Source organism: Alkalidesulfovibrio alkalitolerans DSM 16529, from assembly GCF_000422245.1.
GTDB lineage: Bacteria > Desulfobacterota > Desulfovibrionia > Desulfovibrionales > Desulfovibrionaceae > Alkalidesulfovibrio > Alkalidesulfovibrio alkalitolerans.
In genome coordinates, this window is record NZ_ATHI01000030.1 from 1 (window position 1) to 113,809 (window position 113,809).

Genomic DNA, 113,809 nt, shown 5'->3' on the forward strand with positions numbered 1-113,809 from the left:
GAGAGGGGGAAACCCCCTTTTGGAAAAGGGGGTTTCCCCCTCTCCCCGGCTGCCGGAGGCTTTCCCCATGCTGCTTTCCCTGAACTGGCTTCGTGAGTTCGTGCCCTTCGAGGGCGAGGTGCAGGACCTGGCCGACAGACTGACCATGCTCGGCCTGGAGGTGGACGCGATCCACAGGCCCTTCGAGGCGCTGGAGCGCGTCGTGGTCGGCCATGTGGTGGAGTGCGGCCGCCATCCCGACGCGGACAAGCTATCCGTGACCCGCGTGGACGTGGGCGACGAGGTTCTGGACATCGTCTGCGGCGCGCCCAACGTGGCCAAGGGCCAGAAGGTGGCCGTGGCCCGCGTGGGCGCGACGCTGCCCGACGGCCTGACCATCAAAAAGGCCAAGATTCGCGGCCAGGCCTCGCACGGCATGATCTGCTCCGAGCGCGAGATGGGGCTCGGCGAGGGGCACGAGGGCATCCTGGTGCTGCCGGACGCCGCGCCCGTGGGAGTGTCCCTGGTCGAGGCGCTGGAACTCGACCGCGCCGTGCTTGAAATCGACCTGACGCCCAACCGCGCGGACTGCCTCTCGATCGCCGGGCTCGCCCGCGAGGTGGCCCTGGCCTTCGGCCTGCCCTTCGCCCGCACCGCGCCGCGCCTTGTCGAGGACGATTCGGAGCGCGCCCAGGATCTCGTGCGCATTGAGGTCGCGGACGGCGAGCAGTGCCCTCTGTATCAGGCGCGCATCGTCAAGGACATCGCTATCAAGCCGTCGCCCGCATGGCTTCGCTACCGCCTCATCGCCATGGGACAGCGGCCCATCAGCAACGTGGTGGACGTGACCAACTACGTGATGCTGGAGACGGGCCAGCCGCTGCACGCTTTCGACCTGGAGCTTCTCGAAGGCGGGGTGATCCGCGTGGATCTGGCCGAGGAGGGCATGGCCTTCGTGACTCTGGACGGCCAGGAGCGCAGTCTTCTCTCCTCCGACCTCCTGATCTGGGACGGCGCCAAACCTGTGGCCCTGGCGGGCGTGATGGGCGGAGCCAACTCCGAGATCGGGCAGGGCTCGCGCCACATGCTGCTCGAATGCGCAGTGTTCAGGCCCGGGACCATCCGCCGCACGGCGAGACGGCTCGCGCTTCACTCCGAGGCCTCGCACCGTTTCGAGCGCGGCGTGGATCAGCCGGGCTCGCGTCTGGCCTTGGACCGTGCGGCTGCGCTCATCGCCGAGCTTTCGGGCGGCAGACTGCTTTCGGGCGTGGCCCAGCACGAGCCCGCGCCCTTTGCGCGGCCCGTGCTGCGTTTTCGTCCCGCGCGGGCCAGGCAGGTGGTGGGCATCGACTTTTCGACCGACTTTTGCGCCACGACGCTCACGGGTCTTGGCTGCGGTATCGAGGGCCAGGACGGCGAGGAGTGGCGCGTGAGCGCGCCGTCGTATCGCCGCGACCTGGAACGCGAGATCGACCTCGTGGAGGAGATCGCGCGCGTGCACGGCATCGACCGCATCCCCGAGACCATGCCCGCCGTGGTGGGCGGCTCGGGCGCGCCCGTGGGCGGCGGCGACTTCGACTTCATGATGCGCCTCAAGCATTGGGCGCGCGGGGCCGGGCTTTCGGAGTGCGTCAACTACAGCTTCGTGGGCGAGGCCGACCTGAACGCCCTGAACCTGCCCGAGGAGGGCCGGGTGCGGGTGGCCAATCCGCTCTCCGAGGACCAGGCGGTGCTGCGCACGGCCGTGGCCTCGGGCCTGGTCCGCTCGCTGGCGCACAACGTGGCCCAGGGCAACCCCGATCTGCGTCTTTTCGAGTACGCCAAGGTCTTCACGTACGACGAAACCTCGGACACCAAGACGCGCGAGGAACCGCGCCTGGCGCTGCTGCTGCACGGCGCGCGCTTTCCGTCCGGGCATCCCTGGCCCACGGCCGAGGAAGCCGACTACGCCGACCTCAAGGGGCTGGTGGAGGATCTGGCGCGGGCACTGGGCGTGAGGGGACTTTCTTTTGCCCGGATCGACGGCCATGCCTGGCTCGAACCGTGTGTCGCCGTGTCCGCCGATGACCGGGAACTCGGCGTGATGGGCTTGCTCAAGCCTGCAATCGCTACCCGCGCCAAGGCGCGCTCCAAGGTCTGGATGGCCGAGCTTTCCGTGCCCGCGCTTCGCGCCGCCTGGTCGGTGCGCGACGTCTCCTTCTGCGAGCTGCCGCGCTATCCGGCTTCCTGGCGCGACCTCACGCTGGTCACGCCGTCGTCGGTGCAGGTGGGACAGGTGGTCCAGGCCATGCAGGGCGCGGGGGCAAAGCTGCTCGAAGGCGTGCGGCTGGTGGACAGCTACCAGCCCAAGGGCGCGTCCGAGCGCAACCTGACCTTCCGGCTGACCTACAGAAGCCTCGATCGAACGCTTACGGACAAGGACGTGGACAAGGCCCATCAGGGCATCGTCCAGAAGGTGCTCGCCAGCCTGCCGCTGCGGCAGCAGTAACCGGAGGTCCGCCGCCGTGCTCCTTTCCGCCGTCGCGCGTACGAAGGGGGCCGCTTGCCCGCTCAAACCGGCCCCGCGCGCGGGGCCGGACGGGAATGCGCACGGCATCCTCTGGCCTCTGATTTTTTCCTTCCGCGAAGCCGGAGGCCGGGCATGAGCAAGCGCGGCCTTGTGAAAACCCCGCCCGGCCAGCTATACATTCCGGGCATGGAAGCCCGAACGAGCCAAAAGACCTACAAAATCGGGCAGGCGGCCAAGCTGCTCGATCTCAAGCCCTACGTGCTGCGCTTCTGGGAATCCGAATTCCCGCAAATCCAGCCCGTGCGCACGGACTCGGGCCAGCGCATGTACACCGAGGAGACCATCGCCGTGGTCCGGCGCATCAAGCACCTGCTGTGGGACGAGGGGCTGACCATCGAGGGCGCGCGCAAGGCCCTGGACGGCGAAGTGCGCACCGTGCTCCTGCGCGACATCGAGGCCGAGCTCCTGGCCATCAAGGCCGATCTGGCCAAATTCTGATCCGGTTTCCCGCAGGGCTGCAGACTGGACCTATTCACCCGTGCTCGGGCGCGTAGCGGCGAAGGCGGATCATGCCCCAGCGCCCCTGGCTCAAGGCCACCCCCGAAAGGATCATGACTGCGGCCAGACATTGGAACGGCGTCAGGGTCTCCTCCAGGAAGAGCCAGCCGAAGACCACGGCCACGAGCGGAACGAGGTTTATGAAGGCCGAGACGCGGGCTGCGGCCAGGCGGCTCAGTGCCCAGTTGTAGAGCCCGAAAGCGCCGAGCGTGACCAGACCCCCCAGAAAGAGCACGGCAAGGGCCGCCTCGGGCGGCCAGTCCCACGGCGCGGTGTCGACGCTGGTTGCGCCGGGAAGGAAGAAGACCGCTCCGACCATGGTCTGCATGGCTGTCAGGGACCACGGCCCGTAGCGGCCGGAGAGGCGTTTGACGAGCAGCATGGAGCCCGCAGCGCAGACCATGGCCAGAAATTCGAGCGCGTTGCCAAGGAGCGGGTCCGGGGCCGAGCCCGAGCCCCCGGCCGTGCCGGCCAGGGAAAGCCAGGCCACCCCTGCCATGGACAGGGCGAGCCCCGCCACGACGCGGCGGGTCAGGGCCTCGCCAAGGAACATGGCCGCGCCAAGGGCCACGAGCAACGGCACGAAGGAGGAGATGACCCCGGCCTGGGCCGACGTGGTCAGGCGCAGGGCGTTGGCCTCGAACAGGAAATAGCCGCAGGGCATGAGCAGGCAGGTCGCGGCCAGGAGTTTTAAGTCCTTGCGCCGCACGTTTCGCGGCAGCACGCGGTGTGCGAGCGGCAGAAGCAGGAGCGTGGCCAGGGTCATGCGCAGCCACATGAGCGACATGGGGGAAAAGGTCGCGAGCGCGATCTTGGCGGCGGAAAACGAGCCGCCCCAGAGCAGTGCGGCCGCAAGCGCCGCGAGCAGGGGCATGAGGGCCTGCCCTGAGGGCGCGGGGGGCGCGGGATGGACTGTGGATGTTGACGGCATGGGTGCCTCCGTGGCGAGTGTCGGCAGGCAATAACGCTGCCGGATGCGGACGTCTTGCAGGATTGTTTTGCAGGAAATTGCGGCTTCAGAATTTTCTTGCCGCGTACTGGCCCGGGGTTGCGCCCACGTACTGCCTGAAGGTGGTGGTGAAATGGCTCTGGTCCACGAAGCCCGTGGCGGCCGCGACTTCGGCGAACGGCAGGCCTTCCCGAACCAGACCACGGGCGTGGTCGATGCGCAGTTGGGTGTGGAAGGCGTGCGGGGTCATGCCCGTGCTGCGTTTGAAGACCCGCAGGAGATGATAGCGTGAGAGCCCGACCAGATCGGCTAGTTCCTCGAGGGATACCTTCTCGTCTAGGCGCGCGGCCAGGTACTCCTGCACGATCCGCATGGCCGCGTGCTCGCGCCCAGGCCGGGCGAGCCGCGCGGGGGCCTTGCCGTGGCGGGCCAGCAGCAGGGTGAAAGCCTCGATCAGGCACGATTCCTTTTCCAGCCGGTCGCCATCACGCTCCAGAAGATGCGAAAGGGCCATCAGGCCCCGCGTGGCTTCGGGCGAGGCGACGACAAAGCGCGTGAATTCGGGAACGCCGACGTCGCGGCCGCAGGTCTCGGCCGCGACGGTCCGCATCCAGTCCGCGCTGGCGTAGAAGTTGCGGTATGAGGGTCGGACTCCCTGCGCGGGAACGCCGCTGTGCACCTGGCCCGGGTTGATCAGCGCCAGTTGGCCCGGCTGGACAAAGGCGTCGCTGCGCCGGGGGCCCTGGCCGAAGCAGCCGCCTTTTTCCATGGCTACGATGGTGAAATAGTCGTGCGTGTGGTTGGGGAAGGCGTGGGGACTTTCGCGGACGATGGAGACTTCCAGCCCGTCCAGGCACGGATCCCGGTGGAATCGGATGTCGTTCTGCGGACGCATGGCGTTCGGAATACCTCGATCCACACTCCTAACGGAAGAGGCAACATGCGTATTGTACAAAATTGAGCGCTGAAAGGCCGCAGGGGGCGCGCGTGCGTGCGCTGGCTGCGCCGATCCTGCGGGAGCGGGCGCGCTCAGTGCGGAAAATGAAAAGCGGGGAAGGGATGAGGGAGAACCCCGTCGCGGAGTTTCCCTCGTCCCTTCCCGTGTGCGCCGCGTGGCCGGAGCGCTAGACCTTGGCGGCCTGAAGCTCTTCGGCGCTGAAGTCCCAGGTCACGTCATGCGGCGGCAGCTTCTGGCGGAACCAGCGCGGAAGCTGGTCGTGCACCTTGGTGAAGCCCGCGGCCTTGTTGAACTCCTGCTCGTCGGTCAAGATCTGCGTGCCCAGGGCGACCACGTCGTTGGGGGTCACTGTCTGGCCGTACTTGGCAGAGATAAGGTCGCAGATGGTCTGCAGGGCGTCGGCCGTGTCGAGCACGGCGAAGGCCACGAAGAGGCAAAAGCCCGTGGAGTCGATGGCGGCCGTGGCGATCTGCAGGTTCTTGGAGAGCTCGGCCTGGCCTTCCTTGGAGTGCGGGGCCACGGTGCCGCCGCAGGAGAGCACGTTCTGGCACACGGCGTAGCCCGCGGTGTGGTCGCCGCCCTGGGGCGAAGTGGCGTAGGTCACGCCCACGCCCTTGACCGCGCGGGGATCGTAGGCGGGCAGGGACTGGTTCTTGACCACGGGGATGCGGTCCACGCCGAAGGCGTCGGCCACGTAGGTCGCGCCGTTGCCCAGGATGCGGCCCAAGGGGTCGCGCGCGCCGATCTTCTTCAGCATCTCCAGGGCGGCCTTGCCGTCGCCCCAGGGGATGACCCCGGCCTCCATGTACATGGCCAGGGCGTTGCCCATCTCGATGGTGTCCACGCCGTACTCGTCGCAGTGGCGGTCGAGCAGGGCCAGGGTGTCCATGTCGTCGATGAGCAGGTTCGGTCCCATGGCCCACAGGGTTTCGTATTCGAAGCCCGAGGTCACGTACTCGCCCTTTTCGTCCACGAACATCTGCGAACACTGGATGGCGCAGCCTACGTGGCAGCCTTCCTTGGCCTTGCCGCCGCGCTTCTCGATGAGTTCGACCATTTTTTCGCCGGAGACCTGCGAGGCGCGGTCGAAGCGGCCGGTGCGGAAGTTCTTGGTGGGCAGGGCGCCCGCCTCGTTGATGATGTTGATGAGGATGGCCGTGCCGAAGCCGGGCAGGCCCTGGCTGGTGATGGGGTGGGTGCGCAGGATCTCGGCCCAGCGCTTGCCCGCCTTCATGAAGGCGTCCTTGTCGGCGTAGGTCACGCCGGGCGCGCCCGCGTCGTCCACGATGATGGCCTTGACGCGCTTGGAGCCCATGACCGCGCCCATGCCGCCGCGTCCGGCCGAACGCGCCGGGCGGCCCGCCATGTCCGTGAACTGGATGGTGGAGGCCTTGAGGCACATCTCGCCCGCCGCTCCGATCACGGCGCAGGCGGCCTTGCCGTACTTCTCGTCCAGGATCTTGGCGTAGTCGTAGATGCCCATGCTGCCGGTGGCCGGGGCGTCCTCGATGGTCACGCCGTCCTTGGAGACGCGGATGACCATGAAGGGCGCGTCCTGTTCGGGCTTGTCCTCCAGGATGATGCCCTGGATGCCGAGCTTGGCGAGCTTTTGCGAGACGATGCCGCCGGAGTTGGATTCCTTGATGCCGCCGGTGAGCGGCGACTTGGCCCCCACGGAGATGCGGCCCGAGGTGGCCGCCGTGGTGCCCGTGAGCGTGCCGGGCGCGATGACCAGCTTGTTCTCGCCGGAAAGGGGGTGACAGTCGGCCGGAACCTCGGACCGGATGACCCGCGAGGTCAGTGCGCGGCCGCCAAGGCCCGCGTAGGCCCCCGGCTTCTCGAAGGCGTGGGTGCGGGTGCGGGTGTTGATGCGAAGTATCATCTGATCTGCTCCTTGTTGCGGTGTTGCCTCGGGCAGGGTACTTGGCTACTGATCCTACCTATACCAGCCGCTCGAAAAATGAATACCTATGCCAGATGGGGCATAGTAAGCGTCGATACGAGCACGGGGAATGCAGATGACGATACGGATCGAGATCGCGGGAAAGGTTCCGGCAGGGTTCTTCGCGTCGCTTTTCACGGCCGGAGTGCGGCTTCGCATTGCGGGGCGGCGCAGTCTGGCCTGCTGGCTGACAGAGGACCTGGGTGTTGCGCCTGAGTATGTGGAGAAGAACATCGGGTCGGCTTTTCTGGACGGCCGCCCGGTGGACGACTTCGTCACGGCCATGGTCTCCCCCGGAGCCACGGTGGCCCTGGGCGCGGCCGCGCCGGGCCTGGTGGGCGTGAGCCTCAACCGGGGCAGTCCCCTGGCGTGTTTTCGCCACGACATCAGCCAGGGCCAGGCGGCTGCGGCGGGCGAAGCTGAGGTGGAGCCGGGCGAGGCGACCCTGAAGCTCTTCAATTTTCCGGCGCGCGAGCTTTCCGAGGCGCTGCTGCACAAGGGGGCGGGCGTGGCCGCGCGCGCCCTCGCGGTCTGGCTCGTGGAGCGGGCCGGGGAGTTCGAGCGGCACGGGCTCACGCTCGCCGCCGATGGCGCGCCCATACCCCCGCGTGAATTGGCCACGCGCCTTTCCGCCGCCGACGGAGAAGTGGACCTTCGTTTTGGACGCTGACGCGAGCGCGGGAGGGCCGTTTTGAGCGTCCGAGGAAGGGATCGCGCCTCGCGCGGTAGGAAACCTTGCGCGCAGGATTGAGAAAAAGATCACGGATACCCCTTCCGGGGAGCGGTGTCTCTTGAAGGGCGGCACAAAGTTCTGTTAGATGATGACCGCGCGGCCGACCGCCGCTGCGAGGCGAAAGCGCCCCAGAACCCACGGACAGGACGCGGCAGATGGCATACGACACGCTGGTGGGCGAATTGACGGACCTGGCCAAGCTGGCAGGCCACGAGATCATGAAGATATACGCCACGGATTTCACCGTGGACTACAAGGACGACGAGTCGCCCCTCACCCAGGCGGACAGGGTATCCAACCGCCTGATCCTGGATTATCTGCGCGACAACTATCCGGATGTGCCAGTGGTCTCCGAGGAGGGACCGCACATCCCCTATCCCGAGCGCCAGTCCTGGCCGCGCTATTTCAGCGTCGATCCGCTGGACGGCACCAAGGAGTTCGTCAAGCGCAACGGCGAGTTCACGGTCAACATCGCGCTTGTGGCGCGCAACTTTCCCGCCTTCGGCGTGATCTACGCGCCCGCCATGGAAATGCTCTACTGGGGCGGCAAGGATTTCGGATCTTTCAAGCAATTCCGCGAATTCGCACCGCAACGCATCCACACCCACAAGGCGGCCGAGGGCGAGGGCCTGCGCGTGCTCATCAGCCGTTCGCATCCCTGCCCGGAACTCGAAGTCTTTCTCGAAGACCTGCCCGTGGAGCAGCGCATCGTGGCGGGCAGCGCCTGGAAATTCTGCCTGCTGGCCGAGGGCAAGGCGGACATCTATCCGCGCATGACCCCCACCCGCGAGTGGGACACCGCGGCCGGGCAGGCCATCGTGGAGGGCGCGGGCGGCTCCATGACCACCCTGGACGGCCAGCCCCTGGTTTACAACCGCCAAACCCTGGTCAACCCCGGATTCATCGCGCGCGGCTGAGGCTTCGGGTTCGCCCGCGCGCCGCTTTTTTGCATACGGCTTGCCGGGAGGCGCTCCTGGCAGGCCGCTCGCTTCTTCGGACCTGCTGGACCCTCGCGGGCTCCGCAATTGAACCCCTCGCCATACACAGCTCCCCGGCTTTTCCGACTCTCGTTGCGCCCGGCCGCGTCTTCAGACGCGCGGAGAGGCGGAAGCGCCAGTTGGCCGTTACCAGCACGGTAGATGCGCGCTTTCAGGCGCGCGCGGAGGCGGAGAGTCTTTGTGGAGGGGGTAGCGTTTTTTATTCGAGCATCCGGCGCGTGTGGAGAAGGACATGGAAGGGCATCGAATGTTCGATCGTATGGCCGATAGCGAATCGACGCATTTCGCTTGCCACGGCTGGAGCGGCCCAATATCCTGCTGGCGTTCGCGCGGCTCGCCAAGGCGCGCACGAAGCGGCACGGCGGGCGGACTGGGGATGGCCGAACCGGCTGGGGCAGATTGCCGCGCGCATCGCGTGGAGCCATGTTCGCGGTCGGTTGCAGGCGATGATTTGCGATGCGTGCCGCGTTGGAACGCAAGGAGGGGAGAGCGATGCTCGAATTGGTGATCTGGTATCTGGCAGGGCTTTTGATCTGGGCCGTTTTCACGGTTCTGATCTACAAGTCCGTCTGCCTGCGCACGCAGAAGAAATGGCCGCGCCGCCTGGCCTTGGCGATCATGATTCTTCTGCCGACGTGGGACTTTGTTCTCGGCGCGGTGTTGTTCAAGCCCGCCTGCATGCTTTTGGCAAAGCAAGAATATTATGGCGATTGCGGGGAACTGGTGGGCTACGATTGTAGCCGCTTTAGTCTTGGATATAATCCAGATGATGTATACGAAGTATGTCCATACAGAGTGGATAGAAAGAGGTATGTGGTTGGCTTGATGTCAGTTGTTATGTCAGACTATTATGATGTGAGATGTGGGAAACGTATCGGAAGGAGGGATAATGTTTTTTTGAGAGAGTATTTTCCAATGTATTTATTTCCTTTCTTTACTTGGATCGCTGGTAGCGGTGGAGCTTTTGTGGAGTGTTATGACGGCAATCATTACAAAAAATTCAGAGGGATTATTTTAAACAGAGGGGAGAACTAAATGAAGTTCCTGACTGACGCTGAAAGGTATTCGGTACTTAGTCATTTCGCATATGTTTATCTTGATGACGGTAGTGGAAGTTTTGGTCTTGATCCCAATAGGTCTGTGTATGGCGAGAATGAGCCGAGAGAAGCATATGATTCTCAGCTTTTCTCGGAAATAACCAAAGACTACAACATCCTTGCTGTGGAGGAGGACGGGGCCACGGGGCTTGCTGCGGTGTTGTTGCAGGACAAGTCCGATCCGTCGCGCAAGGTTCTGGCCTTTCGGGGCACGGAGATCGGCGGCAAGGTCGGCGGAAAGCCCGACGGAAATACCGACATGGGCGACATGTCGGCCAACGCCGCCATCCTCACCGGCCGCACTCCGGAGCAGGCCAAGGCCGCGTCGCGGCTGTTGGAGCGCTACCGCGAGGAAGGGCTCATCTCCGCCGAGGACCGCCTGGATCTGACCGGCCACTCCCTGGGCGGCTTCATCGCGGAATACGTGGCCGCCACGAACCCCGAGTCCGTGAACGCCGCCGTGACCTTCAACTCCCCCGGCGCGGCCGCGTGATTGTTCAGGCGGCGAATAGCGGTGAGTAAATTTTTTTGCTTGCAAAGTTCGCTTAAATCCAATATTCAGAAAGTAGCTTGCCGCGCGCATCGCGTGGAGAGCACCTGGGCGCGAGGCCGAGCCGCCGAGCCGCCGAGCCGCCGAGCCGCCGAGCCGCCGAGCCGCCGAGCCGCCGAGCCGCCGAGCCGCCGAGCCGCCGAGCCGCCGAGCCGCTGGGACGCGGGGGCGCTGGGACGTTGAGGCCGGACGGCAAGGCTGGACGGTAAGGCTGGGTCGCCGAGACCGGACGGCAAGGCACTGGGCAAGGCGTGTGGGGCCATGTCCGTGGCCGGTTGCAGCCGATGATTTGCGATGCGTGCCGTGTTGGAACGCAAGGAGGGAGAGCGATGCTCGAATTGGTGATCTGGTATCTGTCGGGGCTTCTGATCTGGGCCGTTTTCACGGTTCTGATCTACAAGTCCGTCTGCCTGCGCACGCAGAAGAAATGGCCACGCCGCCTGGCCCTGGCGATCATGATTCTTCTTCCGACGTGGGATGTCGTTCTCGGTGCGGTGTTGTACAAGCCCGCCTGCATGCTCTTGGCGAAAGAAAAGTATTATGGCGATTGCGGGGAACTGGTGGGCTATGATTGTAGTCGATTTGAGCTAGTCTACAATACAGAAGATGTATATTCAACATGCCCATACAGAAGTAGTAGGTCGACCGCATCAGTAGGATTATTGTTCATAGCAATGGATGAGTATCGCGATATAAGATGTGACCGTGTTATAGGGAAGAGAACGAATGTATTCTTGAGGGAATATTTCCCAATGTATCTTGTCCCGTTTTTTACCTGGGTGGCTGGCGGCGGGGGGGCTCTTCTGGCGTGCTTAGAGCGTGATGATCATGTAACGTATAGCAATATCATCCAAAAAAGAGGAGGAGAATAGATGGACTTTATGGAAAGGTGCGGAGATTTCTCGTTGATCAGCAATTTCGCCTATGCTTATCTTTCTGATGATGACGAGAGAATCTACCTCGATATCAATGGGAAAGAGTACAGTGTAGATGAACCGCGAAAAGAGCGTGATTCTCAGCTTTTCTCGGAAATAACCCAAGACTACAACATCCTTGCGGTGGAGGAGGACGGGGCCACGGGGCTTGGTGCGGTGTTGTTGCAGGACAAGTCCGATCCGTCGCGCAAGGTTGTGGCCTTTCGGGGCACGGAGATCGGCGGCAAGGTCGGCGGAAAGCCCGACGGAAATACCGACATGGGCGACATGTCGGCCAACGCCGCCATCCTCACCGGCCGCACTCCGGAGCAGGCCAAGGCCGCGTCGCGGCTGTTGGAGCGCTACCGCGAGGAAGGACTCATTTCCGCCGAGGACCGCCTGGACCTGGCCGGCCACTCCCTGGGCGGCTTCATCGCGGAATACGTGGCCGCCACGAACCCCGAGTCCGTGAACGCCGCCGTGACCTTCAACTCCCCCGGCGCGGCCGCGCACGTCGGCAAGGTCGATCCGTCCGTGAAGGACAAGATCATCAACGTGCATGCGGCCGAGGGGCCGTCGCCGGTTTCCGGATTCGGCCCGCACGTCGGCAAGCGCATCGCCGTGCCCGGCTCGTCGCACGGCATTGCCGATCTGCGCACGAACCTGCAGGCCACCAAAGAGGCTGCCGAGCGCCACAACGCCGAGGTCGCGCAGACCGGCCAGGGAGCCATGATCGACCTTTCGACCCCCGAGGCCCTGAACCGTTTCACACAGGCGATGCAACGGCAGACCATGGAGCCGCGCATATCCACGGACGAGTTCGGGAACAGCATTCCGGGCGCCCACCACCGGGGATGGGCCTGGCAGCTTCTCGGCGATCCCGAGATCGTGCGGCGCGCTGCCGAGGCTGCGGCAAAGGGCGCGGACAGCGGCCCCGGCGCGGCCGAGACTCCCGCTGCGACGCGTCCGGGCGCAGCACGGCGGCCGGGCAGGGGCGAGGACGAGTCAGACAGCGGCGCGGCCCTTGAGCATGGCCACGGCCAGGGGCGGCAGATGCCGGACGGCGCGGGACAGGAAGCCGGGTCGAGTGAGCGCCTCTCCCTTTCCGGTCGGAACCGCGCGCAATGGCCGGGTGAGCGCACTGCCGCGGGCCGGACGCGGCAGGGCGATTTTTTTTGGCGCAAAGGTTCTGTTGAATCGAATGTTAATGAAAAGTTCTGGAGAGACCATGCGCCCGAGGGCCAGGCTCCGGGGCCGGGCAGCGCCGCACGTCCGGGTCGTGAATCCCCGGTGCAAAAGTTGCCAGGCGTGTCCGGCGAGCCAGGCTTGCCGAACCGGCCGGACATGACCGCGCAGCAGCCCAGGGCGCGCACGCTGGAGTACCGGCCGGACGAGGACAAGCAGGAGTCCTGGCCGTTTCCGTACAGGCCGGGCGAGGACGGACAGCGATCCGGGCCGCGCGCGCCGCGACCCGCGCCGGGCCAGGGGGATGCCGCAAAACTTCCCTGGTGGGCGGACGAGGAGCCGCCCGCCGCCAAGGGACAAGGCCGCGCGCCATTGCCCGCGCAGAACGTGCCTCCGGGCTACGCGGGCATGCTGATGCCGCCCCCGATCTCCCTGCGCCGCGAGCGCGCCGAGGCAGGGGCGCTTGGCAACGGGGCCATGGCCACGGTGGATTATTTGCGGGAATTGTTCGCCGAGCAGTATCGCCGCCGCTGAGAAGCGGCAGGGCAGGGGGCGACCCGTCAGATGTCCAGGAATTCCAGGCGCGGGGCGGTCTCGATGTGGCCCGCCTCGGCCAGCATGGCGAAGAACACGGCCAGCCCCTCCTGCTCGCGCGGGCCGAAGTCGAAGACCAGGCCCTCGAAATAGGCGCGCATGGCCTGCTCGGAAAAGCCCCCCTGCCCGGCCGCGAGCCGGGCCACGACCTCGGGCCGTCCCGCGCTCCAGTCCTTGGCCGCGACGAGCGCGCGCGCCGCCTCGGCCACGGCCTGCGGCGCGGCCACGGCCGCCTGCCGCCGCGCGATCCACACGCCGAAGATGAAGGGCAACCCGGTCCAGTCCAGCCAGACGCTGCCAAGATCCCAGCGGTGGGGGTAGTCGGGATGGTCCGCGAGCCGAAGCGCCTCGTCGCCGATGGCCAAAAAGGCGTCGGGCCGCTCGCCGCCTTGCAGGGCGCGGGTCACGTCGCCTGACTCGTAGCGCGGCGCGATGCCCACGCGGCGCTCCAAAAAGAGCCTGAGCAGGGCCACGGAGGTGTGGGTCTGAAAGCTCACGCGCACGGCCTTGCCGTCGAGCCGGGCCACGGGGTGGCGCGAGAGCAGGAGCACGCTCTTCACATGCCCCCGGCTACCGATGGCGAGCCTGGGCAGCAGCAGGTAGTCCTTGGCGGCCATGGCGTATTCGATGGACGAGCAGGCCGTGACGTCCAGTTCCCCGGCGCGCGCCAAGCGGTTCAGTTCCGCTGGAGGCCCGGAGACCACGGACAGCGGCCCGGCGACCTCTCCAGCCTCGATGGGATGATAGATGGGCAGGACGTTCAGGTAGCCGATCCTGCCCACGCGGATGGGCGCGGTCTGGCTCATTGCGCCCGGCCCGCCTCGCGCGCGTCGTCGTCGAAATCCTCGGGCGCGGGCGTGTAGTCCATCAGGCGGCGGCGGGGGGTGAACCCGGCCGCGCGCACCACGCGCCTGATCTCCTCCTCGGAGAGGCGGAAACGCACCCCGGCGGCCGCGACCACGTTCTCTTCCAGCATGGTCGAACCGAAGTCGTTGGCCCCGAAGAAGAGCGCGAGCTGCGCCACCTTGGCCCCCATGGTCACCCAGGAGACCTGGAGGTTGGCGACGTTGTCCAGCACCAGCCGGGCCACGGCCAGGGTGCGCAGATACTCGGGCGCGGTCAGCGGACGGCAGCGCGAAAGGGCCGTGTTCTCCGGCTGGAAGGTCCAGGGGATGAAGGCCGTGAAGCCGCCGGTGCGGTCTTGCACCTCGCGCAGGCGCAGCATGTGCTCGATGCGTTCGGCCTCGGTCTCCAGGTGCCCGAACATCATGGTCGCGGAGGTGCGAAGCCCCTCCTCGTGGGCTTCCTCCATGACCCGCAGCCAGTCGGCCGCCGGACACTTGTTGGGCGCGATCTCGCGCCGCACGCGGTCCACCAGTATCTCGGCCCCGCCGCCGGGGATGGAGTGCAGGCCCGCCGCCTTGAGCCGCCTGACGACCTCGCGCGTGGTCAGGCCCGAAAGCCCCGCGAAGTGCACGATTTCCGGCGGGGAGAAGGCGTGGATGTGGATGTCGTGGCGCGCGGCGATGCGCGCGAGCATGTCCTCGTAGAAGGACAGCGGAAGATCGGGATGATGCCCGCCCTGCATGAGGATCTGCGTGCCGCCCACGGCCTTGGTCTCGACGATCTTGCGGTCGAGTTCCTCCTCGGAGAGGACGTAGCCGCCCGTGGCGTCCGGCGCGGCGAAATACGCGCAGAACTTGCAGCCGCAGACGCAGACGTTGGTGTAGTTGATGTTGCGGTCCACCACGTAGGTCACGACCGGCTCGGGATGCAGATGCAGGCGGCGCAGATGGGCCAGGCGCGCCAGGGCGTGGAAGTCCTCCTCGCGCAGCAGCGCCAGCGCCTCATCGGCGTTCAGGCGCTCGTGGTCGCGGGCCTTGGCCCTGGCAACGTGCAGCAGGCTAGCCATGCGCGGCCTCCTTGACGGTGAAGCGCGCTCCGCGCCGCACGGGCGTGAAGCCCGCGCCCCGGATCATGGCTTCGAGCTCGGCGCGCGAGAGCGCGGCCGCGGAGTCCGCGCCCGCCATGTGGCCGATCTTCTCCTCCACCACGGTGCCGTCCAGGTCGTTAGCCCCGAACCACAGCGCGGTCTGGGCCAGCTTGACCCCGAGCATGATCCAGTAGGCCTTGATGTGCATGATGTTGTCGAGCATCAGCCGCGACACGGCGATGGTTTTCAGATCCTCCACGCCGGTCACGGCCTCGCGCACGCCGAGCAGGTTGTTCTTCACCTGGAAGGAGAGCGGGATGAAGCAGGCGAAGCCGCCGCTTTCATCCTGCTGGCGGCGCAGCGCGTCCAGGTGCTCCAGGCGGTGGCGCACGCTCTCGACGTGGCCGTAGAGCATGGTGCAGTTGGTGGGGATGTTAAGCGCGTGCGCCTCGCCCGCGATGCGCAGCCATTCCTCGGCCGTGCTCTTCTTGGGGCAGATGCGGCTTCGCACCTCGGGCGCGAAGATCTCGGCCCCGCCGCCGGGCAGCATGGCCAGCCCCGCGCGCTTGAGGCGGGTCAGCACCTCGACGGTAGAAATGCCCTCAAGCCGCGCGAAGTGCGCGATCTCAACGGCCGTGAAGCACTTGAGCTCCGTGTCCGGCAGGGCCTTTTTCAGGGCCGTCAGCGCCTCTTCGAAAAACGCGAGCGGGATGTCCGGATGACAGCCGCCCACGATGTGGATTTCGTCGGGTACGGGACCTTCCGTGGCCTTTTGCACGATGTCGTCCAGGGAGAGGCGAAAGGCCCCTTCCTGGCCGCGCTCGCGGGCGTAGGCGCAGAACAGGCAGCCGTTGATGCAGATGTTGGTGTAGTTGATGTGCCTGTTCAGGACGTAAAAGGCCTTGTCGCCGTGCAGGCGCGCGCGGACCATGTGGGCCAGCGCGCCCACGGCCGTGACGTCGGGGCAGGCGAAAAGGCGCTCGCCGTCCTCCATGGACAGGCGCTCGCCCGAGGCCGCCTTTTCGGCGACGTCGGCCAAGCCGAGGGAGCGATACCAGGAAATATCCATGCGTGGCGTGTCCGGATGAGCAGTGTGGGGGGAACCTAGACCCGGCCGCGCGGCTTGTCAACGAAGCTCCATGGGGCTACTGAACCCCCTGGAGGACCGATGCGCACGCTCTCTCTCGCCATCTCGCCGTGTCCCAACGACACCTTCATCTTCGACGCCCTGATCCACGGTCGCCTGAACGCCGACGCATGCCCGCCGCTCTCGCCCGAACTGCACGACGTGGACCGCCTGAACGCCATGGCGCGCCAGGGCGAGGCCGACGTCGTCAAGATCAGCCTCGCGGCCTATCCCGACTGCGCCGACGAATACGTCATCCTGCGCGCGGGAGCCGCGCTTGGCCACGGTGTGGGCCCCGTCCTCGTCTCGGGCGGCCATGCCTTGCCGGGCGAGCTTTCCAGCGCGCCCATCGCGGTGCCCGGACTCATGACCACGGCCAACCTGCTCTTGACCCTGACAGGCCTTTTTCTCGGTCCCCGCCTGCCCATGCGCTACGATCTGGTGCTCGACGCGGTCGCCTCAAACGAGGTCCCGGCGGGCGTGGTCATCCACGAGGGCCGCTTCACCTACGCCAAGCGCGGCCTGCACAAGGTCATGGACCTGGGCGCGTGGTGGGAGCAGGCCTTTGGCGTGCCGCTGCCGCTTGGCGTGATCGTGGCCAAACGATCGCTCGGGGCCGAGACCATCGGCCGCATGCAGGCGGGCATCCGGCGAAGCCTGGAGCACGCGCGGGCGCATCCGGCGGATTCGGCCGCGTTCGTGGCCCGCCACGCTCAGGAACTGGCACCCGAGGTGGTGGCCGCGCACATCGAGACCTTCGTCACCGACTACTCCCTTAATCTGGGCGAGGCGGGTGAGCGTGCCGTGCTGGCGCTGCTCGCCGAGGCATTCCTGCAGCAAGGGCGAGAGACGCCGCAAGGCGTCATCGCCCCGTGAGCCGCGCGCGGTTTGCATTTTCCGGTCTGAACGGGGTTTTGTTTTCGGGCGTATCCTGTATGATGGCTCCCAATGACATAAGGGAGGAGACATGGTGCAGGGCGCGCGCGAACATTTCGACATCGTGGTGCTGGGCGCGGGGCCCGGCGGAGGTGCGGCGGCCGCCGCCCTGGCCAAGGCCAAGAAATCCGTCGCCCTGATCGAGGACTACGGCTTCGGCGGCACCTGCCCCCTGCGCGGCTGCAACCCCAAGAAGGCCGTGCTCGGCCCGGCCGAGGCCGCGCATCTGGCCTTGGGCCTTCGCGACAAGGGCGTGCTCGCGCCGCCAAAGCTCTCCTTTCCCGATCTGGCGCGCTTTCGCGACACCTTTGTCGCGGGCAAGGCCGAGTCCATCCGCAAGGCCTACGCATCCCTGGACATCGAGACGATTCAGGGCCGCGCCGTGTTCGCCGACCCAGACAGCGTGACGATCGTCTCCGGCGAGGGCGAAGGCCGAACGCTCGGCTTTGGCCACGCGGTCGTGGCCGTGGGACAGCGGCCGCGCCGCCTGGACGTGCCCGGCGAGGAGTTGATCGCCGCGTCCGACGATTTTTTGGCCCTGGCCGAGATGCCCGGCCGCGTCGTCTTCATCGGCGGCGGCTACATCTCCTTCGAGTTCGCCAGCGTGGCCCGGGCCGCCGGGGCCATGACCGCCATCGTGCACAGAAGCGCGCGGCCGCTACGCGGTTTCGATCCCGACATGGCGATGGTCGCCGCGGCCGGGATGCGAGCAACGGGCGTCGAGGTCGTGCTCGACGCGCCGCTTCGCTCCGTGAGCCGCGAGAACGGGGAACTCGTGGTCCGCGCAGGCGCGAGCGACGAGAAGGTCCTTCGCTGCGACCTGGTCGTGCACGGCGCGGGCCGCGTGGCGGCCGTGCAGGGCCTTGGCCTCGACAGAGCCGGAGTCGAGGCGGACGAGAAGGGCGTGCGGGTCACGCCGCACATGCGTTCCGTTTCCAATCCGCGCATCTTTGCCGTGGGCGACTGCACGACCCAGCCTTTCGCCCTGACCCCCACGGCGGACTTGGAGGGCAGGATCGCGGCCCACAACATTTTGCACGGTGACGAAAAGACCATGGACGCGCACGGCGTGCCACGCGTCTGCTTCTGCCTGCCGCCCATCTGCGCCGTGGGCGCACTTGAGGAGGAACTTGTCGCGCGCGGGGTGGATTTCGAGAAGAAGGAGACCGACCTTGCGGCCAGCTTCTCGTGGAAGCGGCTGGGCCAGGGGCACGCCGCCGCCAAGGTGCTCACGGAGCCCGGCGGCGGGCTGATCCTGGGCGCGCATGTGGCCGGGCACGGCGCGGACGAGATCGCCAACATCCTGGCGCTGGCCGTGCGGCAGGGCATCCCGGCGCGCGAACTGCGCGTCATGCCCTTCGCCTATCCTACGCTGGGTTATTATATCCGCTCAATGGTCTAGCAGGCCGTCCAAAAAGCCCCATCTGCCGTTAGTGGCCCGCGCCGGGCAGGAGGCGGGCCAGATCCTCTCCGGGCGGCGATCCGAACCATTGCGTGAAGATGCGCACGTACGCACCGTCGGACATGGCCCGCTCCATGCCCTGATCCAGGGCATGGAGAAGCTCTGCGCGGCCCGGAGCGAGGGCGAAGTACAGCGCCCCTTGGTGCAGCGGGCCGCCGATCTGGCGGACGCGCTCGCGCTCTTGCGGCGCGAGGTTCAGCCAGGCTGTGGAGTCCGTGCCGCAGAATGCGTCCGCCTCGCCGCGCAGCATGGCCGCAAGCGCCAGCGCCTCCGTTTCGTACAACTCGATGGGCGTGTGGCCTCGCTCGCGCAGGATGGATTCGTAGAGCGAACCGCGTTGCGTGGCCACGGCCTTCCCTTGCAGATCGTGGAGTCCCGACGGCCCGTGCGGATCGTCCGCGATGTCGGACGCGGCCAGAAGCACGACCCGAAAGGCGGCGAAAGGCAGGCGGCTGAAGGCGTAAACGGCCTCTCGCTCGGGAGTGCGGGCCATGCCCGCCGTCATGTCGGCCACGCCCAGAGCCACCATGCGCTGCACCGATTCCCACTGCGCGGGGACAGACACGATGCGGAAGCTCGAGCCCGCCAGGGCGTCGATGAGCACATCCAGAGCGAAACCCGAGGGCTGTGCGCCGTCCATGAAGGTGTAGGGCGGGTAGGCGGGGTCGAAGGCGAAAATAATCGTCTTCTCTTCGGCGCGAACGGCCGGAGAGAGAGCGAAAATCCACAAGAGGGCGATGCCCGCGACAAGAAGCCGCCGCAGGCACGTCGATTGGCGCATGGATGTCCTCCGTGGGAGTTGTTTACCATGAACGTCCGCCAGAGGGGAGAGCCCAATACGGGTCGCAAAAAAATCCCTTTGCCGGTCTTGAAAACGTAACACACGCAGGGCAGAAGCGAAAAGCATGAAAAAGCTTGTCGCGCCATGCGCGGCCAAAGGATGAAAAGCCATGACACACGACCAGAAGTCAGTCATCAAGGCCCACCTCCTGGAACGCCTCGAGGAACTCCTCGCTGTTTCGCCCCTGCGCGAGGTCACGGCCGAGACCTGCGCCGACGAGAACGAGTACGCCTCGCGTCTTTCGGAGCAGACCCTGAACGTGGCCCTGCGCGAGCGCGAGGCGAGGCAGATTCGAGAAATCAAGGAGGCGCTGACACGCATCGACTCCTTTGATTTCGGCCAGTGCGACGAGTGCGGCGAAGACATCGGCCTTGCTCGCCTGATGGCCAGGCCCACGGCGCTTCTTTGCGTGCGCTGCCAGGCCGAGTGCGAAAAGGGTATGGCGCACGCCATCTGACAGGCTGCCGGGCCGCAGCGGGCTTCGCGCGTAGCGAACCCGGCCGTCCCGAAGGTCGAAGGTCGGGGGGTGAGAACGCCCTCGCGGTAGGCGCGCGTCGGCCGTGCGGCCGACGTAAGACGGCTGTTCTCGCGCTATGGATACTTCTTTTACGTTTCCTCCCTCCCTAGCTTTTCCCCCCGGCATACTTATTGTCAATTTTTGCATTAAAGTTAATGCATGCTGTCAATGTGTTTTTTTTGCCAGCAACATTTTTTCATTTCTGGTTTTTTGCCTTGCCTGCGATCAGTCGGCGGCAGGGGAGACATGTGGGCGAATAATGATTCGGCCCAAGCGCCTTGTCGCCGCAGCTTGTTCTGGCTACCTCGCGAGGGTATGCGGCAGGGGGCATTGCGTGGCAAGGGAATTGCGGCTAATCCATGATCATATGCTAGGCTGTCACGCATTCTTCACTTGACAGTCAAGTAAATTATGTTACCAATTGCGCAGACGCTCGGGCTCTGCCCGAACGAATCCACGCACACGGGAGGATCGCCATGTCTGAGAACGCCAAGCGCACACAGGCGGAGAAGGCTGCGGGCGAACTGCTGATGGATCAGGCCAGAAAGCAGAACGACCGTGCGGCCATGATCTCGCGGCTGGCCACGGACACCATCCGCCAGAACCGCTACCTGACGGGTGAACTGACCCGCAAGTAGCCGGTTTTGGTCCGGCCCCAAGCGGCGCACGGGAATCTCGTCCCGGCGCCGGAAGGGCTGCTCCCACCTCAGCGGCGGCGCGGAACCAGAAAGGGTTCGCGCCGCCTTGTTTTTTTCCTTACTCTCCTCGTGGCGCGAGCGCCGTTGCCAAGCTCTTTACGCGCCTTTCCCAAAAGCATAAGGACGTACCCTGTTCGGGGCCGCAAAGCACCCCGCACGACAAGGAGTGTGCATGCGCATCGTCATCGTCGGCGCGGGCGAGGTGGGCTTTCACATCGCCCGTCGCTTGAGCAGGGAAGACAAGGAAGTCGTGGTCGTGGACAAGAACCCCGAGGCGCTTCGCCGCGTGTCCGAGCACCTCGACGCCCAGACTATCCTCGGTTCAGGATCGAGCCCGAAGGTGCTCATCGAGGCGGGCATCAAGGGTGCGGACATCCTCCTGGCCGTCACCGACTCCGACGACGCCAACATCATGTCCTGCCTCTTCGCCCGCGCCCTGGCTCCACAGATCACCAAGGTGGCCCGCATCCGAAACGAGGAGTACACCGAGTTTCAGGACGCCCTGGCGCGCGACATCTTGAACATCAGCATGGTCATCAATCCCGAGGTGGAGACGGTGAAGACCGTCCTGAACCTCGTGAGGCTGCCCGGCGCGCGCGAGGTCAACGAGTTCGCGGATGGCCGCATCTCTATGGTCGGCGTCAGGGCCACGCCGGGCAGCGTCCTTAGCGGTCTGAAGCTGACCGAGGTCCGTTCGGTGCTTGGCGGGGTGGATCTCATCGTCGGGGCCATCGTGCGCGGATCGGAGCTCATCGTGCCCACGGGCCGCGACGTCATCAACGACGGCGATCTGGTCTATTTCGCCTGCGCCACGCACGACAGGCAAAAGGCCATGGAGCGTTTCGGCAAGCAGCAAAAGGCCGCGCGCAACATTCTCGTCGTGGGCGGCGGGGCCATCGGGCTTCGTCTGTGCCGCGCCCTGGAGAAGGAGCGCTACCGCGTCAAGCTCATCGAGACTTCGGCCGAGCGGTGCGAGCTTCTCTCGGCGCAACTCGACAACACGACGGTGCTGTGCGGCGACGGCACGGACCAGGATCTTCTGCGCGAGGAGAACGCTTCGGCCATGGACATGGTCGTCGCTCTCACCGGCGACGACGAGACCAACGTCCTGACCTGCCTTCTGGCCAAGTCCATGGGCGCACGCCGGGCCATCGCCCGGGTCAACAAGTTCGCCTACGTGCCCCTCATCCAGGCCATCGGGCTGGACAACGTGGTCAGCACGCGGCTTTCGGCCATCAACTCCATCCTGCACGCCATCAGGCGCGGCAAGGTCATCTCCACGGCCTTGCTGCAGGGCGACGAGGCCGAGATCATGGAGGCCATCGCGCTCGAGCATTCGGCCATCGTGGACAGACCCATCAAGGATCTGGATTTTCCGCGCGGAGCGCTGATCCTGTGCGTCATGAGAGGCGACGAGGTGCGGGTTCCCACAGGCGATTTCGTCGTCAAGCCCAAGGATCGCGTGATCATCCTGAGCGCGCGCGAGGCCGTGCAGACCGTGGAGAAGTCGCTCATGGTCAGGCTGGAGCATTTCTGATGCGCTTGGGCATGGTGCTCTTCGTGGCCGGGGCGCTGACCCTGTGCGTGGGGCTTTGCATGCTGCCTGCGCTGCTTGTCTCCTGGCTTTATGGAGGCGAGGATCTCGTGCCCCTGGGCGAGGGCTTCGCGGTCACCGCCGCCTTCGGCGGTGCGTTGACCCTTTTCTTTCGCCGTGCCGCCTCGGGTGCGTCCATGAACCATCGTGAAGGCATGGCCGTGACCGCCCTGACCTGGATGGCGGCCGGGCTCTTCGGCGCGCTGCCGTTCTATTTTTCAGGCCAGTTCGGGGGGCTGACCAACAGCGCCTTCGAGTCCTTCTCCGGCTTCACCACCACCGGGGCCTCCATCCTCACGGACATCGAGGCCGTGTCGAAAGGCCTTTTGTTCTGGCGCGCCCTGACGCATTGGCTGGGCGGCATGGGCATCATCGTGCTTTCCCTGGCCATCCTGCCGTTTCTCGGCGTTGGCGGCATGCAGCTTTACAAGGCCGAGGTGCCCGGCCCCACTCCGGACAAGCTCAAACCCCGCATCAAGGACACGGCCCTGACGCTGTGGAAGGTCTATGTGCTGCTTTCGGCCGCCCAGGCCGCGCTGCTGCTCGTCTCGGGCATGGATATCTTCGACGCCCTGTGCCACACATTCGCCACCATGGCCACGGGCGGCTTCTCCACGCGCAACGCCTCGCTCGGGGCGTTTTCGCCAATGGCGCAGTACGTTTGCACCCTGTTCATGCTGCTCGCGGGCATGAACTTCGCCTTGCACTACCGGCTTTTCACGGGGCGGCCCGGCCCGGCCTGGCGCGACCCGGAGTGCCGCGCCTTCTTCGCCATTTTCAGCCTCGGCTTCGTCGTCATCGTCGCATGCATTTACGGCGCGTCCTATGCGGGGGTGGAGGAGGCGGCTCGCCACGCGGCCTTTCAAGCGGCATCCATCCTGACCACCACGGGTTTCGCCACAGCGGACTACGAGTTGTGGGCGCCGCTCGCCCAGGTAGTGCTGCTGCTCTTCATGTTCGTGGGCGGCTCGGCCGGATCCACGTCCGGCGGCATCAAGGTCATGCGCTTCCTGGTCATGGGCAAGGCCGCGCTACGCGAGATAAAGCGCCTGATCCACCCGCACGGAGTCTACCAGGTCAAGCTGGGCGGGCGGGTGGTGCCCGAGGACGTGCTCTCGGGCGTGTGGGGCTTCTTCGTGTTGTGGCTGGCGCTGTTCGTCGTGGGGACGCTGCTCGTGGCGCTTTCGGGCGTGGACGTGCTCACGAGCATCGGTGCGTCCATCGCCTGCATGGGCAACATCGGCCCCGGTTTCGGGCTGGTCGGTCCGGCCGAGAACTACGCCTTCCTGCCGGACGCCGCCAAGTGGTCGCTCATGGGACTCATGGTCCTTGGCAGGCTCGAAGTTTTCACCATCATCATCCTGCTTGTGCCTGAATTCTGGAGAAAATAGCCCAGACCACCCCAAAACCACCACCTGCGGCGTTGCCGCGAAGAGTCCAAGCCCTCGCGTATGTCTTGATACGCGTCGGGCCTGGATTCTTTTTGCGCCTTATATCTGGAGGCTTTGGAACGGTTTGGGAAATGCGGCTTCTCAACGCTTTGTCAGGCGGGTCGTGCCTTGGCGGCCGCGAGGTAGCGCAAGGCCAGCGGCGTGCCGGAAAGGACCTCGGCCCAGTGCAGGTACAGGGGCCGCAGGAATTCGCCGTGGATACTCCGCCGCGCGGCCAGACGCCGGGCCACCAGATCGGCCAGCGGTTGCGCCAAGAGCCAGCGGCCGAAGTCGCGGCCGCGCGCCACGTGGCTGTGGCGCTCGACCACGCGCGCGTGTCCGGCCCTGGCCACCCGCTCGCGCCGCGTCGCGTCGGGCAAGAGCTTCGCCACGAGCGCCGCAAGGGCGTCGGCGTCCCCCGGCGGATAGGTGAAGAGATGCTCGCCCGGCCTGAAGAGGTCGGTCAGGCCGTGCCCCACCTCGGGGGTCACGAGGCATGACCCCGTGCCCAGTGCCTCCACGACGCGGAAGTTGAGATCACCGCGCTCGGCGATGTTCAGGACCAGCCGCGCCGTGGGAAAGAGTGCCCGATAGTCGCCCTGCATGACCACCAGCCCGGGCAGCCGTTCCTTGACCTCGGCCAGGAAGCGCACCCGGCCGGGCATGGTCTCGGGGTTCACGTTGCCCACGAAGAGCAGATCGCGCTCTTTGGCGCTCTCGGGCGCGGGCGGCGTCTTTTCGGGCTCCTTCATCGAGGGCGGCAGCCAGAATATCTGTTCCGTGCCAAGCCGCCCCAAAAAGCGCGGCATGTGGTCGCGCAGGCTCACGGCGCACAGGTCGAAGGCCTGGGCGTAGGCGGGGTACCAGGAGTGGATGTGGCTGTCCACGCAGTAGAAGCAGGTGGGGCAGGGGAAGGATTCGAGGCCGATGAGCGGCGGCGGCAGGCTGCGGTCCAGGTAGAGCACCATGTCGGGCTCCTCGCCGCAGCGCCGGACGATATCCTCGTAAGAGAGGGTCTCGCCCGCTTCAAGCGGCACGGAGCGGGGCTTGAAGCCTTCCTCGATCACGCCGTGCCAGAAGAACATCCAGCCGACCCAGGCGATGACGGGCCGCTTGCCGTCTGCCCTGCGCGCGGTCATCAGGAATTCAGGCTCAGGCTGTCGAGCTTGGCCAACTCGCGCCGCGCCGTGTAGAATTTGTAGAAGAACTTCAGGTCGTTGCCCGCCACGTTGCCCTGGCGCGCGAAGTCCGCTTCGCTACGCAGCGAAACCCCCGAGCCGTGCTTGTGCACGCAGGTCACGGTGCCGCAGTAGCCCACGCGATGGCCCTTGAGGCCGAATTGCAGGTCGTGGTCCGTGTCGTCGATCTGCGAGGGCGAGTAGCGGATGTCGAACCAGGGACATTCGCGCAGCGCGCTGACGCGCATCATGTGCTGGCAGCCCATGACCACGCGCGTGGGCCTGACCACGTCGTACAGCCCGATGTCGTATTGCATGAAGGGCACGGGCAGGCTGACGCGGATGACCTCGTCCGTGGCGATGCTCACGTCGCGGTAGAGATACTGCAGCAGCCGGAACTCGCCGGGAAAGACCACCTTGCAGCCGACGTTGGCGATGCGCTCGTCGGCCTCGGCCACGGTCAGGAAGTGGGCCAGCCAGTCGGGCTGCAAATCCACGTCGTCGTCGAGGAAGGCCACGTAGTCCGAGGCCCAGGTGTCCTCGTGGCTGATGAGCCAGTTGCGGGCCGCTGGCGCGCCGATGTTCACCGGCAGTTCGATGACCTCGGTGTGGTTGTGGGGCAAAAGCTCGGCCAGCCGTGCGGCCACGCTCTGGCTATCGTCGGTGCAGCCGTTCAGGAGCAGCTTCACGCGGGCGTCGGCGATGTCGCATCTGGCCAGGCTTTGCAGGGTCTCCGCCAGTACCTCGGCCTTGTTGTAACTGTAGAGATAGATGCAGACCTTCTTTTGGCCGGGCAGGGAGCGGTCGGGCGTGAAGGGCGCGGCCAGCTCGGCCAGCCTGAGCCTGACAGGCCGTTGCAATCCGTCCAGGGCCAGCGACTTGGCGTAGAGTTCGCGCGCGCCCTCGGCGTCGCCCTGCATGCGCAGCATCTCGGCTGCGCGGTTGAGAGTGAATGGGTCGTCGGCCAGGGGCTCGACTTCGGGCCACAGGAGGGCGGCGGCAGCCGCGTCGCCAAGGCCCGCCAGATGGTTGAAGAGCCGCTTGGTCCACAGAGGCTTGAGCTGCGTGGGGCACCTGAAGAGGCGCGTCACCTCGCCCGGCCGCTTGCCCTCGAAGAAGTCGAGGGACAGCAGCAGGTCGGCCGCGAGCACGTACATGGGATGCTTGTGCAAGAGGGCCGTGGCGGCTCGTCTGATCTCCTCGCCCTGGTGGCGCATGGAGCCCTTGGCCAGGGCTTCCTGGATCGCGGGCTCGGCGTTGGTGGCCGTGACCACGGAAAGCGTTCTGGCCGCATCGGGCGAAAGCCCGGACTGTGCGGCCAGGTTCAGGATCGCCGGGTCGAAGGGCGCGAGCCGCGCGGCCGTGAGCAGGGCATGGTCAAGAAGCTTCTTGGCTCGGCTCTGGGTCGGGATTTTGGCTTCGCCGAGCATGCGGTTGAAAAAATTGACGGCCAGGGGCAGGTCGGCCTGGAAATTGTTGAGATAGTTGAGATAGTACGCGCAGGCGCCCTCGACCGGCAGGCAGTCGAGTTCGCTGCGCAGGCCCGTGGCGGCCTGCTGCGTGGTGTGTGCGGCCATGAAAACGTCCTTTCGTGCGGTAAAAGGTCGCGAACAGGCCGTGATTTGCAGGATCGATGCCAGCCGCCGTATGGCGGCCCGGGAACGCTCAGTCCTGCGCGGGCAGGAACTGCGCCCAGACTGTGCGCCTGCGCGGGCCGTCGTACTCGCACAGGAAGATGCGCTGCCATGTGCCGAGCTTGATCGCGCCGTCCTCCACGATCACGAGCAGGGAGGTTCCGGTCAGGGTGGTCTTCAGGTGCGCGTCGGAGTTGCCCTCGGCGTGCAGGTAGTCGCCGTGCAGCGGGATGAGGCGCTTGAGCGCCACGATCATGTCGCGCTGCACCGAGGGGTCCGCTCCCTCGTTGATGGTCAGGCCGCAGGTGGTGTGGGGCGAAAAGAGCAGGAGCGCGCCATTTCGTCCCCCCAGCGCGGCCAGGGCTGCGGCCGCCTCGCGGGTAATGTCCGCCATCTGCTCGCGCGCCGTGGTGGCTACGCTGAATGAATACATCAGGAAAGCCCCTGGGTCTTGAGGTATTCACCCAGGCGCACGTCCGTGCCCTGGATGTGGCCGATCCACCAATCGGTCAGGAAGTCGAGCACTTCCAGGGAGAGGTCTTCCTTGCCGTCGGCCGCGTCCACGAGGAAATCCACGGTTTTGTGCACGAAGGTCCGGTGCTGGGCCGTGTGGTGCTCCGTGTCGGGATAACCGGCCTCGGCCATCAGCCGCTCCTCGTCGGAGAAGTGGTAGAGGCAGTAGTCCGAGATTTCCCGGATGAGCCGCGAGAGGATGTCCCTGTCCCGGCCTGCGGTGAAAGCCACGTAGAGTTCGTTGATCAGTCCGGTGAGCTTTTTGTGCTGTTCGTCGATGCGCTCGATGCCCAAGCACATCCCGTCGTCCCAGCGAATTGCGCTCATGCATGCTCCCCTTCGGCGGCTGATTCGGGGCAGGCGGCGAATGCGAGTGCCTGTCCGCATGGAATCGACTTTAGCAGCCGCCACGGTCCGGGGCAATCCTCGGCGCGGGCTTTTGGCCGGAGCGATCTACCGACAGGCCGCACCCCATCGCTCCGCAGGCCGTTACACATGCACCAGATGCAAGGCGTACGAAAAGTTCAAGACTGACGCGAACAAATGCGCGAGGGCTGGATTTTCGCGGTAACGCGGCAGATGATGCTTTGGGGACGGCCTGCTAAGGTTTGGCCGCGCTGATGACAAAGACCGGGTTGTGCCCCTTGAGCCGGAGGCCAGGCCCCAGCGTCTCGGACTGGCTGACCTGCACCTGCTGGATGGCCGCGGGCCAGCCGAGGTCCGCGAACACGGCCTGGGCGCGGGACAGGGATTCGAGCAGCACGGCATGAGCCGTGATGCGGCCGCCGGGCCGCAGGCGTTGGCAGCAGGCGCGCAGCACTGCCTCGCCCTGGCCCAGGCCGCCGCCCAGAAAGACGCGGTCGGGGTCGGGCAGCGGGCCGAAGACCTCCGGGGCCTCGCCCAGCACCGGGCGCACGGACCACGCGCCCGTGCGGCGAATGTTCTCGCGCAGCATGGCGAGCCTGCCGGGGTCGCGCTCCACGGCCACCACCTGGCCCTCGCTGGCCAGCACGGCAGCCTCCACGGAGACCGCGCCCGAGCCAGCGCCAACGTCCCAGACCACGGATTCGGGATCGATGGAGAGCGCGGCCAGACCCACGGCGCGCACCGGCCATTTGGTGATCATGTCCGCCTCGTGGGCCAGTTCCTCGTCCGGAATGCCCAGGCGAAGCGAAAGAGGGGCCTTGCGGCGGCGCTCAAGCACGGCCATGTTCAGGGGCGAGAAACGCTCCGTGGCCGCGTGCTGCAGGGTGTAAAGCCCCACGCGCTCCGAGGGCATCTCCAAATCCTCGAAGACCCACATGCCGTAGGCGTCGGCCCCGCGCTCCAAGAGCGCGGTCGCGATGGTCGCGGGCGTGTGCTCCTCGTCGGTGAACACGGCCACGCGCTCGTACCAGGTCATGGCCGCGAAGAGCGGCGCGTGGTCGGCGCGGCCGTGCAGGGACACGGCGCGGATGTCGTGCCAAGGCAGGCCCATGCGCGCGGCCGCCGTCTGCAGGGTGGTCACGCCGGGATGGATGCGCACGGCGTCGCGGCCCATGGTCTCCACCAGGGTGCGGCCGATGCCGTAGAAGAGCGGGTCGCCGTCGGCCAGCACCACCACGCGAAGGCCCTTTGCGGCGCGCTCGCTCACGGCCGCGATGAAATCCTTGACCGGCGCGGAGATGACCAGCCGCTCGCCGCCCGCCTCGGGAAAGGCGGCCAACTGACGCTTGCCCCCGGCCAGCACCTCGGCCCGCGCGATGGCCTCGCGCGTGGCTCCGCACAACAGTTCGGCATTAAGCCCCAGGCCCACGACCTCGATCATTGCACATCCTCCCGTGAATCCGCCAAGACGGTGCCGTCGAAATCGAACAGGATGGCGCGCGTGTCAAGCTCGCATTGCGCGAAATTCCGGGCGTTTTCAGACGCGCGGCGGCAAAGGGCGCGCAGCAGCGCGGGCCTGGCCGGGTCTTCGGCCAAGAGCGAGAGGGCGTGCATCGCGGTATTGGCCTCGCGCAGGGCGTTCGCCACGCCGGGCGAGACGCCTGCGGCCAGGGCTTCGCGGGCCAGGAAGGCGAAGTCCGTAGCCGTGCTCCGGGCGTGGGTGTTCGCAAGGCCCATGGCCTGCTTGACCAGCTTGCCGATGAACAGTCCCCAGGTCAGGCGCGAGAAGCCGCGCTCGGCGGCCGCGCGGCAGGACGCGGCAAAGAGGTCGGCGGCCTGCACGAAACACTGCTCGGGCAGATGCGGCAGTTCGCGCCTGAGCAGGCGCTCGCTACGGCCGCCGGTGCAAAGCCCGATCTCGCGCTGCCCCGTGGCCCGGGCCACGTCCATGCCTGCGGCCACGCTCGCGGCCCAGTCCTCGTGGCTGAAGGGCCTGACCGTGCCGCGCGTGCCCAGGATGGAGATGCCGCCGAGGATACCCAGCCGGGCGTTCAGGGTGTGGCGGGCGATCGTCTCGCCGTCCGGAACCTCGATGAGCGCTTCGGCCCCGTCGCTGTACCCGGCCGCATCCAGGGCTTCTTGCACGGCCGCCGCGATCTGGGCGCGCGGCGCGGGGTTGATGGCCGCCTGGCCCACGGCCACGGGCAGGCCCGGCAGCGTGACGCGGCCGACGCCCCGCCCGCCGTCCACGCGCACCCCGGGCGCGGGCGAAAGCCGCACCAAGGCCTCGATCAGGGCCATGTGCGTGGCGTCGGGGTCGTCGCCGCCGTCCTTGACGACGCGGCCGCGCGCAGCCGGGCCAAGGGGCGTTTCCTCGGGTTTTGCGTCCTCGATGGGCACGTCCAGGCGCGCGCCGCCGGGCAGCGGCGTGTCGAGCACGGCCGGGACGCGAAGCCCGAGGAGCGTAAGCGTGGCGGCCTTGGCCGCGGCCGCGGCCGCCGTGCCCGTGGTGAACCCCTCGCGCAGGTCGCGCCCCGCGCGGCGAGACGGCCTCATGAAGCGCAGGCCTCCACCAAGTGGCGGGCCAGGGCGGGGTTGGAGCAGAAGTGCAGGTGGATGTAGGAGGCCACTACGTTGTGCGCGGCAAATCCCTCGGGCTTTTCGCGCGGGCCCTTGCGATCCTCCACGGCATAGAGCCCGGCTAGGTCGTAGGCCTCGTCCGGGAGCACGGAGTAGTGGAACTCGTGGCCGCGCGCCAGGGTTCCGGCCGGGCCCAGGATGCAGTCGCGCGTGGTCGTGACCTGGCGGTAGCCGAGCGCGGCGAAGCGTTCGGCCATGCGCGCGGACAAGGGGAAGACGCCGGACATCATGCAGGTCGAGCCGCGCGCGTCCCTGATCGACTCCATGAGATACATGAAGCCGCCGCATTCGGCGTAGACCGGGCGTCCGTCCTCGGCGAAGCGCTTGATCTCGCGCCGAAGTCCGGCGTTGTTGGAGAGGTCGAAGGCGGAAAGCTCGGGATAGCCGCCGCCCAGGTAGAGGCCGTCCGCGCCCTCGGGCAGCTTCTTGTCGCTAACGGGCGAGAAGAAGACGAGCTCGGCTCCGGCATCTTCGAGCAGCCGCAGGTTTTCGCGGTAGTAGAAGCAGAAGGCTTGGTCCTGGGCCACGGCGATGCGCGCGACGTGCGCCTTGGGTCGCCGTGAGAGAGGCGCGGCAGAGGCTGCGCCGGGGGTGTCCGGCTCCTCGTCGGCGCGTGGTTTCTCGCCGGAGTCGTCCGCGAAGAACAGCGGTCCAGGGATGTGCTCGTCGTCCGCGCTCCACGTCCTGTTCTCGTTCACGGGCTGCACGACCATTTCCGGCAGGCCGGACAGGAGGGCGTCAAGGTCGATTCCTGCCTCCACCCAGTCCGCGAGGCGGGCGTACATGTCCTCGCCGGTCTCCTGGCCCATGGAAAGGCCCAGGTGGCGCGCGGGCAGGCCGATCTCCTCGGCGCGCGGCAGCATGCCGATGAGGTTCAGCCCGGCCGCAGCCAGCGCCTCGGACGCGATCTCGCCGTGCGCGGCCGAGCCGACGCGGTTCAGGAGCACCCCGGCGAAGGCCACCTCGGGGTCGAAATCGATGTAGCCGCCGACCATGGCCGCCACGGAACGGGCCATGGACGAGGCATCGGCCACGAGCAGCACGGGCGCATGCAGCCATTTGGCGATCTCGGCCGTGCTACCCGCCTCGGACGAACCGGAGAAGCCGTCGAAGAGCCCCATCACGCCCTCGATGACCGCGACGTCAGCCCCTTGCGCGTGGCGCGCGAAGATGTCCTCCACGCTGAAGCGGCCGCACATCCAACCGTCGAGGTTGTGGGAGGGGCGGCCGCAGGCGCGTTCGTGGTGGCTCGTGTCGATGAAGTCGGGGCCGCACTTGAAGGGCGCGACGCGAAGCCCGCGCCGCGCGAGCGCGGCCATCAGGCCCACGGCCACGCTCGTCTTGCCGCACCCGCTGCGCGTTCCGGCCACGACCAGGGATTTCATGCCCGGCAGGATAGGCCAAACCCGCGCCGGGGGGAAGGGCTACATGATGCCGATTGCACGTGTCCCGACGGGAGGGGATGAGGGGCTGCCATTGGGCCGCGGAGCGTCGCTGTCCGGGAATATGTCCTTGCCGCCCGGTCTCTTCACGCCGTCGGTTCCTTCGCTGCCCGAAGCTTCGCCCGTGTCGCCCGTTGCGCCCGTTGCGCCGGTCTTGCCGCTGCCGGATGTGTCGTCCGTGCTCCCTGACGAACTTGACCCAGGCCGTGTGACAGTCGGGTTCATGCGCTCTTCACAGGCCTTGAGGCACTCGGCGTTGTCGTCGCACCGTTGCTGACAAGGCGTCAATTCGTGCGGCCATTCACGCATGGCACATGCATCCGACGGTAAAAGGAACAGGGCGGCACAGAAAAAAATGGCGAACGAGCTCGAAGTAAATGCTCTTTTCATCGCTAAACCCTCCTTATTGTGCGGGTTTGGTGGCTGGATCGGTTGGAGGCCAGGGAAGGCGTTGCGGAAAATCAGGACGCTCGCGGCCGCCAACGTTGTCAGGACGCTCGCGGCCGCCAACGTTGTCAGGACGCCACCCGGCATCGCCGAGATCGGTCGGAACGGTGATGATCGCCTGTTCCTCGATGAGTTGGTCGAGCGCGTCCGTGGATGCGAACGCCGCGCCATCGTTCCATTCCACGTAGAACCAATCTGCGGGGGTGTTGCCTGGGCGCTCGCGTGTCAGGACGTATCCACGGTTTAGGTCTGCAGTACTCATGTCTTCCGGCGAATCGGGCGGGAAGAAAGGCGGTTGGGCAAAATGGTAGCCGTCGTTGCCGAAATGGTACCTGCGAACGTAGAATGAAAAAGACTGGTCCCCCGCAACGACCCGTGAAAATCCCCAGGGAATTTTTTTGTCGTTGATGCGCAGATGTCCGTGCCTTGCTTCGGAGCGAGTTCCTTTGGCGCTGTAGGTCAGGGAGTGCTCGACGACGGGGCCTTGGTTTTCTCCGGCTGCGGTGGGGATAGCCAGAACACAGACGAGAACAGTGAGCAGGATCAAACGGGACATGGTATCCTCCCGTTGCGCGTTGGGGCGGAAGGGACGCTCATCCGCTGGGGTCTATCCGTGAAGCAGCGGAAGCGGGGGAACGGTTTTGCCGCCCGGCGGGTTGTTTAAATTGTATTTAATACAATTTACAGACTTGTTGATTGTTGGTCAAGCAGCGCTTTTAAACTGAGAATCCGTTGGAAACCCTGAAGGATAAAGCGATTGATTCAAGGATCAAATCACGAGCCGGGCCAGGAAGCGCTCCAGCATGGCGTTGATCTGCTCCGGAGCTTCCAGGGTCTGGAAGTGGCCGCACAGCGCGGTCTGGGCGAAGTGCGCCTGCGGGATCAGGCGGCGCAGGGCCTGCGGGTCGGTGCGGTGCCTGTGCGCGCCGACGTAGAGAAACGGGCAGCGCACGGCGCGCGCGGCCTGCTCGTAATCGGAATCGCGGAAAAGCGCGAAGAGCGCCGTGGTCACGTGGCGCGGAGTCCTGGCCAGCCGCGCCATGATCTCGGCGCGGCGCGCGGGATCGTCCTCGGCTGCGAAGAGCGGCTCGAAGAATTCACGCGGGAAGGGAGCCTCGGGATCGCGGCCAAGCCGCGCCAGCAGCGGATCGAGCCACAACTCGAAGCCCGGCTGGGGAATCAGGGTGGAATCGAGCGCCACGACCCCGGCCACCATGTCCGGCCGCGAGGCCGCGAGCCGCACGGCCAGCGCGCCGCCCAGGCTGTGGCCCACTGCCACCACGCGCGGCGCGCCGATGCTCCGGCACAGGTGCGCCAAGTCGTCGGTCAGGGCGTGGAAGGTGTAGGAGGCGTCCTTGGGCGCGTCGCTCTCGCCGTGGCCGCGCAGGTCCGGCGCGATGCAGCGGTGCGCGGCCGCGAAGCGTTCGATCTGCGGCGCGAAGAAGGAGCGGTCGCACGAATTGCCGTGGATGAAGAGGAGGGCTGGCTCGCCGAGCCCGATATCCGTATAGGAAAGGCGCAATCCCTTGCGCACGATTTCGTTCATTCGCGCAGGATACGCCATTTCATGCCCGACTGCGAGCGTCTATGCCGCTTTCGTCGGGCCGCTTGCGTCTCGGAACACAAGCAGTTACAAGTCCGCCATCCGCGAGCGGCGGAAAACGCCCGCCGAAAACACCCACGTCGTCCCTCCCGTGCGCCATGTCCAGCGATCGCGTCATCGCCGTCGCGCCGGACTTTGCGAACGGCCTGCCGGGATCGGCCCCCCTTGCCAGGGGCGGTGTCAGGGCTTGATGACCGCGCCCCCCTGGGATAGGACAAACGTGTCCCGTCCCGCTCCAACGAATTTCAGACGCTCCCGCGCGGGCGAAGGATAACGAACGACATGCCGCGATACCCCGTCATTGCCATCGTGGGCCGACCCAACGTGGGCAAGTCCACGCTCTTCAACCGCCTGCTCGGCAAGAACGTCGCCATCACCCACGACCGCTCCGGCGTGACCCGCGACCGCATCTACGGCGAGGGGACCTTCGGTGGCCGCCGCGTGGCGCTCGTGGACACGGGTGGACTGGAGATGGAGTTCGCGGGCGACGACCCGATCTCCGACGGCATCATGGCCCAGGCCCGCGAGGCGGTGTGGGAGGCGGCCGCGATCCTCATGGTCGTGGACGGCCGCGAGGGCGTGATGCCCCTGGACGAGCGCGTGGCCGCCACGCTGCGCAAATCCGGCAAGCCCGTGCTCGTGGCCGTGAACAAGGTGGACGGCCCGGAGTTGGACCAGCACCTGACGGCCGAATTCCATGCCCTGGGCTTTCCCCTTGCGCCGGTCTCGGCGGCCCATGGCCACGGCGTGGCCGACCTCAAGGAGCGGCTGGAGTCCGAGCTTCTGGCGCACGTTGTCGAAGAGGACGAGAACGAGCCGGAAGTGGAGCGCGGGCTTCGCATCGCCTTTCTGGGCAAGCCCAACGCGGGCAAGTCGAGCATCGTCAACGCCATCCTGGGCGAGGCGCGCTGCATCGTCAGCCCCGAGGCCGGGACCACGCGCGACGCGGTGGATGTAACCCTGGAGCGCAAGGGCAAGCGCTACACCTTTGTGGACACGGCCGGGGTGCGCAAGCGCGCCCGCATCGACGACAGCCTGGAGCGCTTTTCCGTGACGCGCGCCCTGACCACGGCCAAGCGGGCCGACGTGGCCGTGCTGGTCATCGATGCCGAGCAGGGCGTCAACGTGCAGGACAAGAAGCTTCTTTCCTTCATCGAGGGCGAGAAGACGCCCTTCATGGTGGTCATCAACAAGGTGGACCTCTTCGAGCGCGAGGAGCGCAAGAAGCTCAAGAAGGCCGTGGAGGAGGAACTGCGCATGGTCGGTCACGCGCCGGTGCTCTTCACCTCCACGGTAACGGGCGAGGGGCTGAGCAAGATCCTCTCCACGGCGGAGAAGATCACGGCCGAGTGCGACATCCGCATCCCCACGGGCGAGTTGAACCGGGCCATGCGCGAGGCCCTGGCGCGCTATCAGGCCCCGGTCATCAAGCGCCGCCGAGCCAAGTTCTACTACCTGACCCAGGTGGAGACCAACCCGCCGACCTTCGTTTTCTTTGTCAACAACCCGGAGCTGGTCAAGGACAGCTACAAGAAGTATCTGGAAAAGACCCTGCGCAAGCTTTTCGGGATCGGCACCGCGCCCATCCGCATCCACTACCGCGCCAGCCGCGACTCGGAGCAGAAGTGGGAATAGCAGCAAGCCGTGAAAAACGAATCCCGGCCTTGACAGGCAGGGGTGCGCAATTTAGGGAAGTGTTCCCGCGGCGCGCCGCGGGCAACGGAGAGGTGGCCGAGCTCGGCTGAAGGCGCACGCCTGCTAAGCGTGTATAGGGGCAAAACCTCTATCGTGGGTTCAAATCCCATCCTCTCCGCCACGCTGACAATGCAAGGGACCCTCGCGGTCCCTTGCTTTTTTTGCGCCGCAGCCGGGCCGTGCAAATTCCAAGGGGCGTGTGCGTGACGTTAAGTCTCGGGCCTTTCCAGGTGGTACCGGCGGGGCGAGCATTGTCACCGCGCGTCATCTCGGATAACTGCCTTGCGCACCAAACGAAAGGACGCCGCGACATGCAGTTTCAGACCACGGAGATCCCCGGACTGCTGCTCATTATGCCCCGCGTTTTTCAAGACGAGCGGGGCTATTTCCTGGAATCCTTCAACGCCGGGGCTTTTGCCAACGCAGGCGTGGCAAGGAGCTTCGTGCAGGACAACCACGCCCATAGCCGTCAGGCCGGGGTACTGCGCGGTCTGCATTTCCAGGCTCCACCGCACGCCCAGTCCAAGCTCGTCTGGGTCACGCGGGGCGCGGTCTTTGACGTGGTCGTGGACCTGCGCGCGGGGTCGCCCACCTACGGGAAATGGAAGAGCTTCCTCCTCACGGCCGAGAACTTCGCGCGGCTGTTCATCCCGCGCGGCTTCGCCCACGGCTACGCCACCCTGGAGCCGGACACGGACTTCATGTACAAGGTGGATGGCTACTACAACCCTGCAAGTGAAGGCGGGCTGCGCTGGGACGATCCCGACTTGGCCATCGACTGGCCCGTGGTCGCGCCCGTCCTTTCTGACAAGGACCGGGGTCTGCCATCGTGGCGTGGCTTCCAATCTCCTTTCAACTACGAGAATCCTGCGAAACCCCAAGAGGGCAACCATGTCTGAGAACGCCGCCACCGCCCCTCGGACTTCGGGCCACGCCATCATCCTGGCGGGCGGATCGGGCACGCGTCTTTGGCCCGTCTCGCGCACCCTTTTGCCCAAGCAACTCATGCCGCTTGGCGGGGACAAAAGCCTGTTGCAGCAGACAGTGTTGCGTGCGCTTCGGGTCTTTGCGCCCAAGAACGTATGGGTGGTGACCAACGAGGAGCACGTCTTCGAGGTGCGCGCCCAGCTTCGCGCCCTGGACCAGGCCCTGACCGCCCAGGTGCTGGCCGAGCCCGTGGGCCGCAACACTCTGCCCGCCGTCCTTCTGGGGCTTGACCGCATCGTGGCGGCGGACCCTGCGGCCTGCGTCGCGGTGCTGCCCTCGGATCACATGATCAGCGCGGACGAGGGCTTCGACACGGACATCCGCGCGGGCCTCGCCATGGCGGCGAAGGGATATTTCGTGACCTTCGGAGTCGAGGCCGCCAAGCCCGAGACGGGCTATGGCTACATCAGGCGGGGCGAGCCCCTGGCCCCCGGCGTCTTCGAGGTGCTGCGCTTCGCCGAGAAACCCGATCTGGAGACGGCCCGCGCCTTCGTGGCCTCGGGCGAATACTTCTGGAACAGCGGCATGTTCCTATTCTGCGTCGCGGAGTTCATCGAGGCCGTGCAGCGCTTCCAGCCCGCGTTGGCCGTCTGGTGGAAGAACCGCGCCAAGACGCCCCTGGCCTCGGCCTACGCCTCGCTTCCAGACATCTCGGTGGACTACGGCATCGCCGAGAGGCTCACTCGCCAAGCCGTGGTCAAAGCATCCTTCGGCTGGGACGACCTGGGCAACTGGGAGGCCATCTACCGTCTCGACGACAAGGACGAGTGCGGCAACGCCGTGGAGGGCGACGTGCTGGCCCTGGATTGCGAGAACAACCTTTTGCTCTCGCGCGGCGGCAAGCTCGCGGCCGTGGGACTCAGCGACATGATCGTGGTCCAGACGCGCGACGCTACGCTCATCTGCCCCAAGGACCAAGTGCAGCGCGTCAAGGACGTGGTGGGCATCCTGAAAGGCCAGGGCAGCCGCCTCGTGGAGGCGCACGTCACGGTCAACCGGCCGTGGGGCAGCTACACGGTGCTGGAAGAGGGGGAGGGCTACAAGGTCAAGCGCATCAAGGTCCATCCCGGTGCGCGGCTCTCGCTGCAGATGCACCACCACCGCGCCGAACACTGGGTCGTCATCCGGGGGTCGGCCGTGGCCGAAGTGGACGGCGTGGAACACCTGCTCTCCGCGAACCAGTCCATCGACATCCCCATGGGCGGCACGCACCGTCTCTCCAATCCCGGCAAGCTGCCGCTGGAGATCATCGAGGTGCAAAGCGGCCCCTACCTGGAAGAGGACGACATCGTCCGCTTCGACGACGTGTACGGCCGCATCAAGCCCGAGTCGGAAAAGGGCTGACGTCCCTGGCGGCCGGGACGGCCGGGACGGCGTCAGGCGTGCATGGCAGCCATGGCGTCGTATGTGTCCGCGAAACGTTTTCCTTGAGCAGGCAAGGCGGACGGTGATGCTTCCCTCGACTTTCCATACCCCCGAAAACGAGGCGGAATGAGGGGATTTGAAAATGCGAGATGATTGTAACTTTTTTCACTATCTTGCGCGGAAGAGACACCTGGGGTCTGTGAAAAATTTCCTAATCCCTTGACACGGCGCGGTCTATTTGCGAATAAGCCGCTGTCTGACCAGTGGCTGGCTTCCGTTGATTTCCTTAACTTCATGGGGCGTGTGTATGAAGCGGAAAAGTGGCTTTGACTCCGGAGCGCTGGCGTTCGCCTTTGTCGGCCTGCTCTTCGGTCTCGGCTTCGGCTGGTTCGTCTTTCCGGAACTCCTGTTCAGTAAAGTAACGCAACCCACTCCCTTCAACCACAAGATCCACATGGAGATGGCGGGCATGTCGTGCACCGACTGCCACTATTTCCGCGAGGATGGCTCCTTCAACGGCCTGCCCACGACGCAGAGTTGTGCCGACTGTCACGCCTTCACCACCGGTGGGGACACCCCGGCGGACATCGCCATCGACAAATTCGTGACCGAATACGTCGAACCTGGCATCGAAGTGAAGTGGGAGGTCTATCAGTACCAGCCCGACAACGTTTTCTTCACCCATACCGCCCACCAGCATCTCGAGTGCACCGAGTGCCACCCCGATGTGGGCAATTCTGAGACGACCCCGGTGCTGTATCGCAACCGGATCACCGGCTACAGCAAGGACACGATGAAGATGTGGCAGTGTGAGCGCTGCCATGCCGAAAACGGCGTCAGCAACGCCTGCTACATCTGCCACAAGTAAAGGGGTAAGGGTATGAGTCTGACACGCAGAGGATTTCTCTTCGTTCTGGGCGCAGGCGCAGGCGTGACCCTGAGCCCCGTGATGTGGAAACTGACGGACGACGTGTCCATCTGGACCCAGAACTGGCCGTGGATTCCCCGGCTGCAGTACGGTCCGCTGGACAGAAAGCCCGCACTTTCCAAGTCCTTCGCCGGCGGCTCCCCGATCCGGGTGCTGACCGTGGGCGGCCGCCCGTCCATCGCGCTGGGCAATCCCGACCATCCGCTGTCCCAGGGGGCGCTTTCGGCCATGGCCGCGCCCGAGGTGCAGATGCTGTACCGGCCCTCGCGCATCGCCGGACCGCTCAAGAAGACCGCCGCTGGCGGGCACGAGCCCATTTCCTGGGAGGACGCCGCCGCGCTGCTGGCCGAAAAGGCCAAGGAAGCCGGTTCCTCCACGGCGGTAATCACCGGTGACATCAACGGCACCACCCGCGAGGTCTTCTCGGCCCTCCTGGGCAACCTCGGGTCCACCGAGATGTATCCCATGCCCTGCGAGCAGCAGACCGCCGCCATGGCCTGGAACGGCCTGATGGGCGGAAGCGGCCTGCCCGGCTTCGACATCGAGAACAGCGACTGTGTGCTGGCGTTGGGCGCCGACCTGCTTGAATCCTCGGGCACCCCGGTGCGCAACGCCAAGGCGTTTTCCAAGGCTCGTCCCATGGGCGAAACGCCGAAGACGACCTGGATCGCCTGCGGCGCTCTCAAGAACCGCACTGCCGCCGTGAGCGACATCTTCGTGGCCGTGCCTCCGGGCGGCGAAGGCATCTTCGCCCTGGGTCTCGCCAACCTGCTCATCGCCTCCGGCGCCTGGACCATGGCTCCGGACTTCGAGACCTTCAGGTCGGTCGCCGCTGCCTGGACCCCCGCCCGGGTGCAGGAGGCCATCGGCGTGGCGCCCGAACAACTTGCCCTGGTCGCCGAAACCTTGAAGAAGGCCCGCCGTCCCCTGGTCGTGCCCGGCGCGGCCCCCGGACAGGGAGGCTCCCCCGCCGCCTACGCCGCGGGCTTGGCGCTGAACGTCATCCTGGGCAACGTCGGTCAGCCTGGCGGCATCAGGCCGCTTCCGAGCCTGCCCGGAGTGGTTTCCGGGGCAATGACCCGCGAGGCCATGCTGGCCAAGGATCTGGTCGCGTGCCTCAAGGCCGTGGCCGCCGGAACCAAGGCCGCGCCCAAGCTGCTCATGGTGTACGAGGCCAACCCCCGCTACGCGCTGCCCGAGGCCGAGGCCATGAACGCCGCCCTGGACAAGGCGGGTTTCGTGGTCAGCTTCTCCTCCTTCATGGACGAGACCGCCGCCAAAGCCGACCTCGTGCTGCCCAACCCGCTCTCCATCGAACGCTTCGATGACCTGGAGACGCCCTACGGCTCCGGCTTCGTCTCCTACACCCTGGGCATGCCCGTGACAAAACCGGTTGTGGACGCCAAGTCCTCTGCCGACGTCGTTCTCGGACTGGCCAAGAAGCTGGGCATGGACCTGGGTTTCTCCTCCTTCGAGGCTGTGCTCGAAGCCAAAATGGCGGCCGTCGAGGCCACGCCGGGCTTCATCGCCGGTCAGACCACGCCCTGGGACGCCATAGCCAAGGGAATCGAGCCCGTCGGCGCGGCCGTGGCCAGGGGCCTGAAGAGCGGCAAGGCCTTCGTGAGCGTACGCACCGTCGGCAACGAGGACGTGTACCTCGGCGCCTCGTCCCTGGCCAGGATCGTCGCGGTCAAGCCCGACGGCCTGCTTCTCGCCCCGCAATTCCTGCTCAACGTCGGCACGCAGAACGTTGCGCTGCCGCCGCACAATACGCCGACCATCCGCCGCAACGAGCTTGTAGGCAAGGACCTCATGGTCTCCCTCAACGGTCAGACCGCCTCCGCGGCGGGACTCAAAGCGGGCGACCGGGTGAGTGTGACGTCTTCGGCGGGTTCGGTGAAAGGCAGGGTCTACATCGACGAATCCGTCATGCCCGGCGTGGTCTCGGCCCCCCTGGGCTTCGGCCGCACGGTCGGTGACGAGTTCTCCAAGGGCAAGGGCGACAACCTCTTCAAGGTTCTCACGGTCACCGAGGAAGCCGGCACCGGCAAGCCCACCTGGGCGTCTGTCGCGGTGCGGATCGCTAAAGGCTAAGCCAAAGGAAGCGAGAGATGGCTGCAAAGATAGATTACAAGATCAGGTGGGGTATGGCCATCGACCTGGACAAGTGCACGGGCTGCGGCGCATGCACCGTGTCTTGCCAGGTGGAGAACAACAACGCCCCCAACGTCGACGGCACCGACAAACTGCGCATCGTCAACTGGCTTTCCATATACCGGCTTGAGAACGGCAAGTCCTTCCCCGACGCTGACGTGGCCTACCTGCCGCTGCCCTGCATGCAGTGCGGAAACCCTTCCTGCGTGCCGGTCTGTCCGGTCATCGCCACGGAGAAGGGCGAGGAGGGCGCCATCGTCAGCCAGATCTCGCCGCGCTGCATCGGCTGCCGGTACTGCATGGCCGCGTGCCCCTACCACGTCCGGACCTTCAACTGGTTCGATCCGGTCTGGCCCAAGGGCATGGAGAAGACCCTCACGCCCTTCACCTCCACCAGGCCGCGCGGCGTGGTCGAGAAGTGTCACTTCTGCCACCATCGTTGGACCTTCGCCAAGGAAAAGGCCCGCGTGGACGGCATGGACCCCTACAAGCTGCCCGAGGATGCCTACATTCCGGCGTGCGTCGAGATGTGCCCGAGCGGGGCCATGGTCTTCGGCGACCTGAAGAATCCCGAGCACAAAGTGTACGAACTGGCCCGCAGCCCTCACGCGCGCAGGCTTCTGGAGAAGCTCGGCGGCGAACCGCAGGTGTACTACATCAGCCGTCGCGAATGGGTGCGCAACCTGATGGACAACCATCTGCCCGGCGAGACCGGCCACGGCAAGGCGGAAGGAGGCAACCATGGCTAAGCCCATCGATCACGAACTCTTCCCCGAGGGCGTCGAGCGCTGCGCGCTGTCCAAGTTCCTGGTCTGGATGGCCTTTTGGACGGTCGTCTTCCTGGCGGGAATCTATGCGGCCTATGTCGTCTTCGCCAATGGCCTGGGCGTGACCGGTCTGAACAACTACTTCGCCTTCGGTCTGTACATTACCTTCGACTTGGCGGTCATCGCCTTGGGCGCGGGTGCCTTCTTCAGCGGCCTCCTCAGGTACATCCTGAAGATGGACGAGTTGAAGAACATCATCAACCTGACCGTCATCGGCGGCTTCTTCTGCTACTCGGGCGCCATGCTCATCCTGACCATGGAACTCGGCCAACCGCTGCGCTCCTGGTTCGGTTTCTGGCACGCCAACGTCCACTCCATGCTCACGGAAGTCATTTTCTGCATCAGCTGTTACCTGGGCGTGCTGATCATCGAGTTCCTGCCGAACATCCTGGAGCAGCGGCAACTCAACCGGATCGCCTTCCTGCGTCACTTCGCCCACAACATGCACGTCTTCATGCCCCTCTTCGCGGGCCTGGGCGCTTTCCTCTCCACCTTCCACCAGGGCTCCCTGGGCGGCATGTACGGCGTCATGTTCGCGCGTCCCTTCGCCTTCCGCGAAGGCTTCTTTATCTGGCCATGGACCTTCTTCCTCTTCGTCATGTCCGCTGCGGCCTCCGGTCCCTGCTTCTCGGTGCTCATCGTGAAATGTGTGGAGCTTTGCTCTGGCAAGAAGATGGTCTCCTGGAAGATCAAGCAGCTCATGGGTAAGATATCGGGCGCAATGCTCGCACTGTACCTCTTCTTCAAGCTCATCGACACCTACGACTGGGCCGTGAACCTGCTGCCCACGCTGGGCTTCACGTTCGACCAGATGTTCTACGGCATCATCTACGGCAAGTGGCTGTTCTGGCTCGAATTGTTCGTGCTCGGCGTCATCCCGGCCGTCATCCTGCTGACCCCGCGCTGGCGCAACACGCCCTTCCTGTTCTGGTCGGCCTGCATCATGAACTGCCTGGGCATCTCACTGAACCGCTACACCATCACCGTGCAGGCCCTGGCCGCGCCCGTGATGCCCTTCGACACTTGGCAGATCTACGTACCCGCGTGGACCGAGATTCTGCCTTCGGTCATGGTCATCGCCTACGGCGTGCTCATCGTTTCCCTGGCCTACCGTTACCTGCCGGTCTTCCCGCAGGAGATCCAGCTGAACGCACCGGGGAACAAGGAAGCCGCCTAGTTGTCTCTTCGCTCATGATTCCAAGGGCCCGCTTCTGGCGGGCCCTTTTTTTTGGTGGCTAAAGACAGGGGGCGTGGGGCGCTATCTGGCGCATATGGCTTGAGCGAAATATATCCCGTTGACTTCGCGGCCCCTGAGGGTACAACGAAATGCATCGTCGTCACGATGGCGGCGGTTTCGGGCGGGTTCGAAAGCGGGAGTGGGGCATGGGACAGGCTGCGACTGACGCCGATCAGATTCCGGTCACTAAGCGATCCCTCTTTTCCTGGGTGTGGGAAAGCAGCCTCAAACTACAGATACTGCTTCTCGTCGTCATCGTCGTCACCGTCTTTGCCCGCGTCCTGCCCCTCGAATTCCAGAAGAAGATCATCAACACGGCCATCGGCCAACGCAACCTCGACCTTTTGCTGCTGTATTGCGGCTATTATCTCGCCGCAGTGGTCACGGCCGGGGTCCTGAAATACGTCATCAACGTCATTCAGACGCATCTGGGCCAGACCACTCTGGCCACCCTGCGCAAGAAGCTCTATGATCACATCTTGAAGCTGCCGCTCAGCTATTTCCGCAAGACCCAGCCCGGCATGGTCGTCTCCTCGTTGGTCACTGAGATCGTGCCCGTAGGCGAGTTCGTCGGCATGGCCCTGGCCGTGCCGCTGACCAACATCCTGACCCTGCTCGGTTTCGGCATCTACCTCTTCTATCTCAATTGGCAGATGGCGCTCATCACCATGGCCATCTACCCCATCGTCCTGCTGGTCATCCCGCGCCTGCAACGCAAGACGAACGAGGTCAACAAGAAACGCGTCGATGCGACGCGCGAGATTTCCTCGAACATCGCCGAAAGCATTTCCGGCATCCACGAGATCCATGGCAACGGCTCGTACGGCATCGAGAGCCGCCGTTTCGGCGCGCAGTGCGACACGCTGGAACGCTATCGCATCGTCTGGACCCTCTACAAGACAGGCGTCAAGGCGATCAACAATCTTCTCGTCAACCTCGCGCCATTCCTGCTTTTCCTGGTCGGCGGCTACTTGATCATCCAGGGCCGCTTCGATCTCGGCGCCTTGGTCGCCTTCCTCTCCGCGCAGGAGAAGCTCTTCGAGCCTTGGAAGGAGCTCATGGAGTTCTACCAAGTCTATCAGGACGCCTCGGTGCGCTACTCCAGGACAATGGAGTATTTCGACTTTCCCTCCGAGCACGTGCTCGTGGTCGCCGGGCGTGCTCCCTTGCAGCTCGAACCGCGCGTGGAGATAGAGAACCTCTCCTTCGAAGTCGAGGGTGGCATCCGTCTGCTGCACGACATCAATCTGACCGTGGAACCGGGCGAGCAGCTCGCCCTGGTAGGCTTTTCCGGTTCAGGCAAGAGCACGCTCGCCCTGTGCGTCGGTCAACTCTACAAATACACTTCCGGCTCCCTGCGCCTGGGCGGCCATGAGGTCAGCAGCCTCTCCAAACAGGACATGACCGAGAACTTGGGCTTCGTCTCGCAAAGCCCCTTCATCTTTACGGGAACCATCAAGGACAACCTGCTCTATGCGTGCGAGGCCGCCCTGCACGGCGCACCAGGGGTGGAGGGCGAAAACCTGCCGTCGCTCGACGACCAGATCGCGGTGTTGCAACAGGCGGGCATTTTCGTGGACGTGCTGCGCTTCGGCTTGAACGCAGTGCTCGACGAGACTGAGGACGAACGCCTCTCCGAGCGCATCATCCGCATGCGCGAAAGCTTCCGTCGGGATTACGGCGAGGCTTTGGCCGACATGGTGGAGTTCTTCGACGAGGGCCGCTATCTGGTCCATTCCAGCGTCGCCGCCAACCTGATTTTCGGTGGCGCACGCGATCCCGACTGGGCCGCGGACAAGTTGGCCGAGAACCATGAATTCACGGCATTTCTCGACGCAACCCAGACGCGAGGCCCGCTGCTCGCTTTAGGCGCGGAGATCGCCCGCACCACCGTGGACATCCTCGGTAACATGCCCAAGGACGCGGTGTTCTTCGAGCAGAGCCCAATCCCGGCCGAAGCCATCGAGGACTACAAGGAGATCGCGAGGCGGCTTGAGCGCGGCCGGGTTGCCGACCTTCCGCCCGAAGACCGCACCCGGTTGCTCGATCTGGCCCTGGCCTTCGTTCCCGGACGGCACAAGATGGTCGCCATGCCTCAGGTGCTCGAACGCATGCTCCTAGAGGCCCGCGCGGCTTTCCGTGAAAACGTCGAGGCCAGGCATCCGGGAGCTTTCACTTTCTATCGTATGGACGAGTACCTGGGCTCACAGACCATCCTGGACAACATTCTGTTCGGCAAGGTGCGCAGTCAAAATCCCCAGGCTCAGGAGAGGATATCCCAGAGCATCATCCAGCTTCTCGTGGAGGAGGATCTTCTCGAATCCGTCGTGGCCATCGGCATGCGCTTCCAGGTCGGCAGCAAGGGCGACAAGCTCTCGGGAGGCCAACGCCAGAAGCTGGCCATCGCCCGCTGTTTCCTTAAACAACCGCGCCTGATGATCCTCGACGAGGCCACCTCGGCCCTGGACAACAAGTCGCAGGCGCGCATCCAGAACATCCTGGAGACCCGTTACAGGGGCCGCAGCACGGTCATCGCGGTGGCGCACCGCCTGGACATCATCATCAATTATGACAAGGTGGCGGTCATGAAGGCGGGCAAGATCGTCGAATGCGGCAGCTACCCCGAACTCATGGCCAAGAAAGGGAGCCTTTATGAACTCGTCCACGGAAAGAAATGACCGTTGCGAGAGCAGGGAAACCTGCGAGTTCCAGCAGAACATCGACGTCTTCCGGCAGATAGCCTTTTTCGCCGGGTTGCCGCTGGAGCCGTTGAAGGTTCTAGCCTATCTGGCGGAACGCACCACCTTCAAGCCCGGCGAATGCCTGTTCCACGAGGGCGAGGCGGATGGCCAGGCCTTTTACATCCTGTCTGGACGGGCTCGTTTGGAGCGCTCGGGGGATGGGGCCGGCACGAAACTCACGAGCTACGGCCCGGGGGACTTTCTGGGCGGGTTGGCGCTCCTTGGCGACATGCAGCGCCTGTTTTCCCTGTGCGCGGAAAGCGAGGTCGAAGCCATGGTCGTAACACGCGAGAAGTTCGCCAAGACCCTGGCGCAGTTTCCGGAAATCCAGTCCCGATTGATGGAGAACGTAGTCGATCTCGTGCGTGATTGGGAGAAGAGCTTCTTTTTCGATCACGCAGGCGCGTGCCAGGCATGCGCCGAGCATATCGGCGTAAGCCTGGTCTAGGGGGAGGAGCATGGCGAGGGTTGAAATTCGGTCGGCGTGGCGCGCGTCGAGGTGTTTGATGCTTACGGCGGCGCTTCTTCTCCTTTTCACGGGAGTCGGTCACGCGCAGCGGCAGGCGCCCAAAGGCATTGCGGGCGTCACGCTCGGCGAGCACATCGAGCAGGCCGCGGACAAGGTGCGCAAGGAGACGGCTGGCGTGCCTTGGGGGCTTGGCCATCTGGAGCGGGCGGAAACCTTGCCGCTGCCCGGCTTTCGCAGCGGGTACGTCGAATACGGAACCTGCGCGCAGCCGGGCCGCATCGTGCGCATCAAGCTGAACTACGAAGACGAGTCCCTGCGCTTATTCAACACGCTGCTCGACGCCTTGAAAAAACGTTATGGTCAGCGGCCCGAATGGCGAGGCGACGCCTTCGGTACGCTCAAGGTCTGGAAATGGAGCATCCCGGATGGGAAAGGCAACAGCGTCAGTCTCATCCTGCAAAACTATCAGGGCGATGACGACAGCTATTCCGAGGGCACGTCGATCAGGCTCGGCGTTCGCAACTGGATCGACGACGAGATAGCCTGCGCCCGCAAGCGCGTCGAGAGGGAACCCGCGCGTCCCGCGCCGACGGACGGCCGGGCGCGCGACCTTGACTGGCTGCTGCCGACGGACTAACGGCACGCATCGGCGCGTCGTGCGGCCCTGGATTTTCCGTAAACAGGGGCCGCCCGCGAAAGGAGCAAGACCAGCGCAATGGATACGGTCGTCAGGTGTTCGTTCACGCTGGCCAACAGGCTGGGCGAACTCGAAAGCCTGCGCGAGAGGCTGGAACGCTTCGCCGACGAGGCAGGTCTTGGCCCGCGCGGGCTGTTCGAGATCAACCTCGTGCTGGACGAGTTGGTGACCAACATTATCAGCTACGGGTACCCGAGCGAGGAAACGCATTTCATAGACCTTTCCCTGAGCGTCGAAGGCGACGAACTGACGGCCGTAATCGAGGACGCGGGCATACCCTTTGACCCGCTTTCGGCCAAGTCGCCCGATATCGACGCGCCCATCGAGGAGCGCGGTGTGGGCGGCCTTGGCATCCATCTGGCCCGGAACATGGTCCGGGAGATGCACTACGAGCGGCGTGACGGACGAAACGTTCTGACGCTGAAAAAGCGCGTGGATCGCGCGCGAGGAGTTTGAAACAGCCATGCGCATGAGCGAGGAGACCAACGGAGACGTGGTGGTGCTGTCCGTGGCGGGCAGGCTCGATTCCAATACTTCCGGGGAGTTCGAGGATCTTCTTTTGGAGCGCATACGCGGCGGCACGCGCAAGCTCGTGCTGGACTTCCAGGCCCTGGAGTACATTTCGAGCGCTGGACTGCGGGTGCTGCTCAAGGCCACCCGTGAGGTCAAGGCTCAGGGTGGCAAGATGGTCATCTGTCAGGCAAGGGATTATATCCAGGAAGTCTTCGATCTCTCCGGATTCACGGCCGTGTTTTCCCTTTCGCCCGACATAGCCGGGGCCTACGCGCAATTCTAGGGTCTCGCACCGTTGGCGTCACCCCTGGCCATCCACATGCCAGGCCAGGGCGCGGGACAAAAGCGTATGCCCCGGGTCCACGAGCAGGCCGGTCGCCTTGGCTGTATCCTCGTTGAAGGCGGACACGCTGGATGGCCTGGAGCAGCCCTTCCAGGAGAGAGCGAAGGGCACCGGAGCGGCGTGGTGGGTGCGCAGGGCGAGAGGCGTCAAATGGTCGCAGGTGGTCAGGAAGACAGCCTCCTCGTCCCACAGCGCGCGTGTCAGCGGATCGAGCACCAGGGCGTCGAAGCGCCGGATGGCCTCGACCTTGCCCGCCACGTCGCCGCCATGGCCGCATTCGTCCGGTCCCTCCAAATGGACGTAGACGAAATCGCCGCGCTCCAGAAAGCGTAGCGCCGCTTCCACTTTCCCCGCGTAGTTGGTGTCCAGAAGGCCAGTGGCTCCGGGCACCTCGATGACCTCCATGCCCGAGGCGCGGCCAAGCCCACGCACCAGATCCACAGCCGAGATCACCGCTCCCTTGAGCCCGAAGGCTGCCTCGAAGCGCGGCAAAGCCAGCGAACGGCCCTGGCCCCAGGGCCAGACCGCATTGGCGCGCGTCGCGTTGCCGGACATGCTCCGCAATATTTCGCTAGCCTCGCGCACGATGCGCCAAAGCGCCGGACTTTTGGCGTATTCGGTCAGATCCGGGGCGATCCCCTGGTCCGTGATGTCGTGGGGGGGGCGGATGGTCAACCCCGCGTCGGCCGTGGCCGCGCCGCCGCGTTGCACCAGCAGGTGGCGATATTGCACGCCCGGATGCAGGGTGAAGGTTTCGTCGTCCAGGCGCTTCTTGAGTGCGGCGATGAGTTCCGCCGCCGCGTCAGTGGCGATGTGCCCGGCCGAGTAGTCGCGCATCACGCCGTTCTCGTCGAATCCGTCCGTGGTCACCAGGTTCAGCCGCCAGATGAGGTCGTCGGGCTCGGTGTCGAGTCCCTGCGCCGCAGCCTCGATGGGGCCGCGCCCGGTATGGTGCGTGGCGGGGTCAAAGCCCAGAAGCGACATGTTGGCTACGTCCGAGCCCGGCGGCATGCCGTGGGGCACGGTGCGGCAAAGCCCCACGATTCCTTCCCGGGCCAGCCGGTCCATGATCGGGGTGTCGGCGGCCATGAGCGGCGTCTTGCCACCCAGAGATTCCACGGGCCAGTCGCCCATGCCGTCGGCGATGCAGACCACGAACTTCATGCGTCCTCCAGGCGCCGCGATTCGGCGCACGGCGCACCCTAGCGCAAGGTGGGCCGGGAAGGAAGCGCATTGGTCCGGGGGGCCCGTGTATTCATGCCGCCTTGGACGTGATTCGGCATTTGATTTGTCTTGAAATGCAACGTGTTACCGTTGCCAAGAAGGCGCGCGGACTTGACGCCGGGGCCAAAAGGTGGTCAAGCTCGCCCGCATGCACGCTGAGGATAACGTCGGATCGCCTCGCGCGCCTCGTTCGGAAGCCGCCCTGATTGCGGCGCGCGCGATCGAGGCGCTGGCGCAGCATGTGGCCGTTTGTGACGCCTCGGGGCGTGTGGTGCTGGCCAACGCGGCCTGGCGCGGTTTCGCGAGTACGCAGCCGGACGGAGAGTGTTTCCGGCCGATTGTGGGCGAACCCTGCCGGGGCGTCCGTCTGCAAAGCCCCGATGGCCCTGTCTGGATGGGTGAACAAGAGATTTCGGACGTCATTGCGGGCAGGGCACCGGAGTTCTCGCTTCGCTATCCCGTCTCCACAACGCTTGGCACGCGCTGGTTCGCCATGCGCGTGACCCCGCTGGGGCTGCCCGAAGGACCGGGCGCGCTCGTGGTGCATGAAGACGTCACGGAGTGTGCCGACCTCGAAGACGAATTGACGCATCACGCCCTGCACGACCGCCTCACGGCGCTGCCCAATCGCGCCCTGCTCCTGGACCGTCTGAACATGGCCGTGAAACGCGCCAAACGGCGAGGCACGGCGAACTATGCGTTGCTCTACCTCGATATCGACCGCTTCAATGTGGTCAACGAATCGCTTGGTCACGTCTCCGGCGACATGCTGCTCATGGCGCTTGCGCACCGGCTGCTCGGTGTGACCAAGGAGATGGACACTCTGTCTCGCTTCGGCAGTGACGAGTTCGCGCTCCTTCTGGAGGACGTGGAAAGCCCCGGCGCAGTTGGCGAGGTCGCCGAGCGGGTTCTCGAACGCGTGCGTCAGCCGTTCAGTCTCAAGCGCCGTTCCGTCGTCGTCACCATGTCCATCGGCATCGTCCTTGGCTCCACGGACTACGAAAACGCAGGCCAGGTGCTGCGCGACGCCGAGACGGTCATGCACAGGGTGCGCGAGGGCGGTGGCGGACGCTACGAGATTTTCAGTGAGGCCATGCGCGTGAGCGCGGGCAAACGCTTGCAACTGGAGATGGACCTGCGCAAGGCCCTGGACGCGGGCGAGATCGGCGTCCACTACCAACCCATCGTCTCGCTTGCGGACGGCCAGCTTCGCGGCATGGAAGCCCTGGCCCGCTGGCGGCATCCCGAACTCGGCATGGTTCCGCCCATGGAGTTCATCCCCGTGGCCGAGGAGACCGGGCAGATCGTCTCCCTGGGCCATTTTGTCCTGCGTCGGGCCTGCACCAAACTAGCCGAGTTGCAGCGCCGCTATCCCGGCGTCGAGGCGTTGACCATGAACGTCAACATCTCCGGCGCGCAGTTCGCCCGGCCCGAGTTTGCCGACGAAGTGCGCGAGGTCATCGAGGAGACGGGAATCCGGCCGGGCAGCCTCAAGCTCGAACTGACCGAGAGCGTGATCATGGCCGATGCCCGCAAGGCCGTGGACTCCATCCGCGCCCTGCGCGATCTGGGCGTGCACGTGGTCATCGACGACTTCGGCACGGGCTACTCCTCGCTCTCCTATCTGCAGCGCTTCCCGGTAAGCTGCCTGAAGGTGGACCGCAGCTTCGTGCTGACCATGGCGGACACCAAGGGCAACCGCGAGATCGTCAAAACGATCATCAAGATGGCGCACAGCCTGGGGCTCGAAGTGGTGGCCGAGGGCGTGGAGCAGGCCGAGCAGCTTGAAATCCTCGCGGGACTGTCCTGCGAGAGCGGGCAGGGTTTTCTCTTCTCCAAACCGCTGGACGATCAGGATCTCGACATTCTTCTGCACGAGCGCCTGGGATCGGTCTGAAGTCTTGCCGCGCTGGCGGCATGCCGGTGCGGTCGATTGTCGTTCTCACGACTTTACCGTGTCGTCCTCCCTGGCTATAGACGTGTCAATCTGTTGAAAAGTCCCATTTCGCAGGTCGTTCAAAAAGCGCCAGATACATGGCGCGAGAAAAGTTCAAGGCCGACGTGTAGTAAAGAATACGCGAGGATTTGAACTTTTTGCGGTAACGCGGCAGATGGTGCTTTTTCAACGATCAGGGAGTCCCGCATGCACCACGATCTGCGCCGCTATGCCTGGCTGTCCATCGCCGCCTCGCTGGTCGGGCTCGTGCTCAAGTTCGGTGCCTGGCACGTCACCGGCTCGGTGGGACTTTTCTCCGACGCCGTGGAGTCATTGGTCAATCTCGCGGCCGGAGTGGCCGCGCTCATCGCCCTGAGCGTCGCCCGGCTGCCGCCGGACCGTCGCCATGCGTTTGGCCATGGCAAGGCGGAATATTTCTCCAGTGCGCTCGAAGGCGTGCTCGTGTTGGTGGCGGCCGTGGGCATCGCCTGGGCCTCGGTGCAGCGGTTCCTCGATCCGCGCGAGCTTGACAATCTGGGCCTCGGGCTTGTGGCCGTGGTCGCGGCCGCAGCCGTCAACTGGGGCACGGCGCGGATTCTGCTCAGAGCCGCGAGCGAGCACGACTCCATCACCCTTGAAGCCGATGGCAGACATCTGCTGACCGACGTCTGGACCTCGGGCGCCCTGGTCTTGGCGCTATGCATCCTGCTTGTGGCACCCGGCCTGGCGTTCCTCGATCCGCTTCTGGCCATGCTCATGGCCGCAAACATCGCCCGCACGGGCGTGGACCTCGTGCGGCGCTCGGCGGGCGGGCTCATGGACCATTCCCTGCCCGAGGAGGAACTGGACGTCATCGCCCAGGCGGTGCGCCGCCGCGCGCCGGCGCGTACCGAGATCCATGCCTTGCGCACACGCAAGTCCGGGCGGCAGCGCTTCGCCGATTTTCACATGCTCTTGCCGGGAGAAACCACGGTCAAGGAATCGCACGATGTTTGTTGCGCCGTGGAAGACGAGGTGCGGCGGGCCCTGCCGCGCCTGAATCTGACCATCCACGTGGAGCCTTTGGAGGAGCAGGCCGGAGGCGATCCGGACATGCCGGACAGACGATGCCCCGCAGCCGAGGTGGAGGACGAGGCTACTGAATGACGCCGAGCTCGCGCAAGCGGCGCAGAAGTACGTCTTTCTTGACCGGTTTGACCAGGTAGCCGGACGCCAAGCCCTCGAAGTGGGAGTCCCAGATCACCTGCGGATCGTCCACGGCAGTGACCATCAAGGCGGTGACGCGTCCGTCCCTGGGCAGGCGGAGCCGGTCTTCGGCTTCGCGCAGCAGCCGCAGGGTCTCAAGCCCGGTGCGGCCCGGCATCATCAGGTCGAGCAGGACCAGGGAGTACGGCTTCTTCGTCTCGATGGCCGAAGTGAACATGGCGAGTGCCGCGAAGCCGTCCGGTGCCTCGTCGCATTCGCCATGGGGCGCGAGCAGCGCCGAGAGCAAAAAGCGCATGTCCGGGCTGTCGTCCACGACCAGGAATCTTGAGTTCGGTGATGCGCCGTCGATCATGCGTTTTCCCGTCATTCGCGTTCGGGGCCCGTCTTCCTGCCCACGGTGAACGCCGTGCATTTTTTGCCGCACCCCGGCCGCTCCCGGCTAGGCGCCTTCTTTCGAGGGCGTCTGGCCTAGAGGATGCGGTAGTGGACCGTGGGCGCGACCGTGAAGTCCATGACGTCGATGGCCGTGATGGCCTCGCGCACGCGCCTAGCCCGTGCCGAGTGCGTGATGATGACCAGCGGCACGTCGGGCGAGTTTTCGCTTCCCTTCTGGATGGCCTGGGCGATGGAGATGTTCTGGTCGGCCATGACGCGGGTGATGGCCGCCATGACGCCTGGTCTGTCCGCCACTTGGAAGCGGAAGTAGTACTGGCTCTCGGCCTCGTCGGGGTCGAGGATCGGGGCCAGGGGCAGCGGGTTCTCGGGAAACCCGGTGTTGTTGGGCTTTCTCGCGTCGCGGGCAATGGCCATGATGTCGGCCAGCACGGCGCTGCCCGTGGGCATCTCGCCCGCGCCCTGGCCGTGGAGCATGATCGGCCCCACGGCGTTGCCCTCCACGCGCACGGCGTTGTAGTTGCCGCCCACGCGCGCCAGGAGGTAGGTGTGCCGGATCAGGGCCGGGAAGACGCCCGCTTCGAGCTTGCCGTCCACCTCGCGCACCTGGCCGATGAGCTTCAGCCGGTAGCCGAACTCGCGCGCGAACTCGATGTCCTCTCGGGCCACGTCGCGGATGCCGCGCACGGGCAGGCGGGCGAGGGGATAGTGCAGGCCGTAGGCCAGACGCGTGAGCAAAACGAGCTTGTGGGCCGTGTCCACGCCGTCGATGTCGAAGGACGGGTCGGCCTCGGCGTAGCCCAGGGCCTGGGCCTCGGCCAGGGCCGTTTCGAAATCCAGGCCGTTGGTCGTCATCTCCGAGAGGATGAAGTTGGACGTGCCGTTCATGATCCCGGTGAGCTTCAGGATGCGGTTGCCCGCAAGGGATTCCTTGAGGGCCTGGACCACGGGCACCCCGCCCACGGCCGAGGCCTCGTAGTACAGGCAGCGATCGGCCTCGCGGGCCAGGGCGAAGAGTTCCTGGCCATGCTCGGCGAGCAGGTGCTTGTTGGCCGTGACCACGTGCTTCCTGGCGGCAAGCGCGCCCTCGATTACCCGTCTGGCCGCGTCGAGCCCGCCCATGAGTTCGCAAACGACCTCGATCTCGGGATCCTCGATCAGGTCCTCCAGGCGGTCCGTGAGGACTGTCCCCTCAGGCAGGGTCACGTTTCGCGGCCGCGAAACGTCGCGCACCACGACGCGCTTGATGGTGACCTTCCTGCCGATGCGCCGTTCGATGAGATCGGCGTTCTCGGCCAGGATGCGCACCAGACCCTGGCCGACCGTGCCGAGCCCCGCGAGGCCGATGACGATGCTCTTGTCCACGCTAGCCCCCGAGCGCCTTCTTGATGCCGCGTACGGCCTGGTTGATGCGCTGACGGTTCTCCACCAAGGCGAAGCGCACGTGGTCGTCGCCGTAATGGCCGAAGCCAAGGCCCGGGGCCACGGCGGCATGGCCCTGTTTGAGCAGGAGCTTGCTGAATTCCACCGAGCCCAAGTGCCTGAATTCCTCGGGAATGCGCGCCCACAGGAACATGGTCGCCTTCGGGATGTCCACCTCCCAGCCGATGCGGTTCAACCCTTCGCACAGGGCGTCGCGGCGGTCCTGGTAGACGTCCACGATGTGGCGCGGGCATTCGGTCGGCGAGTTGAGGGCCGTCACGGCCGCGATCTGGATGGGCTGGAAGATGCCGTAGTCGAGATAGGACTTGATGCGTGTCAGGGCCTGGACCATTTCGCGGTTGCCGCAGCAAAAGCCCACGCGCCACCCGGCCATGGAGTAGCCCTTGGTCAGGGAGTAAAATTCCACGCCCACGTCTTTGGCGCCCTTGGCCTGGAGGAAGGAGGGTGGCTCGTAGCCGTCGAAACCGAAATCCGCGTAGGCTAGGTCGTGGATGACCATAAGCTTGTTTTCTCGGGCGTAGTCCACAATGGCCTGGAAGAAGTCGATGTCCGCAAGCTCGGTGGTCGGGTTGTGCGGATAGTTGATGACCAGCAGCTTCGGTTTGGGCCAGGTCTGCTGCGTGGCGATGGCCAGATCCTTAAAGAAGTCGCGGTCCTTGCCGATGGGGATGCGGCGCACATCCGCGCCCGCGATGATGGCCGCGTACGGGTGGATGGGATAGGCCGGATCGGGCGCGAAGACCACGTCGCCGGGAGCGAGCGTGACGAGCATCAGGTGGGCCAGGCCCTCTTTGGAGCCCATGGTGACCACGCACTCCTGGTCGGGATCGAGTTCCACGCCGTAGCGCCTGAGATACCAGTTGGCCACGGCCAGGCGCAGCCCCTTGATGCCTTTGGAGGCGGAATAGCGGTGGTTGGCAGGCTTTTGCGAGGCCTCGCAAAGCTTGTCCACGATGTGCTGCGGCGTGGGCACGTCGGGGTTGCCCATGCCCAGATCGACGATATCCTCGCCCTGGCGACGCATCTGCATCTTGAGCTCGTTGACCGTGGCGAAGACGTAGGGAGGCAGGCGCTGCAATCGCGCGAACTGTTCCATGACAGACGCTCCTTGGGATCGGGTTCCCCGACGGGCGGCCGGGGCAGAGTTCCCGTGAATGGGGCACAGTAGCGGGAAGCCTCGCCGCAGTCAAAGGGGGAGGGCGCACGAAACGGACGAACGGCTAGGAGAACGGGACGAAAGGATTCTCAGAGCTTGCGGAAGGCCGGAGGCTTTTGCTGCGCGGCCACGGGCGCCGCGTTGGATGCCTGCCCGCCCTTTTGGCCCTTCGCTTGTCCCTGCGGCGTCTGTTTTTTGGCGAAGGAGGGATCGGCCAGCGCGGCCAGCGCGATGAGCTTTTCCATGGATTCGTCCAGGGGAGAGGTTTCTTCCACGAGCTGGCGCAAAAAGGCGTTGATGGGACCGACCATGGTCATGGCTTGGTCGATCTCGGGGTTGGAGCCCTTGGCGTAGGCTCCGATGTTGATCATGTCCTCCACCCGGCGGTAGGTTGCCAAGCTCTTGACCACGACGCGTCCGGCCGCCTGTTCCTGGCGCGTGGTGATGTCCGTGCGCAGCCGCGACACGGAGCGCAGCACGTCGATGGCCGGGTAGTGCCCCTGGTCGGCCAGCTCGCGCGTGAGCACGATGTGGCCGTCGAGGATGGCGCGGGTGGCGTCGGCGATGGGCTCGGTCAGGTCGTCGCCGTCCACGAGCACAGTGTAGATGCCGGTGATGGAGCCCTTCATGCTGCGGCCCGCGCGCTCCAAGAGTTTCGGCAGGGCGGAGAAGACCGAGGGCGTGTAGCCGCCGCGAGTGGGCGGCTCGCCCGCGGCTAGCCCCACCTCGCGGCCCGCCATGCAGAAACGGGTCACGGAGTCCATCATCAGGAGCACGTCCTTGCCTTGGTCGCGGAAATACTCGGCCATGGCCGTGGCCGCGTAGGCGCAGCGCATGCGCACCAGGGGCGACTGGTCCGAGGTGGCCACGACCAGCACCGAGCGGGCCATGCCCTCTGGGCCCAGGTCGCGCTCCATGAACTCCACCACCTCGCGGCCGCGTTCGCCTACCAGGCAGATGACGTTGACGTCGGCCTTGGTGGTCTTGGCCATCATGCCCATGACCGTGGACTTGCCCACGCCCGAACCGGCCATGATGCCCACACGCTGACCCTTGCCCAGTGTCAAAAGCGCGTTGACCGCGCGCACACCCACGTCGAGTCGTTCCGTGATGCGTGGCCGTTCCAGCGGGTTTGGCGGATCGCAGTACAGCGGATAGAAGTCGCTGGGCACGATCTGGCCGCCGTGGTCCATGGGCTCGCCGAAGGCGTTCACGGCCCGGCCGAGAAAATGTGACCCCACGGGCATCAGCGGCGGAGTGGAGGAATTCTGGATGAGCGAGCCCGGGCGGATGCCGCGCGGGTCGGAGTAAGGCATGAAGAGCAGCGCGCCGTCGCGAAAGCCGACGACCTCGGCCGCGATGCCTTCGCTGTGCTTGTCCTCGGGCAGAAGACGGCAGATGGAGCCAAGCGGGGCCTTCAGCCCCCGTCCCTCGGCGATGAGCCCTACGACCTTGGTGACCTTGCCGAAGGACTGGGCCGGTTCGAGACCGGAGAGCAGCTTGAGGCAGCCGCGCGGGTCCACGGATCAGCCGTCCTTGGCGGCCGCGCCGGATTCGGGCGTTCCGTCGGGGAAGGCCGGGCCGTGGCCCGGATCGCTTTGCTCCAGCAGGTCGAATATCTTGGCGACCTCGGCGAAACGCGTCGCGATGGAGTTGTCCACCACGCCCTCGCTCGACTCGATGATCAGTCCGCCCAGCGTCAGGGATTCGTCGGGCTTGACGCGGTAGCCGCGCAGTTCGGGGAAGCGGTCGCCGACGTGGGCTAGAATCGCCTGCACCAGTTCGGCCTCCTCGGGTTTGGCACGGATGGTGAGGCCGCGCAGGGAATCGATGGTTTCCAGGCTCTCGTCCAGGAGGCTTTCGAGGATCTCTCTGCGCCGTGTGGACATCTCTACGGCCATGGTCTTTTCCACGGCCAGTCGGATCAGGGCCAGGAAGTCGGTCCGCTGCGCGGCCCAGACGGTCCTGGCCTGGGAGGCCACGGCGCCAAGCGCCTGACCCACGGCCTCGGCCAGGGCGGTCTGCTCCTGTTCCACCTGGGCGCGCGCCTCGGCCAGTCCCTGCTCGAAGCCCTCGCCGTGCGCCTTCTCGCGCAGGGCCTCGGCATCGGCCCTGGCCTGCTCGATGATCTCGCGCGCCATGGCCTGCGCCTTTTTCTTGACGCGCTCAATGAGTTCGTTGGTCGTTTCATCGTCCCACACGGGCCTGCGCTTGCCCTCGATCTCCTGGATCGTGGACATGGCCGGTCCGGGCGAGTCCACACCCATGAACACGCGGCCCGTGATCTTGCCCAGGCTAGATGAAGACATCGCTCGAACCCCGGCCCACGATGACCCGGCCCTCGGCTTCCAGCCTGCGCACGGCCTTGACGATATTCTGCTGCGCGCCTTCCACGTCGGACAGGCGTACCGGGCCCATGATCTCCAGATCCTCGCGGATCATGGTCGCGGCGCGCTCGGAGAGGTTCTTGTAGAACTTGTCCTTGAGGTCGTCCGAGGCGCCCTTGAGCGCGAGGGTCAGTTCGTCGTTGGAGATGTCCTTGAGCAGTTCGCGGATGGAGCGGTCGTCCAGGGCCTTGATGTCCTCGAAAACGAACATGAGGTTCCTGATCTCCTCGGCCATCTGCGCGGACTCCTCCTCGATCTCGGAGAGGACTTCCTCCTCGGTCTGCCGGTCCACGGAGTTCAGTATCTCGGCCACGGAATTGACGCCGCCGACCTTCTTGCCTTCCTTGCCGCCCATGGCGATGAGCTGCGATTGCAGCACTTTGTCCACTTCCATGAGCATCTCCTCGGCCACGGCTTCGAGCTTGGCCAGGCGCATCAAGACCTCGGCGCGCACGCCCGCGGGCAGGTTCTGGAGCAGCTCGGCCGCCTGGTCGGGCTGCAAATGGCCGAGGATGAGGGCCAGGGTCTGGGGATGCTCGTTGCGAAGTATCTGGGCCAGGATGCGCGGGGAGACGTTTTCGAGCTCGCGGAAGGGCGCGGGGCCGGATTCGAGTTCGAGCTGGTCCATGATGTATTTGGCGGTGTCGCCGTCCAGGGACTTGGTCAACAGACGCTTGACCTGATCCGCGCCGCCCATGAGCAACTCGTGTCCGTAGGCCAGTGTCTCGTTGTACTCGCGCAGCACTTCCTCGACTTGCTCCTTGGGCACGGACTCCATCTGGAGCATGGCGCGCGAGACATTGGTGATCTCGCCGCGTTCCATGCGCTTGAAGACCTCGGCCGTGAATTTTTCGCCCAGGGCCAGGAGGATGATGGCCGATTTCTGGGAACCGCTGAAGCTTTTCTGCTCCACCATTTATGCGGCCTCCTGCTTGAGCCAGATCTTGAGCACGGCCACGGCCTGATCCATGTCCTGCTCGGAAAGCTGAAGTGCCTGGGCCTTGGCGTTCTCCAGGCGGCGCTGTAAGTCCAGCGCTTCCTCCTCGACGCCTTCCTCCAGGGCCAGGCGTTCTTCCACGCCGGGCAAGCCCACGAGTTCCTCCATCTCTTCCTCGGCCACGCGGGGCTTGATGAGCGCCAGGATCACCGGGCGCACGACCATGATGAGGAAGAGGAAGATCAGCAGGCCGTTGAGGAACGGTTTGCCCAGGCGCTGCATGTACTCCATCATCGTCTGCAGGAGGCTCGGTTCGGCGAAAAGATCAGGCTCGCCGAAGGACACGGACGTGACCTCGATGGAGTCGCCGCGCGCCGGGTCGAAGCCCACGGCGTTTTGCACCAGTTGCCGGATTTGGGCGAGTTGCTGCTCGGAACGCGGCGCGAAGACCCTCTCTCCGTCCGCACCGACCTCCTGATACGTTCCATCCACGATAACCGCGATGGTCAGGCGTTTCAACTCTCCCACGGAGTCCACGATCTGGTAGGATTCCTTGTTGATCTCGAAGTTCGTGGTCCGCGTCTCGCGGTTGGATTCCTGGGTTGAGAGGGAGCCGTTGAAGCCGTCGCCCCGGAAGTTGGGGTCGGGCACGCCGCCTTCGATGTTGGCCCGGCCAAGCGTGGACTCCTCGGAGCGGGTCTCGGAGCGCACCACGGCCGAGGCCGGATCGTAGACCTCGCGAGTGATGGTCCGCTGCGAGTAGTCCACGTCGGCGTTGACGCGGGCCACGATCTTGCCGGGCGCGCCGGTGATGGGCAGGAGAAGCTGCTCGATGCGGCGTTCGAGCGTCTTCTCGATGTTCATCCGGTATTCCATCTGAGCCATGCTCATGCCCGCCATGGAGTCGTCGGCGTCTGGCTGGTAGAGCACCTGGCCGCGCGTGTCCGCGATGGTGATATTGGATTTGGAGAGCCCTTCCACGGCCGAAGCCACGAGGTTGGAGACGGCCATGAGTTGTTTTTGGCCGAGCTTTTGGCCCTCGCGCATCTGGAGGATGACCGAGGCCGAGGGTGGCATGTCGTCCTCGATGAACAGGGATTTGGCCGGGATGGAGAGATGCACCCTGGCCCGCTCAACTTCGGGGAACTCCATGATCGTGCGCGCCAGTTCGCCTTGCAGGGCGCGCTGGTAGTTGATGCGCTGCACGAAGTCGGTCTGGCCGATCTTCACGTCGTCGAAAAGCTCGAAACCCAGGCCCTGGCCATGCACCGCGCCTTCGCCCGCGATCTTCAAGCGGACCTCGTAAACCTGATCGGATGGGACCAGGATGCTCGATCCGTTGTCGTCGAGCTTGTAGGGGATCTTCTGTGCCTGGAGCATGGACACCACGCGATTGGCGTCCTCGGAGTGGAGGTTGGAATACAGGATCTTCCAATCCGGCCTGTTGAGGAAATAGATCATCAGGATGAAAGCGAAGACAACTGATGCCGCCAGGCCGCCGATGAGGATGCGCTGCGAAACGGTGCGCTTCTGCCAGTAGCCGCTCAGCTTGGCGAGTGTGTTGTCGATGAACGGGGCCATGTCCTCTTCCTCCGATGAGATTGTGCTTCGGATCGATGCGCGGGCTTAGTCGGAACTTCGTTACATCTGCATGCGCATCAGTTCCTGATACGCAGTCATGACCTTGTTACGCACGGCCGTGGTGAGGTTCACGGCCAGTCCCGCCTTTTGCAGGTGGATCATCAGTTCGTGCACGTTGGTGTTCTTGCCGGTGGCGAACTCCTCGACCATGCTCGCGCCCTTGAGTTGCATCTCGTTGACGTCCTTGAGCGAGGAGTTGAGCGTCTCGGAGAACGCTTGGGGTTTGGCGGCCTGGGACTGGACCTTCGAGGATATCTGCTGGGCGGTCTTTTGCACGGCCTGCATGTTCTGGCCGTAAGCCTTGAGCGCCGCGCTGCCGATGGAGGTGATGGCCATTGTCGTTCTCCCTCGCTAACCCTGCCCGATCAGCAGAGCCTTGTTGTACATGGTCTTGGCGGACTCGATGGCAGCCGCGCCCGCCTCGTAGGAACGCATGGACGTGATCATGTTGGCCATCTCCTCGACCACGTTGATATCGGGAAAGCGTACGTAGCCTTCCTCGTTGGCGTCTGGATGCCCAGGGTCGAAGACCATGCGGAAGGGACGTTGATCGTTGACGATGCCAACAACCTTCACGCCTTTGAGTTCGCGGTTGTTCTGGTTCCACATCTCCGTGGCGAAGGGCGAATAAACGTCCGAGGTTTCCATGACCACGGATTTGCGGACATAAGGGCCGCCCTCCACGGTGCGCGTGGTGTTGATGTTCGCCAGGTTCATGGAGATGACGTTCAGGTGCGAGCGCTGGGCTCCAAGGCCCGAAGCTGCGACGTCGAGCGCGGTCAGGAAGTCCATTTACTTGCTCCCTTCGGTGATGATCTTGTTCACGCCGGTGAAATAGCGCTGCATGATCGTGGTCAGGGTGTTGTATTGCAAGGTGTTCTTGGACATCGTGGCCATCTCCTTGTCGAGATTCACGCTGTCCTCTCCGTAGATGTATCGCGGCTTGAACACCTTCTCGGCCTGTCCCTCGAAGGAGTTGGGATCGAAGACCGCGGGCATGTGGCCCTGCTCGGTCCTGGTCATGCGGCCGTGGGCGTCCTGGTTCAGGGCTCTTTGCAATTCCTTCTCGAAGGCGATCTCGCGCGGCCGGTAGTTGGGCGTGGCGATGTTGGCGAGGTTGGCCATGACGAGGTTTTGACGCTCCAACTGGAGGTCCATGACCTTGGCGGTCAGTTCTATGTGTGGTCTCGTCAGCTTCATGCCGTGTTCTCCTTGGTCTTGCGCCGAAATTCGGTTTGGGCGGCCGCCCCGGCGGGGCTGGCGCCGCAACGGGATAAGCAAGGGGCGTTCCAAGTCCGTATCTGCCTGGGATTGCTGACCTTGGATTCGGGATGGGCGTTTGCCCAGGGGCGTCACGCGTCGTTTTCAGGAAGTTGGACGAAGGGATGACGCACGTCCTGCCTGGGTGGGCGAAACAGGTTGGCACACGGGTTGCAAAACGCTGTTCGCCGCCATTGGGCGGAAAAAATTTCGTTTCTGCCGCCGAAAGGGCGCGACGAATGCCAAGATCATCCAGCGGAGGAAGGAGTCATGAGTCACCTGGATTACGAGATCAACAAGGAACTGGGCGAATGCTACCTGTTCATGGGCGACCTGGACAAGGCTGAGGAGTATTACCGCAAGGCCGCGGGCTCCAACGGCGTGCACCCCGATCCTTACCTGGGCCTGGCCACCATCGCCGTGCAGCGCGGCGATCTTGACAAGGCGCTGACGCTCTACAAGAAGGCCGACAGCATCGAGGCCAACGACAAATCTCTCGCGGGCATGGCTCTGGTCGAGTCCGAGACCGGCCAGCACGAAGCCGCCTTCGGCCACTTTGCCGCGGCGCTCGACAAGAATCCCGCGAACATGATCGCGCTCTTCGGGCTGATCCGCATGGGCCACGCCACGAACAGGCTGGCCGAGGTCGTGCCGTACCTCGAAGCCTATCTGGCCCAGGATCCCGAGAAGCACGAGATCCGTTACTCCCTGGCCGGGTGCAGGCTGTGCCTGGGCGATGCCGAGGGCGCGGCCGAGGATCTGCGCCGCATCCTCGACGCCGATCCGCAAAACGTGCCGGCCAGCGAATTGCTCGCACAGATCGGCCAAGCGGCCTGATCCGCGACGCGAAACGATTCCTTCCCCCGGCGTCCCGCCCGCGCCCGTGACGGTGCGGGCGAGGGCGGGACGCCGTCCGCCGCCTGCGCCGAAATCACGGCGCCGAGGCGCGTCTTGCCTTTGGCCCCTGATTTGGGCATGTTCCGCCCAAACGCACGAAGGGGGTTCTCGCATGGACATGCTGCCCATCAACCGGGCGCTTTTGAGCGTCACGGACAAGGCCGGACTGGCCGATTTCGCCCGTTTTCTGGTCGACCGGGGGGCAACGCTCGTGTCCACGGGCGGCACCAAAAAGCTGCTCGCCTCGGAAGGCCTGCCGGTCACCGGCGTCAGCGAAGTGACGGGCTTTCCCGAGATCATGAACGGCCGCGTCAAGACCCTGCACCCGCACATCCATGGGGGCATCCTGGCGGACAAGGACAACCCGGAACATCTGGCCGTTCTTGCCGAACTCGGCATCGCGCCGTTCGACCTCATCTGCGTCAACCTCTACGATTTCGCCGACGCCGCCAGGCGCGAACTCGAACTCAAGCAGGCCGTGGAACAGATCGACGTGGGCGGTCCGACCATGCTCAGGGCCTCGGCCAAGAACTTTCATTCCGTGCTTGTGGTTCCCGATCCCGCGTTCTATAAGCGGATCATGGAGGAGCTTTCCGAAAACGGCATGAAGGTGGGGCTGGGGCTTCGCCGCGAGATGGCCGCCGAGACATTCCGCCGCATCAGCCGCTACGACGCCTTGATCGCGGATTACCTGTTCCAGCACGAGGTGTAGGCCATAGCCGACAAAGTCCTTGGTCATACCGACGGGCTCAAGCCCAGTCAGATAAAGGCCCTGCAACGTCTTTACGGTCGCAGGCTGCCCGCAGTGGGCGGTCTTTCGCCCGATCAGGCCCGCGAGCTCGCCGTGCTCTCGCACGGCATGGGCCGCCAGATCGGTCTGCTTGTGGACCGTCAGGGCAGGCCCAGAATGGTCATTGTGGGCCAGGCCTCCTCCATCATGATCCCGGAGTTGGGCCGTGTGCGCGCCACGGGCGGCCGTCTGCGCGGCCTGCGTCTGGTGCACACCCACCTGGGGCCAGACGGCCTTTCCGAGGAAGACCTGATGGACATGGTCTTTCTGCGCCTGGACTCGGTGCAGGTGTTGACCGTGAGTCCGGACGGCGCGCCGCTTCAGGTGCAGCACGCGCACCTTCTGCCCGGCGGCGGAGGCAAGGGCTACGACGTGGGCCCGCTGGTGCGCTTCGACCGGGAGACCACGGATTTCGCGGCCATGGCCCAGGCCCTGGAGGACGAACTCGCCCGGGGCGACGCGGCCCGCGCGGCCCCCGGAGCAGCGCGGGGCGTGGGCCGTGAGGGCAGGGCGCTTTTGGTGCACGTTTCAAGTGACTCCCGGACACAGCAGGAGGCGAGTCTGCGCGAGCTCACGGCCCTTTCCGAGACGGCCGGGCTTACCGTGGCCGCCACGCTCACGCAGCGGGTGCACGAGGTCAATCCGCGCACCATCCTGGGCAAGGGCAAGCTGGCCGAACTCGAGGTGCTGGCCCTGCAATCCGGGGCAGACCTCATCGTCTTCGACTGCGAGCTGACCCCGGCGCAGCTTCGGAACATCGGCGAGGCCACGGAGCGCAAGGTCGTCGACCGCAGCCAGCTGATCCTGGACATCTTCGCCCAGCACGCCAAAAGCAGCGCAGGCAAGCTTCAAGTGGAGCTGGCCCAGATGCAGTATCGCCTGCCGCACCTCGTGGGGCGTGGCGAGGCATTGTCGCGTTTGATGGGTGGCATCGGAGGCCGGGGGCCGGGCGAGACCAAGCTCGAAATCGACCGTCGCCGCGTGCGCGAGCGCATCACCCGGCTCAAGCGCGAGCTTGCCGAGTTGCGGAAGCGGCGCGGCCTGCGGCGCACGCGACGGGCCAAGGCCGAGGTGCCCGTGGTGGCCCTGGTGGGCTACACCAACGCGGGCAAGTCAACGCTTTTGAACACCCTCACCAAGGCGGCGGTACTGGCCGAGGACAAACTCTTCGCGACCTTGGACCCCACTTCGCGGCGCATCCGTTTCCCGCGCGAGCGCGAGATCATCATGACCGACACCGTGGGCTTCATTCGCAGCCTGCCCAAGCAGTTGCAGGAGGCCTTTCGGGCCACGCTCGAAGAGCTCGAATCGGCCGACCTGCTGGTCCACGTGGCCGATACCGGGCATCCCGAGGCCTTCGAGCAGATCGAGGCTGTGGAATCGATCTTGCACGACATGGAGCTCGACCACCTGCCGCGCATCCTGGCGCTCAACAAGTGGGACGCCCTCGACGAAGACGCGCGCCGCGACATGCGGCTCGCCTTCCCGCAGGCCGTGCCCATCTCGGCCCGCGACCGCGAGAGCCTGGAGCCGCTCGTGCGGACCATCCTGGACATGCTCGCCATGGGCCAGCCCATCGAGACCGTAACCATCAGCTAGACGGCGAGGCGTGCCCGTTGGGGCGTTTTTCGTCCCGGAGCCAGTCGCGTTTCAAAAGGGAAATGCGCGTGCGAGGTGTTGAGGGAGAAGCCGGAAAGGAAATCCGGCCTCCCGGCGTCATCCGGACGAGCTGGAAAAATGCGCGGGGCTGCTTACTCGACCTCGGGTTCGTCGGGCTCGTCAGAGTCGCCTTTCTTGCGCCGCCAGGGGTTCTCCTGGCCGCGCGCCAGCCGCTCGATGTTATCCCGGTGCTTCCAGTACAAGAAGAGCATAGCCACGAGCGCCGCAGGCACGAAGGCCACATTGCCGCCCAGGAGCAGCAGCACCGGCAGGGCCGCGCCGAACATCAGCGCGCCGAGCGAAACGAAGCCCGAGAGCACGATGACCGCGATGCAAAGCGCCACGGACAGGACCGTGGTCAGAGGGGCGAGGGCCAGAAACCCCCCGATGGTCGTGGCGAAACCCTTGCCGCCGCGCCCCGAGAGGAAGCACGAATACATGTGGCCGAGCACCGCCGCCAGCGCGCAAAGCGAGAGATAGAGCCAGCCGTCGTTGAAGGTCGTGGCCACCCAGACGCAGAAGAAGCCCTTGAGCAGATCCAGGGCCAGGACCGCGACGCCGTAGCGCGCGCCGCACAGCCGCGCCACGTTGGTCGCGCCGATGTTGCGCGAACCGTGCTCGCGCGGATCGAGACCGCAGACCGCGCGGGTGATGAAGACCCCGAAGGGCACGGAGCACAGCACGTAGGTGATGATCAGCCAGGCCAGATTGAGAATCATGGTCGTTCCTTCGCGAGGGGCGTCGGGCCGTTGCCCGCGCCGCATCCTGACGCAAAAGCCCGCGCCCCGCAAGCCTGGGGTGCGCGTTGCGTTCGGATGCGGGCGCGCCCCGTGGCCGGGCCGTTTGCAGCGCCGTCTGGATGTGGCATAGATGGAGCCATGGGACATGGGCCGCATACGCCATACCCGGAGCTTTGGGCGCGGTCGCGCGTGCAAGGGGCGATGGCAGTGGGGATTTCGCCGACTGTGGGTTTGGCCGGGCCTCTTCGGCTCCTGCGCGAGGCCCCGACGCTGCCCGGCGCGCCCGTGCTCGGCGACGAAGAACGCCCAGTGCGCGAGGGCGAGGAGCGGCTGATCCGCTGCGCCGCCTGCGGCCTGGGGTTGGCGCAGGTCACGGCGCGCGTCCAGATCGGCGGACGCCACGCCCACGTCTTCGCCAATCCGGCCGGGCTGGTCTTCGAGATCGGCTGTTTCAGGGGCGTGTTCGGGGCGCGTGGCGAGGGACCGTTCATGGCCGAGTTCTCATGGTTTCCCGGCCACTCCTGGCAGGTGGCCATCTGCCGCTCCTGCGAGGCACATCTGGGCTGGCGCTTCTCCTCGCTCGAAGGCTTCCGCTTCTGGGGGCTGATCCTGTCCCGCTTGGCCGAATATTGAGCTTGGGCCGCTACTCGGCCAGGGCCTCGGTCACGCGGATTTCGTTGCTCAAGGGATCGACCTTGCCGAAAACAAGGGAGAAGCGCTGGCCCGCCACGAACTTGTCGCCGCAAAGATTCTTTGGCGCGCGCACGAATATCTGCAGATCGGGCAGGGCGAAGTTCACGAGTTGGCCGCAGTCTTCCACGGCCACGGCGGGCCAAAGCCGTTTGGGGTGCTGCTTGATGTGCGTGAGCTTCCAGTAGCGCGGCCGGTAGCGCTGCACCTGGGCGGCCGCGTCGAGTCTGGCGCTCAGGCGCGGCAGTTTGGCCGAAAGCTCCTCCGCGTCGAAACGCGGCGTGCCCGTGGTCAGGAACGAGAGCACCTGGGCCGCGTTGACGAGGTCCGGATAGCGCCTGAGCGGCGAGGTCACTGGCGCATAGACGGCAAGCCCGAGCGCGCGGTGCGGCTTGGCCTCGACTTCGAGCAGCGCGGGGCCCATCTGCTTCACGGCCCGAAAGATGTCCACCGGGTCTTCCCACACGCCCGCGAACTCGCGCGGCAAGGCCACGTCCTGGGTGCGGTGCAAGAGCGCGATGTCCTTCTCCTGGGCCCACAAGGCGCAGGCCTCGTTGGCCAGAATCATGAACTCGCTGACCAGAAGCTGTGCCTTGGGAGCGCCTCGCCCCTCCTCGACGTGAACTTCGGTCTTCTCCGGATACCCCGTGAGCGTGATCGAGGGGTCGGGCCGCTCGATGATCACCGCGCCGCGCTCGATACGCCGCTCGCGCAACGCCAGCGCCAGGGAATGGGCCAGGGCCATGCGGCCCTCGGGTTCGTCCTCGATGGACTGCTCGGCCGCCTCGTAGGTCGCGTTTTCGGCCACGCGCACCGGCGCGAAACGAAACTCCTTGGCGAGCACCGCGCCGTGCTCGGAGAGCAGGAACTCGGCCACCAGGGCCGGGCGGGTCTGCCCGGCGCGGAGCGAAAAGACGTCCGTGGCCAGGGCCGTAGGCAGCATGTTGCTCGCGCCCTCGGGCAGATAGATGCTCGTGGCCCGGTCGCGCACGGCCTTGTCCAGATCGCCGCCGAACTCCCAGCCCAGGGCCGGACAGGCCAGGGCCACGGAAAGGGCGATGCCGCCCGGCGCGCGGCGGATGATAAAGGCGTCGTCGATGTCGCGCGTGGAGGCCGAATCGATGCTCACGAAGGTCGTGTCCTCTGGCGCTGGCTCCGGCAGTTCGGCCACCGCCTGGGTGAGCCGTCGGACGTCCTCCGCGAAAGGCGCGGCCCAGTCGTCGCCTGGGTCGTAGTCCGCCTGATCGAAATGGAAGTTGTAGTGCGGCGGAACAATCCCCCACCGCGTGGCCAAAAGCAGCGGAAGGTGGGCGATCTCTGGCAGGCCCTTGCGCAGTTCGCGCCACACGGCCTCGCTGTCCGGGTCCTCGGGGTTGCCGATGCGGGCCAGAAGAACCTCGCGCAGCCGCTGGGCAAGCCCTTCGTCTTCCATGGTCGGTGGCGTCTGCCCCGGCGGCAGGTTGAAGAGCGTCTTGACGAAATCGCGTCCGGCCGTGGCGATGCGCTCCACCATGTGCTGCCGCTCAGCCTCCTCTAGGCGGCGGGCCACGTCCTCGGCTGAGAGCACATGGAAGAGCGGCGGCTGGAACTTGAAGTGGGTCTTTTGCTCGATGAGCGCCCGGCCTACGGCGGCCACCATGTCCACGGACGGTTCCTGACCAAGCAACTCGGCGAACCACCCGGCCGGAGCCGAGGCCACCTCGCCCTGGGCAAGCTCCCACAGTTCCTGGGTGTCTATCGACCGGGCCAAGCGCGCGCGTTCGTCCACGTGACGCTTGAGCGTCTCCTCCATGGCATTTCGGCCGGAAAGGCCCTCTTGGGCCGGGCCGGACCAGGGCAGGAGCCGCGCGGCGGGCACGGCCGTCTCGCGGCCTGTCTGGGTGAAGACCCGAAGCCGCCCGGATTTCTCCTCGATCACGATGCCCGTGACGGGCTGATTGCCCTGCATGAATTCGACGACGCATCCGGGGCTCGGATGCTGGATGAGGCCCAAAACCATGAAACCACCTTTACCGCGCGGCGCGCGAGCCTTTCTCTTTACGCCGGGCGGGGGCGCTTGTCATCCCCCGAGCGAAGGGACGGCTGTCAAGACGAGGAGAGGCGCGGCTCGACCACGCAAAGGGGGATTTCCGTGGCGATCTGGGCGAGGGCGGCGCGGACCTCGGCCTCCCTGTCCGGCGGAAAGACGACCTTCAGGGCCGCGCGGTGCGGATCGAGCACGGTGAACAGGGCCAGATTGTCGCGCGCTTCGAGCAGGAAGCGGAAACGCGCGATGTCGGCCTTGGCGAGCAGCACGTAGAGCCTGCCCGAGCGCGCGGGCGGCGGCGGGGCCTTTGGGATGCGGGGGGCGCGTCTGCTCATAGCCGCTCGATGCCGTCGGCTGTGACCAGGATCATGTATTCCCAGCGCACGCCGCCCCACTCGGGATAGTACAGGCCCGGCTCCACGGTCACGATCATGCCGGGTTCGAGAACGTCCGCCGAGTTGGGGCCCAGACTCGGGGACTCGTGCGTCTCCAGGCCGATGCCGTGGCCCAGCGAATGGGTGAAGAAGCGCTCCTGGCCGTAGCGCTCGAAGAGGCCGCGCGCTGCGAGATAGGCCTCACGCACGGGCAGGCCGGGGCGCATCACGGCCAGGGCCGCCTCCTGGGCCTCGCGCACCATGTCCAGCACGTGGCGGAAGCGGTCCGAGGGAGTCTTGCCCACCCAGAAGGTCCGGGTCTGGTCCGAGCAGTAGTCGTCGAGGCGGCAGCCCATGTCCACGAGCACGAGCCCTTCCTCGGGCACCTTGGTGCTCCCTGGAACGGCGTGGGGCAGGGCGGCGTTTTCGTTCACGCCGACGATGGTGGCGAAGGAAAGCTCCGAGGCTCCGTTGGAGCGGAAGTATTTCTCCAGTTCCCAGGCGACCTGGGCCTCGTCGCGGCCAGGCACGAGCATGTCCGGCGCGGCCGCGAAGGCGGCGTGGGTCAGGGCGCACGAGCGTCGCATGGCCGCTATCTCGTGCTCGTCCTTGATGCGGCGCATGTGCTCCACCAGGCCGCCCGAGGGCGCAAGCGAGAGCCCGCCCGCCTCGAACTCGCTCCAGGACTTGTGCGAGAGCCCGTCCGACTCGAAGCCCACGGCTGCGTAGCCCAGACCCGTGATGAACTGGGCGATGTCCTTGGACTTGGGCGCGCGGTAGATGTGGATGAGGGTCTCGTCCCAGATGCGCTTGGCCGCGTCCTCGTAGCGCGCGTCCGTGAGCAGCCGGTCCTTGCCGTCCCGCGTCAGGAGCAGGTAGCCCGCGGATTCGTTGCACTGCGGGTCGTGCAGTTCGAAGCCCGAGAGATAAAAGCGGTTGGCCGCGTGGCAGACGAGAAGGGCGTCGAGCCCGGCGGCCGCGAGCGCGGCCCGGGCGGTGTCGCGGCGTCGTGCGTGGATGTCTTGGTTCATGCGCCGTAGGTGGTTTCGGGTTTGCCGAGGAGCATGCGCTCGGCCCATTCCACGCCCTGCATCACCGAGTGGTCCATGTTGCCGACCTCGTATTTCCAGCCGCCGAAACGGCCGCGCGAGAAGACGGCGTGGCTGGCGAGCCAGGGCTGGATCACGGCCAGGGCCGCGTCGCGGCCCAGCGTTGGCACGGGATAGCCGTGCTCCACGTCCATCTGCCAGGCGGTGACGGCCTTTTCAGCCTCGCCGGGCCGCATGAGCGTGGTGTTCACGAGGCCCTGCACGGTATGCTTCATGACGGCGGCTTTGTCCACAGGCTTGTGGGGCGAGGACGAGACCTCGGCCATGAAGCCCATCTGCTCGCCGGGCCTGGCCACGTTGTTCGGCGAGTAGTTGTGGAAGTTCGTGACCCGGTAGAAGGGGCAGTCCGCCTCGGGGAAGTACATCCAGCAGGTGGGGTCGGGCCGAAGGCCCGCCACACCCACGCCGCAGACGTGCACGGAGTTGTGGGCCAGCGACTTCGCGGCCTCGCGTACGGCGTTTGGGGCCTCGCTCAGGACGTCCGTCACCATGAGGTCGAGGGGCATGGTCGAGAGCAGCGTTTCGTACTCGATGACCTCGCCTGATTGCGTGGTCGCGCGTCGTTTTTCCGCGTCCAGGCGCGCGAGCCCGTCGCCGTAGCGCACGCGGTCCCCAAGGCGGGCGGCCAGGCGGCGGAAAATCTCGCCCGTGCCGCCGTGAAGCGGGAAGTGGAAGGTGTTGTTGGGCCCCCAGGCCACGTCGTCGCGCGCCAGGATGATGTTCTTCAGTACCTGCTCCAGGCCCACCACGCTCACGCGTTCGCCGATCCAGCGGAAATCCATGAGTTCGGGCGGGGTGGCCCAGACCTTGAAGTTGTAGGGGGCCATGAAGAGCCGCGCGATGCCCTTGCCGAAGACGACCTCGAACCACTCGCGGAAATTCGCGGGCGTGATCTCGGGGCGTCGTCCGGGCAGCAGCTCGCGCACGCACTCCCAGCGCTCCTCGGGCGGCAGGTGGCGGATGTTGTTCTGGAAGGGGTAAGGCACCCAGCCCCCGGCGATGCGCACCCGCGAGACGCGCTGGTGCGTCAGCACGTCGTCGCCGAGCAGGTCGGCGAGCAGGGCGTCGAAATAGGGGTAGTGGGAGAAGAGGACGTGGCCGCCCACGTCCCAGGTGAAGCCGTTCGCATCCGTGAAGCTGGCCGAAAGGCCGCCCGCGTACGCCTCGCGTTCGAGCACCAGAAAGGAGTTCTCGCCGAGCTCCATGAGCCGGTTGGCCGCCCCGAGCCCTGTGGGACCCGCTCCGCAAATGAGATATTTGACCGTCACGCGCGCCTCCCTGCGGCAGGATTGTTCATCGGGTGAACGAAAGCACGATGCGTGCCAACGCAGGCCGTCCCAAAGGCCCCGTCTGCGGCGTTGCGGCGAACAGTTCAAACCCTCGCGTAGGTGGAGCTACGCGTCGGTCTTGAACTGTTCTTGTGCCTTGCATCTGGAGCCTTTTGAACGGCCTGCGAAATCGGGCTGGCCAACAGTCCCAAAGGCGCGTCAGTCGGCGGAAAAGCCCCGGCGGGCCAGAAGCTCGCGGTACAGGGCCTCGACCTCATCGACCTTGCGCTCGATGGTGAAGGTCGCGGAGAGCTCGCGCGAGGCGGCCGCGAAGCGTGCGCGGGCCTCGTGGTCGCGTTCCAGGCGCAACAGTCCTTCGGCCAGAGCGGAAGCATCGCCCGGCGGAACCAGGATGCCACGGCCTTCGATCAGTTCGGGGATGCCGCCCACGGCCGTGGAGAGCACGGGCAGGCCCGCGAGGCAGGCTTCGAGCAGGGTGTTGGGCAGGGATTCGGAGAGCGAGGAGATGACGAAGGCGTCGAAGACGCCCAGGTAGTCGGCCACGTGCGGCGTGCGCGGGATGAAGGCGAAGAGGTCGGCCACGTTCAGCTCGCGCGCCAGCGGTCCCCACTTGGCGGGGTTCGTGCCCACGAGCACCAGGCGGGCGGACAAGCCCTTTGTCTTGGCCAGTGCCGCCGCGCGCACGAGTTGCTCCACGCCCTTGACCGGCTTGTCGCCGGTGATGGAGCCGATCACGAGCGCGTCTGGAGCGATGCCGAGTTCCGCGCGCACGGCCAAAGGCTCGCGGCCCGCGCGCACGCGGCCCTCGGGCACGCCGTTGTAGATCACGCGCAGCTTGGCGCGGGGCGCGCCGATGCGCGCCAGAACGTCGGCGCAGGCGCGCGAGTTGACGCTCACCGCGTCCACGCCGGGCGACCACCAAGGCAGGGGATTGCCCGGCCGGTAGCACACGCCCCGGTTCAGGACCACCACGGCCCGCCGCTTGGCCAGCCGCCAGCGAAGCCCCCACCACGAGGCCAGCTTGCAAGCCTTGTTGTGGAAGGCGTGGAGCACGAAGGGGGTGTCGTGCGCGGGCAAAAGCTGTTCCACGGCCGCCCGCCAGCAGCCGCGCTTCGCGGGCAGGGCCACGGCCCTGAAGGCGGCCTCGCCGCCCGCCTCTTGGTCGGGCAGCGACGATACGGCGGGCGTGAGCAGGAAGGTCTCGTGGCCGCGTCCGGCCAGCCCCTGCGCCAGGTAGAGGGCTTGGCGCGAGCCGCCCGAGAGGCTCTCCGAGGATGTCAGGTAGATGACGCGCACGGCCTACGCGCTCCGGGAAAAGAGGCGCGACCAGCGGACGTCGGCCAGCACTGCGGCGAAAATTCCGGCCATGGAGCCGAACAGCCAACCGAAGAAGACGTCCGAAGGGCTGTGCCAGGAGAGGTAGATGCGCGAAAAGGCAATCAGCCCGACGAAGACGCCCAGGGCGAGGCTTACGGCCGCGTGGGGCCAGGCCAGGGCCAAGGCCGTGCCCGTGCCGGTGCTCTCGGCCGTGTGGCCCGAGGGCAGGGAGTGGTGCGAGGCGTCCAGGGTCATGGGCCGGAACAGGCGGTCCGAGGCGTCGGGGCGCGGGGAGCCCAGGGCAATCTTGGTCACCCGCACCAGGAAGAATGAAATGAATATCTGCAACGCCGCGAAAGTCAGCCAGTAGCGCACGCGGTGCTTCTCGCCCTTCTTCCAGGCGCGAAAAAGGCACAGCGCGGCCAGGGTGTAGAGCACGGGGTTGCCCCAGTCGGAGAAGGCCCGCATCAGGGTTTTGGCCCACTGGTTCTCGTCGCGGTGGACGCGAAATGCCCAATCCGCGGCCGTGGCGTCCTCGAACAGGAGCCAGATCGCGGCCAGCATGGCCAGCAGCGGCAGGGAGCACAAAAGCCAGCGGCCCAAGATGGCCCGAAAGGAAAGCGTGGTCATGGAGTACCGTCCTCTTCACGCAGAAGGCGGGCGCAGGCCAGGCCCAACCCCTGCACGGACATGGCCAGGCCGAGCCACCAGGTGCGGAAGAATTCGTGCGCCGTGGCGGCAGTGAGAAGATAGCCCGCATAGGCCGAGACCATGGCCAGGGCGATCAGGCCGTGCGGCGTGTAGCGGCCTCGCCGCCGCCACAGCGGCGGCAGCATGTAGGCCAGCGTACCAAACAGGAAGGCCACGGCCACAGTGAAGCCCACGATGCCGGTGTCGGCCAGGAATTGCAGGTAGATGTTGTGGGGATGCGGCATGGCCGTGAAGGGAAATTCGATGCCCAGGGAGGTGTAGGCCGCGTGGTAGGTGTTCAGCCCCGCGCCGAAGACCGGGTAGGCTTTGAAGACTTCGATGGCCGCACCCCAGATGGTCCAGCGCTGGTCGGCGGCGATCACTGCGGGATCGAAGCGCCCCAGCCCGTTCGCAAGCAGGAAAAACACGACCAGGGCGGCCACGCCGAGCAGCGTTCGCGGACCGAAACGCAGCACGCCGAAGACGGTGATGACCAGGACGAAGCCCAGCCAGCCCGAACGGGTGTGGCTGAAGACGAGCAGGAACAAGGCGGGCGCGGCCACGAGCAGGCTTGTAACGATGCGCCGGGACATGGGCCAGCGCGCGGGCAAAAGAGCGGGCAGGGCCAGGATCGCGGGCGTGGCCAACGACATCAGGTTGCCGACGCGCGGCGTATGCATGGTGCCAGTGAGCCGATGGGTTTGCAGAAAGCCAACATCGCTGGGATTGAAGGCGTGGTTGAAAACGTACTGGTAGACCCCGGCCACCCCCTGGGCGCAGGCCATCGCGGCCATGCAGCCCACCATCCAGGAGATGTGCCGCCAGGTGCGGGCCGTCTCCAGGGCCGCCAGCCCCAGGAAGAGGGTGGCGTGCAGGGACGAAGTCAGGGCGTAGCGGCTGAGGGACGGATGCATGGAATGCAGGGTTTTGAAGAGGATCACCGCCAGAAAGGCCGCGAAGACGGCGCGCAATGGGAAGCGTGCGAGCACCGAGCCGCGCCAGTCCAGGATGTAGTACAGGGCCAGCCCCACGGTGGCCGTGCTGCCGCCGATCTCGCGAAACGAGATACCGAAAGGGTGCAGCAGCAGGTAGAAGCAAAGCCCCAGACGAGCGATGTCCAGGAACAACTCTGCCCATTCCCGGCGGGATGTCGGCGGGGTGATGACGGTGTTTTTCAAGTTCATCGACGTCCTGTTTCTCAGGGCTTTGGCTTGTGCGCCGACTGCCCGGCAAGCTGCGAAAGCCAGTCGGCCAGGCGCTTGCTCTGCGTCTTGAGATCGAAATTCTCCCGGCAGGCCCGCCAGGCGGCCAGACGATGCTTGGCGAATTTTTCGGGGTCGCATGTCAGGGCCTGGCGCAATGGCTCGCGCAGGTCGTCGCCGCGAAGCGAGTCGCCTTGTTTGGGATCGGCCAGGAACGGGGCCAGGGCAGTCGGCCAGACCTCGCGCAATCCGCCTACGTCGCGGGCCACGGGCAAAAGACCGAACGCCATGGCTTCGAGCAGGGTGTTGGGCAGCCCCTCGGAGCGCGAAGGCAGCACGAAGACGTCGGCCCGTTCCAGAAAGGCCCGGACATTGGACTGAAAACCGTGAAAGGTCAATCTGTCGTCGATTCCGAGCGAGCGCCCTAACTCGCGCAAAGCGTGTTCGGACGAGCCCTCGCCCACGACGTCCAGGCGATAGTCCAGCCCCTCGCCCGCGAGCGCGGCCAGGGCGTGCAGAAGGTCGGCGTGCCCTTTGTCCGGATTGAGTTGCGAGGTGACGACCAGACGGCGCGGCCCGTCGTGGTCGCGCGGTGCGGGCGGCGCGGCCGCGCACTCCTTGCCCGTGCGGATGACCGTGATCTCCTCGGGCGCGAGGAAGGATACCTCGGCGAGCATGCCGTTCTTGATGAACTCGCAGGGCGAGAGCAGGCGGGGCCTGACGAAACGGTGCGTGAGGCGCACCTTGAGCGTGTCGCGCATGTCGCGCGGCAGGCCCACGCGGTGCACCACGGGCAGTCCGGCCAGACGCGCGGCCACGCCTGCGGTGCGCAGGTCCTTGCCCACGTTGCAAACCACGACCTGGACGCCGTGCATTTTGAAGTGGTGCAGGAAAAAGGCGATCATGAGCGGCGAGTAGTCAAGGCCGAAGCGCCTCGCCGAGACGTTCAGGCCGCGCGCGGCCGAAGCGTCGGCGAACGTGCCTTCGCGGCAGACGATGGAGACGCCGTGCCCCATGGCTTGAAGGCGTGCGGCCGCGTCCAGGGTCCAGGTCTTGACACCGCCCCAGCGCCGCGTGGAGTTGACGAAGCAGACGTTCACGCGCGTTCGTCCGGGGCAGGAGTGGAGAGCGCCGCGAGCAGCTTGGCGGCCAGCGCGGCCGCGCCGTAGCCGTTGTCGATATTGACCACGCAAAGGCCCGGCGCGCACGAGTTGAGCATGGTCAAGAGCGCGGCCAGGCCGGAAAGGCCGGTGCCGTAGCCCACCGAGGTGGGCACCGCGATCACTGGCTTGCCGAACATGCCCGCCAGAACGCTCGGCAGCGCGCCCTCCATGCCCGCGACCGCGACGTGCAACCGCGCGACAGAGAGGGCTTCCACACCCTGAAGCAGCCGGTGCAGCCCGGCCACGCCCACGTCGGCCAGGAATCCGGCCGAGAGGCCGAAGAAGCGCGCCGCACCCAGCGCCTCCATGGCCACGGGCAGATCCGCCGCCCCGGCCGAGACGATCATCACCTCGCCCGAGGCGGGCCAGGGCTCGGCCAGTTCCAGGGAGCGGCCCAGGGAAAAGAGGCGCGGCCGCTCCCAGTACTCGCCTTCCGGGAAGGTCGTCAGCAGCTTCTCACCCTGCGCGGGATCAAGCCGCGTGACCAGCGCTGGCTGGCCAGCGTCGCGCAACCCGCCCACGGCCGCGACCAGTTGCCGGTCGTCCTTGCCCTGGCCGAAAACGACTTCGGGCTGGCCGGTGCGCGCCGCACGGGATGTGTCCAAACAGATGCCTTCGGCGAGTCGGGCGTAGGGGGCGAAGCGGCAGCCCTTGAGCGCGTCGTGGGCGGTTTGCGCGTCCATGCGGCCCGAGGAGACGTCGTCGAGGATCGCGCGCAGGCGGGTGTCGTCCATGGCAGGGAAGCTATATCCGCCACCGACGCAGGTCAACCGGGGAATCTTGCCCCGCAGCGCGTGCCCGGAGGCGGTCCGGGCATTGTCCTGACGGGCAAATGTCTGTATGGATTGTCGGCGATGACCTCAAGACGCATGCGGAACCACGAGAGGCCGGTGGACATCATGATCGCTTCCGTACGCCCCGGGAACAGACCGAGGAACGCCGGATGAGCGCGCAAAGCGTCCTCTTCGTCGCGGCGCCCGCTTCCGTGTCCGGGCTTTTCGACCGTCTGCGCGAACATGGCTTCGAGGTCGGCTTGGCCGACAACCTCAGTGGTGCTCTGGCCTTCATCCGCAAGAACGATCCGGGCATGGTATTCTCCCGCGCTCGGCTGCCGGGCTACAAGGTCGAGAACCTGCTCGCCGAATCGGCTGCGGCCATGGGAGACTTTCCGCCTCTGGTGGTTTTCACCGACCAGGGCACGGCTGACGAGGCCAGAAAACTCCTCGAACTCGGCGCTCGGGATTACTGGCTCGAACCGCTCTCCTGGGAACGGGTCGAGGCCGTGCTTCCCCGCCCGGGGCTGACCGCGGCCACGAGCAGGAGGGCCGAGGTGGCCCGGGCGAGCGGCCAGCCGACAACCCAGCCCGCACCGCAACGTGGAGGCAGCGGCGAGATCATCGGCCGACATCCGTCGATCCTGCGCGTTCTTGCCCTGGCCAAGCAGGTGGCCGCTTCCAAGGCCACGGTCCTCATCTCCGGCGAGTCCGGCACCGGCAAAGAGCGCTTCGCCCGTTTTCTGCACGAACATTCGGACCGCGCCCGGCAGCCCTTCGTGGCCATCAACTGCGCCGCACTGCCCGAGCATCTGCTCGAATCCGAGCTGTTCGGCCACGAGAAGGGAGCCTTCACCGGAGCCATCGCCAGAAAACTCGGCAAGTTCGAGCTGGCCGACGGCGGCACCCTGCTGCTGGACGAAATTTCCGAAATGGACCTCGGCCTTCAGGCCAAGCTCTTGCGCGTGCTCCAGGAAGGGGAGATCGACCGTGTGGGCGGCACCGAAACGGTCGGTGTGGACGTGCGAGTGCTCGCGACCACAAACCGCAGGCTCGAAGAGTACGTCGAGCAGGGCAAGTTCCGCCAGGACCTCTATTTCCGCCTGAATGTCATCCCGCTCAAGCTGCCGAGCCTGCGCGAGCGCGGCGACGACGTGCTTTTGCTCGCCAAATGGTTCGTGGACGGTTTCTGCAAGGCCTACGGCCTGCCCGCGCTGGCCTTCTCCGACGAGGCTGTGGAGTGGATGCGCGGCTACGGGTGGCCGGGCAACGTGCGCGAGTTGCAAAACCTTATGGAGCGCGCCGTGTTGCTGGCCGGAGCAGGCCCCATCTCCTCGCGCCATTTCTTGCTCGATCCCGATTCCTTCGAGATTCCCGATGAGATGTTGGGTGCGGAAGCGGACGGTCCCGACGCGGCCGAGGTGGCCAAGAAGCCCGCCCCAGCCGCTCCCATGGGCGCGGGCTCCCTGATTTCGGGCACGGACATGCCCGCCGTGGGCGAGGTGCTGCCCCTGGACGAACTGGAGCGGCGCATGATTTTACGCAGTCTGGATAAGACACTTGGCAACCGCACCCAGGCGGCCGATCTTCTCGGCATCTCCGTGCGCACCCTGCGTAACAAGCTGGCCGAATACCGCAAGATGGGCTTGGAGATTCCGTAGGGCCCCACGCGCAAAGGCCAAGGCAGAATCCCCGCCCATACGGCAGAGCTTCAAGGAATTTTTTCGCATCCAAGGAGGATACATGAGTCTGCTTTCGTCCCAGGTCGCGGAATACATCGGCAAGTCGTCGTGGATCCGCAAGATGTTCGAGGAAGGCGCGAAGCTCAAGGCCGAGCACGGCACGGACAAGGTCTGCGATTTTTCGCTGGGCAACCCTGACCTGCCGCCTCCCATGGCCGTGAAGACGGCCCTGTGCGAGATCGCCGAGACCATCGACCAGCCCTTCAGCGTGGGCTACATGCACAACGCCGGGTATCCGGCCGTGCGCGCCAAGCTCGCGGCCGAGGTGGCGCGCGAGCAACAGTGCCCCGTGAACGCGCAGGACGTGATCATCACCTGCGGCGCGGCCGGAGGCATCAACGCCTTTTTCCGCGCTGTGCTCGAACCCGGCGACGAAGTGCTCGCGCCCTCGCCGTTCTTCGTGGAGTACGGCTTCTATACCCAGAATTTCGGCGGCGTGTTCGTCACCGCGCCCGCCAAGGATCTGACATTCGATCTCGACCTCGACGCCCTGGCGCGGGCCATCACCCCGAAGACCCGGGTGGTGCTCGTCAATTCGCCCAACAACCCCACGGGCGCGGTCTATCCGCGCGCGGACCTCGAAGCGCTGGCCAGCCTCCTGGCCGAGAAGTCGGCCGAGCACGGCCGTCCCATCTTCCTTCTGGCTGACGAGCCTTACCGGTTCCTGGTCTACGAGGGCGTGGACGTGCCCCCCGTGCTGCCGCTGTATCCCTACTCCGTGGTGGTCAGCTCCTTCTCCAAGAACCTCTCCCTGGCGGGCGAGCGCATCGGCTATCTGGCCGTGAACCCGGCCATGCCCGAAAAAGAAGTCCTGCTCGGCGGGCTGACGCTGACCAACCGCATTCTGGGTTTCGTGAACGCCCCGGCCCTGGCCCAGCAGGTGCTGGAGAAGGCCCTGGGCTACGGCGTGGACGCCTCGATCTACGCTTCGCGCCGCGCGGCCATGGCCGAGGTGCTGCGCGAGACGGGCTACACCTTCCAGATGCCCAAGGGCGCGTTCTACTTTTTCCCGCAGGCCCCCGGCGGCGACGACGTGGCTTTTTGCCGGGTCCTGGCGGAGAATCTTGTCCTGGCCGTGCCCGGCTCGGGCTTCGGCCGTCCCGGCTACTTCCGTCTGGCGTTTTGCGTGGGCGAGGAAGTCATCCGGCGCAGCCGCGAGGGTTTCGCCAAGGCGCGCGCCGCCTTCGCCTAGCCTGCTCTCTCGGCATTCGCAGCAGAAAAACGCCCGCCCCGGAAACCGGAGCGGGCGTTTCGTATTTTTGCGGCAACGCCGCCGCAGAGGGGCTTTGGGGACAGTCTGCTACACGCCGTTTTCGGCGCTTCGGGGTTTCTCCATGCCGATGAGAAAAGCCAGCAGGCAGGGGATGACGAAGACCGTGAAGATGGTGGACACGGCCAGGCCGCCCAGCACGACCGCTCCCAGGCCCCGGTACAGCTCGGAGCCGGGGCCGGGGGCCACGGCCAGGGGCAGCATGCCGAAGATGGAGGTCGTGGTGGACATGTAGATGGGGCGAAGCCTGGTGCGCGTGGCGTCGATGATGGCCTCGATGCCCTGCATGCCGTTGTAGCGCACGTTGTTCACGGACTGGTAGACGATGAGGATGGCGTTGTTGACCACCGCGCCCACGAGGATGATAAAGCCGAGCATGGTCACCACGTCCAGGGGCTGGGGCGAGACGAGGAGGTTCTGCAGCTTGAGCATCGCGAAGCCGCCCGCCGCGGCCAGCGGCACGGTGAAGAGGATGATGAGCGGGTAGATGAAGTTTCCGAACAGGGCGCTCATGAGCAGATAGGTGATGGCCAGGGCCAGGAGGAAGTTGTCCTGCAAGGCCAGACGGGTGGCGGTGAGCTTGTCCGCCGCGCCGGACATGGAGACGTCGATTCCCCGGAGCAGCCCCATGCCGCGCACGGCCGGGACGATTTGTTCGTCTATGATGTCCATGGCCTGCTGCAGAGGGATGGTTTCGGGCGGAGATATCTCCAGGGTGATGGTCCTGCGTCGCTCGAAGTGGCGGATCTGGGTGATGCCATAGGTGCGCGTGAGCTGCGCGAGGCTCGACACGGGAACCACCTGGCCGCCGGGCGTGGCGATGAGGGCCGAGTGGATATCCTCCGGAGTGCGGTGCTCGCCGCGCTGGCCCATGAGCACTAGGTCGATGGTCTTTTCGCCGGGCTCCTTGAATTCGCCCACCTTGCGGCCGTCCATGAGCACGTCCACGGCGCGGCCGAGTTCCACGGCGCTCATGTTTGCCGCCCGCACCCGGTCGCGGTTCGGGGTGAGCACTATCTCGGGGTAGAGCATTTCGAGCGAGGGCACGGGGCGGATCTGTGCGCCCGGAATGGCCTGGGAGACCTGGCCGAAGCTTGCACCCGCCGCGGCCACCAGGGTATCGATGTCTGGCCCCGAGAAGTCCAGGGAGATGGTTCGTCCCTGGCTGATGTTGGTCTGGAAGATGCCTGCCTGAAGGCTGATGCCGAAAACGCCTGGAATGGAGTTGACCCACGCGCGCAGTTTCGGGAGCAGTTCCCCGGCGCGCTGTTCCTCGGTGCTGATGGCGCCCAGGATGTTGAATTGGTCGCCCGAGACGAAGAACATGTTCTGGATGCCGGGCAGCCCGTCCACTTCCTTGCGCATGTGGGGCTCGGCCTGGGCGAAGATGCTCTCGCCCATGGCGAAGCGTTCCTCGTACGAAAGGCCCGGAGGCGGCACGAGGATGGAAAGGATGAGGTTTCTGTTGCCCTGGGGGAGGTACTCCATCTTGGGGAAGAAGGCCCAGGTCAGGAGCACGGCGAGTCCTGTGAGACCCACGATGGTCACCAGACGCGAGGTGACGCTCCGGATGCATATCTCCACCAGGGAGGTGAGGAATTCACCGACGCGACGACCGAACCTTCCGATGAGCGACCGCTCCGCCGCTGACGGATCCTTGGGTTTGGCGCGCTTGTAGAACTGGGAAGCGAGCATGGGGATGACCAGCACCGAGACGAAGAGCGAAAGCGAGATGGCGCAGGTCACGGCGATGGCGATGTCCTTGAAGAGCTGTCCCGCCTCTTCCTGGATGAAAACCACGGGCAGGAACACGGCCACGGTGGTCGCCGCGGAGGCGAAGACCGCCCCCCAGACCTCGCGCGCGCCGTCGTAGGCGGCGCTGAAGGCGTTTTTGCCCATGCTTCTGTGGCGGTCGATGTTTTCCAGAACCACGATGGCGCTGTCCACGAGCATGCCCACCGCAAAGGAGATGCCCGCCATGCTGACCACGTTCAGGTTGCGTCCGAAGGCGGAGAGAAAGATGAAGCAGCCGATGACCGAGATGGGAATCGCCACGCCGACGATGGTCGTCGACGAGATGCTGCGCAGGAAGACGAGAAGCACCAAGGCCGCCAGCACGCCGCCGATGAGGATGTTCTGGCGCACGAGGTCGATGGCGCCCGTGATGTAGGGGCGCTGGTCGTAGGTCCAGTCGAGGTAGACGCCGTTGTCCTTGAGGCGTCCCTCGTTCATTTCCCGGACCACGACCTCCACGGCGTCAGTCATGTCCAGGATGTTGGCTCCGGGCTCGGGCTTGACGCCGATGGCGATGCCGGGGGCGCCGTTGTGGAGCATGGCCGTGTCCTTGCGCTTGTAGCCGAACTCGACTTCGGCGACGTCGCCCACGGTCACGCGGGTCTGGCCGGTGGAGACGATGACTACTTCGCGGATATCTTCGGGCGAGGCGAACTCGCCCACGGAGCGGATGCGGTAGGCGCGGCGTCCCACGTCCATGATGCCCGCGGCCACGTTGGCGTTCTCGCCCGAGAGCACGGCGCTCACGTCGGCGATGGTCAGGCCATGCGCGGCCAGACGCAGCGGATCGACGATCACATGCATCTCGCGGTCGGTGCCGCCGCCGATGAAGAGGTCGGCCACGCCGGGAACGCGTTCGATGTACTGGCGCACCTCGTTTTCGAGATAGGTGCGGTAGGTGGCGATGTCGCGCGTGTTTTCCGGCAGGGGCTTGAGCACCATCCAGATGACGGGCGAGGTGTTCGCTCCCGTGGCCACGATGACCGGCCGCTCGGCTGTTTCCGGGTAGCTCGGCACTTCGTTCAGCTTGTTGGAGACGCGCAACAGCGCGTCGTCCACGCCCACGCCGATCTCGAAGGTCAGGGTGATGTTGCCCTGCGAGTTGAAGGCCTCGCTGGTCATTTCGCGAAGCCCTGGAATGCCCTTGAGGACCTTTTCCTGTTCCTCGATGATGTCGCGTTCGACTTCGTAAGGAGTCGCGCCGGGCCACATGGTGGTCACGGTGATCTCGGGCTCCGTGACGTCCGGCGAAAGCTGGTAGGGCAGCCCCGCGAGACCGATGAGGCCGAACATGACCACGCTGATCACGCCCACGAGGACGGTGACGGGATTGTTTATGGCGAAACGAATGGCGTCCATGATGTTTCCGCAACCCGGCTAAGGGTTCTCCACCACGAGGGGCTGGCCCGGGCGCAGACGCTCGTTGCCCTTGACGACGACCATCTCGCCTTCTTCGAGGCCGTTCGCCTGGATGCCCGCGTCGAAGCCCGAGTAGCCGAGCACAACGACGGGAACCATGGCGGCCACGCCGTCGCGGGCAACCCACACGGCGGGAGAGCCGCCAACTGCGAGAACTGCGTCGCGGTGCACGATCAGCCCCTTTTGGGAAGGACCGGTCGGCAGGTTCACGCGGGCTTCCATGCCTTGAGCCAGGAATCCTGGATTTTTGACCGTGGCGCGCACGGGAAAAGTGCGCATGGCCACGTTGCCCGAAGGGACGAGGCGGAAGCGCGCGGGTTCGAGCATGCGACCGGCGACCTCGACATGCACCGATGAGTCGTTCGGCAGATGCGCCAGAACATGCTGTGGCACGTCGACCACCACGTCCATGACATCGTCGCGGCCGATTTCGGCCACGGTCTGGCCCTGGTTCAACCATTCGCCCCGGTTCACGGAGCGCGAGAGCACCACGCCGTCGAACGGCGCGGTGACGCGAGCCCGCTCGATGCGCAGGGCGAGTTGCTTGACTGTGGCCTCAAGCGAGGTCACGCGCTGTTCGAGCCCCATGCGTTCGAAACGCTTGGCGTCGAACTCCTGTTCGGCCACGGCGCCGGTGGCGAACAGTTTCGCCAGGCGCTCGTCCTCGCGTCGGGCGAGATCCAGGTTGTGGCGAGCCTGGGCGAGCAGGGCTTCCTGGGCGCGCAACTCCTGGGCCAGGACGTCCGTGTCCAGCGAGACGAGAACTTGGCCCCGGCGCACGCGGTCGCCCGTGGCGAAGGTGTAGGACGTCACAAGCCCTGAGGTTTCCGTCGCCACGGCGGCCATTTCATTGAAGTAGACCGTGCCCACGAACTGGGCCGTGGGAGCTGTCTCTCCACTGCGGACGGGGGCGGTCACCACCTTGGCGGGTGGCATTTGCTGCTGGGCCGCCGCCGTCGCCGCGGTCAGGAGTAGCCAGGCCGAGGCGAGCAGGGACAGCCAAGCGATGTGGCGAGTGAGCCGCCAAGCCTGGTTCCGGGGAGCGTGCGCGGTCGTGGGGAGGATTTCGTGTCTGTGCATCTGCGTCATTTTTTTAAACACCTGTTTAATGGACCAAAACGGTATAGCCAGCTTTTCGGCGCTGGTCAACACTGTTCATGATATTCGCGTGAACATAAAATTCTCGCACAAAGCTTGCAACGCGTATGGGCGGTTCGCAGGCTTGCCGTCGTCGACCGTCGAAAGACGTTTTCCGGCGCTTGGTCGATCCGCTTTGGCATTGCACGAATGTTGCCGCCAGCTTTTTTCCGCCGTACCTCCCCCGGCCGTGCCCAGCAGCCGGGAAAGCGCTTGGGCGCGTGGCGGGGAAACACGGCGGGTGGGACTTTCGGGGCGGCGCGCTAAACAAGTGTTTATTTTTCTCTCCGGGTTTGGTAGGAGACGTTCCGATACGCTTGCAAAGCCTCGCGGCCCCTTCGTCCGAGGCAGCGACACTTACCGAGGGATAAAGACTCATGATGAAGCGAAGCTTGGCCATGCTCGGCACGATGATTTTCCTGGCCTCACTTCTTGCCGCGCCCTCCTGGGCGCAGGACGACTCGGTCGCGACGGGCACGCCCGTCGCGGAAGAGGGCGGCGAGACGACACAGCCCGTGCTCGATCCCGAAGACCCCATTGCCTCGATGACCGGCCCAGTCGACCTCGGAGAGGCCGTGCGGCGGGGACTGACCTACAATCCCCAGATCGAGGCCGCGCGCTTCCAGCTTTCGGGCAGCGAATACGGCAGGCGCTCGCAGCTTGGCGCCTTCGGTCCGACCATGACCGCAGGCTACGGCTACGAGCGGCTTGACCGCGAACCGTCCACGGCCGGCCGCGTCACCGGTTCCCGTGATCGCTGGGCCTTTAGCCTGAACGTGACCCAGCCGATCTTCAGGGGCTTCGAGCTTCTTTCGCGTTATCAGCGGGCCAAAATCGCCAAGGAGCAGGCCGAGGCCCAACTGTCTAACGCCGAGTTGACTCTTGTGCGCACCATCCAGACGACATTCCTTGATCTGTTGAAAGGCCGCATGGACGTCAAATCGGCCGAGGACGCCGTGGCCCGCCTCACATCGCAGCTTCAGGTCACGCAGGCGTTCTTCGACGTGGGGCTCAGGCCCAAGCTCGACGTTTTGCAGGCCGAAGTGGATCTGGCCACCGCCGAGCAGACGCTCCTGGTCGCCAAAAACGAGGTGGCCACCCAGACCGCCCGTCTGAACACTCTGATCGGCCTGCCCCTCGAATACCCCACTGAGTACGTCGGCGAGTTGGACTACCTGCCCTTCATGCGCAGCCTGGACGACTGCCTCGCCACCGCCTACCGCCAGCGGCCCGACCTGCAGATCGGCCGCAAGAGCGTGGAGATCGCGCAGCAGGACGCCAAGATCACGGCTAGCGACTTCTACCCCGACGTGGACGCCACCTACAAATACTCGCAAAGCGGCGACAGCCCCGAACTCAGGGGCAACCCCCGCAACCGCACGGGCTACTCGTCGTGGTCGGTGGGCGCGCAGGCCTCGTGGACTTTCTTCGAGTGGGGCAAGACCTACAACGCCTACCAGGCGTCCAAAGAGAACGTCGCCAAGATCGAGGCCGAACTGGCCAACACCCGCCTGGACGCCTCCTTCGAGGTCAAGCAGAATTTGCTCGACCTACAGGAGGCCGCGGACCGCATCGGCGTGGCCCGCAAGTCCGTGGAGGCGGCGCAAGAAGGCTACCGCATGGCCGTGGCCCGCTATCAAGCCCAGGTCGGCACCAACACCGACGTGCTGGACGCCCAGTCACGTCTGACCGACGCTGAAACGCAGCTTTCCAGTGCCCTGGCCGATTACCAGAAGGCACTGGCGCGGCTTTATGTTTCCATGGGCGTGCGCAACATTTCGTTGGCCACGGAATAGGCTTTTGCGGCGTATACCACGTCGCCGTCACCATGAAAAAAGCCGGACGGTCTTTCGACCGCCCGGCTTTTTTATGCCTGACCGTGGTCCGCGTCTTGCGGCGAGGTGAGCTACGCGTTCAGCGACTCGTCCAGGCCTTTGGCCACGGAGAACTTGACCGTGCGCTTGGCGGGGATGGTGATGGTCGCGCCGGTCTGGGGGTTGCGGCCGGTGCGGCCGGCGCGCTGCTTGACAGTGAAGGTGCCGACGCCGGGAAGACGAACGCCTTCGCCGCCCTCGACTCCCTTGGCCAGGACGGCGCAAAAGGCGTCAAACGCCCTTTCCGCATCGGCCTTGGTCTTGAAGACGTCGGGCTGGGCGTTCTTGAGTTCCTCGACAAACTGGGCCTTGCTGAACATAAAACTACCTCCTTGGCGTGACGCGCGGATAGTGCGGGGGGATTCAGAATTAACTGGCCGCAGGCCGCAAGCGTATATGTATGCGCTTTTGCCGTGCGCGTCTTCGCTTGTCAAACGAATTTCCCGTGAAACCGCGCAGGGCGTCGATTCTATCGCCCTGCGGCGCGTTGCGCGGCCGCCGTGCTTGCCCGGGCGAGGGAAAAAACGTAAGCTTTTAATGTGTAGGGAGAGCAATGACCGTCAGCCGCGAAAAACACGTCCGTGTCCTGCTGCTCGCCGAGCAAGGGGAGGCGAAGGAAGCTTATCGTGCCGCGCTTGCGGTCGCCGGTGCGGAGCACGACGCGGTGGAGGACCTGCCGAGCCTTCGCGCTCGCCTGCGCGAGAGCGCCTACCACGGACTGCTCGTGGATGTCCCCACGCTCATCAAGGCTCCGGCGGGCGAGAAACGGCTCGTGCACGAGGTGCTCGAAAGCTACCCGGTACTCCGGCTGCGGCATGATCCCCACGACGGCAGGATTCACGGCCTGTATTATGGCCAGCCCGCGCAAAGCGGGAACATCGTGGCCGACTTCGTGCACCTCGAAGCCGCCGTGTTCAGCCCGCGCATCCTGCGCGTCCAGCCGCGTGGAGACCTCGTCTTCAACGTACTCGTCTCGCGCGCCGAGACGTTCGCCGAGGACCAAGCCGAACGCTCGGTGACCGTCAATGTCTCCCAGGGGGGATGCTTCCTGTGCTCCTTCGCGGAATTCGCGGACAGGCAGCGCCTGTGGCTGCGCATCCGGGAGTTCGCCGACCAGACGCCTATCGCCGCCCAGGTGCGCTGGCGTGTGGCCTGGGGTGCGGGCATGGAGGCGCCCGGCGTGGGGGTCTCCTTCACCGAAATGACCGAATCGCAGCGTCAGGAGCTGGACGGCTGGCTCACCGGCGACCGTGTGTCGAAATCACTGACCTACAGCATCGAGCGAGCGCCATGAATAAAAAGGACATCACCGACTACTTGGCCCGGGGCATCCTCATCGGGGGCTCCCTGGGGGTTGTCGCCGGATTGCTTTTCACGACCCTGGAGAGGGGCCTTTTCCTGGGCATGCTCTGCGGGGCATTTGCAGGGGCGACCCTGTACACCCGAAGCCTGAAGAAGAAAAAGTAGCCCGGATTCAGGCTGCCGAAAAAATCCCATCTGCTGCTTTGCTGTGAAAAGTGCACGTCCTCGCGCATGACAACTGCGCGTCTGCCTTGAGCTTTTCTCGCGCTTTGCATCTGAGTCTTTTGGAGCAGCCTGGAAAAGGGTTTTGTCAACAAGCTCGATTTCTTCGGTCCGCCTGACTGGCGGGAACGGCAAAGGGCCGTGGATCGCATGGTCCACGGCCTCCGCTTTTTGCTCCATGCGAGGCGGCCCGATGGGGCCGCGCCGCGCTAGTTCGTCGCGCTGGCGTCGATCTCCTGCCAGGAGACAGGCTCGGCCGTGAACAGATCGACCGTGGCCGTGGGGACCTTGGTCCAGTCGGCCTTCGCGACGTCGCTCACGCGCGCGGCCTCAATCATCGAGCCGCTGCCCGCCTTGCCCAGGCTCGCGGGCAGGGCCACGAGGTGGCTCATGCCGCTGCCGTTGCCGTCGTGCAAGGCCATTCCGAGCGTGTAGACGCGGCCCGCGTCGAGTCCCTTGAACGAAACGTCGTTTTTCGAACCGGTATCCAGAGCGCGGATCATGGTCACGGTCCAGGTCATGGTTGCCTCGTCGAAGGCCCGCTCGGCGCGGATGTCGTGCTGATCGCCCGCATGGTCGAAGAGCACGGGACGCGGGATGATGCCGCCTGCCAGGGCCTCGGCCGCGATGCGGGCCTTTTCCTCATCGGAGAGGGAAGCCACGTGCAGGGCGTTGGCCTTCTCGCCCGTGGCGATGAGGGCGTGCTGCCGCTCGCCGCGCGCCATGGCCTCGATGGAGTGCGCATTGGCCAACTCGGCCACCGGGGCGGCCTTGGCCAGGCCATTGTCGTCCACCAGGAAATAGTGGCCGGAGTTTTTCTGCGGATCGAAGACGAATTCGGGCAAGGTCACGTCCTTGCTCTCGAACGTGAAGGCCACGGCAAAGGGCTGGTCCTCGCGCAGGCGATCGCCCTTGTCGCGCAGCAGGGTCGTGGGCGAGCCCGCGTCGTCGTCCCGGCGGCGGCCTTGGGCGTCGCTGTTCAGATCGTGGGCGCGCACCCAGGTGTCCTCGGCGTAGCCCATGGGGCCGGAGCGTCCGCCGCGCCAGTGCCACATGTCGAGCATCCTGCCCTGCCCCTCGCCCTTGAGCACATAGTGCCGTGTGTCGCCGCGTCCGGCGTTGCCCGGCATGCCGTTGAGATCGGTGTGGCAGGTTACCCAGCAACCATGATTGGCAAAGCCCTGCACGGGATCGTCGATGTCCTCGACCATGAAGGAGATGCGGTCCTCGTTGACTCGGGCGGGGCGCTCCCAGGAGCCTTTGGCAGCGTCGTAGCTGCGCAGGTCGTGCAGAAGTCCGGGATAGCCCTTGTCGGTTTTCCAGGAAAATCGCAGGGCGATGGTCGCGTCGTCGTACGCGGCCTGCACGGCGAGGGGCGTCGCGGGGCCGTCGGGGGGATAGGCGGCGGCAGGTCCCGCGGCCAGCAGAAGGCACAGGACGGGAAGGATGAGGCGGACAGCGTGAAGCCTGTGAGCGGCAATTCGCATGTGGTCGTGCTCCTTGAATGACAAGTGGTGGTGAACGAACAGTCGGGAGTTGGTAAATGAAAAAGACTTTCAGTGTCAATATCAAGAACGGTGTTTATTTGCGCCCATCCGGGCCTAAGGCAGGATGGGGAGTGAACGAGGAGGTATGCAAGACGGGCTTGAGCTGAACGAAAACAAGGACCGGCGGCGCGCAAGGACAATGTCGCGCGGCAGGGCGCTTGCACGGCCCTGGGTCTTGGGCTACGGTTGCACCCCTCATCCTTTCGCGGAGGTGCGCATGGGCGCCATTCCAGTTCCCAAGGGTTTCCGCTTCGCGGCCACGGCCGCCGAATTCAAGAAGAAAGACAAGCTCGATCTGGCTTTGATCGTGGCCGACGAACCCGCGGCCGCCGCGGGCGTCTTCACCACCAACCTTTTCAAGGCCGCGCCGGTCCTGCAGTGCATCGAAACGCTCGAGGTGCTGCCGCGCGTGCGCGCCATCGTGGCCAACTCCGGCCAGGCCAACGCCTGTACAGGGGAGGAAGGGCTGGTCAATTGCCGCCTGACCCTGGAGATGGTCGCGGGGCTCCTCGACTGCCAGATGGTCGAGGTGCTGCCCGCCTCCACGGGCGTCATCGGCCAGCACCTGAAGCTCGACAAGTGGCGCGCGGCCGTGCCCGCCCTGGGCGAGAGCCTGGGCAAGGCCGGGCCCATCGACTTCGCCAAGGCCATCATGACAACGGACAAGTTCCCCAAGATCGCCTGGCGCAGGCTGGACGTGGACGGCCGCGAGGTGCGGCTGATGGGCATGGCCAAGGGCGCGGGCATGATCAGCCCGAACATGGCCACCATGCTCGGCTTCGTGCTCACGGACGCGGCGGTCGATCCCGCCTGGTGGCGCGAGATCCTGCAAAAGGCCGTGGACGAGAGCTTCAACCGCATCACCGTGGACGGCGATACCTCGACCAACGACTGCGTGCTCGCCCTGGCGGGCGGCGCCAGCGGCGTCACGGTCGATTGCGAATGTGGCCAGGAGTTCGCGGCCGCGCTTTCGGACCTCTGCCAGTCGCTGGCCTACATGATCGTCGAGGACGCCGAGGGCGGCACCAAGGTCCTGCGCATCACCGTGGTCGGCGCGGCGGACAACCGCCAGGCCGAGGACGCGGCCAGGGCCGTGGGCAATTCGCCCCTGGTCAAGACGGCCATGTTCGGCAAGGACGCCAACTGGGGCCGCATCGTGGCCGCCTTGGGCCGCAGCGGCGCGCAGTTCGACCCGGACAAGGTCAGCGTGGCCATCGGCGGGGTGACCATCTTCGACCGCGGCCGTCCCGTGGCTGGCGACATGGACGCCATCCTCGCGCCTCTGATGCGCAAGCAGGACGTGAGCCTGAACGTCTCGCTCGGCCAGGGGCCGGGCGAATACGTGCTCTTGGCTTCGGACCTGACGCACGAATACATCTCCATCAATGCAGACTACAGGACATAATCCCCATGACCCGAACCTTCACCTGCAACGCCACGCAGAACCTCGGCGGCCGCGACAGGCTCTCGCGCCTGGCGGACTTCCTCTTCGAGGCGGGCATGCTCCGCAAGACCCCGCGCTCGGGCTATCAGTTCCTGGGCACGGGGCAGGAAAACGTGGCCGAGCATTCCTTTCGTACCGCCGTGGTGGGCTTCGTCCTGGCCGAAATGGCCGGGGCGAGCGCCGAACGCACGGTCATGCTCTGTCTTTTCCACGATCTGCACGAGGCGCGCACCGGCGACTTCAACTACGTCAACCGCATGTATAATTCCTCGCGCCGCACCGACGCCTTGCGCGACGCCCTGGCCGGAACCGGGCTGGCCGAGCGCATCCTGCCGCTGTGGGAGGAGCTTGAGGTCGTGGAGAGCCTCGAAGCCAGGCTTGCGCAGGACGCGGACCAGATCGACCTGATTCTGAACCTGAAGGAACAACTCGACCTGGGCAACACCTACGCGGGCAAATGGCTGGCCTGCGCGCTCGAACGCCTGCGCACCCCCGAGGGCCGCGAACTGGCCGCGCGGATCGCCCAGACCGACCACACGGACTGGTGGTTCAAGGGCCCGGACCGCTCCTGGTGGGAGAACAAGAACGGCCGCAAGAAGGCGGCCGACCCGGCCTTGGGAGAAAGAGGAAAGGACGAGCCGTGAGCCTCGACCTCTATCTGGCCTTCGTCCTGACCTCGGCCGTGGTGCTGGCCATTCCGGGACCGACCATTCTCTACGTCACGGGCTGCGCGCTCAGCCACGGCAGGCGCTCCATCTGGGCAACCGCGCCCGGCGTGGCCCTGGGCGACCTCTTGGCCATGAGTTGCGCGCTACTCGGCATGGGCGCGCTGCTCACGGCTTCGGCCGAACTCTTCACTCTGCTCAAGTGGGGCGGCGCGGCCTACCTGATCTGGCTGGGCCTGAAAAGCTGGCAGGCCTCCCCGGCTGCCCCGGCCACCCGCGCCTGCACGCCGCGCCAAAGCCGGACACTCTTCGCCCAGGCCTTCGTCATCACCGCGCTCAACCCCAAGAGCATCGCCTTCTTCGTGGCCTTTCTGCCCCAGTTCGTGCGCCACGGAGAACCACTCGGGCCGCAGTTCGCGCTCCTCGTGCCGACTTTCGTGGTCCTGGCCGTGGTCAACGCCACGCTCTACGGCCTGCTGGCCGGAGCCGTGCGCGAGCGCGCCCGCGATCCGCGAACCATGCGCGCCCTGAACCGCGTCGGCGGCGGGGCCCTGATCGGCGCTGGCCTCATGACCGCGCTCATGCGGCGACCCGCCTGACGATCAGCGTGGCTCGCGCGAGACGGGGCCGGGCGGGAGCTCGCCCGCCATTGCCGTTTCCCGCGCGGTTCATTTTTTTCGGACCGTGATGAACGGAAAACCCGACCATTTTGATTGACTACACAATCATTTTGAGACAAAGGAGCCGGGGGCTTCGCTCGCGATGGCGCGGCGGGGCCGAAGGCCACTATTGCCCGGAGCCCAAAGCGTGTTAGAGTTCATGCTTCGGGTCCTCTGCATGCCCCGTTTTGCCGATGCGTGGCGCGTGGCCCCGGGAGCGCAGGTTTTCCTGCGCTTCATTCCCGACATTATTACCGTTTCGGGGGAATCATGGACGTCGTCATCGAGCAGATCGCGCATCTGCAGATTCTCAACCAGTTCTGGCTGTCGCTGTTCCTTCTCGTCCCGATGGTCCTCATCGCCAGGACCGTGGTCGCGGGAACGCGCTACTCGCCCATCCTGATCATCGTCATCTTCGGCCTGGGCATGGGCTACGTGCTGGTCAAGAGCGGCGTTTCCAGCCCCGGCCTGCCGGAATTCTCGCTCATCGACCTCATCAGCCGCACCACGGTCATCGCGCTTACGGTCTCCTTCTTCGTGGGCGGCCAGGAGTTGCGCAAGATCCTGGGCGGCATCGAATTGGAGCCAGACGACATGGTCGTACCCTCCACCGAGGAAGTGGTCATGGGCACGGGCCGCACCCAGATGGTCTTCATCATCCGCTCCTTCTTCCTGCTGCTGGGGCTTGAGGCCGTTTACCGTCTCACCGTGGGCATCGGTGGCGGCGACCTCGCCCGCTACTATCCGGTGGTGGCCTACATCGGCATCGTGGCCGCGATCATCCTTATCGATTACAAGGCCACAGTGGCCAACAAGCGTCTCTACATCAAGAAGGGGCTGGTCGAGATGGTCGGCATCCTACTCGTGCTCTTCCTCTCCTACCAGATCGCCGTGGCGATCAGGCCCCTCATCGGGCTGCCGCAGATATTCTTCGCTATGATCCTCTCCGCAGGGCTCGGCGCGTTGTGCTACAAGTGGTGCTTCGGCCCCACCATCCGCGCACTGCTCTTCGCGGGCATCCCCGTGGTTCTGGCGGGTAACTTCATGATCGGCGGCTCGCGTATCGATGAGGCTTTCGCCATCACCGGAATGAACGCGGTCCTGGCTTACGGCTTCTTCGGCCAGATGTTTTGGATGTTCGGCGGCATCGCCCTGCTCATGTATTTCGGCCGCACGGCCAACTCCAGGAACCTCGCGCCGGGCATGGCGGGTGCTCTCTCCCACTCGGGCCTCACCGGCGCCTGCACGGCCGGAGACCTCGGCCCCACGGCGGCCTACCGCGCGCCGATCATGATCAACGTGCCGTTCTTCGGCCATATCTTTGTCTTTTCGGTGCTGGCCATGAGCGCGGAGATGGGAACACTCATGTTCTGGCCGTCGCTGGCCATCGTGGCCGCAGGCGTGGTGCTCACGGTGATATCCATGCGAACCCTGCGCCGCGCTGGCGGCAAGGACGCGGCCGAGGTCAAGGGGCTTATGCAGTTCTCCTTTGGCTGGCAGCTCTGCGCCGTCTTCGGCGGCTTTTTGATGCTAAGCCTCGGCGGCATGTCGCTCGAAAACTCAGCCATGGCCATCTCCTCGGGCATCTCACACTTCGGCCTTTTCGCCGCCACACAGGGCGGCATGTTCGGAGCCGAGGCCGCGCTGCTCATTCCTTTCATCTTCTCCATGCCCTTCCTGGTCCACCCGCTGGTCTTCTTCATGTTCGGCCGGGCCATGGAGCAAAACGGCGAGATGCCGCGCCTGCCAGCCTACATTCTGGGCACGCTCGGCGCCCTGGGCGTGGCCTACGCGATCATAGTCGCCTAGCAGTCCGCCGAGAAGCGTTTAAACGCCGCGCCTCCAGGCTTGGAGGCGCGGCGTTTTTCGTTTGTCCATTCGTGGACGGTTTCGGGACGCAGCGTAGTGCCGTCACGATGAATTGAAAGACTTTCTGGGATACAGAAACGGGGATAAATATCCTCACACGTATTTTTCGTTTTTCTTGTTGCCAAAATAAAAAACAGTGGTATGCATTGAAGCAATGCCGTTTGGTGGCGATCAAGAATTCTTGACGAATTTTATATCGCAACGGGCGGAAATTTGAATCAGGTAAATGGCATCATGAAAGAAAGAAAAATTAAAACAGCCATTCGCTACGGGCGCGCCATGTCGTGCGCTCGTCTTGAGGCTGGCATTTTTGGGGCAGACATGTAGCCGTTGCATACGCGCCGCATGTCGTGCCCCGCCTCCGTGTCATGGAGAGCGGGGCTTTTTTATTGCATCAAGGAGGAAGAGAGAGATGACCAGAGAAGAACTGCATTCCGTCGAGCAGGAGATCGAACGGGAAATCGAGGAGATCGGCCAGTCCATGGACCGCTGGCGGGAGTTCCATGCGGACGAACGCGAGGATCCGGAGGATTTCGTGCGCGAGTACCATGCCAGCCATGGGTGGCTCAGGCGCATGAACGACAGGCTGCTGGAGCTTCAGGTGGCCTTGCGGCGTATTCGCGAAGGCGGCTACGGCGTGTGCGAGGAGTGCGGCGAGGACATCGCCGTGCAGCGGCTGCGCGCCGCCCCGGCGGCACGGTATTGCATCGCCTGCGCCCGTGCGGCCGAAGGTGTGTGAGCGTGGCGCTATTCGGGCGCGGAATCGAGGTCGATGAGGCCAAGCCGCGCGGCGTAGCGTACGAGGCCCGCCAGGTTCGAGAGGCCGAGCTTCTGCATCAGGTTGGCGCGGTGGTTCTCCACGGTCTTGCGGGTGATGAACAGCCGCGAGGCGATGTCCGTGGTCGAGTGGCCTTCGGCCAAAAGGCGCAGGATCTGCTGCTCGCGCTGGGTCAGCGAGCCATAGGCGGCGTCGCTGGCCTGGGCCCGGCGGGCCGAGTATTCGCTGAGCTTCATCAGCACCTTTGGGGCCAGGGAACTGTCCAGATACTGCTCGCCGCGCGCTGCCGCGTCCAGGGCCTGGGCCAGGCGTTGGGCCGAGGACTCCTTGACCACGTAGCCGCAGGCCCCGGCCTTGAAGCTCTCGGCGATGAGGTCGATGCGGGCGTGCATGCTGACCACGACCACGCGCGGCGCCCGCTCGCGCGCGGTCAGTTCGCGGATGACATCGAGCCCGCCCGCGTCGGGCAGCGAAATGTCCACGAGCGCAATGTCGGGCGAGAGTTCGGCCGCGAGCCTGAGTCCGTCGGCGGCTGTTCCGGCCTCTCCGACGACCACGTTGCGGGCGTCCTGGCCGATGATGGCCTTCAGTCCCTCGCGCATCAGCGGGTGGTCGTCGATGATGAGAATGCGCCTTTTTGCGCTCATGGAGTCCCCGCTAGCGGCGCTTCGGCCACGATGCGCGTTCCCGCGCCCGGCTTGGAACGGATGGTCAGGCGTCCGCCCAGCAGTCGGGCGCGCTCGCGCATGCTCCAGAGTCCCATGCGTTTTTCAGCCAGGGCCTGCCCCTGACGGATGTCCGGGTCGAAGCCCGCGCCGTCGTCCTCCACGCGAAGGATGATATCCGGGTAGGAGGCGATGAGCTTGACCGTCACGAGCTTCGCGCCGGAGTGTCTGCGCGCGTTGGCCAGGGCCTCTTGAAGGATGCGGTAGAGGTTGATGTGCGTCTCGAAGGAGGTGCGCACGCCCTGCATGCCATCCGCGAAAAAGGCCACCTCGATGCCGTGGCGCGCGGAAAATCCCTCGCAGAGCCGAAACGCCGTCTCGGCGAGACCGAGTTGGTCCAGCGCGGGCGGCAGAAGATCGTAGGAAAGATCGCGCAAGCTGGCGATGGCCCCGCCCAGGCGCGCGGAGAGGTCGCGGGCCTGACCCGCGGCCTGCTCGCCAGATTTCTCCATCAGATCTGGCAGCGCCTCAAGCCCCATGCGCAGCATGGAGAGTTCTTGGGCCACGTTGTCGTGCAGTTCGCGCGCGATGCGTTGGCGCTCGGTTTCCTGGGCCTTGATAAGCTCGCGCGAGAGTTCGTGCAGCCGTTCCTCGGCTTGGCGCGAGGCGATGATCCGGGCCAAATGCTCGGCCACGGCGTCGAGGAGTACGCGTTCCTCGCGCAGGAATGGCCCTTCGTCGCAGGCGGGACGTTCCTCGCGATACCCCACGTCGATGCGGCCGATGCGTTCGCCGTCCACGACCACGGGGCTCGATTGGCGGCTGACCGGGCGGCGGAAGCCCGGCGTGGCGAAGGTGCGGCCGCCCACGACCACGCGGGCGCAGGCCACCTCGGGGTGCTGCCAAGCGCGGGCCACGATTTCGGCCACGCCCGAGAGCACCTCGTCCAGGGAGAGGTCGCGGCGCTGCGAGAGCCGCGTGATGGCGTACAGGCAGTCCAGCTCCTTGACCCGCTCGCGCAGGGCGGCCAGGGCCTTCTCGTGTTCGTGCGCCAGCCGCTCCTGAGGCAGGGCGGGAGCGGGTTCGGGAAATGCGGAGGGAGAGGGGGCCATGCGTTCGCCGTCGCCTTTCATTTGCCGGATACTACCCCCTCGCGCCTCGTCTGTCAGCCCATGCCGCAGGTTCGGGAAGACGCTGGCGGGGCTGCCGCCGTCGTGAATCGGCCAGGGTGAAAGGCGGGGCCGTCCACGCGAACGGCCCCGCTCTTCATGTTTCGTTAGGCGGAGATGATGCGCCGGGCGAGTTCGTCCTGCGCGTCGGTGATGAAGGGAACGCCAGTTTCGCGCTCGGTCTCGCGGTTGGCCGAGGCGATGTCCTCGCGCGTGATGTTTTGCACCGAGAATTTGCGTGCGCCGGCCAGGAGTTGCTGCAGGCCCGCGCCCAGCTTGTCCATGAGTGTCCAGATGGCCACCGCGCCGTAGGGCACTTCGCGCATGGCCTCGGGGCCGATCTTGCGCTTGAGGTCGTGGTATCCGGCGAAGATCTTGTCGGGCGTCTCGCCGATGTCGCGCACGGACTTGGGCAGGGTGTCCCTGTTGCCGCTGACCCAGGCGCGGCGCTCGGGGTGCAGCGCACCCTCGATGTTCGAGCCGAGGAAACCGGGAATCATGATCGAGCGGCCCATGCAGACGAGCTTGGTGAAGGGCGCGCCCAGGGCCAGGGCCTTGAATATCTGGTCCTCGCGGGCCAGGCCGCCGGCGAAGGACAGGTCCACGACCTTCTTGCCCTTGGAGGCCAGAAGGGCCGCGTATTCGCGCGCCTTGGCGTGCAGGAGGATGGAGGGCACGCCCCAGGTCTCCATCATGTTCCAGGGGCTCATGCCGGTGCCGCCGCCCGCGCCGTCGATGGTCAAGAGGTCGAGGTTGGCGTCGGAGGCGAAACGGATGGCCATGGCCAGCGCCTCCATGCCGTAGGCTCCGGTCTTGAGCGAGATGCGCTTGAAGCCCAGACTGCGCAGGTAGTCCACGGCCTGCATGAAGTTTTCGCGAACCTGCTCCACGCTGGAGAGGTCGGTGTAGCCCAGGCGGCTGTGGCGGGCGAAGGCCGTGAGCGAGCCGCTCTCGAAGGCGTCCTTGACTTCGGGGCGCTCGGGATCGGGATCCACGAGGTAGCCGCGGCGCTTGAGGAACAGCGCGTAATCCAGGCTCGTGACCTTGATCTCGCCGCCGATGTTTTTCGCGCCCTGGCCCCACTTCAGCTCGATGACCACATCATCACCGTGCTTTTGCAGGACGTATTCGGCCACGCCGTTGCGTGTGTCCTCGACGTTGAGCTGTACGATGATTGCGCCGTAACCGTCGTAGTAGCGCTTGTAGATGGCGATACGGCGATCGAGCTCGGGGGCTGAGCCGGTCTTGCCGTCGGCCAGTTCGGCGGTGCGGTCCACGCCGACCACGTTCTCGCCGATGACAATGGGAATGCCCGAGAGGGCGCAGCCCACGGCGAAGGAATCCCAGTACTTGGCGGCGATGAAGGTCGAGCCGAGCGCGCCGGTCATCAGGGGCATGCGCACCGGCGTCTTTTGCGCCGCGCCGAACTGGGTCTCCAGGGAGACGTTGGTGAACAGGCAATCGTCGGGGTTGGTGGTCCGGTCGGGGGCCACGCCCGCCGCGCCGTAGGCGAAGCCCTGCACACGCAGGGAGTTGTAGGACACGCCGACGTGCTCGGTGTTGCCGCTGCCCGCCGTGATCAGACCGAAGTCGCGGGGATAAAGCACGCTGCGTCCCTTGAGGCTCGATAGCCAGGTCTCGCACTTTCCGGCGCAGTCGGCGCGACACAGGGTGCACAGGCCGGATTCACAGGCAGTGCCGCGATTGGTGGTCCCCAGGACGTCGTTGCTTTTGGGATAGGCGCTCATGTTTCTCCTCTTTGGGCGATCGTTGCGGTCTGGCCGTGGCGGGCGCATGCCTGGCGGGAAAGCGCGGCGCCGCAGCGGCGCGGACCATAACACGGTCAGTCGCCCGTTCGTCGATAGGGAGGCGGAGGAGAAAGCCGGGAGATTTGTCCCGGAAAACCGGGATAATGTCCCGATCGAAAGTGGGGGGCTGTCCGATTGAGGAAAGCCGTGCATGGCGTATGCATTTAGGTGGGCCGCTCTTTGCGGGATGCGGCTTCACGAGGCGAATCATGGCGGAATCGATAATCATGCCTAAAGCCCGGACAGGGGCTTGGACCACGGAAGTTGATGAAACCCGTTGTCAGGGACAGACCGTTTCCTCTCGAGTGGTTGCGCGCATGCTCGCGGCCACGGGAACGGCGCGCCATGACGCCGGAGCGCCATCCGATTTCAGGCTGCATATGCTGGACGAGGGGCGCTATCGGGCCGACCTGCGTCCGCCGCGAGAGAATGCCTTGTCCGAGGATATTTACGCCGACGACGACGGCGGGGCCGTGCTCCATGCCCGCCAATATGAGGACCATCTCGTGGCCGTTGCGCACGGCGAGTGGAACGAGTCGGCCTGTTTCAATTTGGCCGACTGCCTCGTGCGGGCACTCGATGCCGGATGCAGGACATTCATCCTGGACCTGGGTTGTCCGGGCGCTCTGCCTCCCGGCGCACGGGCCGTGGTCGAAAGCCTTTCCCGCTGCCTGGCCCGCGAGGGGCTCTCGGCCGACATCCGCCTTTGTCCTTCGGACGCCACCTGAGCGGGTCGGTTCTGCGCGAGTTTTCCATCACGGCTGGACCTCGATGCCCCGAGCGGGTATATGGATCGTGTAAAAGGAAGGCGCGCCGCCGGACGTTTCTCGCGATCCCGGTTCGGCGGCCTTAACGCGACAGCCAGGCGGGATTCCCGCCGCGAGAAAGGAGGACTTCCATGCGCGTAGCCGTCATCTCCGATACCCACCTCGACGAACCCACGCCCTGGTTCAGGCGCGTCTTTGATGAGCACCTGGCCAAGGCCGACGCCATCATCCATTGCGGCGACATCTCCGGCGACGGCATGGTGCGCTTCCTCGAAGCCTCGCATCCCAACGTCCATATGGTCTGCGGCAACATGTGCACGGGCTCGGCGCGCAGGCATCTGGCCCCGCGCATCGCGGTGACCTTCGAGGGCTTCCGAGTTGGCGCCTCGCACGGCACCTGCTCGCAGGGCTCCTCGGCGGAATACGTGCTGCGCGAGTTCGGGCCGGATTTCGAGGTGATCTGCTACGGCCACACGCACGTCTTCGACTGGCGCAAGATCGACGGCAGGTGGGTGCTCAACCCGGGGGCGCTGCAAGAAGGTGAGGGCAGCTTCGCCTACCTCGACCTCGTGCCCGGCGAGGAGCCCAAGGCCGTGCAAGTCCGCGTTTAGAACCTGTTTCAAAACTCCCCCCTGCTGCGACCGGCTGCGGGAAGCGATGGCGGCGCCGGGAAGAGAAAAATGTCCTCGACGTGGCGCTGCCACGCCTCCGGGTATTTTCCCCTCCCCGGCTTGCCTTCGCTTCTCTCGCGCGGTCTCGCAACGGGGTTACTTTTGAAACTGGTTCTAGCAGACTGTCCCAAAAACGCCATCTGCGGCGTTGCCGCGAAAAGCGCCGGACCCTCGTGTATCAGAAATACACGTCGGCCCCGGCGTTTTCTTGCGCCTTGCATCTGGCGCTTTTGAACAGTCTGCAAAGTGAGGTTCTTCAAAGGCCTGTTAGGAAGGAGGGTGGATGCGGCGCAACGCCCGAAGCCCGCTCAAGGTATATAGGACGATGCCCGCCCAGATGCAGCCAAAAGTCACGGCGTGGGCAGAGGTGAAGGGCTCGCCGTAGACGAAGACGCCCAGCGAGAAGAAGCAGGTCGGCGCGATGTACTGGAACAGGCCGAGCGTGGTCAGCCGCATGCGTCTGGCCGCGCCAGCGAACCATAGAAGCGGCAGCGCCGTGACAACTCCGGCCCCGGCCAGGAGCAGCGTGGTCGCGGTCCCGGCATGGCCGAACGCGCCGAGGCCCGCATACTCGGCCCAGATGAGATAGACGAGCGCGGGCAGGGTCACTCCCAAAGTCTCCCAGAAGAGCCCGGGGATGGGCTTGACCTGCACCTTCTTGCGTAAAAGGCCGTAGGAACCGAAGGTCAGGGCCAGGCTCAGGGCGATCCAGGGAAAGCGGCCATAGGCGAAAACGAGGTTGGCCACGCCCACGGCCGCCAGCCCTACGGCGGCCATTTGCAGGCCGCGCAGCCGTTCGCGCAGCACGACCATGCCCAGCGTGGCGTTGACCAGCGGCGTGAGATAGTAGCCCAGGCTCGATTCGAGCACGTGGTCGTTGTTCACTGCCCAGATGTAGATCAGCCAGTTGACCGAGACGAGGCAACTCCCGACCAAGAGGAGGATGGCCGTCCTGCCTTGGCGCACGGCCGCAAGAGTCTCGCTCCAGCGGCCCGTCAGGGTCAGCACCAGCCCCGTGAAGCCAGCCGACCAGACGATGCGATGGCACAGGATCTGTGTCGCGGGCACTTCGCCAAGCGCCTTCCAGTAGATGGGCAGAAGTCCCCAGGAGAGGAACGCGGCCACGGCCAGGATGCGGCCGAGCCGTTGTTCGGAAGGGGAGAGGTCGTCTGCGGGCGCGGCGGGCTGCATGCTGTGGCCTTGCGTGGTTTGCCGGGAAAGGGAAGCAGTCTCTACGCCCGAGGGGCTGTGGAGTCAAGGTTGCTCACTGGGTGCGAAAAAAGCCCGCGCGCATGACGAATGCGCGCGGGCTTGCGATCTGTGTGGTCGGGTGCGCTCCGGCTCCCGTCCGGGGGCAAGGGGCGCTGTATGGCTACTGCAGGATGCTGCGGTCGGTTATCTCGACTTTGGCCTCCGCACGGAGCTGGTCGATGACGGCCCGCAGCATCTCATCCAGCTTACGTTGTTCGAGTGTCTCCAGGAAGAACCCCTTCTGACTCTCCCAATCCGCTTCCGAAGGGGCGATGAGCTCCACGCGGCGGGCGATGAGCGCGCCAGCGGCCACGGCAACGGGTTCGCCCAGCCAGGATTCGCCTGGGGCCGTGAACACGGCCTCGGCGAGCATTTCGTTGCTGCCCAGACCAGGGATCTGGCCTTGCCGAGTGAAAGGTTCGGTGATCCTGGCGCGTGTCGCGAGGCTGGCAGGAAGTTCTCCGCCAGCGGCCGCGATGTCGGCAAGGGCCGTTCTCGCGGTCTCGGCCGCCTTCTCGGCCGCCTTGCGCCGAGTGACCTCGGCGACGATGGTGGCGCGAACTTCCTCGAAGGGACGGATGGAGGCCGGACGGTCCAGGGTCTTTTCGGCCAGCGCGAAGCCATCCGCGATCTGCAGCGGAGTCAGCGTGGCGCCCCCCTGGGGCAGGGCGAAGACGGCGGCCGTGTCACGGTCGGAAAGGGGCAGCTCCAGGGGACCTTGATCGCGGGAGAAAGGCTCGGTTTCGCGCAGCGGCAGGCCGAGTTGGTCGGCCACGGTCGCGAGCTTCTCGCCCGAGGCCAAGCGGGCCAGAGCCTCGTCCAGGAGATCGGGGATGCGGGCCTCGGCCTTGTCCTCGGCGAGTTGGCGCGCGATCTCGTCGCGCACCTCTTCAAAGGCAGGGATACCCGCCTCGCGCTTCTCCTCGATCATTATCAGGTGGTAGCCGAACCGGGTGCGCACGGGTTCGGAGACCACGCCCGGAGCGAGAGAGAAGGCGGCCTTTTCGAAGGGCTCGACCATGGCGCCGCGGCCGAACCAGCCCAGGTCACCGCCCCCGGGGGCGCTCGGGCACTGGGAGGAGCGCTGGGCCGTGGCGGCGAAGTCGTCCAGGTTTTTGATGCGCGCCCTTAAGTCGGTGATCTTCTTCAGCACCGCAGCTTCTTCCTCGGCGCTCGCATTCGCGTCCAAGGTCAAGAGGATGTGCCGGGCGCGGACCATCTCCTCCTGACCGAACCGCTCGGGGGCGGCGTCGTAGAAGGCGCGGGCCTCCTCGGTACTCACCTGGTCGGGCTTGGCTAGACTTTCGGGAGTGAACTCGACGTAGGCGATGGCGGCCACGGCGGGCGTGGCGAAGGCCGCTTCGTTCTCCGTGTAGAAGGCCTGAGCTTCCTCGTCCGTGACCTCGATGCCCTCGCGCTCGGCATCGGCCGGGAAGAGCACGTATTCCGCCCTGGCCTGCTCGCGGGCGAAGGTGAACATGTCTTTGGCCTCGCTCTCGGTGACCACGGCCGCGCCCGCAACGTGGCGCACGAAGTTTTGGGCCACGAGGCTTTGGCGCACGGACTCCTCGAACTGTGAGGGGGTCATGTGCTGGCCGAGCAGCAGGCGGTTATAGACATCTTTGTTGAAGCGCCCTGTCTCGTCGTGGAAGGCGGTGATGGAGAAGATGGCGTCGCGGACTTGGGCGTCGGAGACGACGATCCCCGCCTTGGCGGCGGCGCGCTCCATGAGCCGCTGATCCACGAGTTGTTCGAGGACCTGACGGCGGAAGTCGATCTGGCCGAGAACCTCGGAGCTGACTTCGCCGAACTGCATGCGGATGCGCTCCAGTTCCTGGTCGTGGCGCTCCTTGTACTGCCCCACGGTGATGGGCATGTCGTCCACGTAAGCCACGACCGACGTTCTGGTCTCGTTGAAGGAGCCCACGCCCCAGAAAACGAAGACCAGAATGATGAGGGCGAAGATGATCTTGACGCCCCAGCCTTGGGCGTTTCTCCGGATGAATTCGAGCATGGTGCTGTTAGCCTCGCTTGTTCTTGACGAAGTTCAAAAGTCCGCCGGCACGCACGATGTCGAGCTCGGCGGGCGACAGGTCGTTGGTCAGCGGGATGCGCGTTCCCGAGGCGGTGACGGCCTCGACGATGCCTGTGGGGGTGACCTCGGTGGCCGGGATCGTCAATTCCTCCCCCAGCGCGAGTTTGTCGTAATCTTCCGCGTTGACGAAAAAGAGCGGCAGGATGCCGAAGTTGACGAGGTTGGCGCGGTGGATGCGGGCCAGCGACTTGACGACCACCGCCTTCACGCCGAGATGTCGAGGACCGAGCGCTGCGTGCTCGCGGCTCGACCCTTGGCCGTAGTTCTCGCCACCCACGATGATGCCCTGTCCCTCGGCCCGGATGCGCGCGACGAATTCCTCGTCCACGCGGCCGAAGACGTGGTTGGAGATGGCCGGGATGTTGGAGCGCAGCGCCGTGATCTCGGCCCCGGCGGGCAGGATGTGGTCGGTGGTGATGTTGTCCTCGACCTTGAGTAGGATTTTGGCCGTGATGCTGTCAGGCAGCGGGTCGAAATCCTCCAGGGCCACGATGTTGGGGCCGCGCATGACCGCGACCTGGGAGCCGTCTTCGGGCGGAAAGATGAACATATCCCGGATGGAGGGCGCTTCGGCCGGGAGCTCGGGCTTTTGCGGCGCGTCGCCCCAGGTGGCGGGGTCGGTGAATTCGCCGCGCAGCGCGGCCATGGCCGCGGTCTGGGGGCTGACGAGATAGACCTTGGCGTCCTTGGTGCCGGAGCGGCCCTCGAAGTTGCGGTTGTAGGTGCGAGCCGAGACGCCGCCCGAGACCGGGGAGCCCCCCATGCCGATGCACGGACCGCAGGTGCACTCCAGGACGCGCGCGCCCGAGTCGAGCAGGGCTTCGACCAGTCCCTCGCGGGCAAGCATCTTCATGACCTGCTTGGAACCGGGAGAGATGAAGGTATCCGTGTCCGTGGCGACCTTTTTGCCCTTGAGCATGAGGGCCGCGGTCTTCAGGTCGAGGTAGGAGGAGTTGGTGCACGAGCCGATGCAGACCTGATCGACCTTCAACCCGGCGATCTCGCGCACGGACACCCGCTTGTCGGGCATGTGCGGCGCGGCGGCCAGGGGCTCGAGCTTCGAGAGGTCGATGACCACCTCCTCGTCGTAGCTCGCGCCCTCGTCGGGCAGAAGCTCCGCGAAGTCATCGGGCCTGCCCATGGCATGCAGGAACTCGCGCGTGCGGTCGTCCGAGGGGAAGATCGAGGTCGTGGCCCCGAGCTCCGCGCCCATGTTGGTAATGACAGCGCGCTCGGGCACCGAGAGCGTGGCCGCGCCGGGCCCGGCATACTCGAAGACCCGCCCCACGCCGCCCTTCACGGTCAGTTCGCCGAGCAGGTGCAGGATGATGTCCTTGGCCGAGGCGAAGCCCGTGAGCGCGCCCGTGAGCACCACCCGGACCACTTTGGGACAGGGGATGACGTACGCCTCGCCCGCCATGGCCAGGGCCACAGAGAGGCCGCCCGCGCCCATGGCCAAGCTGCCCACGCCGCCCGCGGTGGGAGTGTGGGAGTCGGAGCCGATGAGTGTCGCGCCGGGCTTGGCGAAGTTCTCCAGGTGCAATTGGTGGCAGATGCCCAGTCCCGGAGGCGAGAAGACCACACCGTGACGCGCGGCCACGGTGCGCAGGTAGCGGTGGTCGTCGGGGTTGCGAAAGCCCATCTGCAACGTGTTGTGGTCCACATAGGAGACCGAGAGATCGGTCTTGACGCGGGGCACTCCCATGGCCTCAAACTGGAGGTAGGCCATGGTGCCGGTGGCGTCCTGGGTCAGGGTCTGGTCGATACGCAGCCCGATTTCGGAGCCGGGAACGAGGTCGCCGGTCACGAGATGGGCGGCGAGGATCTTTTGGGTGATGCTCTGGGCCATCCGAAGGTGTCTCCTAAAAGGGGAAGCCCCTGTCGAGGTTGGGCGGAAGGTTTTCGACGATGCCGAGTTCGAGACGCCGTATCCTGGCCGTGCAGAACTGGATTTCGGTTTCGAGACGCATCTTTTCGTGCCGCGCCTCGTGCAGTTCGCGGGCGAAGAATATGCCGCGCGCAGGGTCCTCGGCATCCATGAGACGCCGAATTTCGCCCTCTTGGGCTGTCTTTTGGGCCGCGAAATCCGCCATCACGGCTTTGAGGGCCGCGATGGCGGCCGCGGAGTCGTTCGCCTCAGCGGATTTTGATGCGTCGATTGCGTGCGGGTTCGTCATCGGGTTTTTCCTTGCGGGCGAAAAGGCTGTCCGTAAGGGTGGGAAACCTGTTGAAGATATTGAAAAATCCTGGCCAGAGCGTGGAGGCCGCGCCTGGGTTGGCCAGGGCCTGCGGGGCCTTGGACAGTGAGAGCGCGGCCACGGCCAGGGCATATCCCGCATCGGGAACGTGGACGGCCTGCGGGTCGCCGAAACCGGGTTCGATATCCAGGGCTTCGCCGAGGTCGGTGAACGATTTGCCGCAGGCCGTGAGCACCTGGCGTGCTTCGTCGCCGTCGCGGCCCGCCGGAAGCTCGAGCCGCGCTCCGCGCGGGGCGGCGGCGGCCAGGGCCGCGGCCAGGGGAACGAGCGCCCCATATTCAGGAGCGAAGACCGGCGATTCGGGCCAGGGCGCGTCGCGCGTCGCGAGCCGCCCCCCCTTGACCTCGATGGTCAAACCTGCGGCCTCGAGCAGCTTGAAGGCTGAGGCTGCAAGTGGGGAGTCGGCATCGGGCATGCCAATGAGCGTCGTCTCTCCCGCGCGAAAGCGCGGCAGGGCTAAAAGCAGCGAGCCAAGGACAGGATCGGCGGGCAACTGGGGCCGCGCGGGTACCTTTGGGGTGTCGGGACGCACCGTGGCTCGGCCCGGTTCGAGCCGGACCTCCACCCCGCACTGGGCCAGCACGGGCGCGGCCTCGACCACGCCGCGCGCGGCGGCGGACTCGGGAGCGAAAGTCATGGACAGGCCCGCCTCGAAGCGCCAGCCGAAGAGCAGGAGGCTTGCGGCCAGATCCTCGGGGCAGTCGGTGGGCAGGGCGATCTCGCGCGGCGGCTGGTCGCCGGACTCCAGACGCACGGGCAGGCCGGGCGCGCGGCGGTCGATGGGCGCGAGTCGGGCGTTGAGCATGGGCAGCAGCCGGGCGTAGGGTCCCACGTCGAGGAGCTTCAGTTCCGGGCCGCCGGAAAAGCGACAGTTGGCCTGGGAGGTCAGGGCCAGGGCCAGAAGGAGCGCGAAGACCGGCTCGAACGACCCCACGAAGGGCGAGGCCCCGTCAAGGCCCAGTGCGCTTTCTGCTCGGACGGCGAATTCAGAGCCTTCCCAGGAGAGCTTGCCGCCGACCTGATTCATGGCCTTGGCGAACTCGATGAGCGGGTCGGCGGCCACGACCGGGCTCACGGCGCACTCCGCGCCCGTGACCGAGGCCAAGGCCAGGAAGTACATGGCTTTGCGCGAGGAGGCCGGGGCCTCCACGGCGATCTGCAGCCTGCCCGAAGCGGGCGTCAGGAAGAATGCCTGTTCGCGGGCCTCGGGGCCGGTGGCGGCGTCGTAGGCCAGGGCGTTCAGGGCGATGAAAACCTGCTTGGCCAAACGGTCGGAGAACCCGGCCTCGCGCAGGTGCGAGGCCCATACGCCCCACAATGCCTTTTCCTGCGGGGCCGAGGCCACGGGCTGGCCCTTGGCGCGGCGGGCTTGGGCCTCGCGGGCCAGGCGGCGGGTGCGGCCCACGAGTTGCCTGAGCAGCTTGGCGTCGATGTCTTCGAGGCTTTGTTCGGGCCGGGAGCGGCTGCCGGAGGAGTCGGCGGCGCGGTCGTCCGCGCGGCCGGATTTGTGATCGTCGCGGCGGGCGGCCTGGGGCGGCCTGCCGGGCATGGTGCGTTCTTTTGTCATCGGGGGTTGTGCCGTGTCCTTGTTTTGAACCCGTTTCCATACGCCGAACATCATCAAGAGGCAAGGGAAACCCGCGCCGTCCGGCCGGAGCGTGATCGCATTGCGTCACGCGCCAGCCGCCGCGACGGCTCGAACGCGAAGGAAGCGGGTGTTGAGGCCGCCTCGAGACCGCTTGCGTATTTGATCACATGGCCCGGGTGCGCCGTGTGTTCCCCAGGCACGGGCCTTTCCGCGAACTAGGCGTGCGTCCGGGCGAAATGGGCGCGCGCGGCAAGGGTTGCGCGGCGGCGCCTGGGAGATTTGGCTATCATCCTGGGATCTAATGAGAAGTCTGGAGGCCTCCATCCTCGTTTCAGGTGGAGCGCGCAGGTTGACCCGAAATACGTTGAAAGTTCGGAATGTTACAAAATGCAAAAAGCGGGTTGACATTTTGTTGTTTTTTTCACAAGAAGGAGGCCAGTTTGGTCGACGATCCGGCCGTCCGACCAGCCTGCGCCCGCCCATCCTCCGACGACCGTCATTCTCGGCGTAACCGGATGGGAAAATGCAAGCGGGACAGGCGCGAGGCGGTCCGGTGAAGCGGTACGCTGCAAAAAACCTTATTTGAAAGGAGATGGTCATGTCGAGACTTGTTCCTCCCCACGGTGGCAAAGGCCTTGTCGAATGCCTGCTGAAGGGTGCCGAGCTTCAGGCCGCGCTGAAGAAGGCCGAAGGCCTGAAGAAGGTCGTGATTTCCGACCGCGTCAAGGGCGACTGCATCATGCTGGGCATCGGCGGCTTCTCGCCCCTGAACGGCTTCATGGGCAAGGCCGACTGGAAGAGCGTCTGCGAAAAGATGACGCTGACCAACGGCACCTTCTGGCCCGTTCCCGTGGTCTGCGACACCAACGAGGCCGTCAAGGCCGGTGAAGAAGTCGCGCTGGTCGGCGCCAAGGGCACCATCTACGCGATCATGAAGGTCGAGGAAGTCTACGAGCTCACCGAGGCCGAGAAGAAGTGGGAATGTGAGATGGTCTTCAAGGGCAACGGCGACGACTCCCAGAAGTTCTGGGACGTGGCGCTGGATGACCACCCCGGCGTGCAGATGGTCATGAAGCAGGGCAAGTACAACATCGCCGGTCCGGTGCAGGTCCTCTCCGAGGGCGACTACCGCAAGGACTTCCCCGGTGTGTACAAGACCCCCGCCGAGATCCGCGCCGAGATGGACGCCAAGGGCTGGGCCAAGGTCGCCGCGCTGCAGCTGCGCAACCCCATGCACCGCTCGCACGAGTACCTGGCCAAGATCGCCGTCGAAGTGTGCGACGGCGTGGTCATTCACTCCCTGATCGGCAACCTGAAGCCCGGCGACATCCCGGCCGACGTGCGCGTCAAGTGCATCCAGAAGCTGATCGACCTGTACTTCGTGCCCGCCAACGTGATCAACGCTGGCTACCCCCTCGACATGCGCTACGCCGGCCCCCGCGAGGCGCTGCTGCACGCCACTTTCCGTCAGAACTACGGCATCAACAACCTGCTGGTCGGCCGTGACCACGCTGGCGTGGGCGACTTCTACACCCTCTTCGAGGCCCAGGAGATCTTCGATAAGATCCCGGTCAGCGCCGACCCGGCCAAGAATCTGCTCTGCCAGCCGATGAAGATCGACTGGACCTTCTACTGCTACAAGTGCGACGGCATGGCCTCCATGCGCACCTGCCCGCACACCAAGGAAGACCGCGTCATCCTGTCCGGCACCAAGCTGCGCAAGGCCCTGTCCGAGGGCGAGCCCGTCGCCGACCACTTCGGCCGCGATGAGGTCCTGGACATCCTGCGCGAGTACTACGCGGGCCTGACCGAGAAGGTCGAGGTCAAGATGCAGAAGGCCGCCGCCGGCACGGCCATGAAGTAAGTTCCGGACTGGAACGAGATGATTGTGAAAAGGGGTGCGTCCGTCAGGGCGCACCCCTTTTTGCTGTTTTTGGCGCCCTACTTCCGGCCTATAGATTATTTGCATCATGCTGTTTTGAATGTAAAAATTTTTTCACACCCGAGCTTGTGAAAAAGAAGCCACATCGGGTCCCAAAATCCTTGCCTTTTGTCTGTGCTCAGCGTATTTTCCGGACTGCCCTATGAGATAGTGCGCAATGGCGCACAGTTCGGCCCGCCAGTGGCAGGGCTTCGGCCTCGGGGTTTTGTGGTGATCCGGAGGTTGTGGCCGACACTTCGCTTGTCGAAGGCGGGAGGCGTCCCGAGGGGCGCAGGCGGGCGGGCGCGAGGCCTGTATCCAGGCCGGGGGCTTGTAACTAATTTCACTTTCCGCTTGACGCCCCTCCGGCACATTGTTAAAACAGGCACAAGCTCATTGGCTGAAACGGAAACCGCTCACGTAAGGATGCAACGCATGGCCCGTCACGGACTCCAGGATTCGAGCGATCATGGTCGCGGAGGATGTTCAGATCGGGCGCGGGGTGCGAGGCAAGAGGGCAGGGGGCCGACGTTTTCGGCGGCCCTGCTTTTTCTTATAGCGGCAATCGGAAACCCTTAAAATCCATTTGGTTAGGAGGTTGCGTTATGCCCACCTATGTTGACCCGAGCAAGTGCGATGGCTGCAAGGGCGGTGAGAAGACCGCCTGCATGTACATCTGCCCGAACGACCTGATGATTCTCGATCCCGAGGAGATGAAGGCGTTCAACCAGGAGCCCGAGGCGTGCTGGGAGTGCTACTCCTGCGTGAAGATCTGCCCGCAGGGCGCCATCGGCGCTCGTCCCTACGGCGACTTCGCGCCCATGGGCGGCACCTCGATCCCGATGCGCGGCGCTGAAGACATCATGTGGACCGTTAAGTTCCGCAATGGCAACGTCAAGCGCTTCAAGTTCCCCATCCGCACCACCCCCGAGGGTTCGATCAAGCCCTACGACGGCAAGCCCGAGCCGGGCGACATCGACAGCGAACTGCTCTTCACCGAGACCTCGCTGCCGACGCCCAAGGAAGTCCTGAACAAGAAGTTCGAGGTCACCGACGTCGACGCCACCCAGTGCTGGTTCGACCTTCCCTGCGAAGGCGGAAACCGCGCCTAGGGCAGTTTGGCTGATCACGGGTTTGGATCACAGGAAAAACTGAAGCAGACTGACAGATAGGAGACACATCATGCCCAAGATTCCTGTCAAGATTGCTCCCCAGGGCGTGCCCGTTGGGGATCCGGAAATCATCGAGAAGGACGTTGACATCCTCATGGTTGGTGGCGGCATGGGCACCTGCGGCGCGGCTTTCGAAGCCGTCCGCTGGGCCGACAAGTACGCCCCCGACCTGAAGATCATGCTGGTCGACAAGGCCTCTCTGGAGCGCTCCGGCGCGGTTGCCCAGGGCCTGTCGGCCATCAACACCTACCTCGGCAAGAACGCCCCCGACGACTACGTCCGCATGGTCCGCACCGACCTGATGGGCCTCGTGCGCGAAGACCTGATCTACGATCTCGGTCGTCACGTCGACGACTCCGTGCACCTCTTCGAGGAATGGGGCCTGCCCTGCTGGATCAAGGAAGGCGACCACAACCTCGACGGCAGCCAGGCCGTGAAGAAGGGCAAGTCTCTGCGCAACGGCGACGAGCCCGTCCGCTCCGGCCGTTGGCAGATCATGATCAACGGTGAGTCCTACAAGTGCATCGTGGCCGAGGCCGCGAAGAACGCCCTGGGCCAGGACCGTTACATGGAGCGTGTCTTCATCGTGAAGCTGCTCCTGGACGCCAACCAGCCCAACCGCATCGCGGGCGCCGTCGGCTTCTCCACCCGCGAGAACAAAGTGTACGTCTTCAAGGCCAACACCATCCTGGTGGCCTGCGGCGGCGCGGTGAACGTGTACCGTCCCCGCTCCACCGGTGAAGGCATGGGCCGCGCCTGGTATCCCGTCTGGAACGCCGGTTCGACCTACACCATGTGTGCCGAGGTCGGCGCCGAGATGACCATGATGGAAAACCGCTTCGTGCCCGCCCGCTTCAAGGACGGTTACGGCCCGGTCGGCGCTTGGTTCCTGCTCTTCAAAGCCAAGGCCACCAACTACAAGGGCGAGGACTACTGCGCCACCAACCGCGCCATGCTCAAGCCCTACGAGGAGCGCGGCTACGCCCAGGGTCACATCATCCCCACCTGCCTGCGCAACCACATGATGCTGCGTGAAATGCGCGAAGGTCGCGGCCCCATCTTCATGGACACCGCCACCGCGCTGCAGACCACCTTCGCCAAGCTGACCCCCGAGCAGCAGAAGCACCTCGAGTCCGAGGCTTGGGAAGACTTCCTCGACATGTGCGTCGGCCAGGCCAACCTGTGGGCCTGCATGAACATCGAGCCCGAGAAGTCCGGCTCCGAGATCATGCCCACCGAGCCGTACCTGCTCGGCTCCCACTCCGGCTGCTGCGGCATCTGGGTCTCCGGTCCGGACGAGTCCTGGGTTCCCGAGGACTACAAGGTCAAGGCCGACGACGGCAAGGTTTACAACCGTATGACCACGGTCAACGGCCTGTTCACCTGCGCTGACGGCGTTGGCGCCTCGGGCCACAAGTTCTCCTCCGGTTCGCACGCCGAGGGTCGTATCTGCGGCAAGCAGATGGTCCGCTGGTGCCTGAACCACAAGGACTACAAGCCCGCGCTGAAGAAGTCCGCGGCCGAACTGGCCAAGGAAATCTACGCTCCGGTCGAGAACTACAAGGCTGGCGTCGCCGCCTCCACCGACCCGATCGTGAACCCGAACTACATCACTCCCAAGAACTTCATGATGCGCCTCATCAAGTGCTCGGACGAGTACGGCGGCGGCGTCGGCACCCTGTACGTGACCTCCGCCTCCCTGCTGGAGCACGGCTTCAAGCTTCTCGACATGCTCGAGGAAGACTCCAAGAAGCTGGCCGCCCGTGACCTGCACGAACTGATGCGCTGCTGGGAGCAGTTCCACCGCCTCTGGACCGTGCGCCTGCACATGCAGCACATCCACTTCCGTCAAGAGTCCCGTTACCCCGGCTTCTTCTACCGCGGTGACTTCATGGGCCTGGACGACTCCAAGTGGAAGTGCTTCGTCAACTCCAAGTACGACCCCGAGAAGGGCGAGACCAAGCTCTTCAAGAAGCCGTACTGGCAGGTCATCCCGAACCCGATGCATCCGTAAGGGTTCTCTGGGGGGCCGCGGGCGACCCGCGGCCCCCTTTTTCCGTTAGGGGGGCGTTGCTCTCGCTTTGTGGTCTGAGTAAAAGCCGCGATCAAGGCTTGCGGTTTTTTTTCAGGCCATACGAGCTAGCCCGAAATATGTTGAGGGAGGAGTGCACATGGCGAACACAAGCATCCTGGTTGTCGGAGGCGGATTCAGCGGTCTCACGGCCGCGCTCGAAGCCGCTGAAGTCGGCCACGAGGTCTTCATCGTCGAGAAGAGTCCCTTCTTGGGAGGCCGCGTGGCGCAGCTGAACAAGTATTTTCCCAAGCTGTGCCCCCCTTCCTGTGGTCTCGAAATCCAGTTCCAGAGGGTGAAGAGCAACCCCCTGGTCAAGGTCTTCACTCTGGCCGAGGTCGTCTCGGTGTCTGGCAAGGCCGGTAACTACGAGGTCACGATCAAGCTCACGCCGCGTCATGTGAAGCCCGGCAACTACGATTTCAGCGAGGAGGCCAGGGCCCTGTCCAAAGACGTGCCGAGCGAGTTCGAACTCGGCATGGGCACGCGCAAGGCGCTGCACCTGGACATGCCCTTCGCTTATCCGGCGCGCTGGACGCTCGACAAGGGGGCGCTGACCGAGGCCGAGGCCAAAAAGCTGGCCGAGAACCCGGTCGTGGACCTTGACGAGAAGGAGAAGACCATCACTCTGAGCGTCGGAGCCATCGTCTACGCCACGGGTTGGAAGCCCTATGACGTGACAAAACTCTCGAATCTCGGGGCGGGCATGGTCCCCAACGTGGTTTCGAACATGCAGTTCGAGCGTCTGAGCGCGCCGTGCGGCCCCACCAACGGCAAAATCGTCCGGCCGACGGACGGCGCGGCGCCCAAGCGCATCGCCTTCGTGCAGTGTGCCGGATCGCGCGACGAGAACCACCTGAACTACTGCTCGTACATCTGCTGCATGGCCTCGCTCAAGCAGGCCGCCTACATCCGCGAGCAGTACCCCGAGGCCAGCGTGGTCATCTACTACATCGACCTGCGCACGCCCGGCCGCTACGACACGTTCAAGGACCGCATCCTGGCCGATCCCAAGATCAAGCCGGTCAAGGGCAAGGTGGCCAAGATCGAGGCCTCGGGCCAGAACGTGAAGGTCACCGTGGAAGACGCCGTCACCGGCATCAAGGGCGAGGACGTCTTCGATCTGGTGGTGCTGGCCACGGGCATGCAGCCCTCGCTGTCCGGCGAGCGTCTGCCCGCCGGCATTCAGGTTGACGCCGACGGTTTCCTCGTCGGCGGCGAGGACAAGGGCATTTTCGCCGCAGGCTGCGCCAAGCTGCCCCTGGACGTCATGAAGTCGGCCCAGTCCGCTACCGGCGCGGCGCTCCAAGCGATTCAAACGGTGAAGGGGAGGTAAGCTGACATGGCCGAGAAGATCGGTGTCTACATAGACGAATCCTGCCTGGGCCCGGTGCTTGATGCCGGGCAACTGGCCGAGTTCGTGAAGGGTCGCTTCTCCAAGGAAGTCTCCTTGGTGCGGACCCACCCTCGCCTGAACTCCGAGGACGGCCGGGCGCTCATCCAGGCCGATATCGACGAAGGCGCGCTCGGCGCTGTCTGTATCGTCTCGACGTCGCCCCGCTACGATTCCGACATCTTCACCTTCACGGGCGACGTGTTGGTGGAGCGCGTCAACTTCCGCGAGTTCGTGGCCAAGGGCTACAAGAATCCCGACGGAACCACGCTCAAGGCCGGCGACGCGCTGACCGACGAGCTTCGGCTGCTGGCCGAGGACTATCTCAAGATGGGCGTGCTCAAACTGACCAAGATGACCGCTCCCACCCCCGAGATCCCCGACGGCGTCCGCACCGTCCTGGTGCTCGGCGGCGGCTGGACCGGCCTCAACGCGGCCTTGGCCGCGGCCACGGCCGGCTATGACGTCGTCCTGGTCGAGAAGGAATCCCAGCTCGGCGGCAAGGCGCTCAACCTCTTCAAGTCCTTCCCGCTCGCCGCGCCCTGGACACAGACCGAGGACACGGGCATCGACAAGCTCGTGCAGGCCGTGCAGTCCAACGCCAAGATCAGCGTGAAGCTCGGCGTCACCCTGGAGAAGCTCGACGGCGCGCCCGGTCTGTACACCGCCACGGTGGGCGGCGAGGATATCCCCGTCGGCTCCGTGGTCCTGGCCACCGGCTGGGAGCCGCAGAAGACCGAGTATCTTGCGCCGCTTGGCTACGGCAAGTTCAAGAACGTGGTCACCACGGCCGAGTTCGAGAAACTGGCCAAGAAGGGCCTCACTGCCAAGCGCGTGGCCTTCATCGCCGACGTTTCGGTGTGCATCGAGGAGGGCCTGAAGGCCGAGGCCGCCAAGGCCGAAGCCGAAGCCGCCGCCGCTGCCGAGGCCGAGGGCAAGGAGAAGCAAGAGGGCGCTGAAGAGGTCTTCGTCTTCAAGAATCTCGAATCCTGCCGCCACCTTGCGTTCAGCTCCGAGCTCAATTCGCTCGTGGCCCTCAAGCAGGCCGGATACGTGGCCGACAGCGCGTCCGACGCCATCGGCTTCGTCTTCTACGACCACATGATGGTTCCCGGCATCAACGAGCGCTACTACAAGGCCGCCCAGGACAAGCCCGGCGTGATGCTCACCAAGGGCTTCATCTCCGGCATCCGCGAGGAAGGGGCAAAGCTCGTCCTGCTGGCCCGCGACACGCTGCTTGGCGAGACCATCGAGATCGACGTGGACATGATCGTCCTGCCCACGGGCATCGTGCCCACCACGGCGCACGGTCCGGTGATGAACTTCACCTACCGCCAGGGCCCGGCCTTTCCCGACCTCGAACTCTTCAGCGGTTTCGCGGACTCCAACTACATCTGCTTCCCCTACGAGACGAGGCGCACCGGCGTGTACGCCGCGGGCTGCGTGCGGCAGCCCATGAGCATGGCCATGGCGCGCGACGATGCCCAGGGGGCTGTGCTCAAGGCCATCCAGTGCATCAGCTCGCTCAACCGGGGCGTGTCCGTGCACCCGCGTTCGGGCGACGCCTCCTACCCCAAGTTCAACTTCACGCGGTGCACGCAGTGCAAGCGCTGCACCGAGGAATGCCCCTTCGGCGCGCTGGACGACGATCCCAAGGGCACGCCGATGCCCAAC

At 65.4% G+C, this 113,809-nt stretch carries 98 protein-coding genes and 1 tRNA gene (1 of these 99 cut by a window edge); 50 read left to right on the top strand and 49 right to left on the bottom strand.

The annotated features are described in order from the left end of the window. The first annotated feature begins 67 nt into the window (after positions 1-67). On the top strand, positions 68-2,467 hold the full coding sequence (gene pheT / locus DSAT_RS11840; protein WP_020887759.1) for a phenylalanine--tRNA ligase subunit beta: 2,400 nt from the start codon (positions 68-70) through the stop codon (positions 2,465-2,467). A 153-nt stretch (positions 2,468-2,620) separates the two neighbouring features. Next, positions 2,621-2,986, top strand: coding sequence for a MerR family transcriptional regulator (locus tag DSAT_RS11845; protein ID WP_020887760.1), 366 nt, complete (start codon positions 2,621-2,623; stop codon positions 2,984-2,986). 34 nt (positions 2,987-3,020) lie between these two features. On the opposite strand, the gene DSAT_RS11850 is transcribed toward DSAT_RS11845, so the two are convergent. The 3 genes from DSAT_RS11850 to DSAT_RS11860 all read right to left on the bottom strand — a co-directional run bounded on the left by DSAT_RS11850 (position 3,021) and on the right by DSAT_RS11860 (position 6,835). Continuing rightward, positions 3,021-3,977, bottom strand: a complete 957-nt coding sequence (locus DSAT_RS11850; RefSeq protein WP_020887761.1) for a DMT family transporter — start codon at positions 3,975-3,977, stop codon at positions 3,021-3,023. 85 nt (positions 3,978-4,062) lie between these two features. Then, entirely contained in the window at positions 4,063-4,890 is an 828-nt protein-coding gene (locus DSAT_RS11855) for an AraC family transcriptional regulator (RefSeq protein ID WP_020887762.1), read from the bottom strand. Positions 4,891-5,119: 229 nt separating this feature from the next. Then, the gene (locus DSAT_RS11860; protein WP_020887763.1) at positions 5,120-6,835 is read right to left on the bottom strand and encodes an aldehyde ferredoxin oxidoreductase family protein; all 1,716 of its coding nucleotides are present in this window, start codon (positions 6,833-6,835) and stop codon (positions 5,120-5,122) included. 130 nt (positions 6,836-6,965) lie between these two features. Here DSAT_RS11860 and DSAT_RS11865 point away from each other — a divergent pair, with 130 nt between their 5' ends. The 6 genes from DSAT_RS11865 to DSAT_RS11890 all read left to right on the top strand — a co-directional run bounded on the left by DSAT_RS11865 (position 6,966) and on the right by DSAT_RS11890 (position 12,906). Further along, on the top strand, positions 6,966-7,565 hold the full coding sequence (locus DSAT_RS11865; RefSeq protein ID WP_020887764.1) for a hypothetical protein: 600 nt from the start codon (positions 6,966-6,968) through the stop codon (positions 7,563-7,565). Between the two features lie 218 nt (positions 7,566-7,783). Next, positions 7,784-8,545 carry a 3'(2'),5'-bisphosphate nucleotidase CysQ gene (gene cysQ / locus DSAT_RS11870; RefSeq protein WP_020887765.1) on the top strand — a complete coding sequence of 254 codons (762 nt, stop codon included), beginning with the start codon at positions 7,784-7,786 and terminating at the stop codon, positions 8,543-8,545. Positions 8,546-9,118: 573 nt separating this feature from the next. Further along, entirely contained in the window at positions 9,119-9,661 is a 543-nt protein-coding gene (locus DSAT_RS11875; RefSeq protein ID WP_020887766.1) for a hypothetical protein, read from the top strand. Between the two features lie 105 nt (positions 9,662-9,766). After that, positions 9,767-10,216, top strand: coding sequence for a Tle-like phospholipase domain-containing protein (locus tag DSAT_RS15440; protein ID WP_161656106.1), 450 nt, complete (start codon positions 9,767-9,769; stop codon positions 10,214-10,216). Between the two features lie 386 nt (positions 10,217-10,602). After that, positions 10,603-11,145 carry a hypothetical protein gene (locus DSAT_RS11885; RefSeq protein WP_040371233.1) on the top strand — a complete coding sequence of 181 codons (543 nt, stop codon included), beginning with the start codon at positions 10,603-10,605 and terminating at the stop codon, positions 11,143-11,145. Then, positions 11,146-12,906: a Tle-like phospholipase domain-containing protein gene (locus DSAT_RS11890; RefSeq protein WP_020887768.1), complete on the top strand. Its 1,761-nt coding sequence runs from the start codon at positions 11,146-11,148 to the stop codon at positions 12,904-12,906. A 26-nt stretch (positions 12,907-12,932) separates the two neighbouring features. Here DSAT_RS11890 and DSAT_RS11895 read toward each other — a convergent pair whose 3' ends face one another. Genes DSAT_RS11895 through mqnE form a run of 3 tightly spaced genes read right to left on the bottom strand, consistent with a single transcriptional unit; the run spans position 12,933 to position 15,968 of the window. Beyond that, the gene (locus DSAT_RS11895; protein ID WP_020887769.1) at positions 12,933-13,772 is read right to left on the bottom strand and encodes a menaquinone biosynthetic enzyme MqnA/MqnD family protein; all 840 of its coding nucleotides are present in this window, start codon (positions 13,770-13,772) and stop codon (positions 12,933-12,935) included. After that, positions 13,769-14,878 (bottom strand): cyclic dehypoxanthinyl futalosine synthase, encoded by a 1,110-nt coding sequence (mqnC, locus tag DSAT_RS11900; protein ID WP_020887770.1) that lies wholly within the window; start codon positions 14,876-14,878, stop codon positions 13,769-13,771. Before mqnC ends, DSAT_RS11895 begins: the two co-directional genes overlap by 4 nt. Next, positions 14,871-15,968, bottom strand: coding sequence for an aminofutalosine synthase MqnE (gene mqnE / locus DSAT_RS11905; RefSeq protein ID WP_020887771.1), 1,098 nt, complete (start codon positions 15,966-15,968; stop codon positions 14,871-14,873). The genes mqnC and mqnE overlap by 8 nt, the downstream gene beginning before the upstream one ends. Before the next feature lie 99 nt (positions 15,969-16,067). Here mqnE and DSAT_RS11910 point away from each other — a divergent pair, with 99 nt between their 5' ends. Both DSAT_RS11910 and DSAT_RS11915 read left to right on the top strand, forming a co-directional pair. Next, a complete protein-coding gene (locus tag DSAT_RS11910; RefSeq protein WP_020887772.1) occupies positions 16,068-16,901 on the top strand; it encodes a 1,4-dihydroxy-6-naphtoate synthase in 834 nt (277 codons plus the stop codon). Positions 16,902-16,992: 91 nt separating this feature from the next. Then, positions 16,993-18,363: a dihydrolipoyl dehydrogenase family protein gene (locus tag DSAT_RS11915; RefSeq protein ID WP_020887773.1), complete on the top strand. Its 1,371-nt coding sequence runs from the start codon at positions 16,993-16,995 to the stop codon at positions 18,361-18,363. Positions 18,364-18,391: 28 nt separating this feature from the next. Here the strand turns inward: DSAT_RS11915 and DSAT_RS11920 are convergent, their stop codons facing one another. After that, entirely contained in the window at positions 18,392-19,204 is an 813-nt protein-coding gene (locus DSAT_RS11920; RefSeq protein WP_020887774.1) for a transporter substrate-binding domain-containing protein, read from the bottom strand. Between the two features lie 169 nt (positions 19,205-19,373). On the opposite strand from DSAT_RS11920, the gene DSAT_RS11925 reads away from it, so the two are divergent. From DSAT_RS11925 to DSAT_RS11935, 4 genes are all read left to right on the top strand, one after another. After that, positions 19,374-19,721 carry a TraR/DksA family transcriptional regulator gene (locus tag DSAT_RS11925; RefSeq protein ID WP_020887775.1) on the top strand — a complete coding sequence of 116 codons (348 nt, stop codon included), beginning with the start codon at positions 19,374-19,376 and terminating at the stop codon, positions 19,719-19,721. A 536-nt stretch (positions 19,722-20,257) separates the two neighbouring features. Next, complete coding sequence (locus tag DSAT_RS15635) at positions 20,258-20,419, top strand: hypothetical protein (RefSeq protein WP_020887776.1); 162 nt, start codon at positions 20,258-20,260, stop codon at positions 20,417-20,419. A 232-nt stretch (positions 20,420-20,651) separates the two neighbouring features. Next, entirely contained in the window at positions 20,652-22,016 is a 1,365-nt protein-coding gene (gene trkA / locus DSAT_RS11930; RefSeq protein ID WP_020887777.1) for a Trk system potassium transporter TrkA, read from the top strand. Next, positions 22,016-23,464, top strand: a complete 1,449-nt coding sequence (locus DSAT_RS11935) for a TrkH family potassium uptake protein (RefSeq protein ID WP_020887778.1) — start codon at positions 22,016-22,018, stop codon at positions 23,462-23,464. The genes trkA and DSAT_RS11935 overlap by 1 nt, the downstream gene beginning before the upstream one ends. A 152-nt stretch (positions 23,465-23,616) precedes the next feature. Here DSAT_RS11935 and DSAT_RS11940 read toward each other — a convergent pair whose 3' ends face one another. The 9 genes from DSAT_RS11940 to DSAT_RS11980 form a co-directional block, all read right to left on the bottom strand. Further along, entirely contained in the window at positions 23,617-24,642 is a 1,026-nt protein-coding gene (locus tag DSAT_RS11940; RefSeq protein WP_020887779.1) for a glycosyltransferase family protein, read from the bottom strand. Then, the gene (locus DSAT_RS11945) at positions 24,642-26,258 is read right to left on the bottom strand and encodes a glycosyltransferase family 2 protein (RefSeq protein ID WP_020887780.1); all 1,617 of its coding nucleotides are present in this window, start codon (positions 26,256-26,258) and stop codon (positions 24,642-24,644) included. The genes DSAT_RS11940 and DSAT_RS11945 overlap by 1 nt, the downstream gene beginning before the upstream one ends. An 88-nt stretch (positions 26,259-26,346) precedes the next feature. Then, positions 26,347-26,748 (bottom strand): secondary thiamine-phosphate synthase enzyme YjbQ, encoded by a 402-nt coding sequence (locus tag DSAT_RS11950; protein ID WP_020887781.1) that lies wholly within the window; start codon positions 26,746-26,748, stop codon positions 26,347-26,349. After that, on the bottom strand, positions 26,748-27,155 hold the full coding sequence (locus tag DSAT_RS11955) for a bacteriohemerythrin (RefSeq protein WP_020887782.1): 408 nt from the start codon (positions 27,153-27,155) through the stop codon (positions 26,748-26,750). Before DSAT_RS11955 ends, DSAT_RS11950 begins: the two co-directional genes overlap by 1 nt. A 274-nt stretch (positions 27,156-27,429) precedes the next feature. Further along, positions 27,430-28,635, bottom strand: a complete 1,206-nt coding sequence (locus DSAT_RS11960) for a bifunctional cobalt-precorrin-7 (C(5))-methyltransferase/cobalt-precorrin-6B (C(15))-methyltransferase (RefSeq protein ID WP_020887783.1) — start codon at positions 28,633-28,635, stop codon at positions 27,430-27,432. Beyond that, positions 28,632-29,750: a cobalt-precorrin-5B (C(1))-methyltransferase gene (locus tag DSAT_RS11965; RefSeq protein WP_020887784.1), complete on the bottom strand. Its 1,119-nt coding sequence runs from the start codon at positions 29,748-29,750 to the stop codon at positions 28,632-28,634. Before DSAT_RS11965 ends, DSAT_RS11960 begins: the two co-directional genes overlap by 4 nt. Then, positions 29,747-31,219 (bottom strand): cobyrinic acid a,c-diamide synthase CobB, encoded by a 1,473-nt coding sequence (locus DSAT_RS11970; RefSeq protein ID WP_020887785.1) that lies wholly within the window; start codon positions 31,217-31,219, stop codon positions 29,747-29,749. The genes DSAT_RS11965 and DSAT_RS11970 overlap by 4 nt, the downstream gene beginning before the upstream one ends. A 460-nt stretch (positions 31,220-31,679) precedes the next feature. Continuing rightward, positions 31,680-32,279: a hypothetical protein gene (locus DSAT_RS11975; RefSeq protein WP_020887787.1), complete on the bottom strand. Its 600-nt coding sequence runs from the start codon at positions 32,277-32,279 to the stop codon at positions 31,680-31,682. A gap of 213 nt (positions 32,280-32,492) precedes the next feature. Continuing rightward, complete coding sequence (locus tag DSAT_RS11980; RefSeq protein ID WP_020887788.1) at positions 32,493-33,269, bottom strand: alpha/beta fold hydrolase; 777 nt, start codon at positions 33,267-33,269, stop codon at positions 32,493-32,495. Positions 33,270-33,608: 339 nt separating this feature from the next. Between DSAT_RS11980 and der the strand changes: the two genes are divergently transcribed. The 13 genes from der to DSAT_RS12045 all read left to right on the top strand — a co-directional run bounded on the left by der (position 33,609) and on the right by DSAT_RS12045 (position 47,222). Continuing rightward, positions 33,609-34,961 (top strand): ribosome biogenesis GTPase Der, encoded by a 1,353-nt coding sequence (gene der, locus DSAT_RS11985; RefSeq protein WP_020887789.1) that lies wholly within the window; start codon positions 33,609-33,611, stop codon positions 34,959-34,961. Between the two features lie 86 nt (positions 34,962-35,047). Continuing rightward, positions 35,048-35,142 (top strand) — tRNA-Ser (locus tag DSAT_RS11990). Between the two features lie 190 nt (positions 35,143-35,332). Next, the gene (gene rfbC / locus DSAT_RS11995) at positions 35,333-35,920 is read left to right on the top strand and encodes a dTDP-4-dehydrorhamnose 3,5-epimerase (RefSeq protein ID WP_020887790.1); all 588 of its coding nucleotides are present in this window, start codon (positions 35,333-35,335) and stop codon (positions 35,918-35,920) included. Then, a complete protein-coding gene (locus DSAT_RS12000) occupies positions 35,913-37,352 on the top strand; it encodes a mannose-1-phosphate guanylyltransferase/mannose-6-phosphate isomerase (RefSeq protein ID WP_020887791.1) in 1,440 nt (479 codons plus the stop codon). Before rfbC ends, DSAT_RS12000 begins: the two co-directional genes overlap by 8 nt. Before the next feature lie 328 nt (positions 37,353-37,680). Next, positions 37,681-38,241, top strand: coding sequence for a menaquinone reductase multiheme cytochrome c subunit QrcA (gene qrcA, locus DSAT_RS12005; protein ID WP_020887792.1), 561 nt, complete (start codon positions 37,681-37,683; stop codon positions 38,239-38,241). Between the two features lie 12 nt (positions 38,242-38,253). Next, positions 38,254-40,395: a menaquinone reductase molybdopterin-binding-like subunit QrcB gene (gene qrcB / locus DSAT_RS12010; protein WP_020887793.1), complete on the top strand. Its 2,142-nt coding sequence runs from the start codon at positions 38,254-38,256 to the stop codon at positions 40,393-40,395. Positions 40,396-40,412: 17 nt separating this feature from the next. Next, complete coding sequence (gene qrcC / locus DSAT_RS12015; RefSeq protein ID WP_020887794.1) at positions 40,413-41,204, top strand: menaquinone reductase iron-sulfur cluster-binding subunit QrcC; 792 nt, start codon at positions 40,413-40,415, stop codon at positions 41,202-41,204. Continuing rightward, the gene (qrcD, locus tag DSAT_RS12020) at positions 41,197-42,459 is read left to right on the top strand and encodes a menaquinone reductase integral membrane subunit QrcD (protein ID WP_020887795.1); all 1,263 of its coding nucleotides are present in this window, start codon (positions 41,197-41,199) and stop codon (positions 42,457-42,459) included. The genes qrcC and qrcD overlap by 8 nt, the downstream gene beginning before the upstream one ends. Before the next feature lie 206 nt (positions 42,460-42,665). Next, complete coding sequence (locus tag DSAT_RS12025) at positions 42,666-45,197, top strand: ABC transporter ATP-binding protein/permease (RefSeq protein WP_020887796.1); 2,532 nt, start codon at positions 42,666-42,668, stop codon at positions 45,195-45,197. Next, a complete protein-coding gene (locus DSAT_RS12030) occupies positions 45,172-45,708 on the top strand; it encodes a Crp/Fnr family transcriptional regulator (protein WP_020887797.1) in 537 nt (178 codons plus the stop codon). Before DSAT_RS12025 ends, DSAT_RS12030 begins: the two co-directional genes overlap by 26 nt. Before the next feature lie 10 nt (positions 45,709-45,718). After that, a complete protein-coding gene (locus tag DSAT_RS12035) occupies positions 45,719-46,366 on the top strand; it encodes a hypothetical protein (protein ID WP_152490316.1) in 648 nt (215 codons plus the stop codon). A 78-nt stretch (positions 46,367-46,444) separates the two neighbouring features. After that, positions 46,445-46,882, top strand: a complete 438-nt coding sequence (locus tag DSAT_RS12040; RefSeq protein ID WP_020887799.1) for an ATP-binding protein — start codon at positions 46,445-46,447, stop codon at positions 46,880-46,882. Between the two features lie 7 nt (positions 46,883-46,889). Then, a complete protein-coding gene (locus tag DSAT_RS12045; protein ID WP_020887800.1) occupies positions 46,890-47,222 on the top strand; it encodes an STAS domain-containing protein in 333 nt (110 codons plus the stop codon). 18 nt (positions 47,223-47,240) lie between these two features. Here the strand turns inward: DSAT_RS12045 and DSAT_RS12050 are convergent, their stop codons facing one another. Next, a complete protein-coding gene (locus DSAT_RS12050; RefSeq protein ID WP_020887801.1) occupies positions 47,241-48,446 on the bottom strand; it encodes a cofactor-independent phosphoglycerate mutase in 1,206 nt (401 codons plus the stop codon). A 208-nt stretch (positions 48,447-48,654) separates the two neighbouring features. Between DSAT_RS12050 and DSAT_RS12055 the strand changes: the two genes are divergently transcribed. Continuing rightward, positions 48,655-50,403, top strand: coding sequence for a putative bifunctional diguanylate cyclase/phosphodiesterase (locus DSAT_RS12055; protein WP_020887802.1), 1,749 nt, complete (start codon positions 48,655-48,657; stop codon positions 50,401-50,403). 246 nt (positions 50,404-50,649) lie between these two features. Next, the gene (locus DSAT_RS12060) at positions 50,650-51,588 is read left to right on the top strand and encodes a cation diffusion facilitator family transporter (protein WP_020887803.1); all 939 of its coding nucleotides are present in this window, start codon (positions 50,650-50,652) and stop codon (positions 51,586-51,588) included. Here DSAT_RS12060 and DSAT_RS12065 read toward each other — a convergent pair. The 10 genes from DSAT_RS12065 to flgB all read right to left on the bottom strand — a co-directional run bounded on the left by DSAT_RS12065 (position 51,578) and on the right by flgB (position 60,805). Then, positions 51,578-52,000 carry a response regulator gene (locus DSAT_RS12065; protein WP_020887804.1) on the bottom strand — a complete coding sequence of 141 codons (423 nt, stop codon included), beginning with the start codon at positions 51,998-52,000 and terminating at the stop codon, positions 51,578-51,580. The genes DSAT_RS12060 and DSAT_RS12065 overlap by 11 nt on opposite strands. Positions 52,001-52,116: 116 nt before the next feature. Further along, on the bottom strand, positions 52,117-53,406 hold the full coding sequence (locus DSAT_RS12070) for a homoserine dehydrogenase (RefSeq protein WP_020887805.1): 1,290 nt from the start codon (positions 53,404-53,406) through the stop codon (positions 52,117-52,119). A gap of 1 nt (position 53,407) precedes the next feature. Next, a complete protein-coding gene (locus DSAT_RS12075) occupies positions 53,408-54,580 on the bottom strand; it encodes an aminotransferase class I/II-fold pyridoxal phosphate-dependent enzyme (RefSeq protein WP_020887806.1) in 1,173 nt (390 codons plus the stop codon). Between the two features lie 149 nt (positions 54,581-54,729). Continuing rightward, positions 54,730-56,163, bottom strand: coding sequence for a FliI/YscN family ATPase (locus tag DSAT_RS12080; protein WP_020887807.1), 1,434 nt, complete (start codon positions 56,161-56,163; stop codon positions 54,730-54,732). Between the two features lie 3 nt (positions 56,164-56,166). Beyond that, positions 56,167-56,949 (bottom strand): FliH/SctL family protein, encoded by a 783-nt coding sequence (locus DSAT_RS12085; RefSeq protein WP_020887808.1) that lies wholly within the window; start codon positions 56,947-56,949, stop codon positions 56,167-56,169. Next, positions 56,936-57,943: a flagellar motor switch protein FliG gene (gene fliG, locus DSAT_RS12090; RefSeq protein ID WP_020887809.1), complete on the bottom strand. Its 1,008-nt coding sequence runs from the start codon at positions 57,941-57,943 to the stop codon at positions 56,936-56,938. The genes DSAT_RS12085 and fliG overlap by 14 nt, the downstream gene beginning before the upstream one ends. Continuing rightward, positions 57,944-59,545 carry a flagellar basal-body MS-ring/collar protein FliF gene (gene fliF / locus DSAT_RS12095; protein ID WP_020887810.1) on the bottom strand — a complete coding sequence of 534 codons (1,602 nt, stop codon included), beginning with the start codon at positions 59,543-59,545 and terminating at the stop codon, positions 57,944-57,946. It abuts the gene before it with no gap. A 60-nt stretch (positions 59,546-59,605) separates the two neighbouring features. Beyond that, positions 59,606-59,941, bottom strand: coding sequence for a flagellar hook-basal body complex protein FliE (gene fliE, locus DSAT_RS12100; RefSeq protein ID WP_020887811.1), 336 nt, complete (start codon positions 59,939-59,941; stop codon positions 59,606-59,608). A gap of 15 nt (positions 59,942-59,956) precedes the next feature. After that, on the bottom strand, positions 59,957-60,397 hold the full coding sequence (flgC, locus tag DSAT_RS12105; RefSeq protein WP_020887812.1) for a flagellar basal body rod protein FlgC: 441 nt from the start codon (positions 60,395-60,397) through the stop codon (positions 59,957-59,959). Further along, entirely contained in the window at positions 60,398-60,805 is a 408-nt protein-coding gene (gene flgB, locus DSAT_RS12110) for a flagellar basal body rod protein FlgB (RefSeq protein ID WP_020887813.1), read from the bottom strand. A 330-nt stretch (positions 60,806-61,135) separates the two neighbouring features. On the opposite strand from flgB, the gene DSAT_RS12115 reads away from it, so the two are divergent. The 3 genes from DSAT_RS12115 to hflX all read left to right on the top strand — a co-directional run bounded on the left by DSAT_RS12115 (position 61,136) and on the right by hflX (position 64,151). Further along, positions 61,136-61,702 (top strand): tetratricopeptide repeat protein, encoded by a 567-nt coding sequence (locus tag DSAT_RS12115; protein WP_020887814.1) that lies wholly within the window; start codon positions 61,136-61,138, stop codon positions 61,700-61,702. Between the two features lie 172 nt (positions 61,703-61,874). Then, entirely contained in the window at positions 61,875-62,474 is a 600-nt protein-coding gene (locus DSAT_RS12120; RefSeq protein ID WP_020887815.1) for an MGS domain protein, read from the top strand. A gap of 93 nt (positions 62,475-62,567) precedes the next feature. Further along, complete coding sequence (gene hflX / locus DSAT_RS12125; RefSeq protein ID WP_020887816.1) at positions 62,568-64,151, top strand: GTPase HflX; 1,584 nt, start codon at positions 62,568-62,570, stop codon at positions 64,149-64,151. Positions 64,152-64,303: 152 nt separating this feature from the next. Here hflX and plsY read toward each other — a convergent pair whose 3' ends face one another. Beyond that, complete coding sequence (plsY, locus tag DSAT_RS12130) at positions 64,304-64,930, bottom strand: glycerol-3-phosphate 1-O-acyltransferase PlsY (RefSeq protein WP_020887817.1); 627 nt, start codon at positions 64,928-64,930, stop codon at positions 64,304-64,306. Between the two features lie 228 nt (positions 64,931-65,158). Here plsY and DSAT_RS14960 point away from each other — a divergent pair, with 228 nt between their 5' ends. Further along, entirely contained in the window at positions 65,159-65,584 is a 426-nt protein-coding gene (locus DSAT_RS14960) for a cereblon family protein (protein WP_152490318.1), read from the top strand. Positions 65,585-65,594: 10 nt separating this feature from the next. Here DSAT_RS14960 and DSAT_RS12140 read toward each other — a convergent pair whose 3' ends face one another. From DSAT_RS12140 to larB, 9 genes are all read right to left on the bottom strand, one after another. Further along, positions 65,595-67,640, bottom strand: coding sequence for a ribonuclease catalytic domain-containing protein (locus tag DSAT_RS12140; RefSeq protein ID WP_020887819.1), 2,046 nt, complete (start codon positions 67,638-67,640; stop codon positions 65,595-65,597). A gap of 86 nt (positions 67,641-67,726) precedes the next feature. Beyond that, positions 67,727-68,002, bottom strand: a complete 276-nt coding sequence (locus tag DSAT_RS12145; protein ID WP_020887820.1) for a DUF4911 domain-containing protein — start codon at positions 68,000-68,002, stop codon at positions 67,727-67,729. Next, the gene (locus DSAT_RS12150; protein WP_020887821.1) at positions 67,999-69,072 is read right to left on the bottom strand and encodes a M24 family metallopeptidase; all 1,074 of its coding nucleotides are present in this window, start codon (positions 69,070-69,072) and stop codon (positions 67,999-68,001) included. Before DSAT_RS12150 ends, DSAT_RS12145 begins: the two co-directional genes overlap by 4 nt. Continuing rightward, positions 69,069-70,418 (bottom strand): protoporphyrinogen/coproporphyrinogen oxidase, encoded by a 1,350-nt coding sequence (locus DSAT_RS12155; RefSeq protein WP_020887822.1) that lies wholly within the window; start codon positions 70,416-70,418, stop codon positions 69,069-69,071. The genes DSAT_RS12150 and DSAT_RS12155 overlap by 4 nt, the downstream gene beginning before the upstream one ends. 219 nt (positions 70,419-70,637) lie before the next feature. Then, positions 70,638-71,735 (bottom strand): glycosyltransferase family 4 protein, encoded by a 1,098-nt coding sequence (locus DSAT_RS12160; RefSeq protein WP_020887823.1) that lies wholly within the window; start codon positions 71,733-71,735, stop codon positions 70,638-70,640. 3 nt (positions 71,736-71,738) lie between these two features. Continuing rightward, positions 71,739-72,386 (bottom strand): phosphatase PAP2 family protein, encoded by a 648-nt coding sequence (locus tag DSAT_RS12165; protein ID WP_020887824.1) that lies wholly within the window; start codon positions 72,384-72,386, stop codon positions 71,739-71,741. Next, complete coding sequence (locus tag DSAT_RS12170; protein ID WP_020887825.1) at positions 72,383-73,630, bottom strand: O-antigen ligase family protein; 1,248 nt, start codon at positions 73,628-73,630, stop codon at positions 72,383-72,385. The genes DSAT_RS12165 and DSAT_RS12170 overlap by 4 nt, the downstream gene beginning before the upstream one ends. Before the next feature lie 14 nt (positions 73,631-73,644). Then, a complete protein-coding gene (locus tag DSAT_RS12175) occupies positions 73,645-74,748 on the bottom strand; it encodes a glycosyltransferase (protein WP_020887826.1) in 1,104 nt (367 codons plus the stop codon). Then, positions 74,745-75,545, bottom strand: a complete 801-nt coding sequence (larB, locus tag DSAT_RS12180) for a nickel pincer cofactor biosynthesis protein LarB (RefSeq protein WP_020887827.1) — start codon at positions 75,543-75,545, stop codon at positions 74,745-74,747. The genes DSAT_RS12175 and larB overlap by 4 nt, the downstream gene beginning before the upstream one ends. Positions 75,546-75,754: 209 nt before the next feature. Between larB and DSAT_RS12185 the strand changes: the two genes are divergently transcribed. Both DSAT_RS12185 and DSAT_RS12190 read left to right on the top strand, forming a co-directional pair. Beyond that, on the top strand, positions 75,755-77,245 hold the full coding sequence (locus DSAT_RS12185) for a sigma-54 dependent transcriptional regulator (protein WP_020887828.1): 1,491 nt from the start codon (positions 75,755-75,757) through the stop codon (positions 77,243-77,245). Between the two features lie 82 nt (positions 77,246-77,327). After that, entirely contained in the window at positions 77,328-78,518 is a 1,191-nt protein-coding gene (locus tag DSAT_RS12190) for a pyridoxal phosphate-dependent aminotransferase (protein WP_020887829.1), read from the top strand. A gap of 108 nt (positions 78,519-78,626) precedes the next feature. Here DSAT_RS12190 and DSAT_RS12195 read toward each other — a convergent pair whose 3' ends face one another. Together DSAT_RS12195 and DSAT_RS12200 are read right to left on the bottom strand one after the other, a co-directional pair. After that, the gene (locus DSAT_RS12195; RefSeq protein ID WP_020887830.1) at positions 78,627-81,749 is read right to left on the bottom strand and encodes an efflux RND transporter permease subunit; all 3,123 of its coding nucleotides are present in this window, start codon (positions 81,747-81,749) and stop codon (positions 78,627-78,629) included. A gap of 18 nt (positions 81,750-81,767) precedes the next feature. Then, entirely contained in the window at positions 81,768-82,889 is a 1,122-nt protein-coding gene (locus tag DSAT_RS12200; RefSeq protein WP_235695960.1) for an efflux RND transporter periplasmic adaptor subunit, read from the bottom strand. A 434-nt stretch (positions 82,890-83,323) separates the two neighbouring features. Between DSAT_RS12200 and DSAT_RS12205 the strand changes: the two genes are divergently transcribed. Then, the gene (locus DSAT_RS12205; protein WP_020887832.1) at positions 83,324-84,742 is read left to right on the top strand and encodes a TolC family protein; all 1,419 of its coding nucleotides are present in this window, start codon (positions 83,324-83,326) and stop codon (positions 84,740-84,742) included. 110 nt (positions 84,743-84,852) lie between these two features. Here DSAT_RS12205 and DSAT_RS12210 read toward each other — a convergent pair whose 3' ends face one another. Continuing rightward, positions 84,853-85,140 (bottom strand): HU family DNA-binding protein, encoded by a 288-nt coding sequence (locus tag DSAT_RS12210; RefSeq protein ID WP_020887833.1) that lies wholly within the window; start codon positions 85,138-85,140, stop codon positions 84,853-84,855. 233 nt (positions 85,141-85,373) lie between these two features. On the opposite strand from DSAT_RS12210, the gene DSAT_RS14965 reads away from it, so the two are divergent. Further along, complete coding sequence (locus DSAT_RS14965) at positions 85,374-86,114, top strand: PilZ domain-containing protein (RefSeq protein ID WP_020887834.1); 741 nt, start codon at positions 85,374-85,376, stop codon at positions 86,112-86,114. Beyond that, positions 86,111-86,287, top strand: coding sequence for a hypothetical protein (locus tag DSAT_RS15640; RefSeq protein WP_020887835.1), 177 nt, complete (start codon positions 86,111-86,113; stop codon positions 86,285-86,287). Before DSAT_RS14965 ends, DSAT_RS15640 begins: the two co-directional genes overlap by 4 nt. Before the next feature lie 266 nt (positions 86,288-86,553). Here DSAT_RS15640 and DSAT_RS12220 read toward each other — a convergent pair whose 3' ends face one another. After that, positions 86,554-87,831, bottom strand: a complete 1,278-nt coding sequence (locus DSAT_RS12220) for an ethylbenzene dehydrogenase-related protein (RefSeq protein ID WP_020887836.1) — start codon at positions 87,829-87,831, stop codon at positions 86,554-86,556. Between the two features lie 277 nt (positions 87,832-88,108). Here DSAT_RS12220 and argJ point away from each other — a divergent pair, with 277 nt between their 5' ends. The 5 genes from argJ to DSAT_RS12245 all read left to right on the top strand — a co-directional run bounded on the left by argJ (position 88,109) and on the right by DSAT_RS12245 (position 93,267). Next, on the top strand, positions 88,109-89,296 hold the full coding sequence (gene argJ, locus DSAT_RS12225) for a bifunctional glutamate N-acetyltransferase/amino-acid acetyltransferase ArgJ (protein WP_020887837.1): 1,188 nt from the start codon (positions 88,109-88,111) through the stop codon (positions 89,294-89,296). A gap of 5 nt (positions 89,297-89,301) precedes the next feature. Continuing rightward, positions 89,302-89,979 (top strand): HD domain-containing protein, encoded by a 678-nt coding sequence (locus tag DSAT_RS12230; RefSeq protein WP_020887838.1) that lies wholly within the window; start codon positions 89,302-89,304, stop codon positions 89,977-89,979. Then, the gene (locus DSAT_RS12235; RefSeq protein WP_020887839.1) at positions 89,976-90,599 is read left to right on the top strand and encodes a LysE family translocator; all 624 of its coding nucleotides are present in this window, start codon (positions 89,976-89,978) and stop codon (positions 90,597-90,599) included. Before DSAT_RS12230 ends, DSAT_RS12235 begins: the two co-directional genes overlap by 4 nt. A 330-nt stretch (positions 90,600-90,929) precedes the next feature. Beyond that, positions 90,930-92,468, top strand: a complete 1,539-nt coding sequence (locus DSAT_RS12240; RefSeq protein WP_020887840.1) for a hypothetical protein — start codon at positions 90,930-90,932, stop codon at positions 92,466-92,468. A 472-nt stretch (positions 92,469-92,940) separates the two neighbouring features. Then, on the top strand, positions 92,941-93,267 hold the full coding sequence (locus DSAT_RS12245; RefSeq protein WP_020887841.1) for a TraR/DksA family transcriptional regulator: 327 nt from the start codon (positions 92,941-92,943) through the stop codon (positions 93,265-93,267). A gap of 8 nt (positions 93,268-93,275) precedes the next feature. Here DSAT_RS12245 and DSAT_RS12250 read toward each other — a convergent pair whose 3' ends face one another. The 3 genes from DSAT_RS12250 to DSAT_RS12260 all read right to left on the bottom strand — a co-directional run bounded on the left by DSAT_RS12250 (position 93,276) and on the right by DSAT_RS12260 (position 96,888). Continuing rightward, positions 93,276-93,953: a response regulator gene (locus DSAT_RS12250; protein ID WP_020887842.1), complete on the bottom strand. Its 678-nt coding sequence runs from the start codon at positions 93,951-93,953 to the stop codon at positions 93,276-93,278. Continuing rightward, a complete protein-coding gene (locus tag DSAT_RS12255; protein ID WP_152490324.1) occupies positions 93,950-95,083 on the bottom strand; it encodes a sensor histidine kinase in 1,134 nt (377 codons plus the stop codon). The genes DSAT_RS12250 and DSAT_RS12255 overlap by 4 nt, the downstream gene beginning before the upstream one ends. 164 nt (positions 95,084-95,247) lie before the next feature. Then, a complete protein-coding gene (locus tag DSAT_RS12260; RefSeq protein WP_020887844.1) occupies positions 95,248-96,888 on the bottom strand; it encodes a glutamate synthase-related protein in 1,641 nt (546 codons plus the stop codon). 377 nt (positions 96,889-97,265) lie between these two features. On the opposite strand from DSAT_RS12260, the gene DSAT_RS12265 reads away from it, so the two are divergent. Beyond that, positions 97,266-97,676, top strand: coding sequence for a hypothetical protein (locus DSAT_RS12265; protein ID WP_040371236.1), 411 nt, complete (start codon positions 97,266-97,268; stop codon positions 97,674-97,676). A gap of 170 nt (positions 97,677-97,846) precedes the next feature. Next, positions 97,847-98,326 (top strand): metallophosphoesterase family protein, encoded by a 480-nt coding sequence (locus DSAT_RS12270; RefSeq protein WP_020887846.1) that lies wholly within the window; start codon positions 97,847-97,849, stop codon positions 98,324-98,326. A 327-nt stretch (positions 98,327-98,653) separates the two neighbouring features. Here DSAT_RS12270 and rarD read toward each other — a convergent pair whose 3' ends face one another. The 5 genes from rarD to DSAT_RS12295 all read right to left on the bottom strand — a co-directional run bounded on the left by rarD (position 98,654) and on the right by DSAT_RS12295 (position 105,557). Next, a complete protein-coding gene (rarD, locus tag DSAT_RS12275) occupies positions 98,654-99,577 on the bottom strand; it encodes an EamA family transporter RarD (protein WP_020887847.1) in 924 nt (307 codons plus the stop codon). A 181-nt stretch (positions 99,578-99,758) separates the two neighbouring features. After that, a complete protein-coding gene (locus DSAT_RS12280; protein WP_020887848.1) occupies positions 99,759-101,651 on the bottom strand; it encodes a SurA N-terminal domain-containing protein in 1,893 nt (630 codons plus the stop codon). Between the two features lie 7 nt (positions 101,652-101,658). Continuing rightward, complete coding sequence (locus tag DSAT_RS12285; RefSeq protein WP_020887849.1) at positions 101,659-103,581, bottom strand: aconitate hydratase; 1,923 nt, start codon at positions 103,579-103,581, stop codon at positions 101,659-101,661. A gap of 13 nt (positions 103,582-103,594) precedes the next feature. Continuing rightward, positions 103,595-103,909, bottom strand: coding sequence for a hypothetical protein (locus tag DSAT_RS12290; protein WP_020887850.1), 315 nt, complete (start codon positions 103,907-103,909; stop codon positions 103,595-103,597). After that, on the bottom strand, positions 103,869-105,557 hold the full coding sequence (locus DSAT_RS12295; protein WP_020887851.1) for a hypothetical protein: 1,689 nt from the start codon (positions 105,555-105,557) through the stop codon (positions 103,869-103,871). The genes DSAT_RS12290 and DSAT_RS12295 overlap by 41 nt, the downstream gene beginning before the upstream one ends. Before the next feature lie 619 nt (positions 105,558-106,176). Between DSAT_RS12295 and sat the strand changes: the two genes are divergently transcribed. The 5 genes from sat to DSAT_RS12320 form a co-directional block, all read left to right on the top strand. Then, positions 106,177-107,442, top strand: a complete 1,266-nt coding sequence (sat, locus tag DSAT_RS12300) for a sulfate adenylyltransferase (RefSeq protein ID WP_020887852.1) — start codon at positions 106,177-106,179, stop codon at positions 107,440-107,442. Positions 107,443-108,104: 662 nt separating this feature from the next. Continuing rightward, complete coding sequence (gene aprB, locus DSAT_RS12305) at positions 108,105-108,611, top strand: adenylyl-sulfate reductase subunit beta (RefSeq protein WP_020887853.1); 507 nt, start codon at positions 108,105-108,107, stop codon at positions 108,609-108,611. Positions 108,612-108,681: 70 nt separating this feature from the next. Next, positions 108,682-110,685, top strand: a complete 2,004-nt coding sequence (gene aprA, locus DSAT_RS12310; protein WP_020887854.1) for an adenylyl-sulfate reductase subunit alpha — start codon at positions 108,682-108,684, stop codon at positions 110,683-110,685. 157 nt (positions 110,686-110,842) lie between these two features. After that, positions 110,843-112,078: a CoB--CoM heterodisulfide reductase iron-sulfur subunit A family protein gene (locus DSAT_RS12315; RefSeq protein WP_020887855.1), complete on the top strand. Its 1,236-nt coding sequence runs from the start codon at positions 110,843-110,845 to the stop codon at positions 112,076-112,078. A gap of 6 nt (positions 112,079-112,084) precedes the next feature. Continuing rightward, positions 112,085-113,809, top strand: partial view of a hydrogenase iron-sulfur subunit gene (locus DSAT_RS12320; protein ID WP_020887856.1) — the 5' portion only. The gene runs 546 nt beyond the window's last position; the window shows 1,725 of its 2,271 coding nt (coding positions 1-1,725); its start codon is at positions 112,085-112,087; its stop codon lies beyond the right edge, outside the window.

Bases quoted from the DNA above. Each gene is read 5' to 3' on its own strand.
- DSAT_RS12030 (WP_020887797.1), top strand. From the start codon at position 45,172: ATGAACTCGTCCACGGAAAGAAATGACCGTTGCGAGAGCAGGGAAACC.
- DSAT_RS12065 (WP_020887804.1), bottom strand. From the start codon at position 52,000: ATGATCGACGGCGCATCACCGAACTCAAGATTCCTGGTCGTGGACGAC.
- DSAT_RS11910 (WP_020887772.1), top strand. From the start codon at position 16,068: ATGCGCACGCTCTCTCTCGCCATCTCGCCGTGTCCCAACGACACCTTC.
- DSAT_RS15635 (WP_020887776.1), top strand. From the start codon at position 20,258: ATGTCTGAGAACGCCAAGCGCACACAGGCGGAGAAGGCTGCGGGCGAA.
- DSAT_RS11970 (WP_020887785.1), bottom strand. From the start codon at position 31,219: ATGAAATCCCTGGTCGTGGCCGGAACGCGCAGCGGGTGCGGCAAGACG.
- DSAT_RS12280 (WP_020887848.1), bottom strand. From the start codon at position 101,651: ATGCTCGAATTCATCCGGAGAAACGCCCAAGGCTGGGGCGTCAAGATC.
- fliF (WP_020887810.1), bottom strand. From the start codon at position 59,545: ATGGCCCCGTTCATCGACAACACACTCGCCAAGCTGAGCGGCTACTGG.
- DSAT_RS12145 (WP_020887820.1), bottom strand. From the start codon at position 68,002: ATGAGCAGACGCGCCCCCCGCATCCCAAAGGCCCCGCCGCCGCCCGCG.
- DSAT_RS12190 (WP_020887829.1), top strand. From the start codon at position 77,328: ATGAGTCTGCTTTCGTCCCAGGTCGCGGAATACATCGGCAAGTCGTCG.
- flgB (WP_020887813.1), bottom strand. From the start codon at position 60,805: ATGAAGCTGACGAGACCACACATAGAACTGACCGCCAAGGTCATGGAC.
- DSAT_RS11875 (WP_020887766.1), top strand. From the start codon at position 9,119: ATGCTCGAATTGGTGATCTGGTATCTGGCAGGGCTTTTGATCTGGGCC.
- DSAT_RS12210 (WP_020887833.1), bottom strand. From the start codon at position 85,140: ATGTTCAGCAAGGCCCAGTTTGTCGAGGAACTCAAGAACGCCCAGCCC.
- DSAT_RS11885 (WP_040371233.1), top strand. From the start codon at position 10,603: ATGCTCGAATTGGTGATCTGGTATCTGTCGGGGCTTCTGATCTGGGCC.
- DSAT_RS12185 (WP_020887828.1), top strand. From the start codon at position 75,755: ATGAGCGCGCAAAGCGTCCTCTTCGTCGCGGCGCCCGCTTCCGTGTCC.
- DSAT_RS11975 (WP_020887787.1), bottom strand. From the start codon at position 32,279: ATGTCCCGTTTGATCCTGCTCACTGTTCTCGTCTGTGTTCTGGCTATC.
- DSAT_RS11865 (WP_020887764.1), top strand. From the start codon at position 6,966: ATGCAGATGACGATACGGATCGAGATCGCGGGAAAGGTTCCGGCAGGG.
- argJ (WP_020887837.1), top strand. From the start codon at position 88,109: ATGGGCGCCATTCCAGTTCCCAAGGGTTTCCGCTTCGCGGCCACGGCC.
- DSAT_RS12285 (WP_020887849.1), bottom strand. From the start codon at position 103,581: ATGGCCCAGAGCATCACCCAAAAGATCCTCGCCGCCCATCTCGTGACC.
- qrcA (WP_020887792.1), top strand. From the start codon at position 37,681: ATGAAGCGGAAAAGTGGCTTTGACTCCGGAGCGCTGGCGTTCGCCTTT.
- rfbC (WP_020887790.1), top strand. From the start codon at position 35,333: ATGCAGTTTCAGACCACGGAGATCCCCGGACTGCTGCTCATTATGCCC.
- DSAT_RS12255 (WP_152490324.1), bottom strand. From the start codon at position 95,083: ATGGCCCCCTCTCCCTCCGCATTTCCCGAACCCGCTCCCGCCCTGCCT.
- DSAT_RS12245 (WP_020887841.1), top strand. From the start codon at position 92,941: ATGACCAGAGAAGAACTGCATTCCGTCGAGCAGGAGATCGAACGGGAA.
- mqnE (WP_020887771.1), bottom strand. From the start codon at position 15,968: ATGGATATTTCCTGGTATCGCTCCCTCGGCTTGGCCGACGTCGCCGAA.
- DSAT_RS11960 (WP_020887783.1), bottom strand. From the start codon at position 28,635: ATGATCGAGGTCGTGGGCCTGGGGCTTAATGCCGAACTGTTGTGCGGA.
- DSAT_RS12025 (WP_020887796.1), top strand. From the start codon at position 42,666: ATGGGACAGGCTGCGACTGACGCCGATCAGATTCCGGTCACTAAGCGA.
- DSAT_RS11845 (WP_020887760.1), top strand. From the start codon at position 2,621: ATGAGCAAGCGCGGCCTTGTGAAAACCCCGCCCGGCCAGCTATACATT.
- plsY (WP_020887817.1), bottom strand. From the start codon at position 64,930: ATGATTCTCAATCTGGCCTGGCTGATCATCACCTACGTGCTGTGCTCC.
- DSAT_RS12120 (WP_020887815.1), top strand. From the start codon at position 61,875: ATGGACATGCTGCCCATCAACCGGGCGCTTTTGAGCGTCACGGACAAG.
- DSAT_RS12250 (WP_020887842.1), bottom strand. From the start codon at position 93,953: ATGAGCGCAAAAAGGCGCATTCTCATCATCGACGACCACCCGCTGATG.
- DSAT_RS12165 (WP_020887824.1), bottom strand. From the start codon at position 72,386: ATGACCACGCTTTCCTTTCGGGCCATCTTGGGCCGCTGGCTTTTGTGC.
- DSAT_RS12270 (WP_020887846.1), top strand. From the start codon at position 97,847: ATGCGCGTAGCCGTCATCTCCGATACCCACCTCGACGAACCCACGCCC.
- cysQ (WP_020887765.1), top strand. From the start codon at position 7,784: ATGGCATACGACACGCTGGTGGGCGAATTGACGGACCTGGCCAAGCTG.
- DSAT_RS12170 (WP_020887825.1), bottom strand. From the start codon at position 73,630: ATGAACTTGAAAAACACCGTCATCACCCCGCCGACATCCCGCCGGGAA.
- DSAT_RS11950 (WP_020887781.1), bottom strand. From the start codon at position 26,748: ATGTATTCATTCAGCGTAGCCACCACGGCGCGCGAGCAGATGGCGGAC.
- aprA (WP_020887854.1), top strand. From the start codon at position 108,682: ATGCCCAAGATTCCTGTCAAGATTGCTCCCCAGGGCGTGCCCGTTGGG.
- DSAT_RS12220 (WP_020887836.1), bottom strand. From the start codon at position 87,831: ATGCGAATTGCCGCTCACAGGCTTCACGCTGTCCGCCTCATCCTTCCC.
- DSAT_RS11940 (WP_020887779.1), bottom strand. From the start codon at position 24,642: ATGACCGCGCGCAGGGCAGACGGCAAGCGGCCCGTCATCGCCTGGGTC.
- der (WP_020887789.1), top strand. From the start codon at position 33,609: ATGCCGCGATACCCCGTCATTGCCATCGTGGGCCGACCCAACGTGGGC.
- DSAT_RS12195 (WP_020887830.1), bottom strand. From the start codon at position 81,749: ATGGACGCCATTCGTTTCGCCATAAACAATCCCGTCACCGTCCTCGTG.
- DSAT_RS12240 (WP_020887840.1), top strand. From the start codon at position 90,930: ATGGACGTCGTCATCGAGCAGATCGCGCATCTGCAGATTCTCAACCAG.
- pheT (WP_020887759.1), top strand. From the start codon at position 68: ATGCTGCTTTCCCTGAACTGGCTTCGTGAGTTCGTGCCCTTCGAGGGC.
- DSAT_RS11925 (WP_020887775.1), top strand. From the start codon at position 19,374: ATGACACACGACCAGAAGTCAGTCATCAAGGCCCACCTCCTGGAACGC.
- rarD (WP_020887847.1), bottom strand. From the start codon at position 99,577: ATGCAGCCCGCCGCGCCCGCAGACGACCTCTCCCCTTCCGAACAACGG.
- DSAT_RS11850 (WP_020887761.1), bottom strand. From the start codon at position 3,977: ATGCCGTCAACATCCACAGTCCATCCCGCGCCCCCCGCGCCCTCAGGG.
- DSAT_RS12140 (WP_020887819.1), bottom strand. From the start codon at position 67,640: ATGGTTTTGGGCCTCATCCAGCATCCGAGCCCCGGATGCGTCGTCGAA.
- fliG (WP_020887809.1), bottom strand. From the start codon at position 57,943: ATGGTGGAGCAGAAAAGCTTCAGCGGTTCCCAGAAATCGGCCATCATC.
- qrcD (WP_020887795.1), top strand. From the start codon at position 41,197: ATGGCTAAGCCCATCGATCACGAACTCTTCCCCGAGGGCGTCGAGCGC.
- DSAT_RS12200 (WP_235695960.1), bottom strand. From the start codon at position 82,889: ATGCACAGACACGAAATCCTCCCCACGACCGCGCACGCTCCCCGGAAC.
- DSAT_RS11920 (WP_020887774.1), bottom strand. From the start codon at position 19,204: ATGCGCCAATCGACGTGCCTGCGGCGGCTTCTTGTCGCGGGCATCGCC.
- flgC (WP_020887812.1), bottom strand. From the start codon at position 60,397: ATGGACTTCCTGACCGCGCTCGACGTCGCAGCTTCGGGCCTTGGAGCC.
- mqnC (WP_020887770.1), bottom strand. From the start codon at position 14,878: ATGGCTAGCCTGCTGCACGTTGCCAGGGCCAAGGCCCGCGACCACGAG.
- DSAT_RS12040 (WP_020887799.1), top strand. From the start codon at position 46,445: ATGGATACGGTCGTCAGGTGTTCGTTCACGCTGGCCAACAGGCTGGGC.
- DSAT_RS12075 (WP_020887806.1), bottom strand. From the start codon at position 54,580: ATGGAACAGTTCGCGCGATTGCAGCGCCTGCCTCCCTACGTCTTCGCC.
- fliE (WP_020887811.1), bottom strand. From the start codon at position 59,941: ATGGCCATCACCTCCATCGGCAGCGCGGCGCTCAAGGCTTACGGCCAG.
- DSAT_RS15640 (WP_020887835.1), top strand. From the start codon at position 86,111: ATGAATAAAAAGGACATCACCGACTACTTGGCCCGGGGCATCCTCATC.
- DSAT_RS12000 (WP_020887791.1), top strand. From the start codon at position 35,913: ATGTCTGAGAACGCCGCCACCGCCCCTCGGACTTCGGGCCACGCCATC.
- sat (WP_020887852.1), top strand. From the start codon at position 106,177: ATGTCGAGACTTGTTCCTCCCCACGGTGGCAAAGGCCTTGTCGAATGC.
- DSAT_RS11955 (WP_020887782.1), bottom strand. From the start codon at position 27,155: ATGAGCGCAATTCGCTGGGACGACGGGATGTGCTTGGGCATCGAGCGC.
- DSAT_RS12115 (WP_020887814.1), top strand. From the start codon at position 61,136: ATGAGTCACCTGGATTACGAGATCAACAAGGAACTGGGCGAATGCTAC.
- DSAT_RS12265 (WP_040371236.1), top strand. From the start codon at position 97,266: ATGCTCGCGGCCACGGGAACGGCGCGCCATGACGCCGGAGCGCCATCC.
- DSAT_RS12295 (WP_020887851.1), bottom strand. From the start codon at position 105,557: ATGACAAAAGAACGCACCATGCCCGGCAGGCCGCCCCAGGCCGCCCGC.
- DSAT_RS11855 (WP_020887762.1), bottom strand. From the start codon at position 4,890: ATGCGTCCGCAGAACGACATCCGATTCCACCGGGATCCGTGCCTGGAC.
- DSAT_RS12045 (WP_020887800.1), top strand. From the start codon at position 46,890: ATGCGCATGAGCGAGGAGACCAACGGAGACGTGGTGGTGCTGTCCGTG.
- trkA (WP_020887777.1), top strand. From the start codon at position 20,652: ATGCGCATCGTCATCGTCGGCGCGGGCGAGGTGGGCTTTCACATCGCC.
- DSAT_RS12315 (WP_020887855.1), top strand. From the start codon at position 110,843: ATGGCGAACACAAGCATCCTGGTTGTCGGAGGCGGATTCAGCGGTCTC.
- DSAT_RS12260 (WP_020887844.1), bottom strand. From the start codon at position 96,888: ATGAGCGCCTATCCCAAAAGCAACGACGTCCTGGGGACCACCAATCGC.
- DSAT_RS11860 (WP_020887763.1), bottom strand. From the start codon at position 6,835: ATGATACTTCGCATCAACACCCGCACCCGCACCCACGCCTTCGAGAAG.
- DSAT_RS12035 (WP_152490316.1), top strand. From the start codon at position 45,719: ATGGCGAGGGTTGAAATTCGGTCGGCGTGGCGCGCGTCGAGGTGTTTG.
- DSAT_RS12150 (WP_020887821.1), bottom strand. From the start codon at position 69,072: ATGAACCAAGACATCCACGCACGACGCCGCGACACCGCCCGGGCCGCG.
- DSAT_RS11890 (WP_020887768.1), top strand. From the start codon at position 11,146: ATGGACTTTATGGAAAGGTGCGGAGATTTCTCGTTGATCAGCAATTTC.
- DSAT_RS11895 (WP_020887769.1), bottom strand. From the start codon at position 13,772: ATGAGCCAGACCGCGCCCATCCGCGTGGGCAGGATCGGCTACCTGAAC.
- DSAT_RS11965 (WP_020887784.1), bottom strand. From the start codon at position 29,750: ATGAGGCCGTCTCGCCGCGCGGGGCGCGACCTGCGCGAGGGGTTCACC.
- DSAT_RS12085 (WP_020887808.1), bottom strand. From the start codon at position 56,949: ATGTCTTCATCTAGCCTGGGCAAGATCACGGGCCGCGTGTTCATGGGT.
- DSAT_RS12205 (WP_020887832.1), top strand. From the start codon at position 83,324: ATGATGAAGCGAAGCTTGGCCATGCTCGGCACGATGATTTTCCTGGCC.
- DSAT_RS11980 (WP_020887788.1), bottom strand. From the start codon at position 33,269: ATGAACGAAATCGTGCGCAAGGGATTGCGCCTTTCCTATACGGATATC.
- DSAT_RS11945 (WP_020887780.1), bottom strand. From the start codon at position 26,258: ATGGCCGCACACACCACGCAGCAGGCCGCCACGGGCCTGCGCAGCGAA.
- DSAT_RS12055 (WP_020887802.1), top strand. From the start codon at position 48,655: ATGCACGCTGAGGATAACGTCGGATCGCCTCGCGCGCCTCGTTCGGAA.
- DSAT_RS12050 (WP_020887801.1), bottom strand. From the start codon at position 48,446: ATGAAGTTCGTGGTCTGCATCGCCGACGGCATGGGCGACTGGCCCGTG.
- DSAT_RS11915 (WP_020887773.1), top strand. From the start codon at position 16,993: ATGGTGCAGGGCGCGCGCGAACATTTCGACATCGTGGTGCTGGGCGCG.
- qrcC (WP_020887794.1), top strand. From the start codon at position 40,413: ATGGCTGCAAAGATAGATTACAAGATCAGGTGGGGTATGGCCATCGAC.
- DSAT_RS11935 (WP_020887778.1), top strand. From the start codon at position 22,016: ATGCGCTTGGGCATGGTGCTCTTCGTGGCCGGGGCGCTGACCCTGTGC.
- DSAT_RS12230 (WP_020887838.1), top strand. From the start codon at position 89,302: ATGACCCGAACCTTCACCTGCAACGCCACGCAGAACCTCGGCGGCCGC.
- DSAT_RS14965 (WP_020887834.1), top strand. From the start codon at position 85,374: ATGACCGTCAGCCGCGAAAAACACGTCCGTGTCCTGCTGCTCGCCGAG.
- DSAT_RS12060 (WP_020887803.1), top strand. From the start codon at position 50,650: ATGCACCACGATCTGCGCCGCTATGCCTGGCTGTCCATCGCCGCCTCG.
- DSAT_RS12290 (WP_020887850.1), bottom strand. From the start codon at position 103,909: ATGACGAACCCGCACGCAATCGACGCATCAAAATCCGCTGAGGCGAAC.
- qrcB (WP_020887793.1), top strand. From the start codon at position 38,254: ATGAGTCTGACACGCAGAGGATTTCTCTTCGTTCTGGGCGCAGGCGCA.
- aprB (WP_020887853.1), top strand. From the start codon at position 108,105: ATGCCCACCTATGTTGACCCGAGCAAGTGCGATGGCTGCAAGGGCGGT.
- larB (WP_020887827.1), bottom strand. From the start codon at position 75,545: ATGGACGACACCCGCCTGCGCGCGATCCTCGACGACGTCTCCTCGGGC.